The organism is Mesorhizobium sp. NZP2234 (genome assembly GCF_013170765.1).
Lineage (GTDB): Bacteria > Pseudomonadota > Alphaproteobacteria > Rhizobiales > Rhizobiaceae > Mesorhizobium > Mesorhizobium loti_D.
Window position 1 is genome coordinate 796,897 of the sequence record NZ_CP033364.1, and the last position, 113,354, is coordinate 910,250.

The 113,354-nt window shown below is 64.8% G+C and carries 109 protein-coding genes and 1 tRNA gene (2 of these 110 only partly in view); 50 read left to right on the forward strand and 60 right to left on the reverse strand.

All coding sequences use genetic code 11. The annotated features are described in order from the left end of the window. The 5 genes in view from EB230_RS03770 to EB230_RS03790 are tightly spaced (at most 45 nt apart) and all read right to left on the reverse strand, a layout consistent with a single transcriptional unit that may run on beyond the window. Positions 1-1,052 carry the 5' portion of an ABC transporter substrate-binding protein gene (locus EB230_RS03770; protein ID WP_056573741.1) on the reverse strand. The gene continues 592 nt to the left of window position 1, outside the view, so the window shows 1,052 of its 1,644 coding nt (coding positions 1-1,052); the start codon lies at positions 1,050-1,052; the stop codon falls past the left edge of the window. 45 nt (positions 1,053-1,097) lie between these two features. Next, the gene (locus EB230_RS03775; protein ID WP_056573744.1) at positions 1,098-2,018 is read right to left on the reverse strand and encodes an ABC transporter permease; all 921 of its coding nucleotides are present in this window, start codon (positions 2,016-2,018) and stop codon (positions 1,098-1,100) included. Further along, on the reverse strand, positions 2,015-2,923 hold the full coding sequence (locus tag EB230_RS03780) for an ABC transporter permease (protein ID WP_210261335.1): 909 nt from the start codon (positions 2,921-2,923) through the stop codon (positions 2,015-2,017). The genes EB230_RS03775 and EB230_RS03780 overlap by 4 nt, the downstream gene beginning before the upstream one ends. After that, positions 2,901-3,515, reverse strand: coding sequence for an ANTAR domain-containing protein (locus EB230_RS03785; protein ID WP_056573750.1), 615 nt, complete (start codon positions 3,513-3,515; stop codon positions 2,901-2,903). The genes EB230_RS03780 and EB230_RS03785 overlap by 23 nt, the downstream gene beginning before the upstream one ends. Next, on the reverse strand, positions 3,512-4,606 hold the full coding sequence (locus EB230_RS03790; RefSeq protein ID WP_056573753.1) for a transporter substrate-binding protein: 1,095 nt from the start codon (positions 4,604-4,606) through the stop codon (positions 3,512-3,514). The genes EB230_RS03785 and EB230_RS03790 overlap by 4 nt, the downstream gene beginning before the upstream one ends. Positions 4,607-5,097: 491 nt before the next feature. Here EB230_RS03790 and EB230_RS03795 point away from each other — a divergent pair, with 491 nt between their 5' ends. The 3 genes from EB230_RS03795 (at position 5,098) to EB230_RS03805 (ending at position 7,776) form a co-directional block, all read left to right on the forward strand. Continuing rightward, positions 5,098-5,952 carry a MetQ/NlpA family lipoprotein gene (locus EB230_RS03795; protein ID WP_056573756.1) on the forward strand — a complete coding sequence of 285 codons (855 nt, stop codon included), beginning with the start codon at positions 5,098-5,100 and terminating at the stop codon, positions 5,950-5,952. 89 nt (positions 5,953-6,041) lie between these two features. Beyond that, a complete protein-coding gene (locus tag EB230_RS03800; RefSeq protein WP_056573760.1) occupies positions 6,042-7,139 on the forward strand; it encodes a methionine ABC transporter ATP-binding protein in 1,098 nt (365 codons plus the stop codon). Beyond that, complete coding sequence (locus EB230_RS03805) at positions 7,120-7,776, forward strand: methionine ABC transporter permease (RefSeq protein ID WP_172371425.1); 657 nt, start codon at positions 7,120-7,122, stop codon at positions 7,774-7,776. Before EB230_RS03800 ends, EB230_RS03805 begins: the two co-directional genes overlap by 20 nt. 67 nt (positions 7,777-7,843) lie before the next feature. On the opposite strand, the gene EB230_RS03810 is transcribed toward EB230_RS03805, so the two are convergent. Beyond that, on the reverse strand, positions 7,844-8,455 hold the full coding sequence (locus EB230_RS03810; protein ID WP_056573767.1) for a TetR/AcrR family transcriptional regulator: 612 nt from the start codon (positions 8,453-8,455) through the stop codon (positions 7,844-7,846). Between the two features lie 310 nt (positions 8,456-8,765). Here EB230_RS03810 and EB230_RS03815 point away from each other — a divergent pair, with 310 nt between their 5' ends. The 3 genes from EB230_RS03815 to EB230_RS32930 are packed head-to-tail and all read left to right on the forward strand — an operon-like array spanning position 8,766 to position 10,022. Further along, positions 8,766-9,569, forward strand: coding sequence for a short-chain dehydrogenase (locus EB230_RS03815; RefSeq protein ID WP_210261337.1), 804 nt, complete (start codon positions 8,766-8,768; stop codon positions 9,567-9,569). A gap of 16 nt (positions 9,570-9,585) precedes the next feature. Further along, positions 9,586-9,879: an SDR family oxidoreductase gene (locus EB230_RS03820; RefSeq protein WP_281410919.1), complete on the forward strand. Its 294-nt coding sequence runs from the start codon at positions 9,586-9,588 to the stop codon at positions 9,877-9,879. Further along, complete coding sequence (locus EB230_RS32930) at positions 9,876-10,022, forward strand: SDR family oxidoreductase (RefSeq protein WP_274534590.1); 147 nt, start codon at positions 9,876-9,878, stop codon at positions 10,020-10,022. The genes EB230_RS03820 and EB230_RS32930 overlap by 4 nt, the downstream gene beginning before the upstream one ends. A gap of 262 nt (positions 10,023-10,284) precedes the next feature. Here the strand turns inward: EB230_RS32930 and EB230_RS03825 are convergent, their stop codons facing one another. The 4 genes from EB230_RS03825 to EB230_RS03840 form a co-directional block, all read right to left on the reverse strand. Next, the gene (locus tag EB230_RS03825; protein WP_246738911.1) at positions 10,285-11,400 is read right to left on the reverse strand and encodes an aminomethyltransferase family protein; all 1,116 of its coding nucleotides are present in this window, start codon (positions 11,398-11,400) and stop codon (positions 10,285-10,287) included. 70 nt (positions 11,401-11,470) lie between these two features. Next, positions 11,471-12,247: an ABC transporter substrate-binding protein gene (locus EB230_RS03830; RefSeq protein WP_172371429.1), complete on the reverse strand. Its 777-nt coding sequence runs from the start codon at positions 12,245-12,247 to the stop codon at positions 11,471-11,473. Between the two features lie 123 nt (positions 12,248-12,370). Then, positions 12,371-14,119 (reverse strand): hydantoinase B/oxoprolinase family protein, encoded by a 1,749-nt coding sequence (locus EB230_RS03835; RefSeq protein WP_172371432.1) that lies wholly within the window; start codon positions 14,117-14,119, stop codon positions 12,371-12,373. 1 nt (position 14,120) lies between these two features. After that, positions 14,121-16,205, reverse strand: a complete 2,085-nt coding sequence (locus EB230_RS03840) for a hydantoinase/oxoprolinase family protein (RefSeq protein ID WP_172371434.1) — start codon at positions 16,203-16,205, stop codon at positions 14,121-14,123. 219 nt (positions 16,206-16,424) lie between these two features. On the opposite strand from EB230_RS03840, the gene EB230_RS03845 reads away from it, so the two are divergent. From EB230_RS03845 to EB230_RS03865, 5 genes are all read left to right on the forward strand, one after another. Further along, a complete protein-coding gene (locus EB230_RS03845) occupies positions 16,425-17,252 on the forward strand; it encodes a ferredoxin--NADP reductase (RefSeq protein ID WP_056573788.1) in 828 nt (275 codons plus the stop codon). Between the two features lie 278 nt (positions 17,253-17,530). After that, a complete protein-coding gene (gene deoC, locus EB230_RS03850; RefSeq protein WP_056573791.1) occupies positions 17,531-18,586 on the forward strand; it encodes a deoxyribose-phosphate aldolase in 1,056 nt (351 codons plus the stop codon). Between the two features lie 66 nt (positions 18,587-18,652). Then, the gene (locus EB230_RS03855; protein ID WP_172371435.1) at positions 18,653-21,025 is read left to right on the forward strand and encodes an aldehyde dehydrogenase family protein; all 2,373 of its coding nucleotides are present in this window, start codon (positions 18,653-18,655) and stop codon (positions 21,023-21,025) included. Positions 21,026-21,214: 189 nt separating this feature from the next. Next, the gene (locus EB230_RS03860) at positions 21,215-21,946 is read left to right on the forward strand and encodes an SDR family oxidoreductase (RefSeq protein ID WP_065005452.1); all 732 of its coding nucleotides are present in this window, start codon (positions 21,215-21,217) and stop codon (positions 21,944-21,946) included. Between the two features lie 226 nt (positions 21,947-22,172). Beyond that, positions 22,173-23,018, forward strand: a complete 846-nt coding sequence (locus EB230_RS03865) for a fumarylacetoacetate hydrolase family protein (RefSeq protein WP_056573802.1) — start codon at positions 22,173-22,175, stop codon at positions 23,016-23,018. Positions 23,019-23,123: 105 nt separating this feature from the next. Here the strand turns inward: EB230_RS03865 and EB230_RS03870 are convergent, their stop codons facing one another. The 6 genes from EB230_RS03870 to EB230_RS03895 all read right to left on the reverse strand — a co-directional run bounded on the left by EB230_RS03870 (position 23,124) and on the right by EB230_RS03895 (position 29,559). Further along, complete coding sequence (locus EB230_RS03870) at positions 23,124-24,122, reverse strand: ABC transporter ATP-binding protein (RefSeq protein WP_172371436.1); 999 nt, start codon at positions 24,120-24,122, stop codon at positions 23,124-23,126. 16 nt (positions 24,123-24,138) lie between these two features. After that, positions 24,139-25,200, reverse strand: a complete 1,062-nt coding sequence (locus tag EB230_RS03875; RefSeq protein ID WP_056573807.1) for a Gfo/Idh/MocA family oxidoreductase — start codon at positions 25,198-25,200, stop codon at positions 24,139-24,141. After that, entirely contained in the window at positions 25,197-26,036 is an 840-nt protein-coding gene (locus tag EB230_RS03880; protein WP_010912697.1) for a carbohydrate ABC transporter permease, read from the reverse strand. The genes EB230_RS03875 and EB230_RS03880 overlap by 4 nt, the downstream gene beginning before the upstream one ends. 11 nt (positions 26,037-26,047) lie before the next feature. Continuing rightward, positions 26,048-26,977, reverse strand: a complete 930-nt coding sequence (locus tag EB230_RS03885; RefSeq protein WP_065005453.1) for a sugar ABC transporter permease — start codon at positions 26,975-26,977, stop codon at positions 26,048-26,050. Positions 26,978-27,230: 253 nt separating this feature from the next. Next, the gene (locus EB230_RS03890) at positions 27,231-28,490 is read right to left on the reverse strand and encodes an ABC transporter substrate-binding protein (RefSeq protein ID WP_056573814.1); all 1,260 of its coding nucleotides are present in this window, start codon (positions 28,488-28,490) and stop codon (positions 27,231-27,233) included. A 118-nt stretch (positions 28,491-28,608) separates the two neighbouring features. Continuing rightward, positions 28,609-29,559 (reverse strand): N-acetylmuramic acid 6-phosphate etherase, encoded by a 951-nt coding sequence (locus EB230_RS03895; RefSeq protein ID WP_172371437.1) that lies wholly within the window; start codon positions 29,557-29,559, stop codon positions 28,609-28,611. 198 nt (positions 29,560-29,757) lie between these two features. Here EB230_RS03895 and EB230_RS03900 point away from each other — a divergent pair, with 198 nt between their 5' ends. The 6 genes from EB230_RS03900 to EB230_RS03925 all read left to right on the forward strand — a co-directional run bounded on the left by EB230_RS03900 (position 29,758) and on the right by EB230_RS03925 (position 36,878). Then, on the forward strand, positions 29,758-30,639 hold the full coding sequence (locus tag EB230_RS03900) for an N-acetylglucosamine kinase (protein ID WP_065005454.1): 882 nt from the start codon (positions 29,758-29,760) through the stop codon (positions 30,637-30,639). After that, on the forward strand, positions 30,636-31,418 hold the full coding sequence (locus tag EB230_RS03905) for a GntR family transcriptional regulator (RefSeq protein ID WP_172371438.1): 783 nt from the start codon (positions 30,636-30,638) through the stop codon (positions 31,416-31,418). The genes EB230_RS03900 and EB230_RS03905 overlap by 4 nt, the downstream gene beginning before the upstream one ends. Continuing rightward, positions 31,415-32,449, forward strand: a complete 1,035-nt coding sequence (locus EB230_RS03910; protein WP_172371439.1) for an SIS domain-containing protein — start codon at positions 31,415-31,417, stop codon at positions 32,447-32,449. Before EB230_RS03905 ends, EB230_RS03910 begins: the two co-directional genes overlap by 4 nt. After that, on the forward strand, positions 32,446-33,618 hold the full coding sequence (gene nagA / locus EB230_RS03915; protein ID WP_172371440.1) for an N-acetylglucosamine-6-phosphate deacetylase: 1,173 nt from the start codon (positions 32,446-32,448) through the stop codon (positions 33,616-33,618). Before EB230_RS03910 ends, nagA begins: the two co-directional genes overlap by 4 nt. Positions 33,619-33,626: 8 nt before the next feature. Further along, positions 33,627-34,742, forward strand: coding sequence for an NAD(P)/FAD-dependent oxidoreductase (locus EB230_RS03920; RefSeq protein WP_172371441.1), 1,116 nt, complete (start codon positions 33,627-33,629; stop codon positions 34,740-34,742). 72 nt (positions 34,743-34,814) lie between these two features. After that, on the forward strand, positions 34,815-36,878 hold the full coding sequence (locus EB230_RS03925) for an ABC transporter ATP-binding protein/permease (RefSeq protein ID WP_056573834.1): 2,064 nt from the start codon (positions 34,815-34,817) through the stop codon (positions 36,876-36,878). A 20-nt stretch (positions 36,879-36,898) separates the two neighbouring features. On the opposite strand, the gene EB230_RS03930 is transcribed toward EB230_RS03925, so the two are convergent. From EB230_RS03930 to EB230_RS03950, 5 genes are all read right to left on the reverse strand, one after another. Then, on the reverse strand, positions 36,899-38,413 hold the full coding sequence (locus EB230_RS03930) for a malonyl-CoA synthase (protein ID WP_056573836.1): 1,515 nt from the start codon (positions 38,411-38,413) through the stop codon (positions 36,899-36,901). Between the two features lie 166 nt (positions 38,414-38,579). Beyond that, positions 38,580-39,323, reverse strand: coding sequence for a GntR family transcriptional regulator (locus tag EB230_RS03935; protein ID WP_172371442.1), 744 nt, complete (start codon positions 39,321-39,323; stop codon positions 38,580-38,582). Between the two features lie 449 nt (positions 39,324-39,772). Then, positions 39,773-40,450 carry a ribulose-phosphate 3-epimerase gene (rpe, locus tag EB230_RS03940; protein ID WP_056573842.1) on the reverse strand — a complete coding sequence of 226 codons (678 nt, stop codon included), beginning with the start codon at positions 40,448-40,450 and terminating at the stop codon, positions 39,773-39,775. Positions 40,451-40,672: 222 nt separating this feature from the next. Beyond that, positions 40,673-44,434: a hypothetical protein gene (locus EB230_RS03945; RefSeq protein ID WP_172371444.1), complete on the reverse strand. Its 3,762-nt coding sequence runs from the start codon at positions 44,432-44,434 to the stop codon at positions 40,673-40,675. A gap of 10 nt (positions 44,435-44,444) precedes the next feature. Further along, a complete protein-coding gene (locus tag EB230_RS03950; RefSeq protein WP_172371446.1) occupies positions 44,445-46,700 on the reverse strand; it encodes a hypothetical protein in 2,256 nt (751 codons plus the stop codon). Positions 46,701-46,913: 213 nt separating this feature from the next. Here EB230_RS03950 and dnaK point away from each other — a divergent pair, with 213 nt between their 5' ends. The 9 genes from dnaK to EB230_RS03995 all read left to right on the forward strand — a co-directional run bounded on the left by dnaK (position 46,914) and on the right by EB230_RS03995 (position 54,430). Then, entirely contained in the window at positions 46,914-48,830 is a 1,917-nt protein-coding gene (dnaK, locus tag EB230_RS03955) for a molecular chaperone DnaK (RefSeq protein ID WP_056573851.1), read from the forward strand. 223 nt (positions 48,831-49,053) lie between these two features. After that, positions 49,054-50,181 (forward strand): molecular chaperone DnaJ, encoded by a 1,128-nt coding sequence (gene dnaJ, locus EB230_RS03960; RefSeq protein WP_056573856.1) that lies wholly within the window; start codon positions 49,054-49,056, stop codon positions 50,179-50,181. A gap of 149 nt (positions 50,182-50,330) precedes the next feature. After that, positions 50,331-50,936, forward strand: a complete 606-nt coding sequence (gene pmtA / locus EB230_RS03965; RefSeq protein WP_172371448.1) for a phospholipid N-methyltransferase PmtA — start codon at positions 50,331-50,333, stop codon at positions 50,934-50,936. Between the two features lie 168 nt (positions 50,937-51,104). Continuing rightward, complete coding sequence (locus tag EB230_RS03970; protein WP_172371450.1) at positions 51,105-51,701, forward strand: NADPH-dependent FMN reductase; 597 nt, start codon at positions 51,105-51,107, stop codon at positions 51,699-51,701. 11 nt (positions 51,702-51,712) lie between these two features. Continuing rightward, on the forward strand, positions 51,713-52,426 hold the full coding sequence (gene pyrF, locus EB230_RS03975; RefSeq protein WP_162258942.1) for an orotidine-5'-phosphate decarboxylase: 714 nt from the start codon (positions 51,713-51,715) through the stop codon (positions 52,424-52,426). 170 nt (positions 52,427-52,596) lie between these two features. Continuing rightward, on the forward strand, positions 52,597-52,884 hold the full coding sequence (locus EB230_RS03980) for a DUF1330 domain-containing protein (RefSeq protein WP_056573865.1): 288 nt from the start codon (positions 52,597-52,599) through the stop codon (positions 52,882-52,884). A gap of 304 nt (positions 52,885-53,188) precedes the next feature. Then, positions 53,189-53,509, forward strand: coding sequence for a helix-turn-helix domain-containing protein (locus EB230_RS03985; protein WP_056573871.1), 321 nt, complete (start codon positions 53,189-53,191; stop codon positions 53,507-53,509). Further along, positions 53,506-53,970 (forward strand): SRPBCC family protein, encoded by a 465-nt coding sequence (locus EB230_RS03990; RefSeq protein WP_172371452.1) that lies wholly within the window; start codon positions 53,506-53,508, stop codon positions 53,968-53,970. The genes EB230_RS03985 and EB230_RS03990 overlap by 4 nt, the downstream gene beginning before the upstream one ends. Before the next feature lie 43 nt (positions 53,971-54,013). After that, positions 54,014-54,430 (forward strand): GFA family protein, encoded by a 417-nt coding sequence (locus EB230_RS03995; RefSeq protein ID WP_172371454.1) that lies wholly within the window; start codon positions 54,014-54,016, stop codon positions 54,428-54,430. A gap of 8 nt (positions 54,431-54,438) precedes the next feature. Here the strand turns inward: EB230_RS03995 and EB230_RS04000 are convergent, their stop codons facing one another. The 8 genes from EB230_RS04000 to EB230_RS04035 all read right to left on the reverse strand — a co-directional run bounded on the left by EB230_RS04000 (position 54,439) and on the right by EB230_RS04035 (position 63,970). Beyond that, complete coding sequence (locus EB230_RS04000) at positions 54,439-55,707, reverse strand: low temperature requirement protein A (RefSeq protein WP_210261338.1); 1,269 nt, start codon at positions 55,705-55,707, stop codon at positions 54,439-54,441. Between the two features lie 115 nt (positions 55,708-55,822). Next, positions 55,823-56,893, reverse strand: a complete 1,071-nt coding sequence (locus EB230_RS04005) for a D-alanine:D-lactate ligase-like protein (protein ID WP_172371456.1) — start codon at positions 56,891-56,893, stop codon at positions 55,823-55,825. A 244-nt stretch (positions 56,894-57,137) separates the two neighbouring features. Beyond that, positions 57,138-58,019, reverse strand: coding sequence for an SMP-30/gluconolactonase/LRE family protein (locus EB230_RS04010; protein ID WP_172374989.1), 882 nt, complete (start codon positions 58,017-58,019; stop codon positions 57,138-57,140). Further along, positions 58,019-58,657, reverse strand: coding sequence for a 2-dehydro-3-deoxy-6-phosphogalactonate aldolase (locus EB230_RS04015; protein ID WP_172371458.1), 639 nt, complete (start codon positions 58,655-58,657; stop codon positions 58,019-58,021). Before EB230_RS04015 ends, EB230_RS04010 begins: the two co-directional genes overlap by 1 nt. Beyond that, positions 58,654-59,607, reverse strand: coding sequence for a 2-dehydro-3-deoxygalactonokinase (locus EB230_RS04020; RefSeq protein WP_172371460.1), 954 nt, complete (start codon positions 59,605-59,607; stop codon positions 58,654-58,656). Before EB230_RS04020 ends, EB230_RS04015 begins: the two co-directional genes overlap by 4 nt. Next, positions 59,604-60,371 carry an SDR family oxidoreductase gene (locus EB230_RS04025; RefSeq protein ID WP_056573893.1) on the reverse strand — a complete coding sequence of 256 codons (768 nt, stop codon included), beginning with the start codon at positions 60,369-60,371 and terminating at the stop codon, positions 59,604-59,606. The genes EB230_RS04020 and EB230_RS04025 overlap by 4 nt, the downstream gene beginning before the upstream one ends. A gap of 245 nt (positions 60,372-60,616) precedes the next feature. Then, on the reverse strand, positions 60,617-61,966 hold the full coding sequence (locus EB230_RS04030) for an EAL domain-containing protein (RefSeq protein WP_172371462.1): 1,350 nt from the start codon (positions 61,964-61,966) through the stop codon (positions 60,617-60,619). A gap of 210 nt (positions 61,967-62,176) precedes the next feature. Beyond that, positions 62,177-63,970, reverse strand: a complete 1,794-nt coding sequence (locus EB230_RS04035; protein WP_172371464.1) for a GtrA family protein — start codon at positions 63,968-63,970, stop codon at positions 62,177-62,179. Positions 63,971-64,134: 164 nt separating this feature from the next. Here EB230_RS04035 and EB230_RS04040 point away from each other — a divergent pair, with 164 nt between their 5' ends. The 4 genes from EB230_RS04040 to EB230_RS04055 all read left to right on the forward strand — a co-directional run bounded on the left by EB230_RS04040 (position 64,135) and on the right by EB230_RS04055 (position 68,380). Then, a complete protein-coding gene (locus EB230_RS04040; protein WP_056573902.1) occupies positions 64,135-65,139 on the forward strand; it encodes a glycosyltransferase in 1,005 nt (334 codons plus the stop codon). A gap of 4 nt (positions 65,140-65,143) precedes the next feature. After that, positions 65,144-65,518 (forward strand): GtrA family protein, encoded by a 375-nt coding sequence (locus tag EB230_RS04045; protein WP_172371466.1) that lies wholly within the window; start codon positions 65,144-65,146, stop codon positions 65,516-65,518. A 205-nt stretch (positions 65,519-65,723) separates the two neighbouring features. Further along, positions 65,724-66,665, forward strand: coding sequence for a glutathione synthase (gshB, locus tag EB230_RS04050; protein ID WP_172371468.1), 942 nt, complete (start codon positions 65,724-65,726; stop codon positions 66,663-66,665). Between the two features lie 182 nt (positions 66,666-66,847). After that, a complete protein-coding gene (locus EB230_RS04055) occupies positions 66,848-68,380 on the forward strand; it encodes a YifB family Mg chelatase-like AAA ATPase (protein WP_056573911.1) in 1,533 nt (510 codons plus the stop codon). Positions 68,381-68,543: 163 nt separating this feature from the next. Here EB230_RS04055 and EB230_RS04060 read toward each other — a convergent pair whose 3' ends face one another. The 5 genes from EB230_RS04060 to EB230_RS04080 form a co-directional block, all read right to left on the reverse strand. After that, on the reverse strand, positions 68,544-70,715 hold the full coding sequence (locus tag EB230_RS04060) for a malate synthase G (protein ID WP_172371470.1): 2,172 nt from the start codon (positions 70,713-70,715) through the stop codon (positions 68,544-68,546). A gap of 268 nt (positions 70,716-70,983) precedes the next feature. Then, a complete protein-coding gene (locus tag EB230_RS04065) occupies positions 70,984-73,026 on the reverse strand; it encodes a hydantoinase/oxoprolinase family protein (RefSeq protein ID WP_056573918.1) in 2,043 nt (680 codons plus the stop codon). Positions 73,027-73,309: 283 nt separating this feature from the next. Further along, positions 73,310-73,936 carry a CDGSH iron-sulfur domain-containing protein gene (locus EB230_RS04070; RefSeq protein ID WP_056573922.1) on the reverse strand — a complete coding sequence of 209 codons (627 nt, stop codon included), beginning with the start codon at positions 73,934-73,936 and terminating at the stop codon, positions 73,310-73,312. 121 nt (positions 73,937-74,057) lie between these two features. Continuing rightward, positions 74,058-74,429 (reverse strand): hypothetical protein, encoded by a 372-nt coding sequence (locus EB230_RS04075; RefSeq protein WP_056573926.1) that lies wholly within the window; start codon positions 74,427-74,429, stop codon positions 74,058-74,060. 127 nt (positions 74,430-74,556) lie between these two features. Beyond that, a complete protein-coding gene (locus tag EB230_RS04080) occupies positions 74,557-74,805 on the reverse strand; it encodes a DUF1127 domain-containing protein (protein WP_056576315.1) in 249 nt (82 codons plus the stop codon). A gap of 228 nt (positions 74,806-75,033) precedes the next feature. Here EB230_RS04080 and EB230_RS04085 point away from each other — a divergent pair, with 228 nt between their 5' ends. Further along, entirely contained in the window at positions 75,034-76,551 is a 1,518-nt protein-coding gene (locus EB230_RS04085; protein WP_171883274.1) for a winged helix-turn-helix domain-containing tetratricopeptide repeat protein, read from the forward strand. A 12-nt stretch (positions 76,552-76,563) separates the two neighbouring features. On the opposite strand, the gene EB230_RS04090 is transcribed toward EB230_RS04085, so the two are convergent. The 3 genes from EB230_RS04090 to EB230_RS04100 are packed head-to-tail and all read right to left on the reverse strand — an operon-like array spanning position 76,564 to position 79,577. Then, on the reverse strand, positions 76,564-76,920 hold the full coding sequence (locus tag EB230_RS04090) for a hypothetical protein (RefSeq protein ID WP_056576318.1): 357 nt from the start codon (positions 76,918-76,920) through the stop codon (positions 76,564-76,566). A 16-nt stretch (positions 76,921-76,936) separates the two neighbouring features. Next, positions 76,937-78,475, reverse strand: a complete 1,539-nt coding sequence (locus EB230_RS04095) for an aspartate aminotransferase family protein (protein WP_172371472.1) — start codon at positions 78,473-78,475, stop codon at positions 76,937-76,939. Positions 78,476-78,488: 13 nt separating this feature from the next. Further along, a complete protein-coding gene (locus EB230_RS04100; protein ID WP_172371474.1) occupies positions 78,489-79,577 on the reverse strand; it encodes a pyridoxal-phosphate dependent enzyme in 1,089 nt (362 codons plus the stop codon). A 249-nt stretch (positions 79,578-79,826) separates the two neighbouring features. Between EB230_RS04100 and EB230_RS04105 the strand changes: the two genes are divergently transcribed. The 5 genes from EB230_RS04105 to EB230_RS04125 all read left to right on the forward strand — a co-directional run bounded on the left by EB230_RS04105 (position 79,827) and on the right by EB230_RS04125 (position 83,546). After that, a complete protein-coding gene (locus tag EB230_RS04105; protein ID WP_172374991.1) occupies positions 79,827-81,818 on the forward strand; it encodes a transcriptional regulator in 1,992 nt (663 codons plus the stop codon). 144 nt (positions 81,819-81,962) lie between these two features. Next, positions 81,963-82,142, forward strand: a complete 180-nt coding sequence (locus EB230_RS04110) for a hypothetical protein (protein WP_056576321.1) — start codon at positions 81,963-81,965, stop codon at positions 82,140-82,142. 77 nt (positions 82,143-82,219) lie between these two features. Beyond that, positions 82,220-82,606, forward strand: coding sequence for a YkvA family protein (locus tag EB230_RS04115; RefSeq protein ID WP_172371477.1), 387 nt, complete (start codon positions 82,220-82,222; stop codon positions 82,604-82,606). Between the two features lie 112 nt (positions 82,607-82,718). After that, positions 82,719-83,192 carry a DUF2127 domain-containing protein gene (locus EB230_RS04120; protein WP_172374993.1) on the forward strand — a complete coding sequence of 158 codons (474 nt, stop codon included), beginning with the start codon at positions 82,719-82,721 and terminating at the stop codon, positions 83,190-83,192. A gap of 168 nt (positions 83,193-83,360) precedes the next feature. Beyond that, complete coding sequence (locus tag EB230_RS04125; RefSeq protein WP_155772482.1) at positions 83,361-83,546, forward strand: hypothetical protein; 186 nt, start codon at positions 83,361-83,363, stop codon at positions 83,544-83,546. Between the two features lie 25 nt (positions 83,547-83,571). Here the strand turns inward: EB230_RS04125 and EB230_RS04130 are convergent, their stop codons facing one another. The 12 genes from EB230_RS04130 to EB230_RS04185 form a co-directional block, all read right to left on the reverse strand. Continuing rightward, the gene (locus EB230_RS04130) at positions 83,572-84,111 is read right to left on the reverse strand and encodes a cytochrome b (protein WP_056573943.1); all 540 of its coding nucleotides are present in this window, start codon (positions 84,109-84,111) and stop codon (positions 83,572-83,574) included. Positions 84,112-84,345: 234 nt separating this feature from the next. Continuing rightward, a complete protein-coding gene (locus EB230_RS04135) occupies positions 84,346-84,654 on the reverse strand; it encodes a UBP-type zinc finger domain-containing protein (protein WP_172371479.1) in 309 nt (102 codons plus the stop codon). 62 nt (positions 84,655-84,716) lie between these two features. Continuing rightward, the gene (locus EB230_RS04140; protein ID WP_172371481.1) at positions 84,717-86,414 is read right to left on the reverse strand and encodes a cyclic nucleotide-binding domain-containing thioredoxin-disulfide reductase; all 1,698 of its coding nucleotides are present in this window, start codon (positions 86,412-86,414) and stop codon (positions 84,717-84,719) included. Between the two features lie 149 nt (positions 86,415-86,563). Then, a tRNA-Leu gene (locus EB230_RS04145) sits at positions 86,564-86,648 on the reverse strand. 75 nt (positions 86,649-86,723) lie between these two features. Further along, complete coding sequence (locus tag EB230_RS04150) at positions 86,724-87,344, reverse strand: 2,3-bisphosphoglycerate-dependent phosphoglycerate mutase (protein WP_056573951.1); 621 nt, start codon at positions 87,342-87,344, stop codon at positions 86,724-86,726. Between the two features lie 41 nt (positions 87,345-87,385). Next, a complete protein-coding gene (gene dapB / locus EB230_RS04155) occupies positions 87,386-88,207 on the reverse strand; it encodes a 4-hydroxy-tetrahydrodipicolinate reductase (RefSeq protein WP_172371483.1) in 822 nt (273 codons plus the stop codon). After that, positions 88,204-90,060 carry an ABC transporter ATP-binding protein gene (locus EB230_RS04160; protein ID WP_172371485.1) on the reverse strand — a complete coding sequence of 619 codons (1,857 nt, stop codon included), beginning with the start codon at positions 90,058-90,060 and terminating at the stop codon, positions 88,204-88,206. The genes dapB and EB230_RS04160 overlap by 4 nt, the downstream gene beginning before the upstream one ends. A gap of 162 nt (positions 90,061-90,222) precedes the next feature. Continuing rightward, positions 90,223-91,248, reverse strand: a complete 1,026-nt coding sequence (locus EB230_RS04165) for a glucokinase (protein ID WP_056573960.1) — start codon at positions 91,246-91,248, stop codon at positions 90,223-90,225. A 189-nt stretch (positions 91,249-91,437) separates the two neighbouring features. Further along, on the reverse strand, positions 91,438-92,526 hold the full coding sequence (gene mepA, locus EB230_RS04170; protein WP_172371487.1) for a penicillin-insensitive murein endopeptidase: 1,089 nt from the start codon (positions 92,524-92,526) through the stop codon (positions 91,438-91,440). Positions 92,527-92,670: 144 nt separating this feature from the next. Continuing rightward, positions 92,671-93,570 carry an SDR family oxidoreductase gene (locus EB230_RS04175; RefSeq protein ID WP_172371489.1) on the reverse strand — a complete coding sequence of 300 codons (900 nt, stop codon included), beginning with the start codon at positions 93,568-93,570 and terminating at the stop codon, positions 92,671-92,673. After that, the gene (queG, locus tag EB230_RS04180; RefSeq protein WP_172371492.1) at positions 93,567-94,721 is read right to left on the reverse strand and encodes a tRNA epoxyqueuosine(34) reductase QueG; all 1,155 of its coding nucleotides are present in this window, start codon (positions 94,719-94,721) and stop codon (positions 93,567-93,569) included. Before queG ends, EB230_RS04175 begins: the two co-directional genes overlap by 4 nt. Further along, complete coding sequence (locus EB230_RS04185) at positions 94,702-95,394, reverse strand: glutathione S-transferase family protein (protein ID WP_010912586.1); 693 nt, start codon at positions 95,392-95,394, stop codon at positions 94,702-94,704. Before EB230_RS04185 ends, queG begins: the two co-directional genes overlap by 20 nt. A gap of 170 nt (positions 95,395-95,564) precedes the next feature. Between EB230_RS04185 and EB230_RS04190 the strand changes: the two genes are divergently transcribed. After that, positions 95,565-96,371 carry an undecaprenyl-diphosphate phosphatase gene (locus tag EB230_RS04190; protein WP_056573971.1) on the forward strand — a complete coding sequence of 269 codons (807 nt, stop codon included), beginning with the start codon at positions 95,565-95,567 and terminating at the stop codon, positions 96,369-96,371. 100 nt (positions 96,372-96,471) lie between these two features. Here EB230_RS04190 and EB230_RS04195 read toward each other — a convergent pair whose 3' ends face one another. Continuing rightward, complete coding sequence (locus EB230_RS04195) at positions 96,472-96,849, reverse strand: YraN family protein (protein ID WP_056573973.1); 378 nt, start codon at positions 96,847-96,849, stop codon at positions 96,472-96,474. Beyond that, a complete protein-coding gene (rsmI, locus tag EB230_RS04200) occupies positions 96,842-97,753 on the reverse strand; it encodes a 16S rRNA (cytidine(1402)-2'-O)-methyltransferase (protein WP_056573975.1) in 912 nt (303 codons plus the stop codon). The genes EB230_RS04195 and rsmI overlap by 8 nt, the downstream gene beginning before the upstream one ends. A gap of 168 nt (positions 97,754-97,921) precedes the next feature. Between rsmI and EB230_RS04205 the strand changes: the two genes are divergently transcribed. The 3 genes from EB230_RS04205 to EB230_RS04215 are packed head-to-tail and all read left to right on the forward strand — an operon-like array spanning position 97,922 to position 98,985. After that, positions 97,922-98,107 carry a hypothetical protein gene (locus tag EB230_RS04205; RefSeq protein ID WP_172371494.1) on the forward strand — a complete coding sequence of 62 codons (186 nt, stop codon included), beginning with the start codon at positions 97,922-97,924 and terminating at the stop codon, positions 98,105-98,107. Between the two features lie 7 nt (positions 98,108-98,114). Further along, the gene (locus EB230_RS04210; protein WP_056573981.1) at positions 98,115-98,303 is read left to right on the forward strand and encodes a hypothetical protein; all 189 of its coding nucleotides are present in this window, start codon (positions 98,115-98,117) and stop codon (positions 98,301-98,303) included. After that, entirely contained in the window at positions 98,257-98,985 is a 729-nt protein-coding gene (locus tag EB230_RS04215; protein ID WP_172371496.1) for a hypothetical protein, read from the forward strand. Before EB230_RS04210 ends, EB230_RS04215 begins: the two co-directional genes overlap by 47 nt. Here EB230_RS04215 and EB230_RS04220 read toward each other — a convergent pair. Genes EB230_RS04220 through rph form a run of 5 tightly spaced genes read right to left on the reverse strand, consistent with a single transcriptional unit; the run spans position 98,927 to position 102,203 of the window. Beyond that, positions 98,927-99,250: a low molecular weight protein tyrosine phosphatase family protein gene (locus EB230_RS04220; RefSeq protein ID WP_056573984.1), complete on the reverse strand. Its 324-nt coding sequence runs from the start codon at positions 99,248-99,250 to the stop codon at positions 98,927-98,929. The two genes, EB230_RS04215 and EB230_RS04220, sit on opposite strands and share 59 nt — an antisense overlap. A 3-nt stretch (positions 99,251-99,253) precedes the next feature. Further along, positions 99,254-100,417 (reverse strand): radical SAM family heme chaperone HemW, encoded by a 1,164-nt coding sequence (hemW, locus tag EB230_RS04225; RefSeq protein WP_056573987.1) that lies wholly within the window; start codon positions 100,415-100,417, stop codon positions 99,254-99,256. Continuing rightward, on the reverse strand, positions 100,414-101,061 hold the full coding sequence (rdgB, locus tag EB230_RS04230) for an RdgB/HAM1 family non-canonical purine NTP pyrophosphatase (protein WP_056573990.1): 648 nt from the start codon (positions 101,059-101,061) through the stop codon (positions 100,414-100,416). The genes hemW and rdgB overlap by 4 nt, the downstream gene beginning before the upstream one ends. Then, on the reverse strand, positions 101,061-101,471 hold the full coding sequence (locus EB230_RS04235; protein ID WP_056573992.1) for a VOC family protein: 411 nt from the start codon (positions 101,469-101,471) through the stop codon (positions 101,061-101,063). Before EB230_RS04235 ends, rdgB begins: the two co-directional genes overlap by 1 nt. Positions 101,472-101,486: 15 nt before the next feature. Continuing rightward, the gene (rph, locus tag EB230_RS04240) at positions 101,487-102,203 is read right to left on the reverse strand and encodes a ribonuclease PH (RefSeq protein ID WP_056573995.1); all 717 of its coding nucleotides are present in this window, start codon (positions 102,201-102,203) and stop codon (positions 101,487-101,489) included. Positions 102,204-102,360: 157 nt separating this feature from the next. On the opposite strand from rph, the gene hrcA reads away from it, so the two are divergent. From hrcA to EB230_RS04270, 6 genes are all read left to right on the forward strand, one after another. Further along, on the forward strand, positions 102,361-103,443 hold the full coding sequence (hrcA, locus tag EB230_RS04245) for a heat-inducible transcriptional repressor HrcA (protein WP_010912575.1): 1,083 nt from the start codon (positions 102,361-102,363) through the stop codon (positions 103,441-103,443). Positions 103,444-103,483: 40 nt separating this feature from the next. Continuing rightward, positions 103,484-103,681: a hypothetical protein gene (locus tag EB230_RS04250; protein WP_013892036.1), complete on the forward strand. Its 198-nt coding sequence runs from the start codon at positions 103,484-103,486 to the stop codon at positions 103,679-103,681. 97 nt (positions 103,682-103,778) lie between these two features. After that, positions 103,779-105,146 carry a sorbosone dehydrogenase family protein gene (locus EB230_RS04255; protein WP_081295060.1) on the forward strand — a complete coding sequence of 456 codons (1,368 nt, stop codon included), beginning with the start codon at positions 103,779-103,781 and terminating at the stop codon, positions 105,144-105,146. A gap of 218 nt (positions 105,147-105,364) precedes the next feature. Continuing rightward, positions 105,365-105,982 (forward strand): LysE family translocator, encoded by a 618-nt coding sequence (locus tag EB230_RS04260; RefSeq protein ID WP_056574002.1) that lies wholly within the window; start codon positions 105,365-105,367, stop codon positions 105,980-105,982. A 197-nt stretch (positions 105,983-106,179) separates the two neighbouring features. Continuing rightward, positions 106,180-107,160, forward strand: coding sequence for a cysteine synthase A (gene cysK / locus EB230_RS04265; RefSeq protein WP_056574005.1), 981 nt, complete (start codon positions 106,180-106,182; stop codon positions 107,158-107,160). 124 nt (positions 107,161-107,284) lie between these two features. Next, positions 107,285-107,911: a glutathione S-transferase family protein gene (locus tag EB230_RS04270; RefSeq protein WP_056576325.1), complete on the forward strand. Its 627-nt coding sequence runs from the start codon at positions 107,285-107,287 to the stop codon at positions 107,909-107,911. Positions 107,912-107,914: 3 nt separating this feature from the next. Here the strand turns inward: EB230_RS04270 and EB230_RS04275 are convergent, their stop codons facing one another. Then, positions 107,915-109,159 (reverse strand): RNA polymerase sigma factor, encoded by a 1,245-nt coding sequence (locus EB230_RS04275; RefSeq protein WP_172371499.1) that lies wholly within the window; start codon positions 109,157-109,159, stop codon positions 107,915-107,917. 5 nt (positions 109,160-109,164) lie between these two features. After that, positions 109,165-109,533 carry a YciI family protein gene (locus tag EB230_RS04280; RefSeq protein ID WP_056574011.1) on the reverse strand — a complete coding sequence of 123 codons (369 nt, stop codon included), beginning with the start codon at positions 109,531-109,533 and terminating at the stop codon, positions 109,165-109,167. 235 nt (positions 109,534-109,768) lie between these two features. On the opposite strand from EB230_RS04280, the gene EB230_RS04285 reads away from it, so the two are divergent. Then, positions 109,769-110,230, forward strand: coding sequence for a RidA family protein (locus EB230_RS04285; protein WP_172371501.1), 462 nt, complete (start codon positions 109,769-109,771; stop codon positions 110,228-110,230). 197 nt (positions 110,231-110,427) lie between these two features. On the opposite strand, the gene EB230_RS32935 is transcribed toward EB230_RS04285, so the two are convergent. Together EB230_RS32935 and EB230_RS04290 are read right to left on the reverse strand one after the other, a co-directional pair. Then, on the reverse strand, positions 110,428-110,553 hold the full coding sequence (locus EB230_RS32935; protein WP_274534592.1) for a hypothetical protein: 126 nt from the start codon (positions 110,551-110,553) through the stop codon (positions 110,428-110,430). A 2-nt stretch (positions 110,554-110,555) separates the two neighbouring features. Next, positions 110,556-110,696, reverse strand: coding sequence for a hypothetical protein (locus EB230_RS04290; protein ID WP_013892047.1), 141 nt, complete (start codon positions 110,694-110,696; stop codon positions 110,556-110,558). 150 nt (positions 110,697-110,846) lie between these two features. Between EB230_RS04290 and EB230_RS04295 the strand changes: the two genes are divergently transcribed. The 3 genes in view from EB230_RS04295 to ligD are tightly spaced (at most 8 nt apart) and all read left to right on the forward strand, a layout consistent with a single transcriptional unit that may run on beyond the window. Continuing rightward, on the forward strand, positions 110,847-111,107 hold the full coding sequence (locus EB230_RS04295) for a hypothetical protein (protein ID WP_172371503.1): 261 nt from the start codon (positions 110,847-110,849) through the stop codon (positions 111,105-111,107). Next, positions 111,074-111,943: a Ku protein gene (locus EB230_RS04300; RefSeq protein ID WP_056574014.1), complete on the forward strand. Its 870-nt coding sequence runs from the start codon at positions 111,074-111,076 to the stop codon at positions 111,941-111,943. Before EB230_RS04295 ends, EB230_RS04300 begins: the two co-directional genes overlap by 34 nt. Before the next feature lie 8 nt (positions 111,944-111,951). Beyond that, positions 111,952-113,354: the 5' portion of a DNA ligase D gene (gene ligD / locus EB230_RS04305; RefSeq protein ID WP_172371505.1), read on the forward strand. 1,099 nt of this gene lie beyond the right edge of the window; only the first 1,403 of its 2,502 coding nucleotides appear in the window; it begins with the start codon at positions 111,952-111,954; its stop codon lies beyond the right edge, outside the window.

The window sequence follows — 113,354 nt, forward strand, 5'->3', positions numbered from 1 at the left end:
TATTCCTTGTCGTAGCCCGGCATGGACGGCGGCAGCGGCTGGTTGGCCGGCACGGCGCGGCCGTTGATGATCTGGATGACGCGCGCCTTGTTGATGGCCATGTTGACGGCCTGGCGCACCTTCACATTGTCGAACGGCGCCATGGTGGTGTTCATGGTGACATAGCCGGTGTGCAGCTGGCCGCCTTCGACGACACGCGCCTTCTGCTCGGGATCGGCCATCACTTCCTGGAACTTCGCCGGCGGAATGCCGTCGCCGGGCACGTCGATCTCGCCCTTCTGCAGGCGCAGCAGCGCCACGATCGGCTCCTGGCCGATCTCGAAGGTGATCTTGTCCAGGTGCGGCAGGCCCTTGTGCCAATAATCCGGGTTGCGCTCGAAGACGATGCGCTGTCCCAACGTCCATTCGGCGAGCTTGAAGGCGCCGGTGCCGACCGGATGCTTGCCGAAATCGGCGCCGTATTTCTCGACCTCTTCCTTCGGCACGACATGGGCGAAGTTGATGGCCATGACATGCAGGAAGGTGGCGTCGGGGCGGGTCAGTTCGAACTTGACGGTGTAGGGGTCGACAACGGTTACGCCGGAGAGTGTTTCGGCCTTGCCGGCGGCGACGTCGTCGTAGCCCTTGATCGAGCCGAAGAAGCCGGCGCCCGGGCTCTGCGTCTTCGGATTGGTGACGCGGTCGAGCGAGTATTTCACATCGTCGGCGGTCATTTCGCGGCCGTTGTGGAATTTCACGCCGTGGCGCAGCTTGAAGGTGAAGGTCTTGCCGTCGGGCGAGATCTCGTAGCTCTCGGCAAGGTCGGGCTTGAGGTTGGTGGTGCCAGGCTCGTAGTCCATCAACCCGTCGAACAGGCTCTTGATCATCGACCAGTTCTGCCAGTCATAGCCGATCGCCGGGTCGAGGGTGGCGACATCGTCCTTGTAGGTGATGGTGATGGCGCCGCCCTGCTTGGCGTTGGGATCGATCGTGTCCTCGGCGCGGGCGCTCGTCATGCCGAGCATCAGCGCCAGCGCCGATGCCGCTACCGTGGATATGAGATACTTTTTCATTGTTATGTTCCCTTTCTCTGTTTGTTTTCGGTCATGTCCTGATTGTCATCTGAGCTTGATGCGGGGATCGATGAAGGGCGCGATGATGTCGGCCAGGAGATTGCCGAGCACGATGGCAAAGGCCGAGACCAGCGTGACGCCCATGATGATCGGGATGTCGACGCGCTGGATGGCCTGCCATGCCAGCTGGCCGATGCCGGGCCAGCCGAACACGCTTTCGACGACGACGATGCCGCCCATGAAGATGCCGATGTCGATGCCGATCATGGCGATGATCGGCAGGATGGCGTTGGGCAGTGCGTGGCGGAAGAGGATGGCACCACGCGCCAGGCCTTTCGCACGCGCGGTGCGGACGTAGTCCTGACGCAGCACGTCGATCATCGACGAACGCATCATGCGCGCGTACCAGCCGGCGCCGAGGATGCCCATGGTGAGCGACGGCAACACCAGATGGCGCCAGGTGCCGTAGCCGCCGATCGGAAACCAGCTCAGCCGCACGGCAAAGACGTAAAGCAGCAAGAGGCCGACGACGAATTGCGGCGCCGAGACGCCGACGAAGGATGCGACCATCAAGGTCTGGTCGGTCGCGGTGCCGCGCTTGACGGCGGCGATCAGGCCCATGGAGAGGCCGATCAGCAACTCGCACAGGATGGCGCCGACCATCAACAGCAGGCTCGCCGGCAACCGCGAGACGATCAGCTCGGTAACTTCGGAGCGCTGGATGTATGAGCGGCCGAGATCGCCGCTGACGAGCCTGGTCAGATAGTGCCAGTACTGGACGACGAAGGGCTGGTCGAGGCCGAGCTGCTGGCGGATGTTCTCGACCGTCTGTGGCGTGGCGCTGCGCCCGGCGATCTGGCGCACCGGATCGGCCGGCAACAGGTAGAGCAGCGCGAAGGTGATCAGCGAGACGCCGAGCAGGATGAGCAGCGACTGGATCAGCCGGCGGCCGAGATAGGCGATCATGCCCGGCCCCTTTGCGTCGGATCGAGGATGTCACGCAGCGCGTCGCCGATCAGGTTGAAGGCCAGCGCCAGCGCCAGGATCGCCGCGCCGGGGAAGAACACCAGCCAGGGCGCTGCCTGGAAATAGGTCTGGTTCTCGAAAATGATGTTGCCCCAGGAGGCCGTCGGCGGCTGCACGCCGATGCCGAGGAAGGAGAGCGTAGCCTCGAGCAGCACCGTCGTCGAAATGCCGAGCGTGCCCCAGACGATGATGGTCGGCAGGAGATGCGGCAGGATGTGGCGAAACAGAATGCGCGGCGCACTCGCCCCGATGGTGCGTTCGGCGTCGATGAACTCGCGTTCGGCGAGCGAGGAGGTTTCGGTGTAGATGACGCGCGCGGTCTGCACCCAGTTGACCAGAGCGATGACCATGGCAACGATCCACAGGCTGGGCTCGAACACCGCCGCCAGGCAGATGGCGAGCAGCAGCGCCGGAAACGCCATCATCAGATCGGTGAAGCGCATCAGCGCGCTGCCGATCCAGCCGCGGAAATAGCCTGCCGTGACGCCGACCAGCGTGCCGATGAACAGCGCAACGCCATTGGCGACGATGCCGATGATCAGCGAGGTACGGGCGCCGTAGAGAATGCGGGTCAGCAGGTCGCGGCCGAGCAGGTCGGTGCCGAGCCAGAATTTGGCATTCGGCGGCAAGGGCGAGCCCTCGATGGTCAGACCGTCGAACATCTGTTCGTTGGGGTCATAGCCGGTCAGCCATGGCGCCAGCACGGCGCCGGCGACCACGATGGCGACGATGACCAGGCCGAGCATCGCCAGACGGCGCTTGACCAGCCGGCGCCAGACGCCCGTGCGTGGCCTGGCCGGCATGCGCGCGGGCGCGATGAGATCAGGCGCGATGGGACTGGTCATCGCCGCCTTCCTCGCCTGTTTCCTCGCTCATCATCGCCACGATCCGGCGTGCGGCATCCTCGACGCTGATCTGCCAGCTCATCGCCAGCGAGCGCAGTTGCGCATAGGCGCGCTCGTCGTCGGTGCCTTTCGACAGTGCCGCCACCGCACGCACGATCGTCTGGCGCTCGGCGACACGCTGGCGCAGCGAGGCAATTTCGCCGGCTAAATTCTTGCGCGCCTCGAAACTCTGTCGTGCGATCAGCAGCGCGCTGTAGACGCCGGCGGTGCCGACCGGCTTCAAAAGCTGGGCGTCGGCCTTGTGCGACAATGCCCATTCGATGCGGCCCGGCGCCTCCGAACCGATCAGCGCCACCAGTGGCATCGGCGCCTCGCCCGGCTTCCAGGGGAATTGCTCGTCGAAACCGAGATCGGTGTCGAAGAAGACGAAATCGGCGGCGAGCGCCTCGGGCGGCAGTTCCGGCCAGCAGTCGAGCGTGACGAGGCCGATGGCCGACAATTGTCTTGTGATGGCCTGCACCGTCGGATGCGGGCGATGCAGGATGAAGGCCTTGGCGCCGCCGAGATTGGGGATGCGCGGGGTTCGGGTCACGACACCACCCTCAGGCGCGGGCGGCCGAACGTCTTGGCGGGGTCGTAGCGCGACAGATAGGGATCCGGCGCGACCTCGTGCTGCCGGCTGACGACCTCGAAATAGCCGTCGGCGATCCGGCCGATGATGACCGGCAGCGTCGCGTGCTGGGTGTGGGCGTCGATGGCGATCGGCCCCAGACGGGTGGAGAAGCGCGTTTCGGCGAAGGCTTTGGAGAATTCCGCCGGACCGGCGTCGGGATCTCGCGACAGGACGTCGGCCATCACCTGCACGGAGGCATAGGCGGAGGCCTCGAAGGAGGACGCGAAAGCCGCCGGCCGTGGTGCGAAATAAGGCCCGACCGACAGATGTCCCTTGCCCGTTTCGCCGATCGCCGGCAGCTCGCCCTCGGTGAGGTTGCAGGAGATGACCGGGCAGGTTTGCGGGCTGAAGGCAGGATCCTCATCGCCCAAATCGCGATAGGCGGCCAGGAAGGCGTAGGACGATGTGCCGATCAGATTGTTGAGGATGAAGTTCGGCCGCGTCGCCCGGATTTCCCCGATCAGGCGCGACACGTCGGTCTCGCCGATGCGCAGATAGCGTTCGCCCAGGACCTTGCCGCCGGCGTCCGCGATCAGGTCGCGCGCGACACGGTTCATCTCCCAGCCCCAGATATAGTTCGAGCCAAGCAGGAAGCCGTTGGCGCCGAAGCGCGGCACGACATGGGCCATCAGCGGCACCAGATGCTGATTGGGGCAGGCGTGCATGTAGACGACATGCTCGTTGGCCTCGAAGCCCTCATAGGGGCAGGCGTACCAGAGCATGCCCCCAGCCTTCTCCAGCACCGGGATCGTCTCCTTGCGGCTCCAGGATGTGACGCAGCCGACGACATGGCGGGCACTGCTGGTCTTGAAGATGTCCTCGCAAAGCGTCGCGTAGCGGTCGGCATTGCTTTGCGGATCGCGTTCGACGGGCACGAGCTCGATGCCCGAGCCGCGATCGGCATTGATGTCGGCGATGGCGCGCATGGCGCCCATGCGGCACGCATCGGAGACGAGCTGATAGCTCCCCGAGCGGGAATAGAGGATGCCGATCTCGATGCGCCGTTTCAAACAGGACCCCAGAAATGACAATGCCCCGCAGCCAGCGCCGCAAGGGCGAGGCATACGAGGCATTCTTGCCGCCCGGCGATCAGAGCCGGTATTTCGTTCTAGGGTATTCGGTCCGGCTGGTCAGTCAAGCGGGAAAGTGGTCCGCCTGCAATTGCTTGCGGCGCCAACCCGCGCGGGAGAGAAGTCAGATCTCACCTCGATGAGGTTCTCCAGCAGCTCAAGCAACTGCTCCAGACGCTCTTGGCCGCGCGCCGTCCATGCCGGCCTCGTCCACGTCAACATCCGTAGCCACCGGATCGCAGCGCGGTGCCGCCGCGATCGATCCGGTGGTGTCCTGTGCTCCCTTCCCTGGAATTTTTGAGAGAATATTCCCTGCTTCTCCGAGACCAGCGAAACACGTTCTTTGATAAAACCGATAGAATTCCTGACGATATGACCAAGCTTGGGCAATCCGCCCTGGCACCGTGACTTCACAACCGCAGAGATCAATCATGCCCGACGTCAACAGCACTTTGCCATCTTCCCTTTGGTCAATCATCAACCGGCGCGGTGGCCTGGCTCTGCTGTTCGCATCGGCCGTCGCGGTCGGCGGCCTGATGGCGCCGCATGCGTCCTTCGCCGAAGACAAGAAGGCGATCAAGGTCGGCATCATCAGCGGCGAGGATGAGGACGTCTGGCGCGTCGTGGTCGCCCAGGCGGCCGAAAAGGGCCTGACCGTCGAGACCGTGGTGTTCAACGACTACACCCAGCCCAACGAGGCGCTGGAGCGCGGCGAAATCGACGCCAACGCCTTCCAGCACCAGCCCTATCTCGACAACCAGATCAAGACGCAAGGCTACCATATCGTGCGGGTCGGCTACACCGGCGTCTGGCCGATCGGCCTCTATTCGAAGAAATACACGAAAGTCGCCGATCTGCCCGAGGGCGCGGTCATCGGCGTGCCGAACGACCCGTCCAATGAAGGCCGGGCGCTGCGCGTGCTGCAGAACGAAGGCGTGATCAAGCTGAAGGACGGCACCGGCATCCTGGCCACCACCGCCGACATCGCGGAGAACCCCAGGAAGGTCGAGATCAAGGAGCTTGACGCCGGCATCGTCGGCCGCTCGGTCGAGGATCTCGATGCCGCCGTGGTCAACACCGACTGGGCGCTGAAAAGCGGCCTGACGCCGGAAAACCGCATTGCCCAGGAGCCGATATCCGACAATCCGTACCGCAATTTCATCGCGGTCAAGGTCGGCAACGAGAACGAAGCCTGGGTGAAGACACTGGTGGCTTCCTACCAGAACGACGCGGTCAAGGCCGAATTCGACAAGGTCTACAAGGGCACCGGCCTCAGCGCCTATTGATCGCCCGACGTCCAGTTCGAGAGCAAAAGCGGTCCGCGCCTGAGCGCGGGCCGCAATTGCGTTTTGCGATGGCGAGAACAGGGAACCGCATGAACCAACATATCACGGCGCCCGGGGAAATCGCCGGTCCGACCCACGCCCGACCGGACGCGCCGCAGGACCTGGTGCGCCTTGTCGATCTGAAGCGTCGCTTTGGCGCCACAGCGGCGCTCGACGGCATTTCGCTCACCGTACGCAAGGGTGAGATCCTCGGCATTATCGGCCGCAGCGGCGCCGGCAAATCGACGCTGATCCGCTGCCTGAACGGGCTGGAGCGGCCGGATTCCGGTGAGGTGTTCATCGAGGGCCGCGAGATCAGCCGGCTCGGCGAGCGCGACCTGCAGCCGTTGCGGCGGCGTATCGGCATGATCTTCCAGCATTTCAACCTGCTGTCGGCCAAGACAGTGGAGGACAATGTCGCGCTGCCGTTGAAGATCGAGGGCCGACCGAGAGCCGAGCGTCTGGCACGGGCGGCGGAGCTGCTTGAACTCGTCGGCCTGTCGGACAAGGCCAAGGCCTATCCAGCATCGCTGTCGGGCGGCCAGAAGCAGCGCGTCGGCATTGCCCGGGCGCTGGCCGCGCGGCCGGCGCTGCTGCTGTCGGATGAAGCGACCTCGGCCCTCGACCCGGAGACGACGCGCTCGATTCTCGCGCTGCTGAAAGACATCAACCGGAAGCTTGGCCTGACCATCTTGTTGATCACCCACGAGATGGAGGTGATCCGCTCCATCGCCGACCGCGTGGCGGTGATCGATGCCGGGCGCATCGTCGAGGACGGGCCGGTGTGGTCGGTGTTCGCCGAGCCGCAGTCCGACGTCACACGCAGCCTCCTTGGCGCCATCCGACCACAATTGCCGGCCGAGTTGTCGGCGCGCCTGCTGCCGGCGGCCGGCGCGCACACGATCCTGCGCGTCGACGTGGCCGGCGAAGCCGCGAGCGGCCCGCTGCTGTCCGACCTTGCCGCGTCCGTTCCAGGCTCCTTCCGCCTCGTCCATGGCGGCATCGACCATATCCAGCAGCAGCCCGTCGGCACGCTGTTCCTCTCCGTTCCCGGCAGCGACGCGAGCCACCTCGCTGAAATCATCTCATTCCTGAAATCCCGCCAGGCGCGGGTGGAGGTGCTTGGCCATGTCGCCAATCCTGTTTGAGCTTCTGCTGCGATCGATCTGGGAAACGGTGCTGATGACGGCCGCCTCCGGCCTCATCTCGCTGGTCTTCGGCCTGCCGCTCGGGCTGGCATTGATCGCCACCGAACGCGGCGGCATCGCCGAAAGCCTGTGGGTCAATCGCGTGCTCGGCGCCGTCATCAACGGCTTCCGCTCGGTGCCGTTCATCATCCTTCTGGTGGCGCTGATTCCGCTGACGCGGCTGATCGTCGGCACCTCGATCGGCACCTGGGCGGCCATCGTGCCGCTGTCGATCGCCGCCACGCCCTATTATGCGCGCATCGCCGAAGTGTCGCTGCGCGAGGTCGACCACGGCCTGATCGAGGCGGCGCGCGCCATGGGCGGCAACCGCTGGACGATCATCCGCGAGGTGCTGGTGCCCGAGGCGCTGCCCGGCATCGTCGCCGGCTTCACGGTGACCCTGGTGACGCTGATCGGCGCCTCGGCCATGGCCGGCGCCATCGGCGCCGGCGGCCTCGGCGATCTCGCCATCCGTTACGGCTATCAGCGTTTCGAGACGTCGGTGATGGTCGCCGTGGTGATCGTGCTGATCATTCTGGTCTGCGGCATCCAGTGGGCGGGGGACCGGCTGGTGGCGCGGCTCGATCGGCGGGGGTGATGGGCCGGCTGAATATTCGGATCGGCCGGACCCCCACGAGCGCGACATCACCTTCTGGCGCCGCAGTTCACCGTCTCGGCAGTAGGACTAAGTCGGCCGCCTCCTCTGCGTCTTTGAGCAGCGGCTTGCGCGGCATGCCCATCTGCGCACGCATGGTGAGACCGCGCGACAGGTCGAGGACCTGGCTCGCGCGCGCGGATACCGGAAAGTCAGACGGCACCTCTCCCGCGCTGATCGCGTCGTAGAATCGCCGTTCTACCAGCGCCATCCCGCCAGCCGCGGCGTCCTGCAGGAACTGCCGGACCTCGGCATCGTCCACGAGCGGCGCAACGCACACCAGAAGACAACCAGGGGCTGATCCTTCCTCGGTCGCACTTTCTACGGCGTGCCTCATGAAGCCGGCGAGCGAATCGCGAAGAGTCGTCGGCGAGAAGAGCGCCTTCGCAGCGCGAGCACCCTTCGCTTCAGCGTACGCCCGAAGGGCACGCAAAAATATCGTCCGCTTGTCGCCGAAGACGGAATACAGGCTTGGCCGTCCCACACCCATGCCCGCGACGAGATCGTCAATGGTCACGCCGTCGTAGCCTTTCGACCGGAACACCCGGGTCGCCTTTTCCAAGGCGTCCTTCTCGTCGAAGCTACGGGGGCGACCACGAGGCCTCTCGGCATTTTGAAACATTTAGTTCTAAACTCCTTGACCCCTATCCTTTACACCAATATATAATCGAATAGTTCAAAAATCACAAGGCGGCCCTACACTGTGGGGCTCCTTCGACCTTAACCTTCACCAAGGAGCCGCCCATGAACCATTCGGTCGCCCTCGTCACTGGCGCAACCTCCGGGCTCGGTTATGCAGCAGCCCGCTCTCTTGCCGAAGAGGGCTGGGGCGAGATCATCATCACCGGACGCAGACTGGCTCAGGCCAAGGAGCGGCCGCTCAACTGGCAGCGGAAACCAAAAGACAGACCTTCACGCCTCTGGAACTGGAGTTGGACACGCCGGCTAGCGTCCAGTGCGCGCTCGCCGAGCTGGTCAAACAAGCTCGGCCGGTCGATTTCCTGCTGCTCAATGCCGGATTGGTCCCAACCAAGAAGCGCGTGATCACTGCGGCGGGCATTGAGGCTTCTGAGGCCCCGCTGATCGGCCATCATCAGCTGACTGTCGGGTTGCTTCGCGCCGACCTTCTCAGCCCCGACGCGCGGATCGTTATCACCAGTGCGGAGCCTGCCCGCGGGGGCGTACCCATGTTCAAGTACACCGACCTGCCAACCTTCGCGGCCAAGAGTTTCCAAGGTAACCGAACCGCCGCTGTTGAAGCGCTGATTCGCAACGGGCCGAACGTGAAGTACGCGCCCAACAATGCGTATGCCGACGCGAAGCTCATCATCGCTTGGTGGGTCGCGGCGCTGGCGCGCAGGCTACCCTCCGGCATGGCCGTGTACGCTGTCTCCCCCGGTGCGTCGAACGACACCAAGGTGGCGCGAAACGCTGGCCTGTTGGTGAAGTATCTGATGATTCCAATCGTGAACCTCATTCCCGGTATGAATCAGAAGCCGGAGACCGCGGCCCGTCGTTACCTCCAGGCGTCGGAGTTCGGAACCGACGTCTCAGGGCAATTCTTCGCCTCGGCTCAAGGGAAGTTCTCAGGCCCAATGGAGGTGCAGCGCCAACCACACCTCCACGATCGCGCCAGCCAGGAAGCCGCGTGGCAGGCCGTCGTCAAGGTCTCCGGTATCGACTTGTCCAACCCAGCACCCTTGCGTCCACAGGATCCTGAAATAGTTTCGTACTAAATGGTTACAAATATCATTGACCGTCGTCTCTGCACCGCATTATCATACAAAGCAGTTCACAAATATCCAGAAGCTCGCGCCGCTGATCAATCGCGGCTCAGTCGTCCTCACGACCTCTGTCGCCAACGTCAAGGCACTGCCCGGGCAAGCCACCTACGGCGCCGCCAAGGCTGCGCTGCGATCCTTCGCCCGCTTGCTCGCAACCGAGCTCCTTCCCAAGGACATCCGCGTCAACGCGGTGTCGCCCGGTCCCATCGAGACGGGCAGCCTCGAAAAGGTGTTTCCACCGAGGAGATGCGGGCCCACGTGAGGGGGCACACACTCGGCATCATCCCGATGAAGCGCTTCGGGACCTCGGAGGAGATCGCGAAGGCCGTCCTCTTCCTCGCGTTCGACGCGACCTTCACGACCGGCCTTGAGATTCCGGTCGATGGGGGTTGGTCACAACTGTGAGGGCATCATCGACTGCAAGCTGCGTCGCGGACGGTCTTCAATGTCTCTCCATGAGGCAGCTTATACAGTAGCACTGCGCCAGTGGGGTCCGGTGACCATCACAACTCGCCAACCTGGAATGCTGCGACAGTTACGTGCAGAGCGCGTTTATTTTCCAGCGGAAAAAATACGCTCTAGCTGTTCCCTCTCCCCGTCACTGTACGGGCAGAGGATGCCGGCAGGAAGGTCAGGGCGGCGCCGGCGGCTGGCCACAGTGAGGCTGCTAGGCCCGCAACCTCGCCCCTTCGGGATCGAAGAACGGCATAGGCGCCACGACCGCGCGAGTCGGCTTGCCATCGATATCGATGCTGAGTTCGGTACCGATCGCGGTGAACGGCAGGCGCAGATGCGCGGTCGCCAGCAGCTTGCCGAGTGAATAGCCGTGATCGCTGTAGGTGACGACGCCGGCATCTTCACCATCGGCCAGTACACGGGCGTTCGTCGCAGCCGGTTTGTCGCCGTCGAGGATCAGCCCGGTCCAGCGTTCATCGAGTCCCTTGTCGCGCACCTTGAGCAAAGCCTCGCGGCCGACGAAATCGCCTTTGTCGAACTTGATCCAGCGGTCGAGGCCGACATGGAACGGCGTGCGACTCTCATCCATGTCGATGCCATGCGCTGGATAGGCCTTTTCCAGCCCGAGCGTGAACATCGCCAGCACGCCATAGGGTTTCAGGCCGAAGTCCGCTCCTGTCCGCATCAGCGCCTCCCAGACGGAGGCGGCCTCGTCGGCCGGCACGAAGAGTTCGAAGCCGAGTTCACCGGTCACGCCGGTACGCGAGATCAGCACCTTTGTCTCGCCGACGCGCCCCGATGTGAACGCCCAGCGTTTCAGGCCGTCCAGATCGGCATCAGAGACCAGCGCCTTCAACAATTGGCGCGAGCGCGGACCCTGGATGGTCGGAAAGGCGACGGCGGCGGTGATGTCGGTGACATAGGCCTTGCGCCCCTGGGCATGGTGCTGCAGCCAGGGCAGCATCTTCAGGCGATTGACCGAGCCGGTGACCAGCATGAAATGCTCCGGTCCCAGCCGGAACACGGTGAGGTCGTCCATGATGCCGCCATCCTCGCGACAGACCGTGGAATAGCGGACCTGGCCCGGTTTCATCGCCGCGGCGTCGTTGACGATGACATGGTTGACCAGCGCCTCGGCGTCCGGCCCCTTGATGTCCATCTTGCCCATGGTGCTGAGGTCCTGCACGCCGACATTCATGCGGGTGTTCAGGTGCTCGTCGGCGATGCCGGAATAATATCTGGCCGAGATGAAATCGCCGCCGACCCGACCCATGGTCGCGCCCAGCCCGACGATGCTGCTGTAGAAAGGGGAACGCCGCTCAGCCAAGGATATCTCCATCGTTCGTAAAAAAATCGGCAGCGCCGGGTGGCGCCGCCGAGGTCGATTGGTGCCGGGATTAACTCCCGTAGACGTCGAACGAAAAGTACTTGTCGTTGATTTCCTTGTATTTTCCATTGGCGCGCAGCGCGTCTATGGCGGCATTGAACTTGTCAGCCAGTCCCTTGTCGCCCTTCTGCAGCGCGATGCCGACGCCGGGGCCGTGGATGGCCGGATCGGCCGTCAGTGTGCCGAGCAGCTTGCAGCAGGCGCCGTCCGGTTTCTTCAGCCATTCGGTCAGGATGATCGAGCCGTCCATCATCGCATCAAGCCGGCCGTTGGCCATGTCGGTACGAGCATCGTCGCCGGTCGGGTAGGCCTTCACGGTCGAGCCCGAATATTTCTGCTCGGCGAATTTCTGGTGGATGGTGGCGGTCTGCACACCGAGCGCCTTGCCCTTCAAATCGTCCGGCGAAGTGCCTGCAATGGCGGAATCCTTCGGCACGGCGATGGCCGGCGGCGTCTGGTAGTATTTGTGGGTGAACTCGACCTTCTCGGCCCGCTCGGGCGTGATGGTGATGTTGATGATGGCATCGAACTTGCCGGCCTGCAGAGCGGGGATCGAGCCGTCGAAATCCTGCACGCTGAATTCGCACTCAACTTTCATTTCGGCGCACAGCGCCTTGCCGAGATCGATGTCGAAGCCGCCCAGCGTGCCGTCGGCGCTGACGTAGTTGAAGGGCGGATAAGCGCCCTCGGTGCCGATCCTGAGCTTCTTGTCCTGGGCGGAAGCAGTACCGGCAGCAAGGGTAAGGGCGACGGAAGCAGCAAGCACGAAACGACCGAAAAGACGCATGTTCCAGATCTCCGTTGACCTCGGAAGTCTACGGGCTTTCGTGCCACCGGCGGTGACGGAAACGACATGTGCTGCGGCGATCACGGCGCTGTGACCGCTCTGTGTCATGGCGCTTGGCGGTGTTTAGCCGGCGCGCTGCCTGTCCGTCGCCTTGCGGTCAATTGTCAGACCGTCCGCCGACAGGACCACGCCGAATTTCTGGGCGGCTTCCTCGGAGGTGTAGTACCCCAGCGCCACGTCGCGCTGCACCTGATCGGCGTCGCGCTCGCGCGGATCGCCATAACCGCCGCCGCCAGGCGTGCCGACGCGCACGCGGTCGCCGGCCTTGAGCGGGATGTCCTGCTCCTTGGAGAGATGCGGCGGCACATGTTCCTCGCCATTGCGGAAGACGGTGACGGTGTTGACCGCGCCATCCCCGCCGCCGAGCGCGCCTTGCGGGCCGAAGCGGCCGTGATCCATGACGAAGGAGGCGCGCGCATCGCCGCGCAGGATTTCCACCTCATAGGCGAGGCCGAAACCGCCGCGATGCTTGCCGGCGCCACCGGAGCCTTCGCGCAAGGCATAGTGGCGATAGAGCACGGGAAAAGCCTGCTCCATGATCTCGACCGGCGGCGATTTGGAAATGCCGATGGTCGAGCAACCATTGGTCAGGCCGTCATGGCCCGAATTGCCGCCATAGCCGCCGCCGGAGATCTGGTACATGACGTAATCGCGGCCGCGCGCCGGATCGTTGCCGCCGAGCGCGAAATTGCCGCTGGAGCCGGCGGGGGCGGCCGTCACCTTGTCCGGCAGCGCCTGCACCATGGCCGCGAAAACCGCCTCGGCGATGCGCTGCGAGACTTCCGCCGCACAGCCCGAGACCGGGCGTGGGTATTTGGCGTCCAGGAAAGTGCCTTCCGGCCGCTTGACGATCAAGGGTTCGAAGGCCCCGGCGCTAATCGGCACATCCGGGAAGATGTGCCGCATGGCGAGATAGACCGAGGACAGGGTCGTTGCCAGCACGCTGTTCATCGGTCCGGCGCAAGGTTTCGACGAACCGGTAAAATCGAAGGTCAGCGTATCGCCCTGCTTTTCGACGGCGAGCGCGATGGTCAGCGGTTCATTGACCACCCCGTCGGAATCGACAAAGGCTTTCGAGCGGTAGGTGCCGCCGGGAATGGCCGCGATGTTGGCGCGCATCTGCTCGGCGGCACGGCGGCGCAGCTCGGCGATCGCCTCGACAACAGTTTCGTCGCCGTAACGATCAAGGATTCCGTTGAGCCTGTCCTGCCCGATCAGCAGCGCCGCGGCCTGGGCCCTGATATCGCCGATGCGCTGGTCGGCGACACGGATGTTGGAACAGATGATGGCGTAGATCTCGGGATCGAGCACGCCCTTCTTGAACAGTTTTACCGGCGGCAGCCGCAGGCCTTCCTGTTCGACGGCAGTGGCGGAGGCGGAAAAGCCGCCCGGCACCGAGCCGCCAATATCAGGCCAATGGCCGGTGTTGGATAGCCAGCAGAAGATCTTGCCGCCCCGGTAGACCGGCATGACGAAGCGCACATCCATCAGATGCGTGCCGCCGAGATAGGGATCGTTGACGATGTAGATGTCGCCAGGCTCCGGAGCCAGGCAGCGGCCGTCGGCGATCATCTCGATCACCGTTTTGGTCGAATACTGCATGACGCCGACGAACACCGGCAGGCCCTGGCTGCCCTGCGCGATCAGCGAACCGTCGACCGCCGAATAGATGCCGTCGGAGCGGTCATTGGCCTCGGCGATGACTGGCGAGAAGGCGGCACGGGAAAAGGTCAGGTCCATCTCGTCACAGACCTGCTGCAAGGCGGCCTGGAGAACCGAAAGCGTGATGGCGTCGAGCTTTGCCTCGGGCATCTCAGGCCTCGCCTATGTCGATGATGATGTTGCCGTCGGCATCCGAGCGCGCTCGATCGCCGGGTTCAAGCACGGTCGTGGCGTCCATCTGTTCGAGGATCGCCGGGCCTTGGATGACGGCATCGAGCGGCAGTTTTTCCCTGATATAGACCGGCGTGTCGTGCCAGCGCCCGGCATACCAGACCGGGCGGATCTCACGCCGTGCCTCGTCCAGCGTTTTCGCGCGCCCCGCCGGATCGATCAGCCGCGACAGGTCGATCGCCGGGCGCACGCCGGTCACCGAGGTGTTGAGGTTGACCAGGTTGGCGCGGATCTCCGGCAGCTCGACCTTGAAGCGGGCGAAATAGGCTTTTTCGAACAGGGCCTGCAGCTCGTTGCGACTGACTGTCGAGGACGGCAGCGGCACGTTGATGATGTGGGTCTGGCCGACGAACTGCATGTCGGCGGAATGGGTGACGCGTATCGTCTCCGGCTTCACCGCTTCCTTGCCGATCAGCTCCTCACCTTCGTTTCGGTGCCGTTCCAATACAGCGTGAAGTTGGGTTTCATCGAGCACGGCCACGGGCTGGTTGACGGTGTTGACGAAGTCGTGGCGCAGGTCCGCGACGACGCAGCCTAGCGCATTGGTGATGCCGGGGCGCGCCGGCACCAGCACCTTGGGCAGGCCGAGCTCGCGAGCGAGCGCGGTGGCGTGCAGGGGACCGGCGCCGCCGAAGGCGAACAGCGCGAAATCGCGCGGGTCATGGCCGCGCGACACCGACACCATGCGGATGGCGCCGGCCATCTTCATGTTGCCGAGCCTGAGCACCGCACCCGCCGCCTCGACGCCGGACAGGCCCGTCGCCCTGCCGATCCTGTCTTCGAAGATGCCGGTGACGCGCTCCACGGTGACTGGGTTTTCGACGGCCAGCAGCTTCTTCGGCGTGAGCCGGCCGAGCACCAGATTGGCGTCGGTGATGGTCGGCTCCAGGCCGCCGCGGCCATAGCAGATCGGGCCGGGATTGGCGCCGGCGCTTTCCGGGCCGATCTGGATCAGGCCGGCGGCATCGACGCGCGCGATCGAACCGCCGCCGGCGCCGACCGTGTGCACCGCCACCATCGGCACGTGGATCGGCATGGCATATTCGATCTCGATCTCGTTCGAGACCGCCGGCTCGGCGTTGCGGATCAGCGCCACGTCGGTCGAGGTGCCGCCCATGTCGTAGGTGACGAGGTTTTCGAAGCCGGCGCGCTTGCCCGTATAGGCAGCGGCAATCACCCCGGAGGCCGGACCGGACATGACGGTCTTGGCCGATTCACGTGTGACGAAGCGGGCCGAGATCATGCCGCCATTGCCGTTCATGATCAGGAAGTCGCGGGCATAGCCTTTGGCGGCCAATTCCTTGCGCAGCCGCTCGACATAGCGCTCGAGGATCGGCTGCACCGAGGCGTTGACCGAAGCGGTAACGCCGCGCTCGAATTCGCGCGCTTCCGACAGCAGCGCATGGCCCGTGGTGATGTAGCCGTTCGGCCAGAGCTCGGCGGCGATCTCGGCGGCGCGCCGCTCGTGCGAAGGGTTGGCGTAGGCGTGCAGGAAATGGATGACGAGGGATTCGCAGCCGGCCGCGATCAGCGTCTTCACCGCTTCACGCATCCCGGCCTCGTCGAGCGGCGTGCGCACCGCACCCGAAGCCTCGACGCGCTCCGACACTTCGAGCCTGAGATTGCGCGGGATGACGGGAACGAAGGTGCCAGTCATGCCATAGGGTTGCGGCCGTGTGCGCCGGCCAAGCTCGATCACGTCGCGAAAACCAAGCGTGGTGATCATGCCGGTCCTGGCCAGCCGGCGCTCGAGCACCGCATTGGTCGTTGTGGTGGTGCCATGGACGATGAGGTCGATGCCGTCGATGGGAAATCCGGTGGCGCCGAGTGCCGAAACCACGCCGAAGGCCTGGTTGTCGACCGTGGTCGGGGTTTTGGCGATGTGCACCTTGCCGCCGTGCCTGCCGTCGATCAGAAGCAGGTCGGTGAAGGTTCCGCCGACATCGATGCCGGCCACGACGCTGCCCAGGGAATCCGGCGGCTGCACCGAAAAATTCTCTTTCATTGTCGAAACCCGAAATGCTGGGACTACGGATACGGCACAGTTTGGAAAGGTGTTTCGCGACGGTATCTTGACGCAAATATCGTTTGTATACTAATAAATTCCGGACACAAGAGCTTACCGCCTTGGAGTGTGCGAGCAGCACGCCGGAACCTGAATGGTTCGGGCGCGCAGGAAAAGGTTTGGCGCCAGCGCCCCGGTTGGGCCAGAAAGTTGGATTTGATGAACACCACATCCGCCTTCAACACCGCCGGCGCCCGCCCGCTGCAGTTTCCGATTCCGGCCAATGTCTATGCCGAAACCGTCGTCTCGGTGAAACACTACACCGACCGGCTGTTCTCGTTCCGCATCACCCGTCCGCAATCGCTGCGCTTCCGCTCCGGCGAGTTCGTCATGATCGGCCTGCCCAATGCCGAGAAGCCGGTGTTCCGGGCCTATTCGGTGGCGAGCCCGGCCTGGGACGAAGAGCTGGAATTCTTCTCGATCAAGGTGCCGGACGGCCCGCTGACCTCGGAACTGCAGAAGATCCAGGTCGGCGATACCGTGATCATGCGGCAGAAGTCGACCGGCACGCTGGTGGTCGATGCGCTGACGCCAGCCAAGCGGCTGTTCATGATCTCGACCGGCACCGGCATCGCGCCCTTCGCCAGCCTGCTGCGCGATCCCGACACCTACGAGAAATTCGACCAGTTGATCCTGACCCACACCTGCCGCGACAATGCCGAACTCACCTACGGCCAGGAGCTGGTCGCAGCCCTTGAAAGCGACCCGCTGATCGGCGAGCTGACCGCCGGGCGCGTGACGCTCTACAATTCGACGACCCGCGAAGAGTCGGCCTGCATGGGCCGCATCACCGCGCTGATCGGCTCCGGCAAATTCTACGCCGACCTCGGCATCGAGAAGCTCAATCCCGAGACCGACCGCATCATGATCTGCGGCTCGATGCATATGCTGAAGGACGTCAAGGAACTTGCCGAGAGCCTCGGCTTCCAGGAAGGTTCGCTCAGCCATCCCGCGACTTTCGTCGTCGAGCGCGCCTTCGTCGGCTGAGGCCTGCCGCCCACGCTGTGGGACATGCCGCCTTCCAGGCGAACGCCTGATATCGGATAGGCTGCCGGGATAGGTGGGGCCACTCCATCCCGACCGAAAATACCGCAGCGCGCATGAGCCGGAGCACGCCGAACCCGAATGCATCGAGGCTGAAATCGGCGCGGCGGCGCGCAAGCCGGCAGCCGAGCAGGCTTGCGCCGGCGCGCGGGCCGACATCAGCTTGTGGCCTCGGTCCAAACGATCGTGTAAGTATCGCCCTAAACGAGAAAGGGCAGGAAATGAGCAACACGATCCGCGAAGCCGAGCCCGGCACCAGCGCGTCGAAGGTGACGCCGCTGCCGGCCCGCGCCGCCGCCAACACCCCGATACCGCCGGATCATCGCATCGCGCGCAATCCCGGCATGAAGCTCGATCTCGGCTTCATGGAATCGGTGCGCAGCGTCAACCGCTCGGCACTCGAACGGCGCGTCGCCAGCCTGACCAAGCGGCGCTCGATCAAGGCCGACAACCAGGCGGCCTGGCTGCTGCGCGCCATTGCCTGCATGGATCTGACGACGCTGAATTCCAATGACACCGAGGAGCGGGTGCGCCGGCTCTGCGCCAAGGCGATCAACCCGCTGCGCCGCGATATCGTCGAAGGCCTCGGCATTTCCGGCGAAACCATCCGGCCCGCGGCGGTCTGCGTCTACCATCCCTTTGTCGCCACCGCCGTCGACGCCGTGCGCGGCACCGGCATCCATGTCGCCGCCGTCTCCACGGCCTTTCCGCATGGCCTTGCGCCGCTGTCGACGCGCCTGCAGGAAATCGAGGCTTCGGTGCGCGACGGCGCCGATGAAATCGACGTCGTCATTCCGCGCGGGCTGGTGTTCGGCGCCAAGTGGCGGGAGCTCTACAATGAGATCGTCTCCATGCGCGCCGCCTGCGGAGACGCGCATCTGAAGGTCATTCTCGGCACCGGCGACCTCGCCACGCTGCGCAATGTCATGCTGGCCTCGATGGTGGCGATGATGGCGGGCGCCGATTTCATCAAGACCTCAACCGGCAAGGAAAGCGTCAATGCGACGCTGCCTGTCGGGCTGGCCATGGTGCGCGCCATCAGGGCGTATTTCGAGGAGACCGGCTATCTCATCGGCTTCAAGCCGGCCGGCGGCATCTCCACCGCGAAAGCCTCGCTCGACTGGCTGGTGCTGATGAAGGAAGAACTCGGCCGGCCGTGGCTCGAACCCGAGCTGTTCCGCTTCGGCGCTTCGAGCCTGCTGACCGATATCGAGCGCCAGCTGGAGCACCATCTGACCGGGCATTATTCGGCCAATCACCGCCACGCGATGGCTTGAGCACCCACCCCGATCGGCTTTGCCGATCGACCCTTCCCTTGAAAGGGAGGGTGACGGAGGCACACAATGAACATTCTCGACCGCTATCACGCCATGGACTACGGCCCGGCCCCGGAAGCCCGCAATGAGGCCGATGCGTGGCTTGCCGCGCGCGATTTCGGCAAGGCGCTGTTCATCGACGGTGCCTGGAAGGCCGCGTCCGGCGGCAAGACTTTCGAGACCAGCGAGCCGTCTTCCGGCAAACTGCTGGCCAAGGTTTCGGACGCCAGTGCGGCCGATATCGAGGCGGCGGTCGCGGCAGCCACCAAGGCGTTGCCGAAATGGAGCGCCAGTTCAGGCTACCAGCGCGCCAAGGTGCTCTACGCGATCGGCCGCGCCATGCAGCGCCACCAGCGCCTGTTCGCGGTGCTGGAGACAATCGACAATGGCAAGCCGATCCGCGAAAGCCGCGACATCGACGTGCCGCTGGCGATCCGCCATTTCATCCATCATGCCGGCTGGGCGCAGGCACTGGACAAGGATTTTCCAGGCCATAAGGGCGTCGGCGTCGTCGGCCAGATCATCCCGTGGAATTTCCCGCTGCTGATGCTGGCCTGGAAGATCGCGCCGGCGCTTGCCGCCGGCTGCACCGTGGTGCTGAAGCCGGCCGAGTTCACGCCGCTGACCGCGATCCTGTTCGCCGAGATCTGCGAACGCGCTGGCGTGCCGAAAGGTGTCGTCAACATCGTGCAGGGCGGACCCGAAGCGGGCGCTGCCATCGTCAATCATCCCGGCATCCAGAAGATCGCCTTCACCGGCTCCTCGGAGGTGGGAAAGATCATCAGGAAAGCCACCGCCGGATCAGGGAAAAAGCTTTCGCTGGAGCTCGGCGGCAAGTCGGCCTTCATCGTCTTCGAGGATGCCGATCTCGACAGCGCCGTGGAAGGCCTGGTCGACGGCATCTGGTTCAACCAGGGCCAGGTCTGCTGCGCCGGTTCGCGGCTCCTGGTGCAGGAAGGCATCGCCGAAGCCCTGATCGCCAAGGTCAAGACGCGGATGAGCAGGTTGCGCGTCGGCAGTCCGCTCGACAAGAACACCGATATCGGCCCGCTGGTCGACATCACACAGCTCGACCGCGTCAAGGGACTGGTCGCCGAGGGCGCGAAACAGGGCGCCATCTGCTGGCAGCCGGACGCGGCGCTGCCGTCCTCCGGCTATTACCATCTGCCGACGCTGGCCACCGGTGTTTCGCCGGCTAACATCCTTGCCCAGGAAGAGGTGTTCGGGCCGGTTCTGGCGACCATGACCTTCCGCAATACAGAGGAAGCGATCGAACTCGCCAACAACACGCGCTATGGACTGGCGGCTTCGGTTTGGAGTGAGAACGTCAATCTGGCCTTGCACGTCGCGCCGCAATTGAAGGCCGGCGTCGTCTGGGTCAACGGCACCAACATGTTCGACGCCGCCTGCGGCTTTGGCGGCTACCGCGAGAGCGGCTTCGGACGCGAGGGCGGGCGCGAGGGCATGTTCGAGTATCTCGCGGCAAGGCTGCCGCTCGGTCCGGTCATCAAGGCCGCGACTGTCTCGGCGCAACCGGTCGAGCAAGCCGATGGCCTGGCAATAGACCGCACGGCGAAGCTGTTCATCGGCGGCAAGCAGGTACGGCCGGACGGCAATTATTCGCTGGCCGTCGCTACTGCCAAGGGCAAGCTGGCCGGCGAGGTCGGGCTCGGCAGCCGCAAGGACATCCGCGACGCTGTGTCCTCCGCCCGTGCCTGCAAGGCCTGGCCGGAGGCGACCGCCTATAACCGCTCGCAGGTGCTTTACTATCTTGCCGAGAACCTGTCCGGCCGCACCGATGAGTTCGCCGCCCGCCTCGTGCAGCTCACAGGCGTGACGGCCAAGGCCGCGCGCGAGGAGGTCGAGCAGTCGATCGAGCGGCTGTTCCTTTATGCCGGTCTTGCCGACAAGTTCGAGGGCCGCGTGCATCAGCCGCCGGCTCGCGCCGTGACGCTGGCCCTGCACGAGCCGGTCGGCGTCATCGGCATCGTAGCCCCCGATGCCTCGCCGCTGCTTGGCCTGATCTCGCTCATCGCCCCGGCGCTCGCGATGGGCAACCCCGTGGTCGCCGTGCCGTCCGAACGCTATCCGCTGCTCGCCACCGACCTCTATCAGGTGATCGAGTATTCCGATGTTCCGGCCGGCGCCATCAACATCGTCACCGGACGCAGCGGCGAGCTTGCCGGCGTGCTGGCCAGGCATGACGATGTCGACGGGCTCTGGGTATTCGCCGATGCGGAGACCTGCGCCAAGGCGGAAGCCGAGTCCATCGGCAACCTCAAGCGCGTCTGGAGCGGCAATGGCCGCAGCCTGGACTGGGCATCCGGGGAAGCGGCGGGCGATGCTTTCCTGCGCCGCGCCATCGAGGTGAAGAACGTCTGGGTGCCTTACGGCGACTGACGTTTCCGTGCTGTCGCAATGGTGATCGCGTTCGGGCTTGACGCCCGGACACATGTTCTTTAACGAGAAAAAACATCTTTATCTGTAAACTGACGGCGACCCAGGCTGCATGGTGATGCCTTACTGGCACACGACGCCGTGGCAGGACGCCGGTAAATCCGGATAATCCGGAGGAGCGAGGAGAAAAGCATGGCGGATCTGGCAGGCAAGGTCGTTGTCATCACGGCGGCGGCGCAAGGCATCGGCAAGGCGAGCGCACTGGCCTTCGCCAAGGCTGGCGCCACCGTCCATGCCACCGACATCAACGAGGCGCTGCTCGCCGAACTCGCCAAGACGTCCGGGATCAAGACCCGCAAGCTGGATGTGCTGAACGACGAGGCCGTCAATACGGCCTTTGCCGAGATCGGCCGCGTCGACGTGCTTTTCAACTGCGCCGGCTTCGTCCATTCCGGATCGATCCTCGAGATGAAGGATGGCGATCTCGATTTCGCGCTGAACCTCAATGTCCGCGCCATGGTGCGCACCATCCGCGCCGTGCTGCCCGGCATGCTGGAGCGCGGCGATGGCGCCATCATCAACATGGCCTCGCTGGCGAGCTCGACCAAGGGCGTGCCGAACCGGTTCGTCTACGGCCTGAGCAAGGCCGCGGTCATCGGCCTGACCAAGGCCGTCGCCGCCGACTATGTCGGCAAGGGCATACGCTGCAACGCCATCTGCCCCGGCACGGTCGAAAGCCCGTCGCTGCAGGACCGCATGCATGCGCAAGGCGACTATGAGGCCGCCCGCGCCGCCTTCATCGCCCGCCAGCCGATGGGCCGGCTCGGCACGCCGGAGGAAATCGCCGACCTCGCCGTCTACCTGGCCGGGGCGACCTATACGTCCGGACAGGCCTACAATATCGACGGCGGCTGGTCGATCTGACCATCGGACGCCGAGAGATCGCGGACAAACAGGAAGATCAGGATCCTTCGCCGCGTTCGGAAGATCGGGAAGTCTGAAAATCCGGGGCGCGGGCCCGCTCACCAAATGTCCGCGCTTGCCCGGGCTCAGGTCGATGGGTAGGGTCCGCCCGGCTCTTCAAGGAAGCCATCGCCTCGGCGGAGAATTTGCAAAAGGCCGCGAGGCCGCAACCAGGAGAAGGATTTAGATGAAACTGCTGCGCTATGGCGAGGTGGGGAGCGAACGTCCCGGCCTGCTCGATGCGGATGGGACGATCCGTGATCTCTCCGCCCATGTCGCCGACATTGCCGGAACGGTGCTGCATCCGGCCTCGCTGGAGATGCTGGGCAAGCTCGATCCGAAGTCGCTGCCGGCGGTTTCCGGCAAGCCACGGCTCGGCGCCTGCGTCGCCGGCACCGGCAAGTTCATCTGCATCGGCCTCAACTATTCCGACCACGCCGCCGAGACCGGCGCCACGGTACCGCCGGAACCGATCATCTTCATGAAGGCAAGCTCGGCCATTGTCGGCCCGGATGACGACGTGCTGATCCCGCGCGGTTCGGTGAAGACCGACTGGGAAGTCGAACTCGCCGTGGTCATCGGCAAAACGGCAAAATATGTCAGCGAAGCCGATGCGCTGGACTATGTCGCCGGCTATTGCGTCGCCCACGACGTCTCCGAGCGCGCCTTCCAAGCCGAGCGCCAGGGCCAGTGGACCAAGGGCAAGAGCTGCGACACGTTCGGCCCGACCGGCCCGTGGCTGGTGACCAAGGACGAAGTCGCCGATCCGCAAAACCTCAAAATGTGGCTGACCGTCAACGGCAAGACCATGCAGAACGGCTCGACCAAGACCATGGTCTATGGCGTCAAATATCTGGTGTCCTACCTCAGCCAGTTCATGTCTCTGCATCCCGGCGACATCATTTCGACAGGCACGCCGCCCGGCGTCGGCCTCGGCATGAAGCCGCCGGTGTTCCTGAAGGCCGGCGATGTGGTGGAACTGGGCATCGAGGGCCTGGGCCAGCAGAAGCAGACGTTCAAGGCCGACGTGTAGTCACAACTTCTCCGTTCTCTCCTTTTGGTTTCCGGAAGGAGAGAAGGCGGTTCGCGCCCTTCCTCTACCCCGTCGATCGGGGGAGAGGAAGGAGCGCCATCCTGCCTATTTCAGCACCTTCCCATCCGCGCCAAACCGATAGGTCTTCGCCGGATCCGGCGTCGCATAGAGCGTCGCGCCCGGCTCGGCATCATAGACGCCAAAAATCCGCACCGTGATCAGCCCGGCCTTCTCGCAGTCGAGATAGAGGTTGGTGTCGGCGCCGAGATGCTCGGCGTGCACCACCGTTCCCTTCCAGGCGCCCGATCTCGGATCGACCGTCAGATGCTCCGGCCGAACGCCGATGGTCTTGGCCGTTTCGCCAAGACGCCCACCATCGATGAAATTCATCTTCGGCGAGCCGATGAAGCCGGCGACGAACTCATTTGCCGGCGCATTGTAGAGCTCCATCGGGCCACCGATCTGCTCGATCCTGCCAGCGTTCAGCACCACGATCTTGTCGGCCAGTGTCATCGCCTCGACCTGGTCGTGAGTGACGTAGATCATCGTTGCCTTCAGCCGGCGGTGCAGCTGCGCGATTTCAAGACGCGTGTTGACGCGCAGTGCGGCATCGAGGTTCGACAGCGGCTCGTCGAAGAGGAACAGTTTTGGCTCGCGCACCACGGCGCGGCCGATGGCGACGCGCTGGCGCTGGCCGCCGGAGAGTTCGGCAGGGCGCCGCTCCAGATAGGGCTCCAGCGACAGCATCGACGAGGCGATGCCGATGCGGCGGTCGATCTCGGCCGCGGGTGTGCCGGCCTGCTTGAGGCCAAGGCCCATATTGTTCTTCACCGTCAGATGCGGGTAGAGCGCGTAGGTCTGGAACACCATGGCGATGCCGCGCTTGGCCGGCGGCGTGACCGACACATCCTCGCCGTCGATCAACACCCGGCCGGAAGTCGAATCCTCCAGCCCGGCGATGACCCGAAGCAAGGTCGACTTGCCGCAGCCCGACGGGCCGACAAAGACGACGAATTCGCCATCGGTCACTTCGAGGTCGATGCCCTTCAGCACCTCGACCGGCCCGAAGGCCTTCTTCACATTCTCGATCTTCAGCGAACCCACGGCTTTGTTCCTGTCGTTAGAGTTTGACGGCTATGCCGCTGCGCACGCTCTCGTCGGCGGCAAGGCAGACGGCGAGCGACTTCACCGCGTCGTCCATGTGTTTGGTGAGATCCAGATCCTCGCGGATCGCCTTCAGCACGAAGGCCTGCTCGAGATCGCAGAGGTCCTGGTGGCCGGGTTCGCCTTCCATCGACAGCATCTCGTCGGCTTTGGCGAACTTGCCGTCCGCGCCGGTCGCCGCACTGTGCAGGCGGATGGTCGAGGTCTTGGTGTGGGTGTCGATGTCGTCCGACTTCACACCTTCCTTCATGACGATCGACACGCAGCCCTTCGGCGAAATGACGTCCTTCACGAAGAAGGCGGTTTCCGAAATCATCGGACCCCAGCCGGCTTCGTACCAGCCGACCGAGCCGTCATCGAACAGCACCTGCAGATGGCCGTAATTGTACATCGACGGCGCGATCTCCTCGGTCAGGCGCAGCCCCATGCCGCGCACCTCGAGCGGCCTGGCGTCGGTGATCTGCAGCATGACGTCGAGATAATGCACGCCGCAGTCGACGATCGGCGACGTCGTCTGCATCAGCTGCTTGTGCGTCTCCCAGGTATGGCCCGAGGATTGCTGGTTGAGGTTCATACGGAACACGTAGGGGCCGCCGAGCTTGCGCGCCTCGGCGATCAGCCGGATCCAGGACGGATGATGGCGCAGTATGTAGCCGATCACCAGTTTCCTGCCGTTGGCCTTGGCGGCCGCGACGACGCGTCTGGCGTCCGCCACCGTCGTTGCCAGCGGCTTTTCGACGAAGACGTGGCAGCCGGCTTCTAGCGCCCGAACCGCATAATCGGCGTGACTGTCGGAGTAGGTGGCGATGCAGGCGACATCGGGCTTCTCGTCACGCAGCGCCTCGTCGAAGGAACGCCTGATGCCGTAGCCCGACAGCCCGTCCGGCAGCGGCACGTCGGAACGATTGATCAGGGCGGCGATCTCGAAGCCCGGATTGGTGTGGTAGGCCAGCGCATGACTGCGGCCCATATTGCCGAGCCCGGCGGCGACGACACGAAGAGGCTTTTCCAAACTCACTTGACGGCTCCGGATGTGATGCCGCGGATCAGCTGCCGCGAGAAGATGACGTAGAGGATCAGTACCGGCATGATCGCCAGCGAAAGCGCGGCCAGGATGGCGTTCCAGTTGGTGACGAACTGGCCGAGGAAGAGCTGCGCGCCGAGCGTAACCGTCTTGGTCTCCTCCGACGGCGCCAGGATCAGCGGGAACCAAAGATCGTTCCAGATCGGGATCATGGTGAAGACAGCGACGGTCGCCATGGAAGGCCGCACCAGCGGCAGCACCAGGCGGAAGAAGATGGTGTATTCGGACAGGCCGTCGATACGGCCGGCATTCTTCAGATCGTCGGAGACCTGCTTCATGAATTCCGACAGGATGAAGACGGCGAGCGGCAGGCCTTGCGCGGTGTAGACCAGGATCAGCGCCGTCAGCGTGTTGACCAGCCCGCTCGCCACCATCAATTGCAGGATGGCGACGGTGCCGAGCCGGATCGGGATCATGATGCCGAGTGCGAGATAGAGCCCCATCAGCGAATTGCCGCGGAAGCGGTATTCCGACAGGGCGAAGGCGGCCATGGCGCCGAACAGGAGCACGAAGAACAGCGAGGCGACGGTGACGACGAGGCTGTTCTGGAAATAGTGGATGAAGTCGCCCTGGCCGATCACCGTGGTGTAGCCGATCAGGTCGAAGGTTTTCGGCGTCGGCGGCGTCAGCGGCGCGCCGAAGATGCCGGCGCGGGACTTGAACGAATTCATGATCACCAGGATCACCGGAAACAACGCGATCGCCGTGTAGGTCAAGAGGATCGCGTGGGCGCCGATGGTGCGGGGCAGCGAACGGGTGGCGGTGCTCATCTCCTGGCCCCTCAGAACTGGTAGCGACGCAGGCGCGTCTGGACGAGGAAGAGGTAGACGCAGACGCCACCGAGGATGATCAGGAACATCATCGTGGCGATCGCCGCGCCCATGTTGGGGTCGCCGACCTGCAGCTGGAAACCGAAGAAGGCGCGGTAGAGGAAGGTGCCGAGAATATCGGTCGAATAGTTCGGCCCGGCGAGCGCCCCTTGCGCGGTGTAGATCAGGTCGAAGGCGTTGAAATTGCCGACGAAGGTAAGGATCGAGATGATGCCGATGGATGGCAGGATCAGCGGCAGCTTGATCTTCCAGAACTGCGACAGGCCGGTGATGCCATCACATTCGGCCGCCTCGATGACCTCGTCGGGGATCGACAGCAGCGCGGCGTAGATCAGCATCATCGGGATGCCGACAAACTGCCACACCGAGATCAGGCTGAGCGCTGTCAGCGCATATTGCTCCTTGCCGAGCCAAGGCGTGAACAGGCTTTTCAGGCCGACCAGGTCCATCATGTGCGGCGCCACGCCCCAGAGCGGCGACAGGATCAGCTTCCAGGCGAAGCCGACGATGACGAAGGACAGGATGGTCGGCACGAAGATCGCCGTGCGGTAGAAGGCCGCGAACCGAAGTTTCGGGCTGGACAGAAGCGCGGCCAGCATGACGCCGATCGGGTTCTGCACCAGCATGTGGATCATGAAGAACCAGGTGTTGTTCCTCAGCGCGTTCCAGAAACCCACCGACCAGTTGGGGTCGCCGAACAAGGTGCGGAAATTGTCCAGTCCGACGAAGACCTGGTGCTGCTCGATGTTGCGGAACAGCGACAGCTGCAGCGTGCCGGCGAGCGGCAGGATCATGATCGCCGTGTAGACGAGCACGGCCGGCGCCAGGAAGACGGCGATGTGCCAGCGAAATGGTCTTTTCGGTCGTATTTCTGCGGCCATGAGTTCGGTTCCCGCCGTCTCTCGGTTCCAGACGATGTTGATGCTAGATGATGCCTCGATGCACGGCCCATCCATCCTTGCCCGATACCGCAAGAACAAAGGCCTGCGACTGATCAGCCAGCCTTCCCAAGGAGATCAAGGGTAAGGCCGCGAGGCGGTGCCGACAATCGCTATCTGAACGGGTGCACGCTTAAAACCAGGAGTATCCGGAACCGGCCAGGCATGCGCCCGGCCGGCTCCGTTGCCTGAGCTCTTACTTCGCCGGCTTGTACCAGCTGTCGAGACCGGTTTGCAGCTTCTTGGCCGCAGCTTCCGGGGTGTCGGTGCCGTTGATGACGTTGGCCGATTCAACCCAGGTCTCGTTCTCGAGGTTCGGCGTGCCGCGTGACAGGATCTGGTAGGTCGAGCGGATCGTCGACTTGCACTTGCCGCGCCAGGAAACGAATTCCTGCGCCAGCGGGTCTGCCATCTTCACCGGCGAGGAGTTCAGGCTGAAGAAGCCCGGCAGCGCGTTGGCGTAGATGGTGGCGAAATCCGGCGAGGCCACCCAGGACAGGAAGGTCTTGGCCGCGTCCGCGTGCTTGGAAGCCGCATTCAGGCCCATGCCGATATCGGTATGGTCGGAGATGTAGCAGGTGTCGCCGGCCTTCTCGACCGGCGGCGGGAAGGCGCCCATCTTGAACTGGGCCTGGGTGTTGAACAGGCCGATCTCCCACGAACCGGCCGGGTAGATGGCGGCGCGGCCGAGCGTGAACAGGTTCTGGCTGTCCGGATAGGTCTGCGCCTCGAAGCCGTCGCCCAGATAGGGCTTCCACTTGGCCAGTTCCTCGAAGGGCGCGACCCAGTCCTTGTCGGTCAGCTTCTGCGTGCCCTTGATCAGCGCAGCGCGGCCGTCCTCGCCCTTCCAGTAGTTGGGGCCGATGTTCTGGTAGCCCATGGTCGCGGCTTCCCAGAGATCCTTGGTGCCCATCGCCATCGGGATGTAGGTGCCGTCGGCCTTGATCTTGTCGAGCGCGGCGAAGAACTCGTCACGGGTCTGTGGCACCTTGATGCCGAGCTTGTCGAAGGCGTCCTTGTTGTAGATGAAACCATGGATGACCGAGGCCATCGGCACGCAGAAGCTCGCCTTGCCGTCGTCGGTCTGCCAGGCGGATTTGGCCACAGGCGAGAAGTTTTCCATGCCGGGCAGCGCGCTGAGGTCGGCGAGGTTGCCCTTCTTGAACAGTTCGAGCGACTTGTCGAACGGGCGGCAGGTGATCAGGTCACCGGCCGATCCGGCGGCGAGCTTGGCGCCGAGCGCGGCGTCATATTCGGTCGGAGCCGATGGCGCGAACACCACCTTGATGCCGGGGTTCTTGGCTTCGAAGGCGGGGATCAGCTTGTCCTTCCAGATGGACAGGTCGTCGCCGCGCCAGCTTTCGATGTTGAGCGTTACGTCCTCGGCGTGAGCCAACCCGGCGGAGCCGAGAATGCTGGTGCCCAGAAGCAGTGCCGTCAGTAGTTTCGTTGTCATGCTCAGTCTCCCTGTTGACCTTTTTCAGGTTCGGTTTTGATGAGAACGGGGGCTTTTTGGCCCCTTGCTCCCCTCGCAAGCCCGTTTCACCCCGATGGAAATCGGGATGAAACAGGCTCTATTTCTCTGTTCGAGCATGATCTTTTCCGGAAAGCGGTCCCCGCTTTTCGGGATCATGCCCGAGCGCAAAAAGGGCCGGCCGCAGTTTCTGGCCAGCCTCTTCCAGCATCTTCCGTGCCGCGGCGGCGCTGTCGGCGCCAGCGGCGAGCAGAATTGCGGTCTTGACCGCGCCGCCACTTTTCTCGAGCAGCCCGGCCGCTTCGTCCTTGCCGCGCCCGCTGATGGCGGCGACGATACGCGCGGCGCGGTCGCGCAGCTTGATGTTGTCGGCCATCAGATTGACCATGTAGCCGTCATGGACATGGCCAAGATGAACAGCGGTCAGGGTCGACAGCATGTTGAGCGCGATCTTCTGGGCGGTACCGGCGCCCATACGCGTCGAACCCGCGATCACTTCCGGCGGCGTTTCGAGCAGGATCGCGGTTTCGGCCTGGCGAAGCAGGGCGGAGTCCCGGTTGTTGGCGATGCCGATGGTGGCCGCACCGCGACGGGCGGCTTCTTCGATCGCGCGCACCGCGTAGGGCGTGGTGCCGCTTGCGGAAAGCGCGATGAGGCAATCGCCGGCGCCGATGCCGGCATTGGCGACAGCCGCGGCTGCCTCCTCGACATCATCCTCGGGGCCGCCCGCCAGCGTCCTGAAAGCCTCGTCGCCGCCGGCGACCAGGATGGCGATGCGGTCGCGTTGGATGCCGAAAGTGCCCGGCAGTTCCAACGCATCGGCCAGCGCCATCAGGCCGGAACTGCCGGCCGCGGCATAGGCAAGCTTGCCGCCGCCGTTCAATCGGCCCGCAATGATCTCGGCTGCCTTGGCGATGGCGGGAATGGCGTTGCGGACGGCTTTCGCGGCTTCGATCTGCGCATCGGCCAGCGAAACAAGGATGGCTTCCGGAGCCTGGATATCCAGCCCCTCGGCATTCCTGTGAAGCGCTTCGGTGCGCGTTTCAGCCATCCGTGTTCCTCCAATACCAGAACAATACCAAAAAAATACCACTTGTCCACACGCATTAACGAATTCGCGGACAGGAAATCGCTGAGCCGACGAAATGTGCAGATTTTTCAATAAAATACGGCTTAATCTTTTTGAAACGGAAATTAAGTCTTGGCTATTGGTATTTTATTGGTATTATCGACCCGGAGGAGAAATCGCGTGAATTTCGTGCTCGGTATCGATGGCGGCGGCACCAGCTGCAGGGCCGCCCTTGCAACAGCGGACGGTACGGTCGTCGGTCGCGCCAAAAGTGGCGCCGCCAACATTCGCACCGACCTCACCGGGGCGCGGTCGAACATCGTAGACGCCGCGCGGCAAGCCTTCATCGCCGCCGGGCAGGATCCCGAGCTGATCCCGCAAACACCGGCCATTCTCGGCCTAGCCGGCGCCAATGTCGGCACCTACCGGCAGCAGCTGGAAGCGATCCTTCCGTTCAGCACCAGCCGCGTCGAGACCGACGCCGAAATCGCGCTGGAAGGGGCGGTGGGGTCGGGCGACGGCGCCATGGCGATCCTCGGCACCGGCACCGCCTATATGGCCCGCAAGGGCGGCAAGTCACGGGCGATCGGCGGCTGGGGATTCCAGGTCGGCGACCAGGGCAGCGGCGCCCGCATGGGCCGCGATCTGCTCGAACAGACGCTGCTTGCCCATGACGGCGTGCGCGCGGCTTCGCCGCTGACCGACGCGATGATGGCCATCTTCCGCAACAATCCCGAGGACGTGGTGGAATTCACCACCAATGCCAAGCCCGGCGATTTCGGCGGCTTCGCGCCCAAAGTGTTCGAGCACGCCGAGAAGGGCGATGCCGTCGCCAACTGGATCGTCGACAAGGCGGTCGGCGATGTCGAGGCTTCGCTCGGCGCGCTCGGCCTCGCCGATGACGCGCCGCTTTGCCTGCTCGGCGGGCTGGCGCCGCTCTACGCGCCACGACTGTCGCCGCGCTACCGGGCGTTGCTCAAGCCACCGCTCGACGATGCGCTGGGCGGGGCGGTGCAGATGGCGGTGCGGCTGCTCGCCGGACACGCGGAGGCGGCCCGATGAGCGATGCCGCCGACCAGATCTTCGCCGCGCTGAAGCAATCGTCGCAGAGCGGCGCGCCGCTCTACCTGCAGCTCAGGAAAAGCATCGAGGATGCGGTCAACCGTGGCCTGATCGGACCTGGCGACGCGCTGCCTTCCGAGCGCGACATCGCCACCAAGGCCGACATTTCGCGCGTCACCGTGCGCAAGGCGGTGCAGGATCTGGTCAAGGGCGGCATCCTTGTGCAGCGCCATGGCTCGGGCACCTTCGTGGCGCCACGCATGGAGCGCGTCGAGCAATCGCTGTCGCGACTGACCTCCTTCACCGAGGACATGGCGCGGCGCGGCATGGCGGTGCGCTCGGCATGGCTCGACCGCGGTCTCTATGCGCCCTCGCCCGACGAGATGATGGTGCTCGGCCTGTCGTCGAGCGAACTGGTAGCGCGCGTGGCGCGCCTGCGCATCGCCAATGACACGCCACTGGCGATCGAACGCGCCTCGTTGTCGGCCAGCGTGCTGCCCGACCCGGCGGGCATCGGCTCGTCGCTCTATGCGGCGCTGCAACTGACCGGCAATCGCCCGGTTCGGGCGGTGCAGCGCATCTCGGCCGCCAATCTCGGCGACGACGATGCGCGCCTGCTGGAAGTACCCCCGGGTGTCGCCGGCCTGCATATCGAACGCATTTCCTACCTGGCGAGCGGCAAGGTGATCGAGTTCACCCGCTCCATCTATCGGGGCGACGCCTATGATTTCGTCGCCGAACTGCGGCTGACAGGGCCGAGCGAAGAGGGCCGACCATGACCTCCAACACCACACATATGCAGCGCGAGATCGAGGAGATCCCGCAGGCCGTCGCCCGACTGCTCGATGGTTCTGGCGCCATGCTGGCCGAGGCCGGGCGCGGCATCCGGGAACGCGACCCGCATTTCGTCGTCACCGTGGCGCGCGGTTCATCCGACCATGCCGCGACCTTCATGAAATATGCCGTCGAACTGACCGCTGGCCTTGCCGTCGCCTCGGTCGGTCCATCCATCGCCTCGATCTACGGCCGCAAGCTGCGGCTCGAGGGCTCGGCCTGCCTGGCGATCTCGCAGTCAGGCAAGAGCCCCGACATCGTCGCCATGGCCGAAACCGCACGCGCCGGGGGCGCGCTGACCATCGCCGTCACCAACACCGCCGAGTCGCCGCTGGCGCGGGCCTCGGACTATGCGATCGACATCCTGGCCGGCCCCGAGCGCAGCGTCGCGGCAACCAAGACCTTCGTCAATTCCGCCGTCGCCGGTCTCGCCTTGATGGCGCATTCCACCGGCGACGAGGCGCTTCTCAAGGCACTTGCCGGCTTGCCCGAGCATTTCGGCAAGGCGATCGCCTGCGACTGGATGAGCGTTCTCTCCGAAACCATCGAGAAGCAGAAATCGCTGTTCATCCTCGGCCGCGGACCGTCGGCGGCGATGGCCAACGAGGCGGCGTTGAAATTCAAGGAGACCTGCGGCATGCATGCCGAGGCCTATAGTGCGGCCGAAGTCATGCACGGCCCGCTGGCGCTGATCGGCCCCGACTTTCCGGTGCTGGCGCTGGCAGCGCGCGATGCGTCAGAGCCCTCCATCGCCGAGGCGGCCGACAGCCTGGCGGCAAAGGGGGCGCCGGTGTTCGTCACATCAGCTCTTGCCAACCGCGCCACGCGCCTGCCGCATGTCGCCACCGGACACCCGCTGACCGATCCGTTGACGCTGATCGTCTCGTTCTACGTGTTCGTCGAGGCTTTCGCGCGCCATCGCGGCCTCGACCCCGACACGCCGCGCAACCTTCGCAAGGTGACGGAGACTGTATGAACGACCGTTTTGCCCTGACAGGCGCCCGCATTTTCGATGGAGACAACTGGCATGAAGGCTCGGCGCTCGTCGTGCGCGACGGCCTTGTCGAGGCCATAGTGCGCCAGGGTGCCCTGCCCTCGGACGTCCGTGTCGTGGACGCCGGCGGCGGCATGCTGGTGCCGGGCTTCGTCGACATCCAGGTCAATGGCGGCGGCGGCGTCATGCTCAACGACCACCCCGATGTCGCCTCGATCGAAACCATCTGCCGGGCGCACGCGCCGTTCGGCACGACGGCGCTGCTGGCGACGCTGATCACCGACACGCCCGCGATCACCGCTGCCGCCATCGCCGCCGGCGAAGCAGCCGCGCTGCGGAAGGTACCCGGTTTCCTCGGCCTGCATCTCGAGGGTCCGCATCTGTCGATCGCGCGCAAGGGCGCGCATGATCCGGCGTTGATCCGGCCGATGACGGACGCCGACCAGGCGATGCTGATCGCGGCGCGGCGGAAGCTGCCGGTGCTGCTCACCACGGTCGCGCCGGAATCCGTCGAACCGGCGCGGGTCGCGGCATTGGCGAAGGCCGGCGTCGTCGTGAGCCTCGGCCATTCGGACACCAGCTACCTCAGAGCAAAAACCTTCGCCGAAGCGGGCGCCAGCGTGGTCACCCACCTGTTCAACGCCATGAGCCAGATCGGCAACCGCGAGCCTGGACTGGCGGGCACGGCGATCGATGTCGGCTCCTTGTCCGCCGGGCTCATCGCCGACGGCATACACGTTCATCCCGCGACCATCCGGATCGCGCTCGACGCCAAGCAGGGACCGGGCAAGATCGTGCTGGTCACCGACGCCATGGCGCCGATCGGCACCGACATGACCTCGTTCACGCTCAACGGCCGCACCATCTACCGCAAGGACGGGAGTCTCAGGCTTGCCGACGGAACGCTGGCGGGCGCCGATCTCGACATGATATCGGCGATCCGGTTCCTGCACGGCGTCGTCGGCGTCGAACTCTCGGAAGCCCTGCGTATGGCCTCGCTCTATCCGGCCCAGGCGATCGGCCAGTCGCATCGGCTCGGCCGATTTGCCAACGGCACGGCGGCGGATATCGTTGCGCTGTCGGACGATCTTGGCATAGGAAGCGTCTGGATCGGCGGCGAGAAGGTGTTCAAGGCCGGCGCTCCACGCTGAGAGAGGCCATGCAGACGGTCGATTGTGTCGTCGCCGGAGCGGGCGTCGTCGGGCTTGCCATCGCCAGGGCGCTTGCCTTGTCCGGGCGCGAGGTGGTTGTGGTCGAACAGGCCGACGCGATCGGTACAGTCACCAGTTCGCGCAATTCCGAAGTCATCCATGCCGGTCTTTATTACGCACTGGGAAGCCTGAAGGCCCGGCTCTGCGTCGAAGGGCGGCGGCTTCTCTATGCCTACTGCGCCGGGCACGCCGTCGCCCACGCGCGCACCGGCAAGCTGATCGTTGCCAGCGAGCCCAGCCAGATCGATGGGTTGCGGAAGATCGAGGCCAATGCCCGACGCTGCGGGGTCGACGATCTCCAGTTCCTGACGCGCGGCGAGGCCATGAGCCTGGAACCGGCGCTGGCATGCGCGGGCGCGCTGTCGTCGCCGTCGACCGGCATTGTCGACAGCCATGCGCTGATGCTGGCGTTGCGCGGCGACGCCGAGGCGGCCGGCGCGTCCTTTGCCTTGCTCACCACTGTCGTCGGAGCGGCGATCGAGGCCGGCGGGATCCGGATCGAAACGCGCGATGCCAATGGCGAGACCTTCGCCCTGGAGGCAGACACCTTCGTCAATGCCGCGGGCCTCGATGCGCAGGCCGTGGCCCGCCGGATCGACGGCTTTCCAGGGAATCTCATCCCACGGCAATGGCTCGCGCGCGGGAGTTATTTCGCCCTTCCAGGCCGATCGCCGTTTTCGCGGCTGATCTATCCGGTTCCGGTCGAAGGTGGCCTTGGCGTCCATCTGACTCTCGATCTGAGCGGCAGCGCGCGTTTCGGGCCTGATGTCGAATGGATCGAGCGCGTGGACTATACAGTCGATCCCGGCCGAGGCGCTGCCTTCTACGAGGCGATCCGGCGTTATTGGCCTGATCTTGCCGACGGTGCCCTGCAACCGGCCTATGCCGGCGTCAGGCCGAAGCTATCCGGACCGGGTCAGGCGGCCGCCGATTTCATGATCCAGGGGCCGGCCGATCATGGCGCCGGGCGGATCGTCAATCTGTTCGGCATAGAGAGCCCCGGCCTGACCGCGAGCCTGGCGATCGCCGACCATGTCGCCGAGCTGCTGCATACGCGATTATAAGCGCCGGCGGGAATTCTTCCGCTGAGGCCGATGCCATGAAACCTTTTGATTTCGAGGTCGTTGTCGGGACGTATGTCCGAGGCGAAACCCAGATCGAAACCGGCCGACGGCATAAAGCCGCGCGGCGCCCCCAAGCGGCGGCGGCAAAAGCCGCGCGACGAGCGCCCGCGCGCGGAGGAGGCGAGCAAAAAGAAGCCAGGCGACAAGAAGGCACCGATCGTCGAAGCGGCCGCGCCCGACATCGCAGGCGAAGCTCCGCCGCCGGAAGCCGTCGAACCCGACCCGCAGTTGACGCCCGAGGAAGCAGAACAGGCGCGCAAGAAATACCTGCTGAAGCGCTTCTGGATCAGCGGGCGCGGCTATTGGGGACGGCATGGCGACAGGCTCGCCTGGCCATTGTCGGCCGGGCTGGTGATCCTGATCGTCGTCAATGTCGGCTTCCAGTACGGGATCAATGTCTGGAACCGCTCGATCTTCGACGCCATCGAGAAGCGCGACGCCCATACCGTCTATTTCCTCAGCGCCGTGTTTGTGCCGCTGGTGCTTGGCAGCATCAGCCTTGTCGTCGCGCAGGTCTGGCTGCGCATGACCATGCAGCGCCGCTGGCGCGCCTGGCTGACGACCTCGGTGATAGCGCGCTGGCTCGCCAACGGCCGCTACTATCAGCTGAACCTCGTCAAGGGCGACCACCAGAACCCGGAGGCGCGCCTGTCTGAAGATCTGCGGGTCGCCACCGAGTCACCCGTCGATTTCGTCGCCGGCGTGATTGTCGCCACCCTGTCGGCCTCGACCTTCATCGTGGTGCTGTGGACGATCGGCGGCGCCTTGAGTTTCCCGCTAGGCGGCTCGACCATCACCGTGCCCGGCTTCCTCGTCATCACCGCGGTGATCTATGCCGCGATCACCTCGACCTCGATGTTCGTCATCGGCCGCGATTTCGTGCGGCTGTCCGAGGAGAAGAACCAGACGGAAGCCGAATTCCGCTACGTGCTGACGCGCGTGCGTGAAAACGGCGAGAGCATCGCCCTGCTCGGCGGCGAGGAAGAGGAACGCAGCGGCATCGACAGAACCTTTGCCGGCGTGCTGAAGCGCTGGGCGCAACTGACCGGCCAGCACATGCGCACGGCACTTGTTTCGCAGGGCTCGAGCCTGTTCGCGCCGGTGGTGCCGGTCCTGCTGTGCGCGCCAAAGTTCCTCGAAGGGTCGATGTCGCTCGGCCAGGTCATGCAGGCGGCCTCCGCCTTCGCCATTGTTCAGAGCTCTTTCGGCTGGCTGGTCGACAATTATCCGCGCCTCGCCGACTGGAACGCCTCCGCACGCCGCATCGCTTCGCTGATGATGTCCCTCGACGGGCTGGAACGTGCCGAGCAGAGCGACGAGCTCGGGCGCATCAAGCGTGGCGAGACCAAGGGCGACGCCATGCTCAGCCTCGACAATCTCTCCGTGACGCTCGACGACGGCACGTCCGTGGTCAAGGAGACGGAGGTCGCCGTCGAATCGGGCGAGCGGGTGCTGGTTTCGGGCGAATCCGGTTCGGGCAAGTCGACGCTGGTGCGGGCGATCGCCGGCCTGTGGCCATGGGGAAGCGGCAGCGTCAATTTCCATCCCGACAGGCGGTTGTTCATGCTGCCGCAGCGGCCCTACATCCCGTCCGGCACGCTGCGCCGCGTGGTCGCCTACCCCGCGGCCGCCGACAAGTGGAAGCTCGACCAGATCAAGGCCGCCCTCGACAAGGTCGGCCTCGGCTACCTCGCCGGCCGGATCAAGGAGGAAGCGCCCTGGGACCAGACCTTGTCGGGTGGCGAAAAGCAGCGGGTCGCCTTCGCGCGGCTCTTGCTGCATCGCCCCGACATCGTCGTTCTGGACGAGGCGACCTCGGCGCTGGACGAAAAGAGCCAGGACCAGATGATGGCAACGGTCATCCGCGAATTGCCTGAAGTCACGATCCTCAGCGTGGCGCATCGCGCCGAACTGGAAGCCTTCCACACCCGCAAGATCACGCTCGAGCGGCACAAGGGCGGCGCGAAACTAGTCAGGGATATCGACCTCGTGCCGCGCAACCGCAAGCGCGGCCTGCTCACGCGCGCCTTGTGGGGCTCGGGCACGACGACCGAAAAGCCGCGCAAGACGAAATAACGGGGGATGCGCGCCCACCACTACGATGCGTAGAGGTCCTTGTACGTGTCGCGCAGAATATTCTTTTGCACCTTGCCCATGGTGTTGCGCGGCAGTTCGTCGACGAAGATCACCTGCTTCGGGTGCTTGTACTTGGCCAAGCGCCCGGCGATGGCGCTGAGAATTTCGGCTCCGGTGATCCGGGATGCCGGCGCCCGCACGACGACGGCCGTGACGCCTTCGCCGAAATCCGGATGGGCGACGCCGATGACGGCGCTTTCGTTCACTCCATCAAGCGCGTCGATCTCGCTTTCGAGCTCCTTGGGATAGATGTTGTAGCCGCCCGAGATGATCAGGTCCTTGCCGCGGCCGACGATATGGACATAACCGTCGGCGTCGACCATGCCGAGATCGCCCGTGATGAAGAAGCCGTCGGCGCGGAATTCCGCCTTGGTTTTTTCCGGCATGCGCCAGTAGCCGCCAAACACGTTCGGGCCCTTGACCTCGATCATGCCGACCTCGCCCTGGGCCAGCGGCTTGCCGCTATCGGGATCGGTGATGCGCAGCGACACGCCAGGCAGCGGGAAGCCGACGGTGCCGGCGCGCCGTTCGCCCTCATAGGGGTTGGACGTGTTCATGTTGGTCTCGGTCATGCCGTAGCGTTCGAGGATGGCGTGACCGGTGCGCTCGCGCCAGGCCCTGTGCGTCTCGGCCAGCAGCGGCGCCGAGCCGGACACGAACAGGCGGATGTTCTTCGCCGCCTCGCGGTCCAGCCCGTCCTGCCGCAGCAGCCTGGTATAGAAGGTCGGCACGCCCATCACCGCCGTGGCGCGCGGCAGCAGTGAGATGATGCGGGCCGGATCGAATTTCTGCTCGAACAGCATCGAGGCGCCGGCCATCAGGATGACATTGGTGGCGACGAACAGGCCATGCGTGTGGAAGATCGGCAGCGCATGGATCAGCACGTCGCCTGATGTGAAGCGCCATTGGTCGACCAGCACACGCGCATTCGATGCCAGGTTCCCATGGCTGAGCATGGCGCCTTTCGAGCGGCCGGTCGTTCCCGACGTGTAGAGGATCGCCGCGAGATCGTCCTCGCCGCGCTCGACATCATGGAAATCGGAGGATTGCCGCGATGCCTGGTCCGTCAGCGATCCCCGGCCAGTGCGGTCGAGCGTGACCACGACGGCACCGGATGGCGCGACCATCCGCTCGATATCCGCCGATTTCGCCGGATCGCAGACGATGACCCGAGGTGCTGCATCCTCGAAGAAATATCCAAGCTCGGTCAGCGTGTAGGCCGTGTTGAGGGGCAGGAAGACGGCACCAGCGCGCACGCAGGCGAGATAGAGCAGCACCGCCTCCGGGCTCTTCTCGACCTGCACGGCGATCCGGTCGCCGGGCTCGACATGCAATTGCAGGAGCGCGTGCGCGAGCTGCGCCGACCGCGCCAGCATGTCGCCATAGCTGAGCGAGCGCCCATCATCGGTTTCCATCAACAGGCGCCCGGGCGGCGGCATCCGGGACCGGAACGCATCGAACAGATGATTGCTCATGAAATTTTCCTGCTGTGATGGCAATGCGGCGCCGGCAATGCACTTGGGGCGCGCAGAGTTCGCGTTTCCGGGCCGTGCCGTCAAGACCGCAAACGGCTGTGCGGCGCGTCGCATCCGCCGAAGAAATCGCGAATGATGGCGACAAGCTCCGCCGAGGAAATGGTCGTTACCGCCTAGCGCGCTCGGCCGAAGCGGCGGCTTTTGCGACTTCGCCTTGCTTGAAGCGCTCCATGCATATGGAAGCGGTCAGCTGGTAGTGATCGATCAAGGCCTGGACGGCGCCGTCGGCATTGCCGTCCAGCGCGCATTCGGCGATCCGCCGGTGTTCCCCGAAATCGTCGCGCTGCATGCTCTCGCTGTCATTGGCCATTTGCCGGTAGCGATAGGCGTGATCTGAAAGCTGATCGCAGAAACCCACCAGCCAGTGCGACCGGCAGGCCGAGATCAGCACACGGTGGAAGGTGCGGTGCAATTTCTCCCAGTCCGGATCGAGCGACGGGAGATTTTGCGGGGAACATCGAGAGGCGCGGCCCAGGCGATGCAGCGCCAGCACCAGTTGTTCTTCCCACTCGGTGGTGCGGTGGGCAATGGATTCGCGAAGCGCCCGTTCCTCGAGCCAACAGCGGGTGCGCGTCAGCTCCTCCAGCTCCGTCGCACTGACCGGCATGATGAAGAAGCCACGCTGATCGTGACGGCCAAGGAGACCCTCGGAGGCAAGGCGATTAAGGGCTTCACGGACAGGGGAGGCACCGGCGCCATACTTGGAAACAACCCACTCGACCCGCAGCTTGCTTTCGGCTTCCAGAGCGCCGCCAAGAAGATCATCCCGCAATTGGTGATAGACCGTACTGGCAAGCGTACTCTTGGATCCTGTGCCGTCGTCGTTCAGGTTGGCAGCGCCGTATGTCAAATTCGACTCCTTGTCCCCATGTCTCTCTGGGCAATTCGAGTCCGAAAAAGAATCCTTCCGTACATGTACCCTACAGTGCCTTCGTCAAGAGGCTCAAGCACAAGATGCCATCCTAGTACTTAAGCACTAAGGAATATAGCGCTATCCGCCGCCTGATCGGGGGAATTGGCGCGCCTCTACAACCAATGGAACTTAACATGTTTTGTATGCACGCAGGATCATCTGTTCCTTGTGTGCCCGTGCGAGCATCTTTTCTGTCGCGCGCAAAGATACCGCACGGCTGGGCTTGCTCATCCGTCCGGCGCCGATCTGATTCGGGCGTCACCGTGCTCCTGAAGAACCGTGTCCGCGCAAAAGCTGTCAGCCAGCCAGCCGGTTGGATTCGAAGCGGGATGATCGCGGTGCGTTCGAGCAATTCAGGGCGGTTGGCCGTTTCCTTGAAACGGTCCCTAGCCGGCGGCGTTGTCGGCCGCTGTCCTGATCGCCTCGATGTTGGCACGGTACGCCTCGACGCTGCCGCCCTTGAAGATCGCCGCGCCGGCCACCAGCACATCGGCCCCGGCTGACGTGACCAAAGGGGCCGTTTCGGGCGAAACGCCGCCGTCGATCTCGATGCGGATCGGCCGGTCGCCGATCAGCGCCTTGACCCTTCTCACCTTGTCGACGATCCCCGGGATGAAGGCCTGGCCGCCGAACCCCGGATTGACGGTCATGATCAAGATCAGGTCGAGCCGGTCGAGCACATATTCGATCATCGTTTCCGGCGTCGCCGGATTGAGCGACACGCCGGCCTTCTTGCCGAGGTTCCTGATGGTCTGCAGCGAGCGGTCGAGATGCGGCCCGGCCTCCGCATGGACCGTCATGCCGTCACAGCCGGCCTCGGCGAAGGCGGCGAGGTAGGGATCGGCCGGCGCGATCATCAGATGGCAGTCGAAAAAAGCCCTGGTGCGGTTGCGGATCGCCTTGATCACCGGCGGGCCGAAGGTGATGTTGGGGACGAAATGGCCATCCATGACATCGAGATGGATCCAGTCGGCGCCAGCGGCCGCGACGGCTTCGACCTCGTCGCCAAGCTTCGAAAAGTCCGAAGCCAGCACCGATGGTGCGATCAAGGTCTTCTTGCTCATCTCGCGGCCTTTCCGGGCGCCCTTTTCATACCGTTCACCCTGGATCGACTGCCTAATGCCCGGCGGGGGACTTGTCGAGGGTGCAAGCACGGGGGCTCCACAGGCTTGGGCGGCGTTGCGGGATCTCCGATCCTGCCGCAGCCAATTCCCGCTTGCCGGGACATGACGAAGAAGCCCGCCGGATTGCTCCGGCGGGCCCAAGGTCTGGCGTCGAGCGGACGGCTACTGCTGCTGGAGCTTCAGGATCCTGCTTGGTGCCGGATCCTGCTGCTGTTCAGCCTGCGGCAGGCGCCGTGGCAAGACCTGCTGCAGCAGCAGGCCGGGGTTGAGCTCCAGTGACGGCTGCCCGCGCATCGGCCGGCAGTTGGGATAGCGTCCGACCGTGCCTTCCGGGCAACGCCTCTTGAAGATCGGCTGGCACTGGCCATTGACCATCTGCGAGCCCGGTGCGCATTCCGCCTGCTGCCTGGGCTTGCGGCATGCGCCGTCGATCACATCGGTCCCACGCGGACAGACACACTCGCCGCGCTTGTTGTGGACCTGGCCGCGTATGTCGCAGGGCTCCACCTGCGGCTGCTTGCGCCGGCAGGCATTGCCCTGCACCTCGGTACCCCGCGGGCAGACGCAATCGCCGTTGGCATCGTGCACCTGGCCCCGGATGGTGCACTGGTCGGGCTTCGGCCGGACCGGACGGCAGGCGCCGTTGCGCACCTCGGTGCCTTGCGGACAGACGCAATCGCCGTCGGCATTGCGGACCTGGCCGGGGATGCGGCACTGCTGAGGCTTCGGCCGGGCCGGGCGGCAGGCGCCGTTACGCACCTCGGTGCCTTGCGGACAAACGCAATCGCCGTTGGCATCGTGGATCTGGCCACGGATGGTGCACTGCTCGGGCCTGTCGGTCCTGACGCAGGCGCCGTTCTCCAGCGCCGTGCCGCGCGGGCAGACGCAGCGCCCGTCCTCGGTCCGGATCTGGCCTTCGAGCAGCACGCAGCGCTTGGGCGGCGGCACGGGAAGCGGCAGAAGATTGGTGCCGCCGCCGGTGCACTGGCCATTGCGGAAGGTGGTGCCTTCCGGGCAGACGCAGCGGCCGGCGTCGTTCATGACGAAGCCCGGCGAGCACTGGTTCTTCACCTCATGCGTGATGGTGAAGGGGTGGCACGCATAGGCCTTGCCGCGATCGCCCTGCACATTGGTCGCATCCTTGGACAGCACGTCGCCGCCGCCCTGGACCCGCGTGTCGGGAGACAGGACACCAACGCAGTTCTGGCCATTGACGTCGCCCTGCAGATTGGCAAGGCGCCCGTCGTCGGGAATGACCACTGTGACATGATGCGACTGGCTTTCGCCGGCCCCGAGCGTCAGGGTGGCTATGCAGGACAGAGGCAAGCTCGCCGGTTCGGGCGAGCAGCCGAAGGGCGGGTCGATCGAGGTGATCGCAACGCCGTCCAGCCGGCCGAGCCCTTCCACGCCGATCGCATCGCCGATGCGGACCGGACCGGAGAAGGGGCTCGTTCCGTCATTGGAGATGGTGATGTCGAACGAGCAGGGCTGGCCCAGCCGGCATTCGCGGTCGCCGGTCTTCTCGACACGGATGGTCGAGGAGCCGCCGCCCTTGGCGCAGGCCTGGCCAATCGGGTAGACGACATCGTCGCCTTGCGCCGGCCCATAGGAGCCGCGCGCGCAGTTCTCGAACTCGCCATTGGCCGAGACCGTCACGTCGAAGTGGCGGCTGGTTCCGGGCGCCATGACGGCACCGGGAATCTGGCACGACAGCGTGTTGGCCGGAACCGGTCCGCACGCCCATTCCGCGCCGTCTGGAGTGACGGTCTGGATCTGGACGGGCGCGCCTCCCGACACCAGCGTGGCGGCATCGTTGACCCGCACCGGACCGGTGGGAGCCGCCGTGCCGGCGTTGGAGACGGTGATGCGGCAAGAAACGGCCGCGGCACCGGCCAGCGAGCCGCTGCACACCTTGGTGATGCGCAGGCCGGGCTGGCCACCATTGGGACGACGGATGCGCTCCTTGGCGCAGGCCTTGTTGTTGGTGAGGTCGATCTCACCGGGAACGGCCTTCACCTCGGCGCAGTTCTCGACCGTGTCCGACCGGTAATCGGCCGGCATGACCGCCTTGACGAAGATCGGCGTCGAGGCGCCCACGGGCAGCGCGATGCCGGGATTGTCGCAGCGGAACTGACCGGGGCCGTTCGGGCCGCATGTCCAGGGCGGGCTCGGCCCGAAGGTCGAGGAGGCCGGTGCGCCGCCGGGATAGTTGTCGATCACCGTCAGCGGCCCGGTATAGGTCGAGGTGCCGTTGTTGATGATGTCGATCACGAAGAAACAGACGCCGTCGGCCGTGCAGATTTCGGTGCGGGCACGCTTCTTCAGGATCAGGTCGACCTTCTTCTCGACCGGCGGCTGGCAGTCGCGGTCACGATCGCCACGGCGGCAGATCGGGATCGAGGCGCAGCCACGGTCGTTCGACTGGCTGCCGAACAACGGCTTGCCGCTGGCGGCATAGTTGTAGGCGGCGCAGTTACGCAGCGCACCGCCCTGCCAGCCCCCGGCCGGCTTGAAGCCGAGCTTGAGGTCGACAAAGGCCCCCGGATTGAGCGTGGTCACCGGATAGGTGCACGTCATCGGGGTGGTGCCGGGCACGCAGACCCAAGGCGGATTGAGCCCTGAGCTCAGCGTCGAGCCGGCCGGCAGCGTCACCTCGTCGAGCACGATCTTGCCGTTGTAGGGCGCGGTGCCGACATTGGTGACCCTGATGGTGAAATCGCAGCCGCCGGCCATGGTGCAGCGCGCGACATCGGCGCGTTTCTCGACCTTGAGGTCCGGCTCCTTGTCCCTGGGCGGGCAACGCTGGTCACGCGGGATGACGATGTCGATGGTCTGCGTGCAGCACAGGCCCCAGCCTTCCTTCGGTCCGGCATAGGTCTCGATGCCGGTGACGACGAGATGGATGACGTCGCCGGGCGATGCGCCGACGATCTTCCAGTTGAGCACGCCGCCGCCCGCCGGCACCAGCTGGGTGTCAGGGATGATGGTGATGCCGGGCGTGGTGGTCGACACCTGCACCCACTTGCCGCCCATCTCCGGGCCGACCGGCATGTGGTAGATGAAGGCACCGCCGCCGGGTACGCAATCGACGGTGCCGCGTTCCACCTTGAAGCATTCCTTGCCGGGAGGTGGCGGCGGCGGTTCGCACTTGGTGACATCGATCTTGATCGAGGTCTTCACGCCGGTCTTGTAGTCGCCATCGTCGGGTTTGCTCGGATCCTGCGACGGGATGATGGTGCCGGTGCCGGCTCCGTTGCTCACCTTGATCAGGCCCTGATTGTCGATGATCGTCGGCGAAGGAAACGCAGCATGGTCGATCCTGGCCGTGATCTGGAAATTGATGACGCGTTCATTGGCGGCCCCGGCGCCGTCGAGATCGTCGGCGGAGAGCCGGAAGTCGGACACCGTTGCGGTATCGCTGGGACCCGCCGTGTTGCTGATCGTCGCGCCCGGCAGTGATCCGCCGGAGGCATCCGTGCCGTCGCCGGATACATTCACGTTGACGATGGCCAAGCCGTGCGGAAGCTGGTCCTTGAACTCGATCTTGAGTTTCTTCAGCAAGGCCACAAGACCCGGATCGGCAAAGCCCTGAGGATCACCGCGCAGGCCAAAGCTCAGGGAGTAGACGACATAGTCGCAGCCTCTCTGGGTGCCTTTCTTGGTGAAGAACGGCACGACCCGTTCCGGCCTCGGATTGACGACGCGCGAATTGTCGAGGTCGAGCCTCAGTTCCGGCGTGACCGGCGCGGCGTCTTCCGCGTGGCTTGCGAGGGGGGTGAGCATGGCGACCGCGACCCCGGCCGCCATCAGCCAGCGCGCGCCGCGCCTGGCGTATGACAGGGGTTTCATGATCGTCTCCATGACGATTGACAGCTTGTCGGTTGAGTTGTTTCGCGCGAGCGGGGAGAGTGCGAGATTGTTCATCTTCCCCTCCTCAACGTTCGCAGCTGACGGCTGGGGTGCGGAGCGGCAAGGTCATCTTGCAGCAAGGGTAGTAGCCACCCTTGTCCTTGTCGGACTTCCTGTAGAAGCAAAGTCCAACGTCCACTCTGTCGCCCGGATAGTGACCGGTGATGTTGATCGTGTACGGCGTGCCGGGCGCATGCGACATGGGTGTGGTCACCCCGACGCCTGGCGTCCTGGACTTTGTCTCATTCGAAGGCTGGACCTTGATCGAATCGCCGCCGAAGCCGGCATGGTCATGGAGATAGAGATCGGCCTCGAGGCCCGAAGGCGTGCAGTAGTACCTGATATCTTCAACGTCGAGACACGGTGGCAGGTTGCCGGGCGGTGGGAAGTCCGGCGGGTAGAAGGGTGGCAGATAGCCGCCCGGGATTTCTTCATAATAGCCGGCGCGGCCATCGCAGGGGTGCCAGACGGCGACGTCGCCGACATGGCCTTCCACCTCGGGATCCTCGAAATAGCCGTCGAAATCGACGAACCAGGAGCCGAAGGGCGGCGCGTTGGCCGGCTTGACCAGATCCTTGGGCGTGATCTGCACGCCATGCACGGCGAGGGGGCCGCCGGCGGCGAGCTGTTCGGCGAGCGTCGGATTGTCGCGCAGCTTGTCGCCGGTGTTGACCAGCGTCTGCGTGCAGACCGAAGTGTCGAGATTGCCGTCGGCGTCATAGCCATATTGCAGGTCGAGGCCGCCGGCCGACTGCCTGAAACCTTGCGGGAAGCCGACCGCGTATTCCTGCGGCGCTTCCACCCAGACCGATTCCGTTGCCGGATCGTCCGGATTTTCCCTGAAGTAGCGGATGACCTCGCCCTTGCCGGAATCTGCGAAGCGGCTGTAGTCGTAGCGGTTCTCGATCGGGCCGCGCTGGGCGAGATACATGAAGCCGCTGTTGTCGAAGGCGATGTCGGTGACGGCATAGTCCTTGTCGGCCTTGACCGTCAGCTCCCAGCGCGGGTCGCCGGCAAAGGTGCCGTCTCGGGCGATGCCGACCGACCAGACCTCCGATTTTTCGCCGACCGAATAATAGAGACGGCCGCCATGATAGGAAACGGCCCAGACGCGGCGCTCGTCCTGGGTGTAGCCCCAGGTCTCGGGGTCCTCCGTGTCGAACGCCGCGCCCTGTATGTCCATCACCGCGCCGTCGTCGGCGATCGGAGCCAGGCCATGCGCCGGCCGCCCGGCGACGCCATGATCGAAGGTGTCGATCAGCCTGCCATTGGCGTCCATGCGATGGATCAGGCCGGTGTCGAGGTCGGAGGCGAAGAACTGGCGGTGGCTGGGATCGAATGTGATATTGCCGATGCCGGGACCGCTGTTGGTGTCGATGTCGGCGAATTTGGCGACCTGGCCGGTGATGCCGTCGATCCTCCAGATGGTGCCCGGCCCGCCACCATTTTCGGTACCGAACTGGCCATCCATGAAGGTCGCGCCTGCCGTTCCGCGGCGCTGCCGCTCCGGCCTGCCATCCTTGTCGGCGTCCGGCGTGACGATCTCGATGCCATGCAGCGAGGTGGCGGCGGCATAAAGGTTGGGAATGCCCGATGGCACCCCATCGCGCACGCCGTCATCATAGGTGAGGCCGAACACCTCGCCGATCTGGCCTGATGTCACCTCGAAAGGCGGCGGCGTGAAGACGAGCTGGCCCGATGCCGGTCCACCCAGGTGCGAAACGTCGAACACGCGCAAGGTGGCGCGCGTGGTGTCGATGAAGGTTTCGTCGACCGGATCGACGCCGGGGGGCAGGCCCTCGTCGAAATTGGGGATGACGGTGCCGGGAAAGCCGGTGACCGCCATCGAGCCTGGATAGATGATCTGGGTGTCCTGCGCCCGGGCGGCGCCGCCAAGCCAGAGGCCGGCGGTCAGGGCGAATGCAAGAACGCCGCCGGTCTTCTTGACCAGGCGGCGCAAACGGCTGACGCGAGAAGACACTGACAGGCCGTGATCGCAAGACATAGAACTCCCCCCGAAGTCTACGGGAGGAATATCCGGCTGTGCCGCGCAAATCAGGGCAGGGCGCGGCGGTCCGGCACGTTCATCCCTGATCGAATTGTCTGCTTTCCTCTTCATTACGATACGCCTGCTCTTACCTAGGGTCAACGGAAGCAGCGGGAAGCCCAGCGCGTCGACACCGTCCCGAAGGCGGCGGTCGCGCCGAGTTCCTGTTGTTCCGGGAGACCGTGGAGCCTCTCGGTTGCTGGTCATGGGGACTTCCTTTCCGGGCCGCACCATGCGGCACCTGGACGTCAGTCGCGGGCGGAGGTGGAAAGGTTCATGAAAGCCTTGCGCAGAATGCTTGCGCCCGATGCTGCCTGTTCTTATATACGCGCCAAGCCGTCCGACGCCGGGGACACCGGTTGCCGAACGGGATTTCTTGTGAACAGGGGCTTTCGTCGGAACGCCTTCACGGGTCCTGAAAGCCTGCTTAGCGGAGAGACTAGAAAAATGGCAAAAGTAATCGGTATCGATCTCGGCACCACAAATTCCTGCATCGCCATCATGGATGGCAAGGAACCGAAGGTGATCGAGAATGCGGAAGGCGCACGCACGACGCCTTCCATCGTCGCCATCTCTGGCGACGGCGAACGTCTGGTCGGCCAGCCGGCCAAGCGTCAGGCGGTCACCAATCCTGAAAATACCATCTTCGCGGTCAAGCGCCTGATCGGCCGCCGCTATGACGATCCGGTGACGGAGAAGGACAAGAAGCTTGTCCCCTACAAGATCGTCAAGGGCGACAATGGCGATGCCTGGGTCGAGGCCGGCGGCAAGAAGCAGTCGCCCTCGCAGATCTCGGCCATGATCCTGCAGAAGATGAAGGAGACGGCGGAAGCCTATCTCGGCGAGAAGGTCGAGAAGGCGGTCATCACCGTTCCGGCCTACTTCAACGACGCCCAGCGCCAGGCGACCAAGGATGCCGGCAAGATCGCCGGCCTCGAAGTGCTGCGCATCATCAACGAGCCGACGGCGGCAGCGCTTGCCTACGGCCTCGACAAGAAGGACGGCAAGACCATTGCCGTTTATGACCTTGGCGGCGGCACGTTCGACATTTCGGTGCTGGAAATCGGCGACGGCGTGTTCGAGGTGAAGTCGACCAATGGCGACACTTTCCTCGGCGGCGAGGATTTCGACATGCGCCTGGTCGAGTACCTGGCGGCCGAGTTCAAGAAGGAACAAGGCATCGATCTGAAGAACGACAAGCTGGCCCTGCAGCGCCTCAAGGAGGCGGCTGAAAAGGCCAAGATCGAGCTGTCTTCGACAACGCAGACCGAAATCAACCTGCCCTTCATCACCGCCGACGCGACGGGGCCGAAGCATCTGACGCTGAAGCTGACGCGCGCCAAGTTCGAAAGCCTGGTCGAGGATCTCGTCCAGCGCACCATCGAGCCCTGCAAGGCGGCGCTCAAGGATGCCGGCCTGAAGGCCGGCGAGATCGACGAAGTGGTCCTGGTCGGCGGCATGACCCGCATGCCCAAGATCCAGGAGATCGTGAAGCAGTTCTTTGGCAAGGAGCCCCACAAGGGCGTCAACCCGGATGAGGTCGTCGCACTCGGCGCCGCCATCCAGGCCGGCGTGCTGCAGGGCGACGTCAAGGACGTGCTGCTGCTCGACGTGACGCCGCTGTCGCTTGGCATCGAGACGCTGGGTGGCGTGTTCACACGGCTGATCGAGCGCAACACGACGATCCCGACCAAGAAGAGCCAGGTGTTCTCGACCGCCGAGGATTCGCAGTCGGCGGTGACCATCCGGGTCTTCCAGGGCGAGCGTGAAATGGCGGCCGACAACAAGGCGCTTGGCCAGTTCGACCTGGTCGGCATTCCGCCGGCGCCGCGCGGCGTGCCGCAGATCGAGGTCACCTTCGACATCGACGCCAACGGCATCGTCAATGTTTCGGCCAAGGACAAGGGCACCGGCAAGGAGCACCAGATCCGCATCCAGGCTTCTGGCGGCCTTTCGGACGCCGACATCGAGAAGATGGTCAAGGACGCCGAGGCCAATGCCGAGACGGACAAGAAGCGTCGCGCCGTGGTCGAGGCCCGTAACCAGGCCGAGGCGCTGGTGCACTCTTCCGAGAAGTCGCTGAAGGAATATGGCGACAAGGTCTCGGAAGCCGAACGCACGGCGATATCGGATGCGATCGCGGCGCTGAAGACCGCGGCCGAGGGCGACGACGCGGCCGACATCGAGGCCAAGAGCCAGGCACTTGCCGAAGCTTCGATGAAGCTTGGCCAGGCCATGTACGAGGCCTCGCAGAAGGAAGCGGCGGAAGCCGACGCCAAGGCGGATGCCGCCAAGGACTCCGACGTGGTCGATGCCGATTTCGAGGAAATCGACGAGGACGACGACAAGAAGAAGTCGGCCTGAGCCGCCCGACGGCAAAATAAAGCGGAAAGCCCGGCGTAAAGCCGGGCTTTTTTGCAACCCTTGCCGAAAAAGTGCGGGGCCTTGCCGAAAAAACGACAGAAAAGCCCGGACAGGCGCACGCCAGCACTGGCATCCGGGCGGCACCAATCCTAAATCGAGACGACGTGCCGGCAAACGACGCAACAATGCATCAAGACGTTGAGCATCCGGACAGCGGGAAAAAATGAAAGCTGATTTCTACGAAACGCTGGGCGTGCAAAAGGGCGCCGACGAGAAGGAGCTCAAGAGCGCTTTCCGCAAGCTCGCCATGCAGTTCCATCCCGACCGCAACCCCGGCGATCATTCCTGCGAGCACAAGTTCAAGGAAATCAACGAAGCCTACGAGACGCTGAAGGACCCGCAGAAGCGCGCGGCCTATGACCGCTTCGGTCACGCCGCCTTCGAGCAGGGCATGAATGGCGGCGCGCAAGGCTTTGGCGCCGGCGGCTTCGCCGACATCTTCGAGGATATTTTCGGCGACATGATGGGCGGGCGTCAGCGCCGCTCGTCGGGTGGCCGCGAGCGCGGCGCCGACCTGCGCTACAACATGGAAATCTCGCTGGAAGAGGCCTTCGCGGGAAAAACCGCGCAGATTCGCGTGCCGGCCTCGATCTCCTGCTCCGAATGCTCCGGCAGCGGCGCCAAGCCCGGCACCCAGCCTGTCACCTGCTCGATGTGCCACGGCCACGGCAAGGTGCGCGCCACGCAAGGCTTTTTCTCGATCGAGCGCACCTGCCCGCAATGCCAGGGCCGCGGCCAGACCATCAAGGATCCATGCCCGAAATGCGCCGGCCAGGGCCGCGTCACCGAGGAGCGCTCGCTGTCGGTCAACATCCCGGCCGGCATCGAGGACGGCACCCGCATCCGCCTGGCCAATGAGGGCGAGGCCGGCCTGCGCGGCGGGCCTTCGGGCGACCTCTACATTTTCCTGGCGGTGAAGCCGCACGAATTCTTCCAGCGCGATGGCGCCGATCTCTACTGCAAGGTGCCGATCTCGATGACGACGGCAGCCCTTGGCGGCTCGTTCGAGGTGACGACGCTGGACGGCAGCCAGACCAAGGTGAAGGTGCCCGAAGGCACCCAGAACGGGCGCCAGTTCCGGCTCAAGGGCAAGGGCATGCCGGTGTTGCGCCAGCCCAATGTCGGGGATCTCTATATCCAGACCGCGGTCGAGACGCCGCAGAATCTTACCCGCCGCCAGCGCGAGTTGCTGGAGGAATTCGAACAGCTCTCCTCGCAGGAGAATTCGCCCCAATCGAGCGGGTTTTTCGCCCGCATGAAGGATTTCTTCGAATCCTTCGGCGAGCGTTGATCGAGCAGGAATGGCGCGTGGTCGGATGAAACGCGCCGAATCCCGAGGCGCGACGAAATCTATCTTATCCACGACATCGGCATGGCCGTGCCTTGCCTTGCGTCAACCAGGTGTTAAGTAGCTTGCGGGGAGCGTTGAGGAGAGCTTGCATGACACGTGGTCACGGACTGCGGAAGGCGCTAGCCGAGAAGTTCGACGACGAACTCAAATTCTTCAAGGGCTGGATCGACAAACCCAAGACGGTCGGCTCGATCGTTCCGACCAGTTCGGTCACGGCGCGCAAGATGGCCTCGATCGTCAATCCCAGGTCCGGCCTGCCGGTGCTCGAGGTCGGCCCCGGAACCGGTGTCATCACTCGCGCCATCCTCGCCCAGGGCGTGCGGCCCGAAAACCTCTACGCGGTCGAATACAACACCGATTTCGTCCGCCACCTGCGTCGCCTCTATCCCGGCGTCAACGTCATCGAGGGCGATGCCTTCAACCTCAACGCCACGCTTGGCGAGCGGAGCGGGATGGTCTTCGATTCCGTCGTGTCCGGCGTGCCGTTGCTCAACTTCCCGGTCGCCCAGCGTATCGCCTATATAGAGAGCCTGCTTGACCGTATCCCGGCTGGCCGGCCTATCGTGCAGCTGACCTATGGCCCGATGTCGCCGATCCCGGCCGGACGTGGCGACTATACGGTCAAGCATTTCGATTTCATCATCCGCAACATCCCGCCGACGCAGCTGTGGATCTATCGCAGGGAAGCGCATTAGTTCCTCTGCGGTGCAGAATTCTGCTCCGCTGCGCTCCACGGCCAAGGTCACGGCATGGATCCCAGGGTCTCCGCGACGGAACTTCGCTCCTGCTTCGTCCAGGGATGACGAAGTTGGCGTTGATTTGATCGAACCTTGGCTGTACCTGTCCGGGAGCAAGGATGGCCAATGGCAGTGATCCCGAGAATCCTCGTCTTCGCCGGGTCGAACCGGACGGGCGCCTATAGCGGCAGGACCGCCGACGTGGCGCAGAAGGAACTTGCGGTGCAGGGCGCCGAGGTGACCCGCATTTCGCTCGCAGACTATCCCCTGCCGATCCTCGACGAGGACCTTGAGAAGGAAAAGGGCGTTCCGGAAAACGCCGTCAAGCTCGGCCGCCTGATCGCCGCGCATGACGGGCTGCTGATCGCCACGCCGGAATACAATGGCTCGATCCCGCCGCTGCTGAAGAACACGATCGATTGGGTTAGCCGCGTGCGCCGCGATGGCGGCCGGCCGGTCAGGCCGCTTGCCGGCAAGGTGGCCGCCCTCTGCTCCTCCTCCAACGGGCACTTCGCCGGCATCCGCTGCATCAACCATCTGCGCGCCGTGCTGGTGCGCTGCCAGATGGAGGTGGTGACGCCGGAATGCTCGGTGCCCGACGGCGACGACGCCTTCGCGGAAGGCGGCAATTTTCGTGACGAGAGACTGCACAAATCGATGGAGCATCTATGCCGCACGCTGATCGAAACCTTGCGCATGCTGTCCACGCGGATCGAGGCGTGATCTCCGCAACCATGCAGACCCAGCCCATGCAGGCGAAATCCATGCAGGAAAGACTGATCGTCGGTCTCGACGTGCCGACCGTGAGGGAAGCCGAGCAGGCGGTGCGCGAACTCGACGGCGTCGTCTCCTTCTACAAGATCGGCTATCAGCTGGCCTTCGCCGGCGGACTGGACTTCGCCAGGGAACTGGCCAGTGGCGGCACCAGGATCTTCCTCGACATGAAGCTGCTCGACATCGACCACACGGTGGCCAAGGGCGTCGAGAACATCGTCAAGATGGGCATGACCATGCTGACCATCCACGCCTATCCGAAGGCAATGCGCGCGGCGGTGGAGGCGGCACGCGGCAGCGACCTTTGCCTGCTCGCCGTCAGCGTGCTGACCTCGATGGACGAGCAGGACATGATCGATGTCGGCTATGAATATGATCCGCACACGCTGGTGCTAAGGCGTTCGGAACAGGCGCTGCACGCCGGCATGGGCGGCATCGTCTGCTCGGCCGCCGAAGCCGAAGCCGTGCGCCGCATCGTCGGACCCGACATGGCGGTGGTGACGCCCGGCATCCGGCCGGCGGGCAGCGACCATGGCGACCAGAAACGCGTGGTGACGCCGGCGCAGGCGATCCGCAACGGTGCCAGCCACCTTGTCGTGGCTCGGCCGATCGTCGCGGCGGCCAACCGACGCGAGGCGGCCGAAGCCATTCTGGAAGAAATGCGCTCTGCCTGAGGGCCAGTTCCAAACTCCGCCCCGGCGGCGGCGTTTTCCGCGCTTCCGATGCTCCGCCGCTTTGGGTACGCTGCGCTTGTCCCCCTGCGGTGACCCAAGAACCACGAGCCGTCGCGGGGCGATTCTTAAGACCAATCCTCGCTTGACGGACAGAAACTCGGAGAAAAAGCATGCCCAAGGGATATTGGATCGCCCGCGTCGATGTGCGCGATGCCGAAGGCTACAAGGACTACGTCGCCGCTTCAAAGCTGGCCTTCGACCGGTTCGGCGCCAAATTCCTGGCGCGCGGCGGCGCGCATGAAAAGGCCGAAGGGCCAGGGCGCGGACGCAACGTGATCATCGAATTCGAATCGCTCGCGGTCGCGCATGACTGCTATCACTCACCCGAATACCAGCGCGCTGTCGCCATCCGCCAGAAGGTCGCCGACGGCGAGATCGTGCTGGTCGAAGGCATCTGAGACCCCATTTCGGTAGAGTGGGAGCTGGGAATGATCCCGGCGAAGTCGTGAAGGCGCGCCCCGTGCTTGGCCCAAGGGCGCAGCACCCACTCCGAAGCCCACATCATCCGTAATGTTGTCAGCCAGCCGTGCGGCCTGGCCGACGACCCGCCACAGCCGTTGGCCGGCAACGGGACAACGCTAGCCATCCAGCAATCGAGGTCAGAGCCCGATAGCTTCGTCGAGCAGGGCGAGGCGGTAACGATTGACGATTGACATGCAGGTATTTGCCTGCATATTATGACCCCACAACAGATTGAGACCGATGGACGCCGACAAGGTTTTCAAAGCGCTGGGCGACCCGACACGCAGAAGGCTGCTTGACCTTCTCTGCGAGAAGAACGGGCAGACGCTCGGCCAGCTTTGCGAACATCTGGACATGGCAAGGCAATCCGCCACCCAGCACATCGACCTCCTGGAGGCGGCCAATCTGGTGAGCACGGTCAAGCGCGGCCGCGAGAAGCTGCACTTCATCAACCCGGTGCCGCTGCACGAAGTCTACGAGCGCTGGGTGCGAAAGTTCGAACGGCAGCGGCTCAGCCTGCTGCACGACCTGAAGCAAGAACTCGAAGGAGAGGGCCAATGACCCGAGAGACGACCAGTTTTGTCTACGTGACCTATATCCGCTCGACGCCGCAAAAGGTGTTCGAGGCCATAACCAGGCCAGACATCGCACGGCGCTACTGGGGTCACGAAAACGTCTCCGACTGGAAGGCGGGATCGAAATGGGAACATATCCGCGCCAATGACGAGCGCACCGTCGAACTGGTCGGCAAGGTCGTCGAAATCGAACCGCCGACCCGTCTGGTGATGACCTGGGCGAACGCCTCGCAGGCCGACGACCCGTCCAAATACAGCCGGGTGACGTTCGGCATCGAGGAATACGACACCATGGTGCGGCTGACCGTCACCCATGACGAACTCGAAGCCGGCAGCGGCATGGCGAAAGGCGTCAGCCAGGGCTGGCCGGCCGTGCTGTCCAGCATGAAATCCTTCCTCGAAACCGGCAGCGGCATCGACCTTTTCGCCAAGCCGAAATCGGCCTGACATGCCGGGATATCGTGCGGAACCAGGCCAGCGGAGAACGACAATGACCAAGCGCTATCGAGGCGGCTGCGCGTGCGGCGCGATCCGCTATGAGACCCGCGGCGAGCCGATCTTCCAGAACCATTGCCAATGCCGCGATTGCCAGAGGCGCGCCGGCACTGGCCACGGATCCTATCTGACCTTCGGCCAGCGCGCCGATATGGCGATTACCGGCGACGCGAGCACCTGGCGGGTGGCCGCTGACAGCGGCAACGAAAAGATCCACGCCTTCTGCCCGACCTGCGGAACACCGGTCTATCTGACATATGTCGCCATGCCGGAGCTGATCACGGTTTCCGCGGCCAGCCTCGACGACCCCAGCGATTTCAAGCCGCAGGCCGTCACCTACACGATCCGCGGCCATGGCTGGGATATTCTCGATCCTTCCTTGCAGGCATTCGAGCGAATGCCTGCGGGATAGCCGGTGTACTAAGTCACCGCCGAATGCTCGTCGCTGGCCAGTGCTTCCGCCTGGTGGCGATGCCCGAGCGTTTCGTAGCCGACGACGGTGACGGCCGGCGCCAGCATCAGGATGACGAGGCAGACCGCCATATCGACACCGGCAAGCGCGGCGAGGATGGCAAGCGCCACGACCGCCGCCGTCGCGACCAGCAGCCAGATGTGGAACGGGTCGAAGCGCCTGACGAGATAGGTGTAGAGCGCATAGATCGCCGCCAGGAAGACACTGACGGGAATCGCGGTGGCAAGCAGCGTCGCAAGCGGGCCGACATGCGCCTTGTGCTCGATGAAGTAGGCCGCGACATGCAGGCCGGCGCCGGTCGCGACGATGGCGGTGACGATCAGCATCTGGCCATAGCCCCAGACGAAAGCGCGGTTGCGGTGGGCGTGCAATATCGGCGCTGAGGGCAGCATGTAATAGACCCACCACATGCCGAAGGTGAGCCCGGTGCCGGCGATGCAGACCAGGGCCGCGTCCAGGGACCAGCCCTGTTCCTCGACCACGGCCGACAGGCTCGCGAGCGTGCCGACAACCCCTTCCCCCAGCGCGATGATGGCGAACAGGCTGTAACGCTCGGCCATGTGGTGCGCATGCCACGGCGTGCCGCCATCCCTGCGTTCGGCGACCACCGGCCCCGCCAGCTCGATGAGGCCGAGGATGATGGCCAGTATGATGCTGGTGCCGGCCGGGAAATCGACGACGATCTGCACCACCCAGCCGATCTGGGCAACCGCGATTGCCTTGGCATAGGTAAGGCAGGCGCGGCGCCGGGCGGGATCCTGTCTCGCGGCGCGCAGCCACTGGAAGATCATGGCCACCCGCATGATCACATAGCCAAGCACCATCACCGAATTGTCGAGATGCTCGCCGTGCTCGATGGAAGCGAACATGCGTGGCAGGCCGACGGCCAGCACCAGCACGCCGATCATCTGCACCATGGTGACGAGGCGGAAAACCCAGTCGTCGGTGTCATAGGCCGAGGAGAACCAGGAGAAATTGATCCAGGCCCAGCAGATGGCGAAGCTGGCGAAAGCAAAGCCGAGCAAGGCCGAGGTGTAATGGCCTTCCGCCAGTGCGTGGGCCAGCTGCGAGGAGGCAAAGCTGAACGCCGTGACGAAGGTCAGATCGAACAGAAGTTCGAGCGGGGTGGCGACACGATGCCCTTCATGCGGATCGCGCCCGGTCATGCGCCTGATGTGATGGTGCAGGGTTTCAGGGACGACAGGCGTGGTGTTCATCGCGCGGCCTTGGCAGGAGTAAGTTGTCAAGCCGACACTAAGGGCAGAGCGGGATGCGTCAAGGCATGCGGCCCGAGCCGCACGCCGCCAAGTTCGGCGGTTTCGGCAGTGCCGTCTATAGACGTTTCTGGCCGATCAGCCGGCTCGCCGCGGTTTCGGCCATGGCGTCGGCAAGCTCCAGACCCCACTGCTGGCGGCAATAGGCGCGGAAATCGAAGCAGGGCAGGCCGGGGCAGACCTCGAATTCGATCAGATGAACCGTGTCGTCCGCCTCGACGCGCAGGTCGACGGAAAACACGTCGCGCAGGCCAAGCCCGCTGATCAGCCGCCCGGCGATCGCACGAATCCTGGCATCGGCGGCGGGTTGAAGGTCGGCGACGGCAACCAGTTCCGGCTCGGCATAGAGTCCCGCCGCCTTCGCGGCCTCGCCGGTTTCACCGTAGAGCGCCAGACTGTCGGCCATGGTCTGGAAATCGCCGCCCGAATCGACAAAGGCAATGCCGAGCGCTTCGGTGCCGGCTTCCGGCGTCAGCCCGAGGAAGCTGGCGCGCACGTTGCGGCCGGCGACATAGGGCTGGACGACGACGTCGTCACGATAGGCGGCAAAGACGCGCCGGCTAAGCTCCAGCGCGTGACCGAGATCCGCCGCACGCGAATCCGGCCAGATGCCGATCTTGGCGCCGAGCCGGTTTGGCTTGACGAACCAGCCGGCGGCGGAAGCCGGGGGCTCGACCAGCCATTTGCCATTCCGGGCAAGGCCGGCCTGCGGCACCGGCAGGCCGAGCGCGCCGAGCACTGCGCCAGAGCGGAACTTGTCCTGGCAGAGCGCGAACAGCGAATCGTCGGCGCCGACGGTCCTCAATCCCTTGAGCCTGGCCAGCGCGGGAGCGGCGCCGCCACGGAAATAGGCGACGCCGTCGGACAGCGTCCAGATCAGCGTGTTCTCCGCATCCCCGCCGTCAAGCGCCTGGGCGGCATCGTCGAGTGCCACCGGCGTAAAGGTGAGACCGCGTGCCTCGCAGGCGGCGGCAAGGGCACCGAATTCAGGGGCAAGATCCGTCGATTGTGCCAGGTAGGACGAGATTTCGGCGGCGCGCTGCGGTGGGTGGCCGTCGGAGATCAATCGGTCGAAGCAGGCCTTTTCCGGCTCGTAGACAAGGATCAGCTTTGGCTTGTGGCTCGACATCGATGAACGGTTCCTGGAGCATGGTGCCGAAAAGCGCGGAGCGGTTTTCGGACGACATAATGCTCTATCTCTTCGATTTGGAGACGGCTTCAGATTTCAGGTCGAATCGACCTGAAATCATCCGGCTCCGGCGGTGCGATCGCCTACCATCGCACGGCGGACGCAAACGGCTTTCGGGAAACCGACGCAGGCCAGACGCCTGCGTGACAGCGCCGCCGGGAGCGGCGCCGATCGCTCAGTTGGTTCAGGCTATCAGCACGCGCGGTTCGAACCGGCCATTGACGGGAATGTCGAGCAGGAAAGTCATGCCGCCTTGCAGGTCGAGGAGGCGCTGCTTCTCATTCTTGCCCGACCAGGCCGACGTGACCGCCAGACGATCGGCGTTCTTGCCGACGAAGGCCGGACAGGACGGCTGTGTCACCGGCATGGCGACCGTGCGCACGAGCTTGCCGTCGGGGCCATAGGCCTCGATGACACTCCCGCCCCAGACGGCATTCCACAGGATGCCGTCGCGGTCGAGCACCGAACCGTCGATAAAGCCCTTGGCGGAACGGTGATCGACGAAAATCTTCGGCTCGCCCGCCGGCAGGCCGGTCGCCGGGTCACAGGCGACACGCATCAGCAATCCGGTCGATGTGTCGGTATAATACGCAAGCGCGCCGTCGGCGGAAAAGCAGATCGAATTGGAGACAGTGATATCCGAAAACAGGCGGCGCAGTTCGCCCCTGAAGAACCAGTAGATCGAACCGGCGCCCTTTTCCTCGCCCTTGCCCATCGTGCCAGTCCACAGCGCACCGCAGGGATGGACGCGCGAATCGTTGGAGCGGGTGAGCGGATTGTCGGCCTCGATCGGCGTGTGCAGCGTCAGCTTGCCGGTCGCGGCGTCGCGGACAAAAAGCCCCGTCTCGGTGGCGATCAGCTGCCGCTTGTCGTCGATGATGGCGATGGCGCTCGCCATCTGGCCGAGATCATGGACCTTGGTCGCGCCGCCCGACAGCTGCTTCTCCAGAAGCTGGCCGTTGACGATGTCGAACCAGAACAGCGCGTCGGTGGCGGGATCGTAGCTCGGTCCTTCGCCGAGCTGGCAGACATGGTCGGAAAAAACGGAAACGATCGCTTCAATCATCATGCGTCTCCGAACACCGCATCCCAGGCCGCGACGGCGGCGTGCGCACGCACCGCCACATCGTCGACGCTCATGCCGGGCTTGAACAGGCTGGAGCCGAGGCCGAAGACCGTGACCCCGACCGCCTTGTAGCCGGCAAAATCCTTCTCCGAAACGCCGCCGACCGCGCCGACCAGGGTCTGTGCCGGCAGCACCGCCCGGATCGCCGAAATGCCGCCTGCCCCGAGCACGCTCGCCGGAAAGAATTTCAGGGCCGAAGCGCCGAGCCGGATCGCCTGGAAAGCCTCGGTGGGCGTGAACACGCCGGGCATCGTCACCATGCCATAGTGCGTGGCACGCGCCATCACCTCGGCATCGATGTTGGGACTGACCAGGAGCCGCCCGCCGGCCTTGTGCAGGCCGTCGACATCGGCCGCCGTCAGAACCGTGCCGGCGCCGACCAGGGCCGACTTCGGCAGCACTTGGACAATCCTGGCGATCGACGAGAATGGCTGGGGCGAGTTGAGCGGCACTTCAATCGCCTCGATGCCGGCGTCGAACAGCGCCTGCCCCATGGCAATCGCCTCAGTCGGCTTCAGGCCGCGCAGGATGGCGACCAGCCCGCGCTTGAGCTTCGGAAAGGCTGCGGTCTCGGTCATGCCAAGGCTCCGGTTCTGGCGATCATGCCGTTCTCGCGCGCGGCCTCGACAAGGCCGGCACGCACCGCTTCATCCGCATCGACCGTGCGGAAGGCAAGTCCTGCAAGGTCAAGCGCGGCCGAATAGAGCGATGCGAGCGCGCCGGACGCGATCAGCACGACCGGCGCGTCGCCGGCGCCGTAGCGGCGCTTCGCCGAGGCGATCTCGCCGCCGATCAAAAGCCCGGACAGGCAGGCCGACGCATCCTGCGACCGCAGGTCCTGCAGGAGCCCGGCGGCACGGATGGCGAACAGCTTGGAGGTGACGTCGCCGCCCTCGCCAAGCGCGCGTTCGCACCATTGCCGGAAGAATGGGTTGTCCACGGCCACCGGAGCCGGATGCTCGCCCAGCGAATGCTTGAGGATCGAATGCTCCGCCAGTACCGAGAACAATTCGCCCGTCGGCCAGGTGCCGAAGCCGGCGACCGCGCCCTCCTCGACCACCACCCATTTCGAGTGCGTGCCCGGCATGCAGGCGAGATGCCGCCCCTTTGCCGGCAAACCAGCCCCGGCAAGCTGCGTTTCCTCGCCGCGCATGACATCCGGCGCGTCGGCCAGGCGCTGGGCAAGGCCTGGCACGATGCGGATGTCGCGGCGCCCGTCCTCGATGCGGGCCGCACCGCGCAGGATGGCGCCGATCGGCGCCGGCACGGACACATAGGGCGCCTCGATCCAGCCCTGGCGGGAGCCGGCCATGCCGCAGATGATGACGGGCAATTTTTCCGGCGCCCCCATGGCGCCAAGGTGACCCTCGAGGACGTTGGAGAACCCCTTTTCGCGCGCCGTGATCAGGCCGTCATCGCCGCGACGCTCCGCGAGCACCTTGCCGCTGCCGTCGATGAGCCATGCCCGAAGCCGGGTCGTGCCCCAGTCGAGCGCCGCGACCGCGGGAGCGTTGCTGGGTGGGCTCACAGGAAGCCTCCATCGACGATCAGCATTTGCGCCGTCAGCATGCGCGACGCGTCCGAGGCCAGGAACAGCACCGTGCCGACCATGTCGTCCGGACGCATGACGTCCTTGATGCATTGCTTGGCGACATGGGCGGCAAGCGCCCCTTCGGTCACCCAGCGTTCCTGCTGGCGTTCGGTGATCACCCACCCGGGCGCGACGGCGTTGACCCGGATGCGGTCGGGTCCGAGCTTGCCGGCCAGGCCCTTTGTCAAACCGAGGATGCCCGCCTTGGCGGCGGTGTAGGCCGGCATGTCGGGGTGGTTGATGAGGTAGGATGTCGAGGTGAAATTGATGATCGAGCCGCCGCCGGCCCGCTTCATGCCCGGCGCCACCGCCTGCGCGGTGAAGAAATGCGGCCGCAGATTGATCGCCTGGTTGTTGTCCCAGAACTCCACCGTCACGTCCTCGATGGCATGGCGCTCGTCCCACGCGGCATTGTTGATGAGCACCGTGACATCGCCATGCGCCTCGGCCGCCCTGGCCGCCGAGGCCCGCAGCGCCTCGATGTCGCGCAGATCGGTCTTGAGGTAGAGCGGCCGCCGGCCGAACTCCTTCTCGATGCGGTCGGCAAGCAGCGTGCTCGGGCCGTCGGCGATGTCGATGAAGGCGACGTTGGCGCCCTGGCGCACAAACCCCTCGGTCAGGGCCGCGCCGATCCCGGACCCGCCGCCGGTGATCAGCACCGAGGCTCCCTTGAGGTCGGCAAAATCCGCCGATGGCATCATGTCTTTTCTCTCCTCGCACATGACCCCGAAAATCGGATCGATTTTCGGAAAGGCTCATGTGCAAACCAAAACTGCTGCAGCGTCCTTTACGCGTGCTGAAGGACGCGTGGCGCTGCAGCCCAACCGGCGCGCATCCTAGCCACGCAAGTCGCGCGGGCAAGGGCGAAAAGCTGGATTTGCGCGCTTATGTCAGACAAAACGACATGCGCCGCATGTCGCGATGGCCGGCAGAACAGGGATCCCGGTCAGATCGCCTTGGCGCGCAAGGCACCACGGAAGGAATCGCGGAGATAGCCGAGCGTGGCGTCGGCATCGACCGGCCGGCCGAACAGATAGCCCTGCCCGCCGGCGCAGCCGAACTGGACCAGGCGGTCGGCCTGCGCTTCTTCTTCGATGCCTTCGGCGACCACATCCATGCCCAGCCCCTCGCACATGGCCAGAATGGCGCGGATGATGTGTTCGGACGGGCGGTCATCGAGAATGGAGGAGACGAAGGCGCGGTCGATCTTGAGCTTGTCGAAATGGAATTCGCGCAGGCGCCCAAGCGAGGACTGGCCGGTGCCGAAATCGTCGAGCGAGACGCGGATGCCGACGCGGCGCAGATCGTCGACGATCTGTGCCGCCGAGGCCGGATCGTTCATCAGGCCGGTCTCGGTGATCTCGATCTCCAGCCGGCGCGGGTCGAAACCGGTGCGGTCGAGGATCGCCAGTATGTGCAGGCCGGTGTTCTGGTCGACGAGCTGCGAGGGCGAAAGGTTGAAGGACAGGAACAGGTCATTCGGCCAGCTCCTGGCCGCCTCGGTCGCCTTGCGCAGCACCAGCTGCGACAACGGGCCGATGATGCCGCGTTCCTCGGCGATGGGAATGAAGACCGTCGGCGGCACCGCGCCGAGGTCGCGATCGGTCCAGCGCGCCAGCGTCTCGAAGCCGATCGTGCGACGCGTGGTGAGATCGACGATCGGCTGGAAATGCGGCTCAACCTCGCCGGCCGAGACGGCACGGCGAAGCGCCTGCTCGATACGGGTGACGCGCTTGGCCGCCTCTTCCATCTCGCGCGTGTAGACGACGACCCGGCCACGGCCAGAGCGCTTGGCGTGGTAGAGCGCCGTTTCGGCCTTGTTGATGAGGATCTCGGTGGTCTCGTCGCCGGAATAGAACAGCGAGCAGCCGACCGAGGCCGACAGCCTGGCCGTGCGTTCGCCGACATCATAGGGCGCCGACAGGATTTCGATCAGCATGCGGGATTTTTCCGCCGCCGCCTCCTCCGAGAACACCAGCGGATAGAGGAAGGCGAATTCGTCGGCGCCGATGCGGCAGACCGTCGAGTGGTTGTCCATCGAGGCGCGCAGCCGCATGGCGACCTGGATCAGGATGTCGTCGCCGGCCTTGTGGCCGAACAGGTCGTTGATCGGCTTGAAGCCGTCAAGGTCGAGAATGCCGACGGTGAACGGCGCGGGATCGTCGGCGCGGTCGCTGATCAGGCGATCGACCTTGTCGAAGAAACGGCGATGATTGCCAAGCCCGGTCAACGGATCGGTGAAGGTCAGATCCGTGCTCTCCCTGTTTGCCTGACCGGTGCCAAACGGAGTTTGCATCGGTGTCCCTGTTTTTGACGTCGGAATTTATTTCCGAGACTGGCAGCAAACCCTTTAGGAAACGTATCCTGAAAACCAATTTTTCGCAGCCGGCGCATGATCCCGGAAAATGGATGTGGGGTTCACCGGCCATCTTGCCCAGACAGACAGCCGGATGCCTTCGGGAGGCCGGCCGCAGAGAGCATCAGGCCTTTGTTTTCACGCGGATTTTCAGCCGCTTGACTTGACGCGGTAGAGTTCAAGTGGCGTGCCACGGGTTCCCGCCGCCGGCTCCAGCCAGTCCGGTACGTTGCCGCGCATCAGCCCGGCCAGGAAACCGTCCGGCGCCTTGGCCGCGAACAGCCGGCTTTCCGTGTTGCCGCGGCAGAGCGCGACAAGGCCGACATGGTGGCTTTCGACGATGGCTTTCGCGTCGGCGGCCGAGCCCAGCAAGGCATCGAACACGAGCAGGTTTCCCGCGACGTTGCGATGGTAGGGACCGGCGAAAACGCGGTGACCGGTGAAGGCGAGGATCGGCGAGCCAAGATTGGAGATGGCAAGGACCGTGGTGGGCGTCATCGCGCCGAGTGCCGCGAACGAGGCCTTGCTGTTGCAGGGCGCATCGATGCTGGCGTCGCTGGCAGGCGCACCGGTCTCGAAGGCGCGCGATGCGGCTTGAGCGGCGCCCGACCAGATCGCATTGACCGAGATCAACCAGGCGGCGGCCATCCTGAGCATCGAGCCGCCGGACGGGCTGATCTCGGCCTGCTGCCGCCATTTGGCGATCCAGGCCGAAAGCGGGATCACCGCGAAGGCAATGGAGAAGGTCGAGCCGCGGACTTCCCAGGCGCTGACCAGGACCGCAACGATCAGCAGCGCGCCGACGAGGCTGTCCTGCCGCCGCCAGCCGCCATGGCCGAGGCGAAGCGCCATCAGCACAATCGCCACCAGGGGCGTGGCAAAACGCGCCACCACCCTGGCCGGGTCGTCGGAGACAAGCTGGACGATCGACTGCGCCTCCTCGATATGGCCGAGCCACATCTGCTGCAGGCGCGGGTCGAGATGGGCATAGGGCGCCGCCAGGCATTGCGGGAACAGGAGCACCACGACCAGAGCGAGCGTGAGGGCAAGCAGGCCGAGCGAGGTCAGGCGGCGGGCAGCCGTTGCATTGGCGGCCCTCAAGGAGGCAATCGCTGCCAAACCGGCTCCGGCAAGCCCGGTGACCGCGAATTGCACGACCGAGAATGTGTCGCACTGGGCCTGGCTCCAGGATGAAGCCGGGACGGTGGCGACGAAGACAAGGGCCGAGACGCCGGCGACGCCGAGGCCGAAATCCCTGGCGATCAGCCTTTCGGCATCACCCGCGGCGAGAAACAGCAGCGCGACGACGGCGCCGAGGGCTCCGGCATAGGGAGCGCTTTCCATGCCGATGGCCAAGGTCAATGTCGCGCAGATGCCCGCGACAAAGGCTGCCGGTCGGCGCGTGGGTGCCTCAAGCAGCTGGGCAAGGCTCGCCAGGGTCAGCACCAGCTGGACATTGTGATGATCGAGCGCGCCGGGAGAAAAAATACCGACGTAGTACAGGGCCGCGCCACCTACGACGGCGGCGGGCAGCACGGCGTGTGCCCCGGCGAAAGCGCGCGCCGCGCGGATGATGAAGAACATCGCGAGAAAGAATTGCAGGGAAGGCCAGACTATCTGCACGATCTGTTCGGCCAGGGCGGTGCTGCCGGTCAGGGCCGAAACAGCGAGGATCGCAAGCGCCAGCGGTGCGTCGAGCAGCCGCGACCAATGCATGACGAAGCCGCCTTCCAGCCCCATCCTGTACTGGTGCAGGTCGAACCAGCCCTGGCCGGCCAGCAGATCGCGGACTTCGACCAGTTGCAGCAGGCTGTCATTGTCACCCGCCGGATTGGCCAGCTGCGGGAACCCGGCACACGCATTGAGGCCCAGCAGCAGCAAGGCGGCGAGCAGCGCGAACGCGATATCGGACTTCCCCGCGGAAGTTCCCCTTGCTGTGCCCATCCCGATCGCCCTTGGCGGGAATGCCGGGCCTTTCCAGGCCAATCGACACTCATGAAGTCGGTCTTAAACCTAGCCTTAACGGCTTCAATAAATAGTAAAACCGCCTGGATGAGGCCGGTTTCCGGCGCGCGGCCGTGTGGTCGACAAGGCATTCGGAGACGAAAATGCCGCAAGACCACGAACCTTTCATCGCCGTGCTCCTGCCTTGCTACAATGAGGAGCCGACCATCGCCGAGGTGGTGCGGCGGTTCCGCGAAACGCTGCCGGCCGCCACCGTCTATGTCTATGACAACAATTCGAAGGACCTGACTGCCCTGCGCGCCCGAGCGGCCGGTGCCATCGTCGTGCGCGAGCCTCGCCAGGGCAAGGGCAATGTGGTGCGCCGCATGTTCGCCGACATCGATGCCGATATCTATCTGATGGCCGACGGCGACGGCACCTATGCGCCCGAGGACGCGCCACAGCTGATCAACACGCTGCTGACCGAACGTTCCGACATGGTGGTGGGCACAAGGCGCGGCGTCGCCGACGACGCCGGACGGGCCGGCCATGCTTTCGGCAACCGCGCCTTCAACGCGCTCTACAAATGGCTGTTCGGCAGCGATTTCACCGACATCTTCTCCGGCTACCGTGTCTTCACCAGGCGCTTCGTCAAGAGCTTTCCAGCCGTCTCCGGCGGCTTCGAGATCGAGACCGAAATGTCGGTGCACGCCTCGCAGCTCAAATTGCCGGTCAGCGAAATCGCGCTCGACTACGGCCGCCGGCCGGTCGGGTCGTCGTCGAAACTGTCGACCTTTGGCGACGGCGCCAGGATCCTGTGGATGTTCGCCATGCTGATGAAGGAGACGCAGCCGCTGCGCTTCTTCGGCGCCTTTTCGCTGTTCTTCCTGGCCTCGAGCCTGTTGCTGATGGCGCCGGTGCTGGTCGAGTTCGCCGAAACCGGCCTTGTCCCGCGCATACCGACCTGGGTGCTGTCGGTCGGTTTGCTGCTCCTGTCGATGCTTGCGGCGGTGACCGGGCTGATCCTTGATTCGGTGTCGCGCGGGCGGGCCGAACAGAAGCGCATCTTCTATCTTTCCATGCCTTCGGGCCGTGCCGAGCGTCGCACCGGCGCGATCGCGCCCGCCGCGGCAAAGGTCGCGCCGGGCAAGACACCCCGGGCAGCCTGAGGCGGTGAGCCGCCTCGTCCGCTTCGTTTTTGCCGGCGGAATCGGTTTCGCCGCCGACGCGGCGACACTCTGGCTGCTGCTCACCTTCACGCCGCTCGGGCCCTTCGCCGCCCGCTTGCTGTCGATAGGCTTTGCGCTCTGCGTCACCTGGCGGATCAACCGGCACCTGACCTTCGCGCCCTCGCGGCGCGGCATGGCGCGAGAAGGCGCCCGCTATGGCGGCGTCGGCATCGCCACCAGCATCGTCAACTACCTCGTCTATTCCGCGATCCTGCTTGCGCTGCCGGCAGCGCCGCCGCTTGCCGCCCTCGCCACCGCCTCGCTGGCCGCCATGGCGCTGTCCTTCCTCGGCTATTCCAGGCTGGTCTTCGACCGTTGATGCATGTCGCCCGAAAGTGGCTCCCGTTTGGGACAACGACATGCATGAAACCAGGAGCTAAAGCACGCCGCAAGGATGCGCTTTAGATCGCTGGCCCGATTGGCAGAAGGCGCCGCGACCCTTATATCGCTCTCGACTTAAAGTGTTGGAGCGTACTTGTGCATCCAGGGGGAGCACGCCGCTCCAATCGCGCTGGGGACCCGCCATGAAGTTGAAAATCGCCGTCCAGATGGACCATATCTCCGCCGTGTCTATCGCCGGCGACACGTCTTTCGCACTGTCACTGGAAGCGCAGCGGCGCGGCCACCAATTGTTCCACTATACGCCCGACCGGATGTCGCTGCGCGACGGCAAGGTGTTTGCCCGCATCGAGGAGATGCAGGTGCGCGACGAGAAGGGCAATCACTACGCGCTGGGCGAAAAAGTGCGCACCGATCTCTCCGAAATGGACGTCATCCTGCTGCGCCAGGATCCGCCCTTCGACATGAACTACATCACGACCACGCATATCCTCGAGCGCATCCACCCGAAGACGCTGGTCGTCAACGACCCGGCCTGGGTGCGCAACAGCCCGGAAAAGATCTTCGTCACCGAGTTTGCCGACCTGATGCCGGACACGCTGATCACCAAGGATCCGCTGGAGGTCGCCGCCTTCCGCAAGGAGTTCGGCGACATCATCGTCAAGCCGCTCTACGGCAATGGCGGCGCCGGCATCTTCCATCTGCTGGAGGCCGACCGCAACCTCGCCTCGCTGCTCGAGATGTTCGGCCAGCTGTTCCGCGAGCCTTATATCGTGCAGCGCTACCTGAAGGAGGTGCGCAAGGGCGACAAGCGCATCATACTGATAGACGGCGAGCCTGTCGGTGCCATCAACCGGGTTCCGGCCGAGCACGATTCCCGCTCCAACATGCATGTCGGCGGACGCGCCGAGAAAACCGAACTGACGGAACGCGAGCGCGAGATATGCGCCCGCATCGGGCCGTCGCTCCGGGAACGCGGCTTCATCCTGGTCGGCATCGACGTCATCGGCGACTACATGACCGAGATCAACGTGACGTCGCCGACCGGCGTGCGCGAGGTGCGGCGTTTCGGCGGCGCCGACATTGCCAGCCTGTTCTGGGATGCGGTCGAGGACAAGCGGAAGTAAGCGTTTTCACTTTGTCTTAACCATGTTCCGCTTTTGCAACCGAGCGCAATTCGGTTGCAACCCCAGCGATTGCCTGTTCCCGTAATGTTCTTGATTTGACCGGAAAACTGTGATTGTCTCGCCAAGGGCCATTCCTGGCCTGATCGCAGGGGCTGGGGCCAGCCCGCATCCGGGGTGGGAAAATGGTGGCGCGGGTTCGCACGGTCGCTTTCCAGGGCATCGAGGCCGTGCCGGTCGACGTGCAGGTGATGATCGCGCCCGGCAAGGTCGGCATGCAGATCGTCGGCCTGCCCGACAAGGCGGTGGCCGAAAGCCGCGAGCGGGTGCAGGCCGCGCTTCATGCGTCGGGCCTGTCGATGCCTTCGAAGAAGGTGACGGTCAACCTGGCGCCCGCCGACCTGCCCAAGGAAGGCAGCCACTATGATCTGCCGATCGCGCTTGGCCTGATGGCAGCCCTTGGCGCCATTCCGGGCGACATGCTGGCCGGCTATGTCGTGCTCGGCGAACTCTCGCTCGACGGCACGATTGCCGCCGTCGCCGGTGCCTTGCCGGCGGCGATCGGCGCCAATGCCGAAGGCAAGGGCCTGATCTGCCCGTTCGCCTGCGGGCCGGAAGCGGCGTGGGCCGGCAAGGACTTCGACATTTTGGCGCCGCGCAGCCTGATCGCCATCGCCAACCATTTCCGTGGCACGCAGGTGCTGTCGCGCCCCGAGGCCGGCATCCACGCCCCGGCGCGCGACCTGCCCGACCTCGCCGACATCAAGGGCCAGGAGACAGCCAAGCGGGCGCTGGAAGTGGCGGCCGCTGGCGGCCACAATCTCTTGATGGTCGGCCCTCCAGGCTCGGGCAAATCGATGCTGGCGCAGCGGCTGCCGTCGATCCTGCCGCCGCTGGCGCCGAAGGAATTGCTGGAAGTCTCGATGATCGCCTCGGTGGCGGGCGAGCTCGGCGAAGGCAAGCTGACCGACCGGCGGCCGTTCCGCGCCCCACATCACTCGGCCTCGATGGCGGCGATGGTCGGCGGCGGATTGCGCGCGCGGCCGGGCGAAGTGTCGCTGGCGCATCACGGCGTGCTGTTCCTCGACGAGTTCCCCGAATTCACGCCGCAGACCCTCGATGCGCTGCGCCAGCCGCTGGAGACCGGCGACTGCATGATCGCGCGCGCCAACCACCGCGTCACCTATCCGGCGCGCATCCAGCTGGTGGCGGCGATGAACCCGTGCCGCTGCGGCATGGCCGGCGAGCCGGGCTATCGCTGCCTGCGCGGCGAGCGCTGCCGTACCGACTACCAGGCGCGCATTTCCGGTCCGCTGCTCGACCGCATCGATCTCAGGATCGAAGTTCCCGCGGTCTCGGCCAGCGACCTGATAAGGCCCGACAGGGCGGAGAAGAGTGCGGCGGTGGCGATGCGCGTGGCACGCGCCCGCACCTTGCAACGCGAGCGTTTCGAGCGGCTCGGCGTGACCAGCGCCACCACCAACGCGCATTGCGCGCCGGCCGTCATCGAAGACATCGCCATGCCCGACGCCGCCGGCCTCTCGCTGCTCAAGGACGCCAGCGAAAAACTCGCCTTTTCGGCGCGCGCCTACCACCGCGTGCTGAAAGTGGCGCGCACGCTGGCCGACCTCGACGCCAGCGAGACCGTCGGCCGCATCCATCTCGCCGAGGCGATCTCCTATCGCATGAGCTCGGAGCGTGTAGCGCAGGCGGCGTAGGTGTCCGGCGTCGGCGTGTCCTGAGCAACCAGCCCGGCCGTCCAGCAAGATTTCAGGCGAGGAGGACCGTTCCGGCTCGCAATCTGACCTCTATCAAGTGAGAGGAGGCCGCCGGCGCTTCCGCCCAGCCTCGGTCTGCGCGGATCTCTTCTGGACCTTTTGTTCAGGCCGTCGCTTTCGCCTTCAGCTCCAACCTCCGAGCATGCAGCACCGGCTCGGTGTAGCCATTCGGCTGGCTCGTTCCCTTGAACACCAGGTCGCAGGCGGCTTGGAAGGCGATCGAGGTGTCAAAATCCGGCGCCATCGGCCGGTACAGCGGATCGCCGACATTCTGGCGGTCGACGATGGCCGCCATGCGCTGCAGGGAATCGCGCACCTGGATTTCCGAACACACCTTGTGGCGCAGCCAGTTGGCGATGTGCTGCGAGGAGATGCGCAGCGTGGCGCGGTCTTCCATCAGGCCGACATCGTTGATGTCGGGCACTTTGGAGCAGCCGACGCCCTGGTCGATCCAGCGCACGACATAGCCCAGAATGCCTTGCGCGTTGTTGTCGAGTTCGCGCTGGATCTCGTCGGGCGTCCAGTTCGGCCGCACCGCCACCGGCACGGAAAGGATATCGTCGAGTTTCGCCCTCGGGCGGCTCTTCAGCGCCGCCTGCACGGCATGCACGTCGACCTTGTGGTAGTGGGTCGCATGCAGTGTCGCCGCCGTCGGCGACGGCACCCAGGCGGTGTTGGCGCCGGCCCTGGGATGGGCGATCTTCTGTTCCAGCATGGCCGCCATCAGGTCCGGCATCGCCCACATGCCCTTGCCGATCTGGGCGTGGCCGGCCAGCCCGCATTCGAGCCCGATGTCGACATTCCAGGCCTCGTAGGCGGAAATCCAGGCGGCCTGCTTCATGTCGCCCTTGCGGATCATCGGGCCGGCTTCCATCGAGGTGTGGATCTCGTCGCCGGTGCGGTCGAGGAAGCCGGTGTTGATGAACACCACGCGGTCTTTTGCCGAGCGGATCGCTTCCTTGAGGTTGACGGTGGTGCGCCGTTCCTCGTCCATGATGCCCATCTTGATGGTGTTTCTCGCCATGCCGAGCAGCGCTTCGACTCGGTCGAAGATCTCGACGGCGAAGGCGACCTCTTCCGGCCCGTGCATCTTGGGCTTCACGACGTACATCGAGCCGGCGCGGGAGTTGGCGCGCCGCCCCTTCAATCCGACATCGTGCAGCGCGATCAGCGCCGTCAGCGCCGCGTCCATGATGCCTTCCGGCACCTCGTTGCCGTCGCGGTCCAGGATCGCTGGATTGGTCATCAGGTGACCGACATTCCTGACCAGCATCAGCGAGCGGCCGGGCACGGTGAGCTGGCCGCCGGCGGGCGCGGTGTAGGCACGGTCGGGATTGAGCTTGCGGACAAAGCTCTTGCCGGCCTTGGTGATCTCCTCGGCGAGATCGCCCTTCATCAGGCCGAGCCAGTTGCGGTAGACCACGACCTTGTCCTCGGCATCCACCGCCGCGACCGAATCCTCGCAGTCCTGGATGGTGGTCAGCGCCGATTCCAGGATGACGTCGGCGATGCCCGCCGGATCGGTGCGGCCGATCTGGTTGGCGCGGTCGATGACGATCTCGATGTGAAGCCCGTTTTTCACCAGCAGCACGGCATCCGGATTGGCGGCATCGCCGCGATAGCCGACGAATTGTTTGGGATCGGCCAGCGTGGTGCCACCGGCTCCGGCGCCGAGCTTCAGCGCGCCATTGGCCACCGACAGCCCGTTGACACCCGCCCATTTACCCGAGGTGAGCGGCACCGACTGGTCGAGAAAATCCTTGGCCCAGGCGATGACCCTGGCGCCGCGCGCCGGATTGAAGCCCTTGCCTTTTTCCGCGCCGCCCGTCTCGGGAATGGCATCGGTGCCGTAGAGCGCGTCGTAGAGCGAGCCCCAGCGCGCATTGGCGGCATTGAGCGCATAGCGCGCATTCATCACCGGAACGACCAGCTGCGGCCCGGCGACATCAGCGATTTCCGGGTCGACATTCTCCGTCGACACGCTGAAGGCCGGTCCCTCCGGGAGGAGATAGCCGATCTCCTTCAGGAAGGTCTTGTAGACGTCCATGTCGACGGGCGCGCCATTGTCACGGTACCAGCCGTCGAGCTTTTCCTGCATGGCGTCGCGTTTTGCCAGAAGCGACCGGTTCTTCGGCGCGAGATCGTGGACGATGGCCGAAAAGCCGTTCCAGAACGCATCGGCGACGATGCCGGTGCCGGGCAAGACCTCGCCAGCCACAAAGTCATGCAGCTCGCGGGCAATCCGCAATCCGGCGATCTCGACGCGATCGGTCATCAGGCTACTCCAGATGAAAGGCTTTGCGGGGCGTTTGGCATGTTGAGTTTGCCGGGTCAATTCAGCTTAGGGTGAAGGTGGCGTATTTAGGCAAGTTGGCGGAGCGCCGATCTCCCCCCTTTGAGGGGGAGATGGCCGGCAGGCCAGAGGGGGTCGCCCGACATAAGGTGCTGGCCTGTTCTGTTCAAAGCAGGAGGTCGCGTCCCATCGAACCGACCCCCTCTGTCGCCTTCGGCGACATCTCCCCCTCAAGGGGGGAGATCAGCCGCTACACCGCGATCCTTGGCCGTCCCGAGGCCACCGCCACGACATGCGCCTCGATGAACATGCGCTGAGCTTCGACCGTCGAAACCCTGAATTCGGTCGCGACGTCGATCTCGGCGTTGTCGGTGCCGGCGTCCCGGGCGCGCTCGGCGACAATCGCCCGCACATCGGCCTCGGCCGCGGCGATCGCAGCCGCCTCGTCGAGGAAATCGCGCACCGTCTCACCCGAGGCAAGCCGGAACAGGCCCTCCTTGGGCTGGCTGACCCGCGCTTCGGCCGATACCCTGACCTGGCCGACGACGGCGCCGAGCGCGTTGGCGACATCGGTGTCTTCCGGCACCACGCAGTCATTGCCGACCAGGGGCGCCAGGCCGGCATAATGCAGCGGCGCCGAGGCGCCGAGGCCGATGACGGGGCGGTCGAGCGCGACGCTCAGCCGGGCGATACCGGGATGAGCGTCGACGGCGCGCTGCACCAGCGCGTGCGCCACGGTCGCGGCGCCATCGAGCCCGTCCTCGGCGAAAGCGGTTTCAAGGATGTATTCGGCCGACCAGCGTGTCAGCGTCACCAGCACCCGCTCCGAGATCACCTCCGGTGAAGCCGCGATGGGCTGGCCACGACCGTCGCGCTTGCGGGCGAACAGGTCGGCGCCGAGGCGGGCGGTGGCGGCATCCCAGTTGGCCTGCTTGCCGAGCACATGCGCCGCGTCCGACGGGGTGAAGCCGCAAATATGCACCAGCCCGCGCGAGACCAGCCGGTTCAAGGTGGCGTTCTGGGCATTCGACGTCAGCAGCCTGTCGAGGGCGAGCGGGGTCGCGCCGATCGCCTCGTAGAGCCGCGCTTCCGGGGCGGTCAGCCCGGCGGCGAGCCTGTCTGGAACGCCGGTGCGAACCGCGAAGCGGCCGTCCATGCGGCCGGTGTTGGGCGCGCGCAGCTGACGCTCGAGCTCTGACGTCACCGCCTCGCCATGCGCCATGCCGGCCAGCGCCAAAGGCACCAGGCGGCGCGGCCCAAGCAGGATTTTCGGGTTGAGCGCGCCATCCTCCAGCGCCACTTCGGAATCGCCGCCCAGGCCGAAAGTGCGCATGGCGACGGCCTCGACCATGGTACGGAAGCCGCCGACGGTGGCGCCTTCCGGGTCGAGCCGCGGCCGGCCGTTGTCGAGCACGGCGACGTCGGTGGTGGTGCCGCCAATGTCGGACACCATGGCATTGTCGAGCCCGGTCATGTGGCGGGCACCGACCAGGCTGGCGGCGGGGCCGGAGAGAATGGTCTCGATCGGCCGCTGGCGGGCGAACGCCGCCGAGACCAGCGCGCCGTCGCCGCGCACCACCATCAGCGGGGCGGCGATGTTACGCTCTGTGAGAAAGCCTTCGGTCGCCGCCACCAAGCGGTCGATCATCGAGATCAGCCTGGCGTTGAGCAGCGTGGTCAGCGCCCGACGCGGGCCGCCGAGCTTGGCCGACAGTTCGTGGCTTGCCGTGACCGGCAGGCCGGTCTTCTCGCGGATCAGTTCGCGGGCGGCGATCTCGTGCGCCGGATTGCGGGTGGCGAAATAGGCGCAGACGGCAAAGCCGGACACCGAGGCGCCGAGTTCCGGCAAGGCGGCTTCAAGCCCGGACAGGTCGAGCTTGGCGGCATTGCCGTGGACATCATGGCCGCCCGGGCAAAACACCACCGGATCGGTGCCGAGCGCCGTCTTCAGCCCGTCACGGGCGAGGTCGGCCTCGGAGAAGCCGATCATGACCAGCGCGACGCGGCCGCCCTGGCCCTCGACCAGCGCATTGGTGGCGAGTGTCGTCGACATCGAGACCAGCTTGATGTCAGCCGGATCGGTGCCGGCCTTTTCGAGCACCGCGTCGACGGCGCCGGAAATGCCGACGGCCAGATCGTGCCTGGTGGTCAGTGACTTGGCCTTGGCCAGCACCTTGCCCTTGTTCGGCCCCTGCTGCGGGCCTTCGGTTTCAGACCACAGCACGGCATCGGTATAGGTGCCGCCGGTGTCGATGCCGAGGAACAGGGGGGTTGGCTTGGTCTTGGCGGTCATTTTTTCGCGGGTCCGAGAGGTCTTCTGCCCCGCCCCTTAGCCGATACGGACTTACGGATAAAGGCGCGAGCGCTGGGCCAGTGTAATCTCCCCCCTCGAGGGGGAGATGTCGCCGAAGGCGACAGAGGGGGTCGGTTCGACCGGATGCGACGACCTTCTAGCCTTGAAAAGAAGGATGCCAGCGCCTCACGCGCCAACGTTCTGCCGCAGGAGGTCGCGTCCCGTCGTACCGACCCCCTCTGGCCTGCCGGCCATCTCCCCCTCGAGGGGGGAGATTCCTGCCTTAGCCCACAAACCCAACCTTCTTATGCGACCCGTCGCAAAACGGCTTGTTGGCCGAGTGGCCGCAACGGCAGAGGAAGGCGCGTTGCGTGCGGTCGATCGTATGGCCGGTGCCGGTGACGATTTCGACATTGCCCTCGAGCTTGAGCGGGCCGTTGGTGGTCGGCGTCACGTTCAGCGGGCCATTGCGTGCTTCGAGCGCCGGCGCGTCCTTCAGTGCCGGTTCGCCGGTGGCGGTGAAGCCGGCCTTGCCGTGGCTGCCGTCGCAGAAGGGCTTGTTTTCCGATGCGCCGCAGCGGCACAGCGTGGCGCGATAAAAGGTCTCGCCGTCGAGCACGATCTCGGCGTGGACGGCGAGCGGGCCGTTTTCGCGCAACCGCACGGTGTTGACCACCGGCGGCTGTTCCTGCGGCCCGCCATCCTTCCTGACATAGGTGATGGCGCCGGACGGGCAGCTTTCGGCGATGGCGACGATCTTTTCGACGCTGGCCGCCTCGGGGTGGATCCACTGCCCCGGCGCATTGGGCACGAAGACATGCGGGTCGCCGAGCACGCAATTGCGCGAATGGATGCAGCGCTTGCCGGAAAATCCGACGTCGATTTTATCGCTTTCGACCATGCCGGCCATCGCGGTGCTCCTGTTGCCTGGAGCACGCCGCGTTTCAAAGGAAGCCGCGCGGCGTGCCCGGGGTGATCGTCTCGGCGCAGGCTATGGCTCGAACAGGAAAACCGTCAAGCTGGCAAACCGGTCAGGGGACGAGATCGATCTCCTCGGTCTCGCCGCCGCTGCAGGTGTAGCAGCAGTCGTCACATTTTTCCTTGTTGCCGGGACCGACGCCCCAATAGGTGCCTTCGTCGCCATCGACCCAGGCGCCGTAGCAGATCGATTCGCCCTCGTTGCAGGAGATCGGCAGCGACTTGGTTTCGCCGTCGTCGAGGTAGAAATCCTTGCCTTCGCCCGGCCAGACATAGTCGCGATCCTGGCTGTAGAGCTCAAGGCGCATGGCATTGGGATGGCTGTTCTTGACTGTAAAGGTGACGTCGCCGGCATGGGCGGCAGGCGCAAACAGGACGGCAAGCGAAAACGCGGCGGCTAGCCGGCGCGCGAACGTGAAAAACATGGAAGCCCCCGATGAAGAATCGGCCCCCACGGCCGATGGAGGGGATCATGCCATGACGCGGGCGGGCGCTAAAGGGATGATGGCGACAATCCAAGACTTAATCCGACGCCTGATCTCAAGACTTCGCCTATCGCTGCCAGAACGGCAGCTTGGCGATTTCATCCTCGACCTGTCGTCTGGTCAGGCCGATATCATCGATCAGATGCGGATTGACCTCCGAGATTCGCTTGAGGTCCCAGCGATAGCGTGTCCGTTCGCGCCAGGCCGCGATGGTGTTTCGCAGGGTCGCAAGGCTATAGCGACGACGCGAGGCCTGCCCCACGGGGGTTCCCCGCCGTACGGCCTGATGCGGGGCCGATGCAAAGCTATTGGTCATGGCAACCTCCATGTGGCTTGGAGCCCAAACGGTTTGAGAATGGGCAACCCTCGAACTGAAAGAGGCTGAATTCTGCAGGATACCGACGGCGCCGTAATTAAGCCCTGCCAAATAGTTCCCAAAAGTTGCAAATGGGTTCTAACCCTTTGTTTTGGCGTCATTCCCCGGTGAAAGCGCATCGCGTTTTCCGATAAACCGCTTCACGCTTTTCCCGGAATTGCTCTATAGATGCGCGCTATGCAGGGATCGCGCTTTGCCTTTGGTCCGTTCGTGCTTGATCCGGGTGCGGGAACGCTGCTTCGGAACGACGATCCCGTTGCCGTCGGCTATCGCGGGCTGAAGCTGCTTGCGGCGCTCGTCGGACGGCCAGGCGAAATCCTGGAGAAAGCCGAATTGATGGACGCGGTGTGGCCGGACACGGCGGTTGAGGAAGGCAACCTCACGGTCCAGATCGCACAGCTGCGCAAGCTGCTCGGGCCGCCCGCCGACGGCGGCGAATGGATATCGACGGTTCCGCGCGTCGGCTACCGCTTCACGGGCGCCATCAAGCAGCTCGACCGCGCGAAGCGAAAACCCTTGCCGCTGCCTGACAAACCATCGATCGCGGTGCTGCCTTTCGTCAACCTCGGCAACGACCCCGAGCAGGAGGCCTTCGCCGACGGGTTGACCGAAGATTTGATCACCGACCTGTCCAGGGCCCCGGGCCTGTTCGTCATCGCCCGCAACTCGACCTTTGCCTACAAGGGCAAGGCGATGGACGTGCGCGCGATCGCCGAGGAGCTTGGCGTGCGCTACCTCCTGGAAGGGAGTGCGAGGCGCGCGGCGGGACGCGTGCGCATCAACGCGCAGCTGGTCGACGCGGTGAGCGGCGAGCATCTGTGGGCGGAACGCTTCGATCGCGGCCTGGACGATATCTTTGCCGTCCAGGACGAGGCCACGGCCAAGATCGTGGAGGCGCTGCTCGGCCGGCTGCGCGCGCCGCCGGCACGCAACCGGCCGACAAATCTCGAGGCCTACGATCTGTGCGTGCGGGCGCGCAAGCTGATCGACGATTCACCGCAGTCGGCACGGGAAGCGCATCTGATGCTGACGCGTGCGCTGGCGCTCGATCCGGACTACGCCGAGGCCTATCGCTGGCTTGCCATGAACCACTGGATGGGATGGGTGCATTGGGGCGAGCCGGTCGAACCCAACCGTCGCATTGCCCTGGAGCTGGCGCGCAAGGCCGTGGCGATCGACCCCAATGATGCCGGCTGCCACTGGGTGCTCGGCAATCTGCTTGCCTATGAGCGCGACTTCGAAGAGGCCGATGCCGAATTCGCCAGGGCATTCGAGCTCGACCCCAACGAGGCGGACGCCTGGGCGACACTGTCTGATATCACGACACTGGCCGGGCGGGTCGCGGAAGGCCTCGAGCAGATCCGCAAGGCGTTCCGGCTGAATCCGTTTCCGGCAAGCTGGTACTATCTCACCCTTGGCCAGGCGCAATATGCGGCGCGCGACTACGAGGCCGCCGTCGAGACGCTGCGCCGGGACGAGACCTACCGGACGAGCTCACGCCGTTTCCTGGCGGCAAGCCTGGCCCAACTCGGCCGGCTCGACGAGGCGCGCGCCGAGGTCGAGCTGTTCCTCGTCGGCAACCCGCACTTCACAACCCGCCACTGGGTCTGGACGGAGCCATTCCGCGACACCGCGATGCTTGAGCATTTCGTCGACGGCTTCCGCAAGGCCGGTTTGCCGGACTGACGTGCCGGTCGATCACGGCACCAGATCGATCGTCTCGGTGGAGTGTTCCACGCAGATGAAGCAGCAATTGTCGCAAGGCTGGTCGTTGTCCGGCCCGACGCCGGCCGAGATCTGGTCGTTACCGTCGACCCAGGCGCCATAGCAGATGCGCTCGCCCTGATTGCAGGACAGCGGCACCGATTTCTGCGAGCCCGGATCGATCAGGAACACCTTGTCGTTGCCCGGCCAGACCGTCTCGCGGTCGCGGCTGAACAGCTCGACCGCAACCGCGCGGCTGTGCAGGTTCTTGACGAAGAAGGCCATGTCGGCGGCTTTGGCTGAATTGGTGCAGACCAGCGCCACGAGCACGGCCATACGAAAGAGCGTCACGGTCTGGCCTCCCGAATCATCGCCGCAGAATCGCATGGCCGCCCGTGCCTGTCGCTCGCGTTTTCCGGCTATTTCCCGGAAGGCCCTGCGCCGTGATCTCCCGCCCGAGCCGCAGCGTCTCACCGACCAGAAGGTCGAGGTCGTCGCGCCTTGTGCGATGGTTGGCGATCGCCACGCGCAGCCAGTGCTCGCCATGCACGGTGGTGTCGGAGAGGGTGGCAATACCTTGCTCCTGCAACCGCAGCATGATCTCGGTGTTGAGCGCCTTCAGCGCCTCGCCCTTGACGCCAGGCTGGTAGCGGAAGCAGACGATATTGATGGTCGGCTGTATCGCCAGCTCCAGCAGCGGCTCGGCCTCGATGCGTTCGGCGAGATAGAGCGCCTGCGCGATGTTCTGGTCGATCAGGCGGCCGAACTTGTCGACGCCATGCTCCTTCAGCGCCATCCAGACCTTGAGCGCGCGAAAGCCGCGCGACGTCTGCAGGCCGTAGTCGTGCAGCCATTCGCCTGAGGCAAGACCGCGCGGCATCGATTCCAGATATTCCGGCGTCACCGCGAAGGTCCGGCGATGCGCGATTGCGTCCCTGACCAGGGCGCAGCCGACCTCGAATGGCGCGTGCAGCCATTTGTGCGGATCGAGCGCGACCGAATCGGCCCATTCGATGCCGGCAACGCGATGCGCGTTATCAGGCGCAATCGCGATCAGCGCGCCGATGCAGCCATCGACATGAAACCACAGGTCTTCCTCATGAGCGAGTTTGGCCAGCGCCCGCAGATCGTCGATCGCCCCGGTGTTGACCGTGCCGGCATTGCCGATGACGCAGGCCGGTCTGAAACCCGCCGCGCGATCCTCCGATATCGCTGCTCGCAAGGCCGATATATCGATGCGCAACCCGGCATCGGTTGGGATCCGGCGCAGCGCCCGATTGCCGAGGCCAAGCGCTTCCATCGCCTTGCGATGGCAGGAGTGGACCTGGTCCGAGCCATAGAAGCGCAGCGGCTTTTCGATCGCGGCGACGCCGTGCTCGCGCACGTCGATGCCGGCCTTGGTGTTGCGCGCCACCGTCAGCCCGATGATGTTGGCCATCGAGCCGCCGCTGACCAGCGTGCCGGAGGCGGAAGCGGGAAAGCCCAGCATCTGCTTGCACCAATTGACCACCTGGCCGTCCATCAGCCCGGCGGCGTGGTTGCCGCCGCCGAGGTTGGATCCCTGGATTGCCGCCAGGAAGTCGCCGAGCGCACCGGTGAAGTTGCTCGAGCCCATGTACCAGGCCCAGAAACGCGGATGGACGTTGCCCATCGGGTAGGACATCACGGTGCGCGAGACCTCGCCATAGACAGCGGCCAGCGGCGCCGGCGATCGCGGCAAGGGTGCCGAGAAAGCTTCCCTCACATCCGCCGGCATCTCCCGCCAGGCCGGCCGGTCCCTGATATCGCTGAGATAACCGACGGCATCATCGATTACCTGATGCGACAGGGCCTGCACAGCGGCCCAGTCGGCGGGGTCGAGCGTTTCCTCGGCCACCGTGCCGAGGGCCTCCTGCGCGATATCCATGACCGGGCTCCCGTCAGGCCGCCGGGAACTGGCAGCCGGGCGTCGAGCGCGACAGCGCCATCTCGTCGGCATCCATCTCGGCCTCGATGCCGTCGAACAGCGGCGTCGACATGTAGCGCTCGCCAGTGTCGGGCAGCATGCACAGGATCACCGATCCGGCCGCCGCCTTCTCCGCGACCTGCCGTGCCACGGCGAAGGTGGCGCCGCCGGAAATGCCGGTGAAGATGCCCTCCTTCTGCGCCAGGGCCTTGGCCCATTTGATGCCCTCGGGCCCCGCGATCGGGATCACTTCGTCATAGAGGCCGGCGTCGATCGCTTCCTGCAGCACATTGGGGATGAAGTCCGGCGTCCAGCCCTGGACGGGATGCGGCTCGAAGGCCGGATGGCTGGCGGCGGGGGCGCCATGGGCGCCGCGCTGCTGCGCCTTGCCGCTGCCGACCAGCTGGGCGTTGGCCGGTTCGCAGAGCACGATGCGGGTGTCCGGCCGCTCGCGGCGCAACACGCGCGCCACGCCGACGACGGTACCGCCAGTGCCATAGCCGGTGACGAAGCAATCGAGCCGCGACCCGGCGAAATCATTGACGATCTCGCGCGCCGTGGTCGCCTCGTGGATGGCCGCATTGGCCGCCGTCTCGAACTGGCGGGCGAGGAACCAGCCATTGGCCTCGGCCAGTTCAACCGCCTTCTTGTACATGCCGAAGCCCTTTTCGGCGCGCGGCGTCAGCACCACCTTGGCGCCCAGCATGCGCATCAGCTTGCGGCGCTCGACGGAGAAGCTGTCGGCCATGGTGACGACCAGCGGATAGCCCTTTTGCGCACAGACCATGGCAAGCCCGATACCGGTGTTGCCGCTGGTCGCCTCGACCACGGTCTGGCCAGGCTTCAGCGCGCCGCTGCGCTCGCCCTCCTCGATGATGTTGAGCGCAAGCCTGTCCTTCACCGAGGCGCCTGGGTTGAAGAACTCGGCCTTGACATAGATCGTCGCATGGGTCGGTCCGAGATTGTTGATGCGCACCACCGGCGTATCGCCGACAGTGTCGAGAATGCTGTCGAACAGGCGGCCGCGTCCGGTCGTGGTCCTGATTTTCTGCTTATTCAACATCGTTGATCTCCTCGATCGTGTTCATTTTCACAGGCCGGTTACAAACCGACGGTTTGGGCGGCGAGGTTTCGAGACATGGCCGCGTTAGGACTGGCGTGCCGACGATGCGGCAATAACGATACCCGGCGTGGAAATTCGCCGCCGGATGCGCCGTGTCGTGTTTGGTGATATAGCAAGGGCCGATGGGCCAGCGTGGGAGCAGGCGTGGAAACGGACGTGGAATCCGCACCATCGAGGCTGGACGGCGACATGCCGCGCCTGTCCGTGCGCCTGCTCGGACCGCTGGAAATCTTGCGTAATGGGACGCCAGTCGCGCTGCCGGCATCGCGCAAGCTGCGCGCGCTGCTCGCCTATCTGGCGCTGGCGCCGCACGCCGTGGGGCGCAGCCGCCTGTGCGAGCTATTGTGGGACGTGCCCAACGATCCGCGGGGCGAGTTGCGCTGGTACCTGAGCAAGCTGCGCGCGGCCCTCGACACGCCGGTCCGGCGCCGGGTGGAGACACGGGGCGACACGGTGGCGCTTGATCTCGATGGCTGCCTTGTCGATGCACTGGACGTCACTCGCGCCGCCGCGCAAGGGATCGGCACGCTCGATAGGGAGCGGTTGCGGGCGCTGTCGGAACTCTTCGCCGGCGATTTGCTCGACGGGCTGGAGCTCGAGCGCAGCCCGCTTTTCGACAGCTGGCTGATCGCCCAGCGCCGGCGTTTCCAAGCGTACCACGCCGCCGTGCTCGAACAGCTTGCCGTAAACCATCCGGCGGGCTCGCCCGAAACGTCCACGCAACTCGACAAATGGGTCGAGCTGGCGCCGTTCGACACGCGCGCGCATCTGGCCTTGCTGTCCAATCTGGCGGAACGCGGCGCCATCGGCGCGGCCGAGGAGCATCTGGCTTCTGCGGCTCGCCTGTTCCAATCGGAAGAGCTTGATTTCGCTCCGCTTCGCGCGGCCTGGCAGACAATCCGTGACCAACGGTCCGGCAACTCGCTGAAGGCGCAACCGGCGTGCCTGTCCACACCATCGCAATTGGCAGTCCCATCGGATGCCGGCACGGTCGAGCCAAGCCAGGCCTCGCTGGCGGTGATGCCGTTTGTCGAGGAAGCCGGCGAAGGCACACGCGGCGGGCTTGCCGACGGCTTCACCCATGACATCATCACCCGCCTCGCCAAACTCCGCGATTTCTTCGTCATCGCGCGCGGATCGGTGTTTGCGCTGGCCGAAAAGACCATCGCGCCGGAAGAAGCCGGCAGAAAACTTGGCGTCGACTATGTCGCCACCGGCACGGTGCGCAACACGGCCGGCCGGCTGATCGTCAGCGTCGAGCTCGTCGAGGTGCGCACGGCCAGGATCGTCTGGGCCGAGACCTTCGAGCGCCGGCCCGACGACATCTTTGCCGTGCTCGACGATATCGGCGACAGCATCGTGTCGTCGATCTCGGCCGAGATCGAAACGGTCGAGCGCAACCGCGCCATGCTGAAGGCACCCAATTCGCTCAACGCCTGGGAGGCCTACCATCGCGGCCTCTGGCACATGTACCGCTTCACCCAGGCCGAGAACGAGCAGGCGCGGCAATTCTTCGACAAGGCCTTGCAGCTGGATCCCACCTTTGCCCGCGCCTATGCCGGCCTGTCGTTCACCCACTGGCAGAATGCGTTCCAGCGCTGGGGCGACCGCGACCGCGAAAGCGCGCTGGCCTATGAGAGCGCCGGGCACAGCCTGCTGGTCGACGACCACAATCCGGCAGCGCACTGGGCGATGGGCCGGGCGCTGTGGCTGCGCGGCGAGCAGGATGGATCGCTGTCCGAACTGGGGCGGGCGGTGGATCTCAGCCCGAATTTCGCGCTCGGCCATTACGCGCTGTCCTTCGTCCACTCGCAATCCGGCGACCCGCGGGCGGCGATAAGTTCCTCCGACCATTCGCGCCATCTCAGCCCCTTCGACCCGCTACTGTTCGGCATGCTGGGGTCACGCGCGATGTCGCATGTACGGCTCGGCCAGTTCGAAGAGGCGGCCGACTGGGCGCTGAAGGCGGCGGCGCGGCCGAACGCGCATACCATCATCCTGGCGATTGCCGCGCACTGCCTGGCGCTGGCCGGCCGGCTCGACGAGGCACGCGGCTTTGCCGCCGCCATCCGCAAGACACTGCCTGATTATCGCGCCGACGATTTCATCGGCACGTTCCGCTTCGATCCCGATGCCGAGGCGCTGTTCCGGCAAGGCGCAAGGCGCATCGGGCTCAGCTGATTTAGAGCAGTTCCGGATGGCAACCGTTCATACTTTTCCTGGAATTGCTCCGGGCTTGAATCTCCCGTTAACGAAGTCGGAAGGAGTTGTTTAACCGTTCACCTCTATGTGACCTCCCGGGGGGTCCATGGCGAAGTGAGTATGATGAGCGACAGCCCCGACAAGCGCAGCAACGAATGGCGCGCCATTCTCCACGTACAGGCCCGTGTCGCCGTCCTGTTCGTTCCGGTTGTCGCCAGCCTGCTGATCATAGCGGCACTTGCCGGCAACGAACGCAAATCCGTTCCCGATGTCGACCGCACGGTAACCGGGTCGGTGCGATAGACGTCACGACAGCCGGCCGTGAATGCCGGCCGGTGTGCGCTATTGGGCGCGTCATCCTTTGGCGCTACAGTCATCCAATGGCTACTGCACTGCGCGAATGGGCCCGAGCGATCAAGCGCGACGTGCATGCGCTTTACCTTGCCGCGCGCGATCCCCGAACGCCGTGGTACGCCAAGGCGCTTGCCGTCTGTGTCGCGGGCTACGCCTTGTCTCCAATCGACCTGATTCCCGATTTCATCCCCTTGGTTGGTTACCTCGATGATGCGATCCTGGTTCCCTTGGGAATCCTTGCCGTGGTAAAGATGATACCGCCCGAGGTCATGGCAGAGCACAGGGAGGCCGCCGCTCTTGCCGTTGACAGGCCCGTGAGCCGCAGCGCGGCGGTGATCATCGCCTGCATATGGGCCGTCTCGGTCGCGCTGGCGGGATGGCTGGCATATCGATACTTCACCGGCCGATCTTGAAGCCGCGTCCTGTAAGGTGCAACAGCGCAATGGCGCTCCCGATTGCGTTTTTGGAGCGACATCCATCGGCATGGGTTTTCGTGGTTGGTTGTGAGGTGGGTTCTTGAAGCGCATCGATGAACACCGCATCCACCAGATCTTCGAAGTCAGCCTATGGCTGAAGGGCGCGCATGCCCTGATCGAATGCATCGGCGGAATTCTGCTCTATGTCGTCACCACCGATACCATTGCCTCCTGGGTCAATGCCCTCACCGCGGAGGAATTGATCGAGGATCCCAACGATTTCATCGCTGGCCATCTGTCGCGGATGGCAAGCCATTTTTCGGTCGCCAGCAAGGAGTTTTATGCCTTCTACCTGCTTAGCCACGGCCTGATAAAACTTGCCTTGGTGGTCGGGCTTTTGAGAGGCAAGCTCTGGTCTTACCCTGCCTCGCTCGGGGCTTTGGGCTTGTTCATGGTCTATCAAGTCTACCGCTACTCATACACCCAATCATTCGGCCTGCTGGTCCTGACCGTCTTCGATGCGGTCGTCATGGTGTTGATCTGGCACGAATGGAGGATCGTGCGACAGGACAAGCCGGCATGATGGTTGCGTTGGCGGCCTTGTCCCTGTTTCCTGGACGTCGGCACATGGATCGACGGATCGATGGCGGACGCTGTCGCGGTCCGGCTACAAACGCCTGACCGCTAGGGAGCGCCCTTGCCTTGCCGGCGGAACCCTACGCACCGTCGGACATTGTGTCCCAGGACAGCCTTGGAGGACATGATGACCAGAGCTTTCGATATAAACGACAACACAGAAGAAAATCCGAAACGCCCGCCGCAGCCTGAGACCGGTGACGACCTCAGGAAAAAGAAGGTCGAAGGAAAAGCCTTCCAGGTGAATGAGAACAGCGTCGACAATCCGGCATCCGCGCCGGTGACGCCGAAGCGGGACTGATCAAAGGAAGATGGCGTGCGCCTTGTCAGGGCGTGCCTTCCGGCAGCATTCGCTTGAGCACGTCATCCCTACGGATGAAATGATGCCACAGCGCCGCTGCCGCATGCACGCCGGCAAGGATGAGGATCGAATTCGCGCAGAGGCTGTGCAGCTCCCTGATGAACCGGGCCGTGTCGCGATCCGGCGGAACTGGAGCCGGGATGGTGAAAAGGCCGAAGAAACTCAAGGCATCGCCCCTGTACCAGGTCAGCAAGATGCCGAGCACGGGAATGGCCATCAGCAGCGCGTAAAGCGCAAGATGCGCGACTTTGGCCGCACTTCGTTCAAGCGGTGACATTTCCTGCGGCAGGCCGGGCGTCCCCAGCGTCAGCCGCAGGCCGACACGGATGACGACCAGCGCGAAAAGCAGCAGCCCGAACGAAATATGCAGCCACCAGACCATCGCCCGCCCCGGATCGCCGCGCGGAAAAACCTCCTCGACGTAAGTCAAGCCATAAAGGCCGATGACCAGCAGGAACACTGCCCAGTGAATGGCTTTCTGCGCGCTTGTGTAGGTGGGGTGCATGCGAGTTTCCAGTTTTGAACGTTTCTAAACTAGCCGCGATCATGTCAAAGCTTTGGCGGCGACGATCCTCTTATGAAGGGAACGTCCAGGGGCCGGGCTGTGATGACCGTGATTCGGTGGACACTGGAACAGGCAACCTGTCAGTTCGCTGACAACAGGGCATCCGATGGCGCGATGCGTCGGCCAAAGAAACGCACGCACGAACCGGGCTCTTCTTCGGATCTCTCGGCTCCCTCAATAAAAGCGCGGGATAGGGCCGTTCTGCGGCGTCGTGCGGTCGCCGAGGTCGAGAAAAACCTCGTCGACATAGCACCAGCCCCAGCCTTCCGGCGGATCATAGCCCTCGATGATGGGATGGCTGGTGGCGTGAAAATGTCTGGTCGCGTGGCGGTTGGGCGAGTCGTCGCAGCAGCCGACATGGCCGCAGGTGCGGCAGAGCCGCAGATGCACCCACCACGAGCCGCTCTTCAGGCACTCCTCGCAACCGAGCGCGCTCGGCGTCACGTCCTTGATCCCAGCCGCATGCTTGCATTCATCCGCCATCACACTCTCCTGGCCAGTTGAGGCTCAACTCTTCCTTTTTTGCGCTTTTCCCGCGAAAACCGTTACACACTTTTCCTGAAATTGCTGTCCGCGGCGTGGCTGGCGTCCCGCGCGAGATAGGCATGCAGCGCCGCGACCACCTGGGCGCCCTCGCCGACAGCCGCCGCGACGCGTTTGACCGAACCGCAACGTACATCGCCGATGGCAAACACCCCGCTGCGGCTGGTTTCCATCAGACCCCGGTCCGGTCCGAGCTCGGATCCGGTGCGGATGAAACCCTTGGCGTCCAGCGCCACGTTGCATTGCGCCAGCCAGTCGGTGTTCGGATCGGCACCGATGAACAGGAAGAGATGGCGGATCGGGCGTGTCGTCTGCTGCCCGCTGACGCGGTTGCGCCAGCGCACGCTGGCAAGATTGCCGTCCTCGCCCTCCAGCGCCTCGATCTCGGTCCCGGTCAGCACCTCGATGTTCGGCTGCGCCTTGATGCGCTCAACCAGGTAGCGCGACATCGAGGCATCGAGGCTGCCGCCGCGCGCCAGCAGCGCCACCTTGCGCGCATGGCTGGCGAGGTAGACCGCCGCCTGCCCGGCCGAATTGCCGGCGCCCACCAGCGCCACCTCCTGGCCGGCGCAAAGCCGTCCTTCGATGGGCGAAGCCCAATAATGCACCGACGTGCCCTCGAACCGCGACAGGTTGGTGACATCGAGACGCCGGTAGCGCGCGCCGCTGGCAATCACCACGCTGCGGGTGCGCACCGTCTCGCCGTCGCCGACATCGAGCAGGTAGCGGGCGCCTGAATTATCGGTCGCGGCACTCAGCAGCCTGGCTTCGTCCGGGATTACCATTTCGACGCCGAATTTCTGCGCCTGGTTGTAGGCGCGCGCCATCAGCGCCATGCCGGTTATGCCCGTGGGGAAACCGAGATAGTTCTCGATTCGCGAGGAGGCGCCGGCCTGCCCGCCGAAAGCACGACAATCGAGCACGATGGTCGACAGCCCTTCCGACGCCGCATAGACCGCCGCCGCCAGGCCCGCAGGTCCGGCGCCGACAATGGCGACGTCATACAGCGTGTCGGCATCGATCGGCCTGAGCAGGCCGATGCAGCGGGCGAGGTCCTTCTCGCCGGGATTCATCAGCAGCCTGCCGTTCGGGCACAGCACGACCGGCAGATGGTGAGGGTCGACGTCGAAGCGCTCGACCAGGGTTTTCGCGCAGGGGTCGCTGGCGGAATCGAGCACACGGTGCGGCTGGCCGCTGCGGGCGAGGAACCCTTGCAGCCGCAGGACATCGGCATTGCCTGATGGTCCGATGATGATCGGCCCGCTGGTCGCGCTTTCCAGGAGCCCGACGCGGCGCAGGATCAGCGCCCGCATGATGCGCTCGCCGAGATTGGCCTCCTGCACCATCAGGTCGCGCACGCGCCGAGAGGGAATGACAAACGCCTCGACGGGCTCGGCGGCCTCGGCATTGACCAGCGAGGGGCGGGCCGAAAGCTGCGCCAGTTCGCCAACGAAGCTGCCCGGACCATGGGTGACGATCGTCTCGCGCCGGCCGAGCCCGCCATCCTGGGTGATATCGACCCTGCCCGACAGCACGACGATCAGGCCGGGCGCCACGTCGCCAGCCCTGATGATGTGCTCGCCGGCGGCATAGGAGCTGGCTTCGCCGAAACGGCGCATGTGGCTGATGTCGGCCTCGCTCAGCGTTGGGAAGGCCTGATCGCGCCGGGCGCCGAAGATCGCGGTGGATGATTGAGACATGGCTGCGAGCGTAGCTAAGCAGGCGCGCGGTTTGAAGCGGTTTGTTCGGGACTGGCCAGAAGGGGAGGTTGCTTCAAAAAGAAAAAGCCCGGGCGAACCGGGCTTTTTCTTTGGGTTTCTGAACCATAGAGTGGCTCGAAACTGGAATTTGGTGCCCAGAAGAGGACTCGAACCTCCACTCCTTGCGGAACACGGACCTGAACCGTGCGCGTCTACCAATTCCGCCATCTGGGCTGGTGCGGGCTCATGTAAGCGGGCAAGCGATGGCTGTCAACGCGCTTTTTTCAAAGCGGTTCGCCGCTTGCCGGCTCAGCCCTCCAGCACTTCCTTCGACGCCACGGTCGAATCGGCGTTGAGCTGGTAGATGACCGGCACGCCGGTGCCGAGTTCCAGCTTGACGATCTCCTCGCCCGACTTGCCGTCCAGCGCCATGATCAGCGCGCGCAGCGAATTGCCGTGGGCGGCGACCAGCACGGTGCCGCCACGCAGCACGTGCGACTGCATGTCATGCAGGTAATAGGGCCAGACGCGGGCGCCGGTGTCCTTCAGGCTTTCGCCGCCGGGCGGCGGCACGTCGTAGGAACGGCGCCAGACATGCACCTGCTCCTCGCCCCATTTCTTGCGCGCATCGTCCTTGTTGAGGCCGGAAAGGTCGCCATAGTCGCGCTCATTGAGCGCCTGGTCGCGGATGGTCTTCAGGTCGCTCTGGCCGACCGCGTCGAGAATGTGCTGGCAGGTCTTCTGCGCCCGGATCAGCGCCGAGGTAAAGGCGATGTCGAACTTCAGGCCGCGCGCCTTGAGTTTCTGGCCGGCGGCCTTGGCCTCGGCGTGGCCCTGCTCGGTCAGGTCGACGTCGCGCCAGCCGGTGAACAGGTTCTTCAGGTTCCATTCGCTCTGGCCATGGCGCACGAGCACGAGGGTTCTCGACATGTTTGCTCCTTCAAATTGGCAAATTTGGCAGATCGGCCGCTTCAGCTCAGGCCGAGCACGTCCCGCATCGAATACAGTCCTGGCTTCTTGCCCCGTGCCCACAGCGCCGCCTTGACGGCCCCGCGGGCGAAGATGGCGCGGTCCTCGGCGTGGTGGGACAGCGTGATGCGCTCGCCGGTGCCGGCCAGGATGACGCTGTGGTCGCCGACCACCGAGCCGCCGCGCAGCGTGGCGAAGCCGATCGAGCCGGATTTTCGCACACCCGTATGGCCGTCGCGTGAACGCACGTCGTTGCCGGCAAGTGCCATGCCGCGCCCGGCCGCGGCCGCCTCGCCGAGCAGCAGCGCGGTGCCGGAGGGAGCGTCGACCTTGTGCTTGTGGTGCATCTCCAGGATCTCGATGTCGAAATCATCGGCGTCGAGCGCGCGCGCCGCCTGTTCGACCAGCACCGCCAGCAGATTGACGCCGAGGCTCATATTGCCCGACTTGACGACCGTCGCATGGCGCGCCGCCGCCGCGATCCTGGCATTGTCGTCGGCCGAGCAGCCGGTCGTGCCGATGACATGGACGATGCGCGCCTGCGCCGCGTAGCCGGCGAATTCGACCGATGAGGCCGGCGTGGTGAAATCGAGCACGCCGTCAGCCTTGGCGAAGACCGGCAGCGGATCGTCCGATATCGGCACATTGATGATGCCGATACCTGCCAGTTCGCCGGCATCCTTGCCCAGGTAGGGCGAATCCGCGCGCTCGACAGCGCCGATGACGCGAGCGCCCGGAATGGTATGGATGGCGCGGATCAGCGTCTGGCCCATGCGGCCGGCGGCACCCACCACCACAAGGCCCATATCGCTTGCTTCGCTCATGTGCTCCTCACAGCAGTCTTCTTCGCACGCGTGGCCCGGACCGGAGTTTGGATCGGCTTGCTGTCATCAACAAGCCCCAGCCCCTTCTTGCCCTGGATGCGGTGGAAGCGGGCATAGATGCTGTGAGGGTCGGCCATCAGCGTCGCGTGGGTGCCTTCCTCGACCAACCGTCCCTCTTCCAGCACGATGATGTGGTCGGCATTGACCACCGTCGACAGGCGATGCGCTATGACGATGGTCGTGCGGCCTTGCATGACATGGCTCAGCGCCTCCTGGACGCGCGCCTCCGCCTCGTTGTCGAGCGCCGAGGTCGCCTCGTCGAGCAGCAGGATCGGCGCCTGGCGCACGATGGCACGGGCGATCGAGACGCGCTGGCGCTGGCCGCCGGAAAGGGTCGAGCCGCCTTCGCCGACCGGCGTGTCGTAACCTTGCGGCTGCTGGCGGATGAACTCGTCGGCTGCCGCCTGTTTCGCCGCCTGCTCGATCTCGGCGTCCGTGGCCGACAGCCGGCCGTAGCGGATGTTGTCGCGGATCGTGCCCTCGAACAGATAAGGCGCCTGCGCCACGTAGGCGATGGATTGCCGCAGCGAATGCTTGGTCACCTTCGAGATGTCCTGGCCATCGACCTCGATACTGCCCTGGTCGACGTCGTAGAAGCGCTGCAAGAGCGCCACCAGCGTCGACTTGCCGGCGCCGGACGCGCCGACGATGGCCGTGACCTTGCCGGCGGCAGCGACAAAGCTCAGCTCCCTCAGCACCGGCATGTCTGCGCTGTAGCCGAACGTCACATTGTCGAAGCGCACCTCTCCGGTGGTGATCCTGGCATCGACAGCGTCGGGCGCATCGCCCTGTTTCGGCTCCAGGTCGAGCAACTCGTAGATCATGCGCGCGTTGACCAGGGCACGCTCCATCCCGACCTGCGTGCGCGCCAGGCGCCTTGCCGGATCGTAGGCCATGATCAGCGCGGTGATGAAGGAAAACACCGCGCCTGGCGGCTGCCCAAGATACAGCGCCCGGTAGCCGGAATAGGCAAGCACGGCAGTGATGGCGAGACCGCCCAGAATCTCGGAAATCGGCGACAGCCGCTCCGATACGCGGGCGATCTTGTTGTTACGCTGCTCGGCCGTATCGGCCATGATGCCGATGCGGCGCGACAGCTCTTCCTCCAGGGTGAAGGCCTTGACGATGGCTATGCCTTGCGTGGCCTCCTGCACGGACCCGTTCAGCCGCGAATTGATCAGGACGGATTCACGGTTGATACGCCGCAGTCGGCGGGTGATGTAGACGACGGCCCAGATCAGCGGCGGCCCAATCAGCAGCGAGCTGAGCGACAACACCGGATCCTGATAGATCATCACGCCGACGAGAGCGACCAATGTGACCGCGTCGCGACTGATGGAGGTCAGTGTCAGCGACAGCAGGTCACGAACACCACCGACATTCTCGCTGACCTGTGCCGCCAGCCGACCGGAACGTGTATCGTTGAAGAAGTTGACGCCGAGCTTCATCAGATGGTCGAAGCTGCGCTTCTGGTAGCGCGCGACCAGATTGTTGCCGATACTGGCCAACGCGACTGCCTGGCCGTAACCGGCGAAGCCGCGCAGCAGGGAGGCTCCCATGAAACCGGCGCAGATCAACCAGAGCATATCGCCGCGCCGTTCGTAGAAGATCTGGTTGATCATCGGGGCCATGATCCACGCCGTGAAGGCAGTGGTGCCGGAAACGATCAGCAGGCAGGTGACGGCAACGACATAGGTCCAGCGATATTCATTGCCGTTTTCAGCGAGGATGCGGCGGAGCACCGCCGTGACCTCGCCAGGCTGGACTTTCTGTTTGGGGGCTTGAAGTGTCAAATCAGGAGCGCTTTGTGGTTTTCCGCCTCGTGGGATCGGGCTGCGAATTCGGCACCCCTCTTAACGTCATGAGGCCGGCTTGCCTATGCCCGCGGCTGATTAACTTCGTCGCGGGCGGCTCAAGCGCGCCCGCGGGGAATATAGGCGCATCCAGTCGAAGAGCTAGGCCTGCCAGCGCCGGCCAGCGGTCTGGACGCCGAACAGCGATGGGTTTCGGGCATAGGCGGCAAGGCCGAGAAGTGCGGCCAGCGGTTGGGTGATGACATAGACGGGCATGGTGCGCATCAGCGCGCTGTGCGGCGCCTTGTCCTCGAAGGCGGCGCGGAAATTGCCTTCCTTCAGCGCCGGCACGATCTTTTGCGCGATGCCGCCGGTGAGGAAGACGCCGCCACGGCTCATGAACACCAAGGCAAGGTCACCCGCCGTGCGCCCGAGGCAGGTGACGAAAGTCCGCAGCGCTTCCTCGGCCACCGGATCGGTCTTGGCCAGTGCCGCACCGGTGATCTCCGCCGGCGTCGTGAACGGTGACGGCTTGCCGTCCGCCATGGCCACCGCCCTGTAGACGTTCACCAGGCCGCGCCCGCACAGGATCTGCTCACCGGAAATGCGGCCCTCGAGCTTCTCTATGTGCGGGAAAACCTCGAAATCGCGCGGCGTGCGCGGGCCGATGTCCATATGGCCGCCTTCGCCGGGCACCGGTATCCAGTGGCGCAGCGCGTAGACCAGCCCGGCGACGCCGAGACCGGTTCCCGGCCCAAGCACGACGCGGCCGGCATTGGGCTCCGGCGCGCCGCCGCCGATCTTTTCCATATGCTCTTCGCCCAGCGCCACGACGGCCAGCGCCTGCGCCTCGAAATCATTGAGCACGACGATGTCGCTCAGGCCAAGACTGGCGAACATCTGCCTCGGCCTGACGACCCATGGGCAGTTGGTGAGCTCGATCTCGTCGCCATCGACCGGCCCGGCCACCGCCAGCACCGCCGAATTCGGGCGAACGGAAGAGCGGTCGAGAACCGCCGACTGGATCGCCTCGTCGATCGTGTTGTAGTTGGCGGTCTGCACGATGGTCGGCTCGCCGGCCTCCGAATTGGCGTCGAGCACGATCGAGAAGCGCGCATTGGTGCCGCCAATGTCGCCGATCAGGATCGGAAACCGCAACGACGTGTCGGTATCGCTTACGCTTGGCATGCTCTGGTCCGTCCCCGGCGCCCCTGACGGCGTTCTCGCCGTTCTTCCGTTGACTAGCGCATGAGTTTGAAAAGGGAAACGGTTTTCGAACCGGGCGACGCGCAGGGCGAGGTTCTGCGGCCAAACGGCCACTATTTCGCGGAAAACGCGATGCTAAACCGATTGAGACGGCCGACGCCGACGCATCGATCAGTGCGCTGGCGGGCGTGGCCGTGGCACCGGCACACCGACCTCGGGCGTCGACGTGAAGGCGTTCAGCGTGCCTGGCAGGCCGGCCGTGCCGCTGGCCGCGGTGGCGGGCAGCGACGGTACATCCGGTTCGGCGACCGCGACCGGGATGGCGCCGCCGCGATAGGTCGCCGCCTCGGCCGAGGCCGGACCTGGCGCGTCGAGCACGGCGCGGCATTCCTTGGGCAGGTTGGCCATCGTCATCACGTCGCGTGCCTTCGGCGCGTCCGGGTTCTTGTTGGGACGCCACGGTTCTTCCGTGAACCACCAGGCCAGCGGCTTGCCGCAGCCGTCGTCGGCCGGCGTCGCTTCCTGCGCCTTGCAGTTGGGCGAGCCCGGCTGGCAGCCGATGCGCATGTGGAAATGATAGTCGTGACCCCAGAACGGCCTGATCTTGCGCAGCCAGGTGCGGTCCCCCTTGACGGTGTCGCATAGCTTTTTCTTGATGCCCGGATTGACCAGGATGCGTTCGACCTCGGGGTAGCTCGCGGCGCGCTTCAAAAGCGCGGTGTGCTGCGGCTTCCACAGCGCGTCCTTCACCAGATGCGTCTTCTCGTCGACCATCAAGGTGGCGCTCATCGATTCGCGCTGCGCGATCGACAGCGGACGGCTGGGCATCGGCGTCAGCCAGATGTCGGCGTCGAGGCCGATCTGGTGCGAGGCGTGGCCGGTCAGCATCGGACCGCCGCGCGGCTGCGAAATGTCACCTATGAGCAAGCCTGGCCAGCCATCGGCGGCGGCGTCACGTGAAAGCTTCTCGATTACGGCGATCATTGCCGGATGGCCCCAGCGGCGGTTGCGCGACGGCCGCATCACCTCCCAGGTCGGGCCATCCATGGGAATGGCGACGCCGCCGGCAAAACAGCCCTTGGAATAGAAGCCGATCGACTGCGCCGCGGCCGCTGCCGGCAGCTTTTCGGCGCCGAACAGGTCTTTTGCCCGTTCCTCGGCGAGTGCCGGCCGCGCGGCGAGACCGCTCAGGGCAAGCAGGCCAAGAGCGACCGCCAACCGTGACGATCTGCCGAAATATGGACGCATCGCTGAGTTCATGAAACCGGATCCCCACCGCAATCCCGAAACCGAATCATAGCACGTCGGCCGCCAGGCGATCGATAGAGCGGTTCACCGCTCTATCTCGTTGTTTTGACGCAATTCCGGACGGAAAACCGCTTCACACTATTTCCTGGAATTGCTTTAGCCCTTCATCGGGCTGCGCGCCTCGCCGTCGAGCCAATCGCCGCTTGCCCACATATGGTCGAAGGCAGCGTGGTAATCGGGAAAGCGAAAGCGATAGCCCGCCGCCTTGATCGCCGCATTGGCGACACGCTTGTTCTCGCCATAGAAGGACCGCGCCATGGGCGAAAGTTGGGCGGAGTCGAAGGGAATTTCCGGCGGCGGCTCGACGCCCATCAGCGAAGCGGCGTAGGCAACGACATCCTGCGGCGGCGCAGGCTCATCATCGGTGACGTTGAAGATGCCGCCTGTGTTGTCCCCGATCAGCTGCCAGAGCGCGCCGGCAATGTCGTCGCAATGGATGCGGTTGAATACCTGGCCGGGCTTGACCAGCCGCCGCGCGGTGCCGTTTTCCAGGTTGACCAGCGCGTTGCGGCCCGGACCATAGATGCCGGACAGGCGCAGGATCGCCACCGGCCGGCCGATATGCTCGCCGAGCTTCAGCCAATCCTGCTCGGCCTCGACCCGCATGACGGAGCGTTTCGACACTGGCCGGCACGCGGCTTTTTCATCGACCCAGGCACCGCCATGGTCGCCGTAAACGCCGACTGTCGAGAGATAGCCGATCCATTGCAGTGCCGGCATCCCCGCGATCGCGTCGCGGGCGGCATTCAGCACGGGATCGCCCGCCTCTTCCGGAGCGATTGAAATCACCAGATGCGTCGTCTTGTTCAGTGCTTCGGCGTTTTCACCAGTCAGAACGCCGTCGAACAGCAGCGGGGCGATACCAGCCTGACGCAATGCCTGGAATTTGTCGGGCGAGCGCGTCGTGCCCAGGATGGCGGCGGCGCCCGGATTGGCGCGGGCAAAGGCCTTGCCCGAATAGCCGGCGCCGAAGATGAATATCCGCTTTTCACTCATGCATGTGCCCTGTCTGGCCGCGCCAGGCGCCATTCCTCGCGCACCGCCGCATCATTCTCGGTCATCAGGCCGGTCGCGGCCCTTTCGGCATATTCGGCATCTGGCACCAGCCGCGCCAGCGCCCATATTGCCGCGCCGCGCACCAGCGGCGAGGCGTCGCCGAGCAGCGCACGGACAGGGCTGGCCAGCCCGGCATCGCCGGAATTGCCGGCGGCGATCAGCACGTTGCGGATGAAGCGATCGCGGCCGATGCGCTTTATCGGCGAGCCGGAGAAGAAGGCGCGGAAGGCCGCGTCGTCCAGCTGCAACAGTTCGGCGAGCGGCGGCTCGCGCAAATCGTCGCGCGCGGCGAGCTTTGCTTCTGAGGCTACCTGGGCGAACTTGTTCCAGGGGCAGGCGGCCAGACAATCGTCGCAGCCATAGATCCGGTTGCCGATCTTTTCGCGGAATTCGTGCGGGATCGGCCCCTTGTTCTCGATAGTGAGGTACGAGATGCAGCGCCGCGCATCGAGCCGGTAGGGCGCGGGGAAGGCATCGGTCGGGCAGGCGTCGAGGCAGGCGCGGCAGGAGCCGCAATGGTCGATCTCGGCCCGGTCGGGCGCAAGTTCGGCCGTGGTAAAAATGGTGCCGAGGAACAGCCAGGAGCCGTGTTCGCGGCTGACCAGATTGGTGTGTTTTCCCTGCCAGCCGAGGCCAGCGGCTTGCGCCAGCGGCTTTTCCATCACCGGGGCCGTGTCGACGAAGACCTTCACGTCGCCGCCGGCGCGCGCCACGATCTTGCCGGCGATTTCCTTCAGCCGGCCCTTCATCACATCGTGATAGTCGCGATTCCGCGCATAGACAGAGATGGCGCCCCGGTCGTGCCGGGCCTGCAGGTCGCGCGGATCATGATTGGGGCCGTAATTCATCGCCAGCACGACGATCGAGCGCACCTCAGGCCAAAGCGTGGAAGGCTCGCTGCGCCTCTCCAGCGTCTCGGCGATCCAGTCCATCGAGCCGTGAAAGCCATCGGCGACGAATTCGGCGAGGCGGGCCGGGGCCAGCGGGATCGCATCGGGAGAGGTGACGGCAACGGCATCGAAGCCGGCGCGATGCGCCTCCGCGTCGATCAGCGCGCGCAGTTTTGCGGCGTCAGAAGTCGAGGTCCGCATAATGCGACACCGGCGACAGGCCGCGCACGCGGTCGGTCAGGAGCGGCCGGAAGGAGGGCCGCGACTTTACCCTGGTGTACCATTCGCGCGCCGCGGCGTGTTCGCGCCAATCGATCTCGCCGAGATAGTCGAGCACCGACAGCGTCGCGGCGGCGGCGAGATCGGCATAGGTGACCCTGCCGCCGGCCAGCCAATGGCGGGTGCCGGCGAGCCAGTTGGTGTATTTCATATGCTGGCGGATGTTGGCGCGCGCGGCGCGGATGGCGCCCGAATCGGGCGAACCGCCGCCGGCCGTTTCCGGCATGATCGGCTTCAACACGCGCTCGCGCACCAGATGCCGGGTGACTTCGCTTTCGGCCTTGTTGAGATACCAGTCGATCAGCCGGCGGATTTCGGCGCGCTGCATCGGGTCCTCGGCGAACAGCCGCTTGTCGCGCTTCAAGACGCCGCGCGTCTCGTCGAGATATTCCGAGATCACGGTCGCGCCGACGATCGGCACATCGCCTTCGGCGAGCAGGATCGGCAGCGTGCCGGCCGGGTTCAGCGCCAGGAACTCCTTGCGCCGCGTCCACGGCTTTTCCTCGATCAGCGCCAGCTCCTCGCCATACTCGCCAAAGGCAAGGCGGACGAAGCGGCAGGTGGCGAACATGGGATGATGGAAAAGCGTCAGCATGGTTCCGCGATGATAAAGCGCACGAGTGTGGACTGGCGAATCGCCGGGCGCACCGGTAAGTCTTGGCCGCCCGGTTAGCGGGCCGTCAGGGTGTTGCGACCTATAGGGGCAGTTCAACGCCATGACAAGCAAGCCGTTCTGTTAGCCGTCGAGCAAAAGCCGAGGTAGCCATGGAAAGCCAGACCTTCGTCGAAGCCCTGCTGCTGGGCCTGCTGGAGGGGTTGACCGAATTCATACCGGTCTCCTCGACCGGACACATCCTGCTTGCCGGCCATTTCCTGGGCTTCCATTCGACCGGCAAGGCCTTCGAGATCCTGATCCAGCTCGGCGCGATCCTGGCGATCCTCAGCGTCTACTTCCGCCGCCTGTGGCAGATGCTCCTCGACCTGCCGCATGACCGGCTGACGAGGCATTTCGTCATCGGCATCCTGATCGCCTTCCTGCCGGCGGCGATCATCGGCGCGCTGGCGCACGACTTCATCAAGACGGTACTGTTCGAATCGCCAAGGCTGATCTGCATCATGCTGATCATCGGCGGCGTCATCCTGCTGGTGGTGGACCGCATGAACCTGAAGCCGGTCTATCGCGACGTCGAGCGGTTCCCGACCAGGCTTTACCTGCAGATCGGGCTTTTCCAGTGCCTGTCGCTGATCCCCGGCACCTCGCGCTCCGGCTCGACCATCGTCGGCGCGCTGCTTCTGGGGGTCGACAAGCGGGCGGCGGCGGAATTTTCCTTCTTCCTCGCCATTCCGACCATGGTCGGCGCCTTTGCCTTCGACCTGTTCAAGAACCGCAACGTGCTCACATCCGCCGACCTGCCGATCATCGCGATCGGCTTCGTCGCCGCCTTCGTCACCGCGCTCTTCGTGGTGCGCTTCCTGCTCGATTACGTCTCCCGCAACGGCTACTCGCTGTTCGGCTGGTGGCGGCTGGTGGTGGGGATTGTCGGATTGCTGGCATTGATGGTTTGGGGGTGAGGAGTGTTCCGCGCAGCGGACGGAAAGCCAATTGCTTGGCTTTCCGAACGACGAACGCCCTGAGCCCGCGAAGGGCGAGCAACGCCGGTCAAATGCTCCCCTAATTCCGTCCATAAAAAGCATTCTCGACATGCACCGGCCAGTGCCATGGCAGCACCGCGACCATGTCGAAGCGCATCGACAGCCTGCCATAATCCGCCTGGCGCGATAGCCAGATGTCGGCCGCCGCCTCGATGCGGCGCTCCGATTCGTGGCTGATCGCCTCCATGGCTTCCATCAGCGTGCGGCGCGCCTTGACCTCGACGAACAGCACCAGGTCGCCGCGCCGCGCGATCAGGTCGATCTCGCCGAAACGGGTGCGATGGCGGCGCGCGAGAATCCGGTAGCCCTTCAGCATCAAAGCTGCCGCCGCCAGCCATTCGCCGCGATGGCCGCGCCGATAGGCTTTCTGGCGGCTGGCGCTGGGGCGCTCAGCCACTCCCCTCTCCGGAAGCGTCCTTGAGTTCCAGCAGCCGACGGTAGAGTGCCTGTTTCTGGCCTCCGGTCATCTTCGCGGCTTCCGCCGCTGCCTTGGAGGCCGGCATTTCGGCGGCGAGCGACAACAGCAGGCGGTCGATATCCGCCGGCTCGTCCGCCTTGGCCTCGGCGGGACCGACGCAGACGACGATCTCGCCCTTTGGCGTATCGGCCGCGGCATAGTGGTCGGCCAGCGCCCGCAGCGCGCCGATGCGCATTTCCTCGAAGGTCTTGGTCAATTCCCTGCCGATGGCAGCCTTTCGCTCGCCGCCCAACGCCTCGACCATGGCGCCCAGCGACTCGGCCAGCCGGCGCGGCGATTCAAAGAAGATCAGCGTTGCCGGTACGGCCTTCAGCGCTTCCAGCCGCGCCAGCCGCTGGCCAACCTTCACCGGCAGAAATCCGGCGAACAGAAAGGCGTCCGACGGCAGACCGGACGCTGTCAGCGCGGCAAGCGGTGCCGACGGACCAGGGATCGGCACGACACGAATGCCGTGGTCGATCGCCTCGCCGACCAGCCGGTAGCCGGGATCGGAGACGAGCGGCGTGCCGGCATCGGAAATCAACGCCACGCTCTGGCCGGCCTGAAGGGCCGCGATCAGCTTCGGCCCGGCCTCGCCGGCATTGTGTTCGTGATAGGCCGTGGTGCGGCGGCGGATGCCGTAGCGGTCGAGCAGCACGCGCGACACCCGCGTGTCCTCGCAGGCGACGATGTCGGCGGCGGCCAGCGTCTCCAGCGCGCGCAGCGTGATGTCTGCGAGATTGCCGATCGGCGTCGCCACCAGATAGAGCGCCGGCCCGAGCGGACGGGCCACGATCTCGGTCTGCCCGACCACATAGCTGCGCTTGCCCGTCTCGTCAGTCACCGATGCCGTCTCCGTTCAGCCCTGTCTGGCCTGCCAGATCTTGTTTGGCACGGCTGGTGCCGGCTTGCAAAACTCACGCCGATGTAAGCTAAGCGCCATTCCTTCGCCACAGTAGGGAACGAAACCGGGTTTGGCAGATTTAGCCCCTGATTCCCAAGGGAGGACAGGATGGACAGCCTGAAGATACAGGACGCTTTCGCGCCCTACTATGCCGGCCGCAACAGCACCTCCCCGCCCAGGGAAAAGCGCCTGCCCGCCGAGAACGACGCCAGCCCGACCAAGTGGGCCGCCAAGCCCTTGCCCACCGATGTCAGGCTTTCCGACAACAAACCAGACAGCACGACGGAGCACTGACCGAACGATGCCCAATCGCTTCGATATCTTCATCACCCGTCTTGAAACGAAAAGCGCCAGGGAAGGCGTGCCCCCGCATCCGATGAACGACCAGCACAGCGTTCGCCGCGAAAAGGCCGACGCCAAGCCGGCCCGCAGCGGAGAGGCGCATGCCGAGAAGGATCGCGGCAAGCGCCGTTTCAAGCACGACGCCTGACGAGATCGCTGACAAATTGAGGCGCGTCGCGACTGAAAAGCTGGTTGGTCCGCGAATGTTGGCCCTTGCGGTCGGCCTTTTTGCCTTCACGTCCCCGGCCGATACAAGAAACAACGCGGAGGCCGGCTCCTCATCAGCCTCCCGAAGCCCACGAACGGTCAAGTTCAGGGCAACGGCTGCCAGCGGCCTCTTTGGCAAGACGCTTTCGCTCCGAGGGGTGCTGGTCGGCGAAACCGAGGAACGGGAATTCGCGAGAATTCGCTACCCGGCAATCAACCAGCCTGTTTCCAGCCGGGACTGGATAACCGTCCAAGGTCTCTCCGCCGCCTATCTGCAACTGGACATTGATCCGCAATTCGCGATGCCGGGCATCCACTTGCATATGCGTTCAGACGATCCAGCCACGTCACACTACATGTTCCATAAAGTTGGCGAGCAATGGATCCAGGCGCCGCGAGCCACAAAGATCGACGTGTTTTCCTACGCAGGCTGTGGCCTCACCCAACAATCCTGGGAGGACGGCGGCGATTTTCACCATCAGGATTTCTTCTTTGAGGTCGACTCGGGTTCGGATTGCGCGGTGGCCGACGCGTCATGGTCAGGCACGCGCGGCAAGCCATCTGTCACCCCAGATAGCGTGAAACGCTCGCCTTCAGGCGCTCAATCAGCTCCAAATCCATGAATTCATAGTTATCCGGTATATCGAGGCAGATGATTCGGGCCTTGTTCAAACTCGTCTTGAATTTCTTCTGCAATTTGGTGCGGTGCACCTTTTCCATGACGAAGATGATGTCGGCCCAGGCGACCAGCTCATGCGTCAGCGGCGTGTCGGCATCATGGTTGGTCCCCGCCGATGCGACCTCGATGTCCCGGCGCGTTGAAAACACCTGCTCGGCGGTCGGGCTGCGCAAGCGGTTCTGGCTGCAGACGAAAAGGACGTTTTTCAAGGATCAGCGCGCCAGGTCGGCCACCACGGCGTCGAGCACGATCATGCCGGCCGGCGTGGCGCGCAGGCGCGCATTGCCGATCGGCGCCACCAGCCCCTCGCCCTGCAGCATGGACAGCCGCGCGCTCGACAGGCCGCGCCCGGAAAACGCCTCGTAGCGCGAGAGATCGATGCCTTCGGCGAGCCTCAGCCCCATCAGCAGGAATTCGTCGGCCTCTTCCGAGCGGGTCAGGATCTCGCCGCCGGTGACACCATGGCCCTTGGCCTCGACAAGGTTGGCCCAGGTTTCCGGCATCCGCTCGGCTATCGTCACCGTGCGGCGGCCATTCTCGACGAAGCGGCCATGCGCGCCGGGACCGACACCGACATATTCGCCATAGCGCCAATAGGTCAGGTTGTGCCGGCTCTCGGCGCCCGGCCTGGCGTGGTTGGAAATCTCGTAGGCCGGCAGGCCATGCGCGGACGTAATCTCCTGCGTCAGCGCATAGAGGTCGGCGGCATGGTCATTGTCGGGAATGATGAACTTCTTCGCCGCATGCAGTGCATGGAAGGGCGTGCCTTCCTCGATGGTCAGCTGGTAGAGCGACAGATGATCGGCGGCATGGCCGATCGCCTGTTCGAGCTCGGCCGCCCAGGCCTCCGGCGTCTGGCCGGGCCGGGCGTAGATCAGGTCGAAGGACAGCCTTGGGAATATTTCCCGCGCGAGGCCGATGGCGTGCAGCGCTTCATCGACATTGTGCAGCCGGCCGAGGAAGCGCAGATCCTTGTCGTTCAGCGCCTGCACGCCGAGCGAGACGCGATTGACCCCGGCGGCGCGATAGCCACGAAAGCGCTCGGCCTCGACCGAGGACGGGTTGGCCTCCAGCGTCACCTCGATGCCTTCAGGCACCGTCCAGTTCCTCGCCACGGCGTCCAGGACCCTGGCCACGGTTTCCGGCTTCATCAGCGACGGCGTACCGCCGCCGAGAAAGATGCTGGTCACCTCACGCGCCCCGGTGCGCTGGCGCATCGTCGCCAGTTCCGCCTCGAAGGCGGCGGCAAAGCGCTCCTGGTCGACCGGCTGGTGGCGGACATGGCTGTTGAAGTCGCAATAGGGGCATTTGGCCGCGCAGAAAGGCCAATGGATGTAGACGCCGAAGCCGGGGGCCCGGTCGAGCAGCATGCTCATGCCTCTCCCAATCTCGCTTTGGCGAATTTCTGGAAGGCGCGTGCGCGATGCGACAACGCCGTCGCCTGGCCTGGTTTCCAGCCGTGTTTTTCCTCGGCACTCATCTCGCCGAAGGTCTTTTCGAAGCCATTGGGCAGGAACACCGGGTCATAGCCGAAGCCAAGCTCGCCGCGTGGCGGCCAGACCAGCGTGCCTTCGGCCTCGCCGCGATAATATTCGGCCTCGCCGTCGGGAAAGGCGAGGCAGATGACGGCGACAAAGCGACCCTTGCGCTGTTCCGGCAGAGCGGCGCCGACCTCCTGCAGCGCCACTTCGGTGCGCTGCATGGCCATGGCGAAGTCGCGCGATCCGTCCGGGGTTTCGGCCCAGTTGGCGGTGTAGACGCCGGGCGCGCCGTCGAGCGCGTCGACGCAGAGGCCCGAATCGTCCGACAGCGCCGGCAGGCCGGTCGCCTTTGCGGCGGCCAGCGCCTTGATGTAGGCATTCTCCTCGAAAGTGGTGCCGGTCTCGTCCGGCTCCGGCAGGCCATAGTCCTTCGCCGACTTCGCTTCGAAGCCGAACGGCCCCATCAGATCGGCGAATTCGCGCAGCTTGCCGGCATTGTGGCTGGCGACGACGATCTTCTTTCCATCAAGAGAATGCATCAAAGCCCCCAGATTCTTGGCTCGGCAAACTCGATCGAATTGCCCGAGGGGTCGCGTATATAGAGCGAACGGCCACCTTGCGGCCATTCGAATTCGCTTTCGATGGCAATTCTTTTTGCCTCCAGATGGGCTTTCCAGGCCACGATTTCCGCAGCGCTCGCCGCGAAGCAGAGATGACCTTCGCCGACCGCGCCATGCGGCGGCACTTTCAGCCGCGCGTCCGGCGCCGGAGGTATCTTGGTCGTCTCGGCATTGAAGACCAGCAGCACGCCCGGCCCGCAGCGGAAGAAAAGATGTCTGCCGTCCACCTTGCCGAGCAGATCGAGGCCGAGCACGCCGACATAGAATTCTTCCGCCGCCGCCAGATCGGTGACGTACAGGGCTGATTCAAGGATGGCGGAGGGGGTCACCAGAAAATCGATGGCTTACGCCACCGCCATCTGCTGCAGGCTGACCAGGCGCTGGATGCCTTTCTTGGCCAGGCCCATCAATTCCGCGAACTGCCCATCCGAGAAGGGCTCGCCCTCGGCGGTGCCCTGGATCTCGACAATGCCGCCCTTGCCGGTCATGACGAAATTGGCGTCGGTGCCGGCCGAGGAATCCTCGAGATAGTCAAGATCGATGACCGGCTGGCCGTCATGGATGCCGCAGGAAATCGCCGCGACATGGTCCTTCAACACCTTGGCGACGCTGGCCATCTGCCGGGCTTCCATCCAGCGCAGGCAGTCATAAAGCGCCACCCAGCCGCCGGTGATCGAGGCGGTGCGGGTGCCGCCATCGGCCTGGATGACGTCGCAGTCGACGGTGATCTGCTGTTCGCCCAGCGCCTGCAAATCGACCACGGCGCGCAGCGAACGGCCGATGAGGCGCTGTATTTCCAGCGTGCGGCCGCCCTGCTTGCCGGCGGAGGCCTCGCGGCGCATGCGCTCGCCGGTCGAGCGCGGCAGCATGCCGTATTCGGCCGTCACCCAGCCCTTGCCGGAATTGCGCATCCAGCCGGGCACCTTCTCCTCGAGGCTCGCCGTGCACAGGACATGGGTGTCGCCGAACTTCACCAGGCACGAGCCTTCGGCGTGCTTGGAGACGCCGCGCTCGAAGGAGATGGCGCGCATTTCGTCGAATTGGCGTTTGGAGGGGCGCATTCGGGCTTCTTTCCAGTCATTTTTCGGAATCGTGGCCGGCTTTTAGACGCATGGGGGGCAGCGCGCAAAGGAAAACGGACCGGACGATCCGACACAGACACCGGGTTGCGCCCGCCGTGCCGAAGTCTATATCCTGAACAAGGAGGTTTCTGGCCGAATGACCAAGGCAATCGATCCGGGTTCGCAACCGCTCGCACTTCAATCACTCGACATGCGCTCACGCGACATCTTCCGGCGCATTGTCGATTCCTATCTCAGGGACGGCGAGCCGGTGGGCTCGCGCAGCCTGTCGCGCATCCTGCCCTCCTCGCTGTCGCCGGCCACCATCCGCAATGTGATGAGCGACCTCGAGCACCTCGGGCTGATCTACGCGCCGCACATCTCGGCCGGCCGGCTGCCGACGCAGGCCGGCCTGCGTTTCTTCGTCGACGCCTTCATGGAGCTTGGCGACCTTTCCGACGAGGAGCGCCGCACCATCGAGGCACAGGTGCGGGCCTCCGGTTCGGGTGCGACGCTGGAGCACATGCTGACCGAGGCCAGCCAGATGCTGTCGGGCATGTCGCGCGGCGCCGGCCTGGTGCTGGCCGCCAAGAACGAGGTGGCGCTGAAGCATATCGAATTCATCCAGCTGGAACCGACCAAGGCGCTTGCCGTGCTGGTGTCGCAGAATGGCGACGTCGAGAACCGCGTTGTCGAGCTGCCCGCCGGCATCACCGTCTCGCAGCTGCACGAGGCCTCGAATTTCCTCAACGCGCATATCCGCGGCCGCACGCTGGCCGAGGCGCGGACCGAGATCGCCCGCATCAAGGAAGAGACGCGAGCCGCTCTCGACACGCTGTCGCAAGACCTGGTCGAGAAGGGGCTTGCGGTGTGGGCGGGCGCCGAAAGCGGCCTGCCGGCAAGGCTGATCGTACGCGGCCGCGCCAACCTGCTCGAAAACGTCACCGCCCAGGCCGACATCGAACTGCTGCGGCATCTGTTCGAGGACATGGAGACGCAGGACGGGCTGATCCAGCTGCTCGATCTCGCCGAGCAAGGATCGGGCGTGCGCATCTTCATCGGCTCGGAAAACAAGCTGTTCTCGCTGTCCGGCTCGTCGCTGGTCGTCGCGCCCTATCGCGACAAGGATGCCCGCGTCGTCGGCGCGCTTGGCGTCATCGGCCCGACCCGTCTGAATTACGCCCGAATCGTGCCGATGGTCGATTATACCGCGCAGCTGATATCGCGCATGTTAAGGTAGCGCCCCGGATAGCAAGAGACGGGCAGCAAGGAGAAGAAGAATGGCGCTCGAAGAATTCAAGGCCCGGATCAGCCTGCTGCTCGAGGAGATGGTGAACCAACCGGAAGACCAGCACGAAATCCAGGAACAGCTGCGCGAAAAACTGCGGGAGATGCGCGCCATGGGCCTGCCGCTGCCGGCGGATCTCGTCGCGCTGGAAAAACGCCTCGACGACGATTTTTACGCTGCCGGGACATAGACCGGAAACCGGTCTTTCGCTCCTCGACGCATCGTATGAGGCGGAACCTCTGGACAGACCTGCCGTTGGTTTCCTTCGCGACCAGATGGAGGACAAGATGATCCGATCGGCCGGCCTGGTGCTTCCAGCGCTCTTTCTCGCAACAGCGGCCTTCGCGCAGCAGGCGGACCAACCGGTGCTGAAAGGCGCGGCCGCCTTCGGCGACTGGCGCGCCGACAAGCCAGGTATACGCCGCCTGATCAAGCCGGAAGACCTTCCGAAGCCCTATCTCACCAAATCCGCCTCGAACAGCGCCGGGCTCGCCGACATGCCGGCAGGCGCGAAGCCGCGACTGCCGGCGGGATTCTCGGCCGAGCTGATCGCCTCCGGCATCGACAATCCGCGCGCCGTGCGCATCGCGCCGAACGGCGACCTGTTCGTCGCCGACAGCGAAGCCAACCAGATCCGCGTCTACCGCCTGTCCAAGGACAGTGCCAAGCCCGCCGAAGACGCCATCTTTGCCCGCAATCTCAACCAGCCCTATGGCATCGCCTTCTATCCGCCGGGCAATGACCCGCAATGGGTCTATGTCGCCAACAGCGACAGGATCGTGCGCTTTGCCTACCGCAATGGCGAGCTGAAAGCCGCCGGCGAACCGCAGACCATCGTCGACAAGATTCCCTCGAACCACCACTGGACGCGCGACATCGTCTTTTCGCCTGACGGCAAGACGCTCTATCTGTCGGTCGGCTCGGGTTCGAACATCGCCGAGGACATGGGCAAGGCGCCGGATGGCGGCCTAGAAGCGTGGATCAAGTCGAAGCCGCTTGGCGCGACATGGGGCTCCGAGGACGGCCGCGCCGACGTGCTGGCCTTCGACCCGGACGGCAAGAACGGCCGCATCGTCGCCACCGGCCTGCGCAATTGTTCGGGCATGACCGTGCAGCCGGCGACCGGGGCGCTGTGGTGCGTCGTCAACGAGCGCGATGCGCTCGGCGACAATGTGCCGTTCGAGTACGCAACATCAGTCAAGGACGGCGCCTTCTACGGCTGGCCCTGGTACTATATCGGCGACAATGAGGATCCGCGCCACAAGGGAGCGCGGCCCGATCTCGCCGGCAAGGCAACCATTCCCGATGTGCTGATGCAGGCGCATTCGGCGCCGCTCAACATCGCCTTCTACGACCGCCAGGATTTTCCGGCCGGCACCGGTTTTCCCCAGGACTACAGGGGCGACGCCTTCGTGGCCCTGCACGGGTCGTGGAACCGCGGCAACAGGACCGGCTACAAGGTCGTCCGATTGCTGTTCAAGGGCGGCAAGCCGACCGGCGAATACGAGGATTTCATGACCGGCTTCGTGGTCTCCAATGGCGAGGTGTGGGGCCGGCCGGTGGGCGTGGCGGTGGCGAGCGACGGCGCCCTGATCGTCACCGAGGACGGCAACGGCACCATCTGGCGCGTGACTTATGGTGGCGCCCGCTCCTGATGGATCTTGCTCGGCTGGCACAGGCCCTTCATCCCGGATTGCCGGCGCCGGCGTCATCCCTCTTCCCGCGAACAGCGAGAAGGTGGCCGCGAAGCAGCCGGATGAGGGGACCTCGCAGGACGAAGGCCGGGATGTCTGGTGCAACGGATTCGGACATCCAGGGAATTCAACCGTGGCCCGCGCCATGCGATAAAGCTCTCCGATCCGAGACCGAAACCATGACCCTCACCGGCTTCCTCACCTACAGCGCCGCCCTTGGCATCGCCGCCGCCATCCCCGGCCCGGGCATCACCGCGCTTGTCGCGCGTGCGCTCGGCTCCGGCTTTCGTTCGGCGCTGGCGATGTTCTTCGGCCTGATGGTCGGCGACCTCACCTATCTGACCGCCGTGGTGCTCGGCCTCGCCTTTGTCGCGCAGACCTTCGGCATGGTGTTCCTGGCGATCAAATGGGCCGGCGTCGCCTATCTGGCGTTTCTGGGCTGGCGCTTCTGGACCGCCGGCATCACGCCCGAAACGGTTGAGGCCAGGAAGGGCAAGGGCGGGCTGGTTTCGAGCTTTGCCGCCGGCCTCGCCGTCACGCTCGGCAATCCCAAGACAATGATCTTCTACCTCGCCATCACGCCGACCATCGTCGACCTGAAGACCATCACGCTGGCCGACTACAGCATTCTCGCCGCTCTGACGGTCGTCGTCCTGTTCGTCGTGCTGGTCCCTTACCTGGCGCTCGCCGCCAAGGCGCGCTGGTTCCTGAAATCGCCACGCGCCCTGAAGGTGCTGAACCGCACCGCCGCCGGCTTCATGGTCGGCGCGGCGGCAGCGATCGCCGCCCGCCAGTAGCACTCTTTCAGCCAAAACATTCCGAGGTCGGCCCTTTCCGCGAAATGCTTTTCCGGGACAACGGCGTTTTAGACAAACGCCCCACTCGGATATTTCCGGCCGACAGCTTATGTTGCGCGGCTGAAAGCCCTATCTTGCCGGCTGCAATGCCACTTGCCTGAAATTCTCACTCGCCTGAAATCCTGGGAGCGAAACCAATGAACAAGCCCGTCACCTCCGCCCGCGTCCCCGGCCGCGGCCGCATCTACAATTCCATCACCGACACGATCGGCGACACGCCCCTGGTACGGCTCGACAAGTTCGCCAAGGAGAAGGGGATCGTCGCCAACCTGGTGGCCAAGCTCGAATTCTTCAACCCGATCGCTTCGGTCAAGGACCGCATCGGCGTGGCGATGATCGAGGCGCTGGAGGCGGCGGGCAAGATTTCACCCGGCAAGACGACGCTGATCGAACCGACGTCGGGCAACACCGGCATCGCGCTCGCTTTCGCCGCAGCCGCCAAGGGCTACAAGCTGATCCTGACCATGCCTGAGACAATGTCCATCGAGCGCCGCAAGATGCTGGCGCTGCTCGGCGCCGAGCTGGTGCTGACCGAAGGCCCGAAAGGCATGAAGGGCGCCATCGCCAAGGCCGACGAGCTGGCCGCGACGATCCCCAACGCCATCATCCCGCAGCAGTTCGAAAACCCCGCCAATCCGGAAATCCATCGCACGACGACGGCCGAGGAGATCTGGAACGACACGCAGGGCGAGGTCGACATCTTCGTCGCCGGCATCGGCACCGGCGGCACCATCACCGGCGTCGGTCAGGTGTTGAAGAAGCGCAAGCCCTCGGTCCAGATCGTCGCCGTCGAGCCGGAAGCCTCGCCGGTGTTGTCGGGTGGCCAGCCCGGCCCGCACAAGATCCAGGGCATCGGCGCCGGCTTTGCGCCAAAGATCCTCGACACCACGATCTATGACGAGATCGTCAAGGTCTCGAATGAGGATTCGGTTGCCAATGCGCGCCTCGTTGCCCGCCTCGAAGGCGTGCCGGTCGGCATCTCGTCGGGCGCTGCCCTGCAGGCGGCGATCGTCGTCGGCTCACGGCCGGAGAACAAGGGCAAGACCCTGGTGGTGATCATCCCGTCCTTCGCCGAGCGCTATCTGTCGACGATCCTGTTCGAAGGGCTCGGCGCGTAACTCGTCGCGGCTGCTGGCCCTTTGAAAAACCGCCGGTGGCGCCTGCCGCCGGCTTGAGCGGCACCCTGCTTCCGGTTCATATCCCCATCGGCCTGCTTTGGGTGCAGGCCGGGGGGAGAATTCCATGTACAAGCTCTATACACGTCCGGGCAGCGGCGGTTTCGTCGTCGAGGCCGCGCTGGCGCTGGCGAACGCGCCGTTCCAACAGATCGACGTGCCGAAGTCCGACCGGCCCGATCCGGCGTTCCTCGACATCAGCCCGCTAAACCAGGTGCCGGTGCTGACCTTGCCGGACGGGCGCTCGATGACCGAATCGGCGGCGATCTGCATTCTGCTTGCGGAACGCCATCCCGAGGCCAGCCTGGCGCCGGCGATCGACGCGCCGGCCCGCGTCGAGTTCCTGCGCTGGATGGCGTTCATGTCGTCGGTGCTCTATCCCGCGATCCTGCGGCTGTATTACGCCTACCGCTACACGGCCGATGCCGACGGAACGAAAGCCGTCAAGCAGGCAGCCGTCGCCGAGATGGACCGCGGCTTCGCCGTTCTCGACGCCGCCTTGCGCGGCCGTGACTGGCTGGTGGGTGAGGCGATGTCGCTGGCCGACATCTATCTCGTCATGCTCGTGGCCTGGCATCCCGACATCGAAAGCGCGCGGACGGCATGGCCTGATATTGAACGCTTGTGGGCGAAGCTGCGCGAGCATCCATTGCTGAGGACGCTCAACACGTCGCACGAGATGTGGCCGGGCTGAAGCTCAGTTTCGCAGCGTTGCGCGTTTGCCTTGCAGGAACCGGCGCACCGCAGGATCGCGTTCCAGGCCGATCGCCCTGTCATAGGCCTCGGTCGCCTGCGGCACCTGGCCAAGCCTGGCCAGGAGACCGGCCCGCGCCGCCCAGTAAGGCTGATATTCATTCAGCCGCTTGTCGTCACCCAGAACGTAGAGGGCCGCCAGCCCCGCCATGGCGCCCTGCGTTTCGGCGAGCGCAACCGCGCGGTTGATCGCCACCACCGGCGATCCCACAATCGAAAACAGCGCGTCGTAAAGCGCGCGGATCGCCACCCAGTCGGTGCGGCCGGTCAGCCGTCGCGCGGCGTGGGCCGACTGCACGGCTGCCTCAAGCTGGTAGCGGCCGACCACGCCGCTCGCCGCGGCATGGGAAAGAAGCGCCTCCGCCTCATCGATGAGGGCGCGGTCCCAAAGGTCGCAGTCCTGTTCGGCCAGCGGCACGAACTCGCCTTCGGCGCTACGCCGGGCCGCGCGGCGCGCCTCGGCAAACAGCATCAGCGCAAGCAGGCCAAGCGCTTCCGGCTCCTCCGGCATCAGCGTGGCGACCAGGCGGCCGAGCCAGATGCCCTCGGTGGCGAGGTTGCGGCGCCGCGTCTCGGTGCCGGCCGGATCGGACCAGCCTTCGGCGAAGGCGGCGTAGATCGCCTCCAGCACGGCGTCCAGCCGCTCGCCGAGTTCGGCCCGCTCCGGAACCCGCAACGGAATGCCGGTTTCACGGATGCGCGTCTTGGCGCGCACCAGGCGCTGGCCCATCGTTGCCGGCGAGACCAGGAAGGCGGAAGCGATCGTCGCGGCATCGAAGCCGAGGATGGTCTGCAGGATCAGCGGCGCCCGCACGCCCGGTTCGATCGCAGGATGCGCGCAGGCAAACATCAGCCGCAGCCGTTCGTCGGGCAGATCTTCGTCGGTCATGCGCGCCTCCATCTCCTCGGCGATCAGCTTGAGATGATCGCGGGCGGCCTCCCGGGTGAGCCGCCGCCGCACCGCATCGACACGACGCCGGCGCGCCACGGCCAAAGGCCAGGCTTCCGGCTTTTCGGGCACGCCCGATTTCGGCCAGCGTTCGAGCGCCGCGGCAAAGGCGTCGGCCAGCGCGTCCTCGGCCGCGGCCACGTCGCGCGTGCGCGCCGCGAGCCAGGCGACCAGCTTGCCATAGCTCTGCCTGGCGGCGGCCTCGGCGGCCGCCCGGGCGATATCCGGGCGACTGTCCAACGCGGTCAATCCTTGGGCAGGTAGTCGGCCATTTCCCAGATCGGCCGCAACTCGACCGTGCCGGTGCTGGCCGCCGGACAGCGCGCCGCCCATTCGATGGCGGTATCGATGTCGGCCGCCTCGATCATGTAGAAGCCGGCAAGCTGCTCCTTGGTGTCGGCATAGGGGCCGTCGATCACATTGGTCTTGCCGTCGGCGATCCGCACCGAGGTGGTCGCCTGGGTCGGGCGCAGCCTTTCGCCGGCCAGCCACGCGCCTGATTTCTTCAACGCGTCGGTATAGGCGCTATAGGCCGCGCTCATCTGCCGGGCCTTCTCGATCGGCATGGCCGCCATCGCGGCTTCGTCGTTGTTGATCATCAGCATGTATCGCATGGTTCTTCTCCCGTGGTTTCGAAGGCCGCGTCCTTGCGGGGCCAGACGTATGTCGCGCGGCGACGACCGATTTCGACAGCGCGCCAAGAAAAATTTTCGGCTTCGTCACGCGGTTTCGCAAGGACCAGGTTTCACCAGGCGGCCGGCCGCGGACTGGCGACCATGCCTCGCAGCACTATCCTTGCGACCAGCCTTTATGATCCGGGCACGTCACACCAGAGATGGGAGATGAGAAATGGAACTCGTGACCCACAGGAAATTCAAAAACGACCGGTTGATGCCGTGGGGCAAGGGGACAGTTGTCAGCGGAGCGAAGGGATTCGCTTACCTCTGTGGAAACACGGCGACCGCCGCCGACTACGATCCTATGGGCAAGCGGGGCGGTCGTTTCGCTGGCGATGCGGCGGCGCAGTGGCTTGAGGTTCTGGGCAATATCAAATCCGATCTTGAGGAGTTGGGCACCACGCTTGAACACCTCGTCAAACTGACGTTCTTTGTCAGAGGACCATTTCCCGATGGCGGCGTTCTCAGCTCTCCCAATTTTCGCCTGGACGTTCTGGACGCATTCTTCGCCGAGCATTGCCCGAAGCACTGCAGTTACAACAACCCACCGCCCTCGGAGGTGATCGGCGTTGCAGCGCTCGCTCAAGCCGACATCGTCATTGAAATTGTCGCGATCGCCGCCCTGCCGGATTGAGCTGAACCATGGTGTGCCTGCCTCGCCAGCATGCGAATGAAGCCGGAGCACAGCAGGCAGGCGCCGTCGAAGACGATCGACGGACGGCTTGCATCGAAAGATGGTTCAGCGGGAGGACTGGCTTGGCAGACTAGACCGAGGAAGGTCGGTCACGCGGGCCTGGGCTGCTCGTGTCCTGGGACACCAGCCGTAGGTGGTCAAAGACGCGGCGTTGTCGAGCGCCGCTCGTCGGCGAAAGCCGGGCGCTCGGCGCGATAGGTGGTGGCGCGGGAGTTGGCGCCTGGCCGGCAGATCCGGCTGTTGTGGCGGCTCTCGAACGTCATGGTCAGTGCGCGCCGAGCGAGGTACCGCGACGGGCGCAAGCCGGGCCGGGGCCGCGCATGTAGTAGCGCTCCGGCCGATAGGTCGGCGCGACGAATTCGCGAATGGCGGCGGCATAGCCGATGAGGTGCGTTAGGAAGTTCATTTTACCCGTCCCTGTCCCGATTTTCGGATGTCCCTTCCGAATTGCGCGGATGATAGCATCGAGGCGTGAATAGTCGGTGAACGTGATGTTAATTTCTGGTCGAAAACCCGTTGCTTCGTGGCCGGAATGCGGCTGATTCGGGGTGTTTCCATGCCTTTTGTCGCCATTCCGCCGAGTGTGACTTTTGCATCACATATGTTTCGTTTGAATGTCGCCTGGGCGCGGTTCTGTTTCCAATTTTTGACCAGCGGTGAAATTTCCGTTTTGGCCGCCACAATGGCTCAGGCGCGCTTTGGCATGCCTGATGTCACGCGCGTGCGGAACTGGAGCGCGCCCTGCCCGTTCTTCCCTTCATCTGATCGCGGAAAGGAATTGCCATGGCGCCGCGCCCTGCCTGGAAGGGTTATCTGAAGCTGTCGCTGGTCACCTGCGCGGTCGAACTGACCAATGTCGTCACCCATACCGAAAAGGTCTCGTTCCGCATTCTCAACCGCAAGACCGGCAACACGGTGAAACGCATCTATGTCGACGCGCAAACCGGCAAGCCCTTGGAGGATGGCGACGAGATCAAGGGTTATGAGCTGGACGACGGCGACTTCGTCCATATCGAGGAGGACGAGATCGAGGCGGTGCAGATCGAATCCTCGCACACGATGAGCCTCGACGGTTTCGTCGACAAAGCCTCGATCCAGCAGATCTATCTCGACACGCCCTATTATGTCGCGCCGGCCGACAAGGTGTCGGAGGAGGCTTTCGCCGTCATCCGCGATGCCATGGCGGGCAAGAAGATGGCCGGGCTGGCGCGCATCGTGCTCTACAGCCGGGAACGCCCCGTGGTCATCGAGCCGCTCGGCAAGGGCATGGTGCTGACGACACTGCGCTACGACAATACGGTGCGCCAGCCGGACAGCGTGTTCGGCGAGATCAAGGCGGTGAAGACCGACCAGGAGATGACCGATCTGGCCGAGCTGATCATCGACAAGAAGAAGGCGAAGTTCGATCCGTCGAAATTCGACGACAAATATGAGGACGCGCTGCTCGAACTGATCCGCGCCAAGAAGGCCGGCAAGAAGGCGCCCAAGGCCCAGGCGACGCCCAAACCCTCGAATGTCGTCAACCTGTTCGATGCGCTGAAGAAGAGCCTTTCCTCGGATTCAGGCTCTACGAAAGCGTCGTCCGCGAAAGCCAAACCGGCGGCCAAGCGCGCCAAGCCGAAAGCGGCCGCGCCCAAGCGCAAATCGGCCTGAGGGAACAAATGGCCGGCCTCGAGCAATATAACGCCAAGCGCGATTTCAAGAAGACCTCGGAACCGGCCGGCAAGGTCGCGCGGACCGGGAAAAGCGAGGAGGGCGGCATTTTCGTCATCCACAAGCATGCGGCGACCAGGCTGCATTACGACCTTCGGCTGGAACATGGTGGCGTGCTGTGGAGCTGGGCGGTGACACGTGGCCCCAGCCTGGACCCGCATGAGAAGCGGCTGGCCGTCCATGTCGAGGACCACCCGATCGACTACGCTCCGTTCGAGGGCACGATCCCCAAGGGCGAATATGGCGGCGGCTCGGTCATCGTCTGGGACGAAGGGACATGGGTGCCCGAGACCGACCCGGCCAAGGCGATGAAGAAAGGCCATATCAACTTCGAGCTCAAGGGTCACAAGCTGCATGGGCTGTGGCATCTGGTCAGGCTGAAACCGCGTCCGGGCGAGAAGCGCGACAACTGGCTGCTGATCAAATCGGACGATGCAGCGGCGCGCCCGGGCGAGGATATACTGAAGGAAGCGCCGCAATCGGTGAAGTCCGGCCTGACGATCGAGGAGATCGGCGAAGGCAAGACGGCGAAAGGCCGAAAGCCCGACGTCTGGCATTCGAACAGGCCGGCGGCCGGCAACGCGAAGGCGGCCGCCCGGAAACTCGACTTCATCGAACCGCAGCTGGCGACACTCGAACGGGATGCGCCGCCGGGCAAGGACTGGCTGCACGAAGTGAAATTCGACGGCTATCGCATGCAGGCGCAGATCGCCGGTACCGATGTGCGCCTCTTGACCCGCACCGGACTCGACTGGACGGAGAAATTCGACGGCGAAATCGTCACCGAACTCGCTGCCCTGAAATGCAGCGATGCCATCATCGACGGCGAGATCGTCGTACTGGCCGACAGCGGCGTCTCGTCCTTCGCCTTGCTGCAGCAGGATTTGTCGGCAAAGCGGACACATCGCTTCATCTACTATGTGTTCGACCTGATGCGCCTCGACGGCAAGGATTTGCGCGCCGAACCGCTGGTCGAGCGCAAGCAGGCCTTGCAGGAGCTGCTCGGCAAGCAGCCCGAAAACCCGGCGGTGCGTTTCTCCGACCACTTTTCCGAGCCCGGCAAGATCATGCTGGAGCATGCCTGCCGCATGGGGCTGGAAGGCGTCGTCTCGAAGCGTGCCGATGCGCCCTATCGCAGCGGGCGCGGCCCGACATGGGTGAAGTCGAAATGCACGGCGCGGCAGGAATTCGTCATTGGCGGCTATCTGCCGTCGGACAAGACCGGGCGCGGGCTGCGCTCGCTGCTGGTCGGCTACTATGAGGGCGCCAAGCTACACTATGCCGGGCGCGTCGGCACCGGCTTCTCCGCCAAGGGTGCGACGGAGCTGAAGACAAAACTCGATGCGCTGAA

What these genes read in the sequence shown, in the direction of transcription:
- EB230_RS03775 (WP_056573744.1), bottom strand. Translation starts at nt 2,018, where the DNA reads ATGATCGCCTATCTCGGCCGCCGGCTGATCCAGTCGCTGCTCATCCTG.
- EB230_RS03780 (WP_210261335.1), bottom strand. Translation starts at nt 2,923, where the DNA reads ATGACCAGTCCCATCGCGCCTGATCTCATCGCGCCCGCGCGCATGCCG.
- EB230_RS03795 (WP_056573756.1), top strand. Translation starts at nt 5,098, where the DNA reads ATGCCCGACGTCAACAGCACTTTGCCATCTTCCCTTTGGTCAATCATC.
- EB230_RS03800 (WP_056573760.1), top strand. Translation starts at nt 6,042, where the DNA reads ATGAACCAACATATCACGGCGCCCGGGGAAATCGCCGGTCCGACCCAC.
- EB230_RS03805 (WP_172371425.1), top strand. Translation starts at nt 7,120, where the DNA reads ATGTCGCCAATCCTGTTTGAGCTTCTGCTGCGATCGATCTGGGAAACG.
- EB230_RS03810 (WP_056573767.1), bottom strand. Translation starts at nt 8,455, where the DNA reads ATGTTTCAAAATGCCGAGAGGCCTCGTGGTCGCCCCCGTAGCTTCGAC.
- EB230_RS03830 (WP_172371429.1), bottom strand. Translation starts at nt 12,247, where the DNA reads ATGCGTCTTTTCGGTCGTTTCGTGCTTGCTGCTTCCGTCGCCCTTACC.
- EB230_RS03835 (WP_172371432.1), bottom strand. Translation starts at nt 14,119, where the DNA reads ATGCCCGAGGCAAAGCTCGACGCCATCACGCTTTCGGTTCTCCAGGCC.
- EB230_RS03840 (WP_172371434.1), bottom strand. Translation starts at nt 16,205, where the DNA reads ATGAAAGAGAATTTTTCGGTGCAGCCGCCGGATTCCCTGGGCAGCGTC.
- EB230_RS03845 (WP_056573788.1), top strand. Translation starts at nt 16,425, where the DNA reads ATGAACACCACATCCGCCTTCAACACCGCCGGCGCCCGCCCGCTGCAG.
- deoC (WP_056573791.1), top strand. Translation starts at nt 17,531, where the DNA reads ATGAGCAACACGATCCGCGAAGCCGAGCCCGGCACCAGCGCGTCGAAG.
- EB230_RS03855 (WP_172371435.1), top strand. Translation starts at nt 18,653, where the DNA reads ATGAACATTCTCGACCGCTATCACGCCATGGACTACGGCCCGGCCCCG.
- EB230_RS03860 (WP_065005452.1), top strand. Translation starts at nt 21,215, where the DNA reads ATGGCGGATCTGGCAGGCAAGGTCGTTGTCATCACGGCGGCGGCGCAA.
- EB230_RS03865 (WP_056573802.1), top strand. Translation starts at nt 22,173, where the DNA reads ATGAAACTGCTGCGCTATGGCGAGGTGGGGAGCGAACGTCCCGGCCTG.
- EB230_RS03880 (WP_010912697.1), bottom strand. Translation starts at nt 26,036, where the DNA reads ATGAGCACCGCCACCCGTTCGCTGCCCCGCACCATCGGCGCCCACGCG.
- EB230_RS03885 (WP_065005453.1), bottom strand. Translation starts at nt 26,977, where the DNA reads ATGGCCGCAGAAATACGACCGAAAAGACCATTTCGCTGGCACATCGCC.
- EB230_RS03890 (WP_056573814.1), bottom strand. Translation starts at nt 28,490, where the DNA reads ATGACAACGAAACTACTGACGGCACTGCTTCTGGGCACCAGCATTCTC.
- EB230_RS03895 (WP_172371437.1), bottom strand. Translation starts at nt 29,559, where the DNA reads ATGGCTGAAACGCGCACCGAAGCGCTTCACAGGAATGCCGAGGGGCTG.
- EB230_RS03905 (WP_172371438.1), top strand. Translation starts at nt 30,636, where the DNA reads ATGAGCGATGCCGCCGACCAGATCTTCGCCGCGCTGAAGCAATCGTCG.
- EB230_RS03910 (WP_172371439.1), top strand. Translation starts at nt 31,415, where the DNA reads ATGACCTCCAACACCACACATATGCAGCGCGAGATCGAGGAGATCCCG.
- nagA (WP_172371440.1), top strand. Translation starts at nt 32,446, where the DNA reads ATGAACGACCGTTTTGCCCTGACAGGCGCCCGCATTTTCGATGGAGAC.
- EB230_RS03920 (WP_172371441.1), top strand. Translation starts at nt 33,627, where the DNA reads ATGCAGACGGTCGATTGTGTCGTCGCCGGAGCGGGCGTCGTCGGGCTT.
- EB230_RS03925 (WP_056573834.1), top strand. Translation starts at nt 34,815, where the DNA reads ATGTCCGAGGCGAAACCCAGATCGAAACCGGCCGACGGCATAAAGCCG.
- EB230_RS03930 (WP_056573836.1), bottom strand. Translation starts at nt 38,413, where the DNA reads ATGAGCAATCATCTGTTCGATGCGTTCCGGTCCCGGATGCCGCCGCCC.
- rpe (WP_056573842.1), bottom strand. Translation starts at nt 40,450, where the DNA reads ATGAGCAAGAAGACCTTGATCGCACCATCGGTGCTGGCTTCGGACTTT.
- EB230_RS03945 (WP_172371444.1), bottom strand. Translation starts at nt 44,434, where the DNA reads ATGAACAATCTCGCACTCTCCCCGCTCGCGCGAAACAACTCAACCGAC.
- EB230_RS03950 (WP_172371446.1), bottom strand. Translation starts at nt 46,700, where the DNA reads ATGGTGCGGCCCGGAAAGGAAGTCCCCATGACCAGCAACCGAGAGGCT.
- dnaK (WP_056573851.1), top strand. Translation starts at nt 46,914, where the DNA reads ATGGCAAAAGTAATCGGTATCGATCTCGGCACCACAAATTCCTGCATC.
- dnaJ (WP_056573856.1), top strand. Translation starts at nt 49,054, where the DNA reads ATGAAAGCTGATTTCTACGAAACGCTGGGCGTGCAAAAGGGCGCCGAC.
- pmtA (WP_172371448.1), top strand. Translation starts at nt 50,331, where the DNA reads ATGACACGTGGTCACGGACTGCGGAAGGCGCTAGCCGAGAAGTTCGAC.
- EB230_RS03970 (WP_172371450.1), top strand. Translation starts at nt 51,105, where the DNA reads ATGGCAGTGATCCCGAGAATCCTCGTCTTCGCCGGGTCGAACCGGACG.
- pyrF (WP_162258942.1), top strand. Translation starts at nt 51,713, where the DNA reads ATGCAGACCCAGCCCATGCAGGCGAAATCCATGCAGGAAAGACTGATC.
- EB230_RS03980 (WP_056573865.1), top strand. Translation starts at nt 52,597, where the DNA reads ATGCCCAAGGGATATTGGATCGCCCGCGTCGATGTGCGCGATGCCGAA.
- EB230_RS03985 (WP_056573871.1), top strand. Translation starts at nt 53,189, where the DNA reads ATGGACGCCGACAAGGTTTTCAAAGCGCTGGGCGACCCGACACGCAGA.
- EB230_RS03990 (WP_172371452.1), top strand. Translation starts at nt 53,506, where the DNA reads ATGACCCGAGAGACGACCAGTTTTGTCTACGTGACCTATATCCGCTCG.
- EB230_RS03995 (WP_172371454.1), top strand. Translation starts at nt 54,014, where the DNA reads ATGACCAAGCGCTATCGAGGCGGCTGCGCGTGCGGCGCGATCCGCTAT.
- EB230_RS04000 (WP_210261338.1), bottom strand. Translation starts at nt 55,707, where the DNA reads ATGAACACCACGCCTGTCGTCCCTGAAACCCTGCACCATCACATCAGG.
- EB230_RS04005 (WP_172371456.1), bottom strand. Translation starts at nt 56,893, where the DNA reads ATGTCGAGCCACAAGCCAAAGCTGATCCTTGTCTACGAGCCGGAAAAG.
- EB230_RS04010 (WP_172374989.1), bottom strand. Translation starts at nt 58,019, where the DNA reads ATGATTGAAGCGATCGTTTCCGTTTTTTCCGACCATGTCTGCCAGCTC.
- EB230_RS04015 (WP_172371458.1), bottom strand. Translation starts at nt 58,657, where the DNA reads ATGACCGAGACCGCAGCCTTTCCGAAGCTCAAGCGCGGGCTGGTCGCC.
- EB230_RS04025 (WP_056573893.1), bottom strand. Translation starts at nt 60,371, where the DNA reads ATGATGCCATCGGCGGATTTTGCCGACCTCAAGGGAGCCTCGGTGCTG.
- EB230_RS04030 (WP_172371462.1), bottom strand. Translation starts at nt 61,966, where the DNA reads ATGCAAACTCCGTTTGGCACCGGTCAGGCAAACAGGGAGAGCACGGAT.
- EB230_RS04035 (WP_172371464.1), bottom strand. Translation starts at nt 63,970, where the DNA reads ATGGGCACAGCAAGGGGAACTTCCGCGGGGAAGTCCGATATCGCGTTC.
- EB230_RS04040 (WP_056573902.1), top strand. Translation starts at nt 64,135, where the DNA reads ATGCCGCAAGACCACGAACCTTTCATCGCCGTGCTCCTGCCTTGCTAC.
- gshB (WP_172371468.1), top strand. Translation starts at nt 65,724, where the DNA reads ATGAAGTTGAAAATCGCCGTCCAGATGGACCATATCTCCGCCGTGTCT.
- EB230_RS04055 (WP_056573911.1), top strand. Translation starts at nt 66,848, where the DNA reads ATGGTGGCGCGGGTTCGCACGGTCGCTTTCCAGGGCATCGAGGCCGTG.
- EB230_RS04060 (WP_172371470.1), bottom strand. Translation starts at nt 70,715, where the DNA reads ATGACCGATCGCGTCGAGATCGCCGGATTGCGGATTGCCCGCGAGCTG.
- EB230_RS04065 (WP_056573918.1), bottom strand. Translation starts at nt 73,026, where the DNA reads ATGACCGCCAAGACCAAGCCAACCCCCCTGTTCCTCGGCATCGACACC.
- EB230_RS04070 (WP_056573922.1), bottom strand. Translation starts at nt 73,936, where the DNA reads ATGGCCGGCATGGTCGAAAGCGATAAAATCGACGTCGGATTTTCCGGC.
- EB230_RS04075 (WP_056573926.1), bottom strand. Translation starts at nt 74,429, where the DNA reads ATGTTTTTCACGTTCGCGCGCCGGCTAGCCGCCGCGTTTTCGCTTGCC.
- EB230_RS04080 (WP_056576315.1), bottom strand. Translation starts at nt 74,805, where the DNA reads ATGACCAATAGCTTTGCATCGGCCCCGCATCAGGCCGTACGGCGGGGA.
- EB230_RS04085 (WP_171883274.1), top strand. Translation starts at nt 75,034, where the DNA reads ATGCGCGCTATGCAGGGATCGCGCTTTGCCTTTGGTCCGTTCGTGCTT.
- EB230_RS04095 (WP_172371472.1), bottom strand. Translation starts at nt 78,475, where the DNA reads ATGGATATCGCGCAGGAGGCCCTCGGCACGGTGGCCGAGGAAACGCTC.
- EB230_RS04100 (WP_172371474.1), bottom strand. Translation starts at nt 79,577, where the DNA reads ATGTTGAATAAGCAGAAAATCAGGACCACGACCGGACGCGGCCGCCTG.
- EB230_RS04105 (WP_172374991.1), top strand. Translation starts at nt 79,827, where the DNA reads ATGCCGCGCCTGTCCGTGCGCCTGCTCGGACCGCTGGAAATCTTGCGT.
- EB230_RS04110 (WP_056576321.1), top strand. Translation starts at nt 81,963, where the DNA reads ATGAGCGACAGCCCCGACAAGCGCAGCAACGAATGGCGCGCCATTCTC.
- EB230_RS04115 (WP_172371477.1), top strand. Translation starts at nt 82,220, where the DNA reads ATGGCTACTGCACTGCGCGAATGGGCCCGAGCGATCAAGCGCGACGTG.
- EB230_RS04130 (WP_056573943.1), bottom strand. Translation starts at nt 84,111, where the DNA reads ATGCACCCCACCTACACAAGCGCGCAGAAAGCCATTCACTGGGCAGTG.
- EB230_RS04135 (WP_172371479.1), bottom strand. Translation starts at nt 84,654, where the DNA reads ATGGCGGATGAATGCAAGCATGCGGCTGGGATCAAGGACGTGACGCCG.
- EB230_RS04140 (WP_172371481.1), bottom strand. Translation starts at nt 86,414, where the DNA reads ATGTCTCAATCATCCACCGCGATCTTCGGCGCCCGGCGCGATCAGGCC.
- EB230_RS04150 (WP_056573951.1), bottom strand. Translation starts at nt 87,344, where the DNA reads ATGTCGAGAACCCTCGTGCTCGTGCGCCATGGCCAGAGCGAATGGAAC.
- dapB (WP_172371483.1), bottom strand. Translation starts at nt 88,207, where the DNA reads ATGAGCGAAGCAAGCGATATGGGCCTTGTGGTGGTGGGTGCCGCCGGC.
- EB230_RS04165 (WP_056573960.1), bottom strand. Translation starts at nt 91,248, where the DNA reads ATGCCAAGCGTAAGCGATACCGACACGTCGTTGCGGTTTCCGATCCTG.
- mepA (WP_172371487.1), bottom strand. Translation starts at nt 92,526, where the DNA reads ATGAACTCAGCGATGCGTCCATATTTCGGCAGATCGTCACGGTTGGCG.
- EB230_RS04175 (WP_172371489.1), bottom strand. Translation starts at nt 93,570, where the DNA reads ATGAGTGAAAAGCGGATATTCATCTTCGGCGCCGGCTATTCGGGCAAG.
- queG (WP_172371492.1), bottom strand. Translation starts at nt 94,721, where the DNA reads ATGCGGACCTCGACTTCTGACGCCGCAAAACTGCGCGCGCTGATCGAC.
- EB230_RS04185 (WP_010912586.1), bottom strand. Translation starts at nt 95,394, where the DNA reads ATGCTGACGCTTTTCCATCATCCCATGTTCGCCACCTGCCGCTTCGTC.
- EB230_RS04190 (WP_056573971.1), top strand. Translation starts at nt 95,565, where the DNA reads ATGGAAAGCCAGACCTTCGTCGAAGCCCTGCTGCTGGGCCTGCTGGAG.
- EB230_RS04205 (WP_172371494.1), top strand. Translation starts at nt 97,922, where the DNA reads ATGGACAGCCTGAAGATACAGGACGCTTTCGCGCCCTACTATGCCGGC.
- EB230_RS04210 (WP_056573981.1), top strand. Translation starts at nt 98,115, where the DNA reads ATGCCCAATCGCTTCGATATCTTCATCACCCGTCTTGAAACGAAAAGC.
- EB230_RS04215 (WP_172371496.1), top strand. Translation starts at nt 98,257, where the DNA reads ATGCCGAGAAGGATCGCGGCAAGCGCCGTTTCAAGCACGACGCCTGAC.
- hemW (WP_056573987.1), bottom strand. Translation starts at nt 100,417, where the DNA reads ATGAGCATGCTGCTCGACCGGGCCCCCGGCTTCGGCGTCTACATCCAT.
- rdgB (WP_056573990.1), bottom strand. Translation starts at nt 101,061, where the DNA reads ATGCATTCTCTTGATGGAAAGAAGATCGTCGTCGCCAGCCACAATGCC.
- rph (WP_056573995.1), bottom strand. Translation starts at nt 102,203, where the DNA reads ATGCGCCCCTCCAAACGCCAATTCGACGAAATGCGCGCCATCTCCTTC.
- hrcA (WP_010912575.1), top strand. Translation starts at nt 102,361, where the DNA reads ATGACCAAGGCAATCGATCCGGGTTCGCAACCGCTCGCACTTCAATCA.
- EB230_RS04250 (WP_013892036.1), top strand. Translation starts at nt 103,484, where the DNA reads ATGGCGCTCGAAGAATTCAAGGCCCGGATCAGCCTGCTGCTCGAGGAG.
- EB230_RS04255 (WP_081295060.1), top strand. Translation starts at nt 103,779, where the DNA reads ATGATCCGATCGGCCGGCCTGGTGCTTCCAGCGCTCTTTCTCGCAACA.
- EB230_RS04260 (WP_056574002.1), top strand. Translation starts at nt 105,365, where the DNA reads ATGACCCTCACCGGCTTCCTCACCTACAGCGCCGCCCTTGGCATCGCC.
- cysK (WP_056574005.1), top strand. Translation starts at nt 106,180, where the DNA reads ATGAACAAGCCCGTCACCTCCGCCCGCGTCCCCGGCCGCGGCCGCATC.
- EB230_RS04270 (WP_056576325.1), top strand. Translation starts at nt 107,285, where the DNA reads ATGTACAAGCTCTATACACGTCCGGGCAGCGGCGGTTTCGTCGTCGAG.
- EB230_RS04280 (WP_056574011.1), bottom strand. Translation starts at nt 109,533, where the DNA reads ATGCGATACATGCTGATGATCAACAACGACGAAGCCGCGATGGCGGCC.
- EB230_RS04285 (WP_172371501.1), top strand. Translation starts at nt 109,769, where the DNA reads ATGGAACTCGTGACCCACAGGAAATTCAAAAACGACCGGTTGATGCCG.
- EB230_RS32935 (WP_274534592.1), bottom strand. Translation starts at nt 110,553, where the DNA reads ATGACGTTCGAGAGCCGCCACAACAGCCGGATCTGCCGGCCAGGCGCC.
- EB230_RS04290 (WP_013892047.1), bottom strand. Translation starts at nt 110,696, where the DNA reads ATGAACTTCCTAACGCACCTCATCGGCTATGCCGCCGCCATTCGCGAA.
- EB230_RS04295 (WP_172371503.1), top strand. Translation starts at nt 110,847, where the DNA reads ATGCCTTTTGTCGCCATTCCGCCGAGTGTGACTTTTGCATCACATATG.
- EB230_RS04300 (WP_056574014.1), top strand. Translation starts at nt 111,074, where the DNA reads ATGGCGCCGCGCCCTGCCTGGAAGGGTTATCTGAAGCTGTCGCTGGTC.